Source organism: Clostridium chromiireducens, assembly GCF_003575225.1.
Classification (GTDB): Bacteria; Bacillota; Clostridia; order Clostridiales; family Clostridiaceae; genus Clostridium; species Clostridium chromiireducens.
In genome coordinates, this window is record NZ_QXDJ01000009.1 from 1 (window position 1) to 115343 (window position 115343).

Annotated in this window: 102 protein-coding genes, 2 tRNA genes, 1 other RNA gene and 1 pseudogene (1 of these 106 running past the window's edge); 16 read left to right on the forward strand and 90 right to left on the reverse strand. The window is 30.5% G+C overall.

Translation table 11 applies throughout. The annotated features are described in order from the left end of the window. Positions 1-644 precede the first annotated feature (644 nt). The 7 genes from D2A34_RS24360 to D2A34_RS24390 all read right to left on the reverse strand — a co-directional run bounded on the left by D2A34_RS24360 (position 645) and on the right by D2A34_RS24390 (position 8721). Entirely contained in the window at positions 645-1592 is a 948-nt protein-coding gene (locus tag D2A34_RS24360) for a GNAT family N-acetyltransferase (protein WP_079442482.1), read from the reverse strand. A gap of 424 nt (positions 1593-2016) precedes the next feature. Next, positions 2017-2859 carry a PTS mannose transporter subunit IID gene (gene manZ / locus D2A34_RS24365; RefSeq protein ID WP_202117359.1) on the reverse strand — a complete coding sequence of 281 codons (843 nt, stop codon included), beginning with the start codon at positions 2857-2859 and terminating at the stop codon, positions 2017-2019. Positions 2860-2861: 2 nt separating this feature from the next. Continuing rightward, the gene (locus tag D2A34_RS24370) at positions 2862-3656 is read right to left on the reverse strand and encodes a PTS mannose/fructose/sorbose transporter subunit IIC (RefSeq protein ID WP_079442185.1); all 795 of its coding nucleotides are present in this window, start codon (positions 3654-3656) and stop codon (positions 2862-2864) included. A gap of 160 nt (positions 3657-3816) precedes the next feature. Next, on the reverse strand, positions 3817-4308 hold the full coding sequence (locus D2A34_RS24375) for a mannose/fructose/sorbose PTS transporter subunit IIB (RefSeq protein ID WP_079442184.1): 492 nt from the start codon (positions 4306-4308) through the stop codon (positions 3817-3819). 78 nt (positions 4309-4386) lie between these two features. Further along, positions 4387-4809: a PTS sugar transporter subunit IIA gene (locus D2A34_RS24380; protein ID WP_119368232.1), complete on the reverse strand. Its 423-nt coding sequence runs from the start codon at positions 4807-4809 to the stop codon at positions 4387-4389. Positions 4810-5024: 215 nt separating this feature from the next. Then, positions 5025-7823: a sigma-54-dependent transcriptional regulator gene (locus D2A34_RS24385; RefSeq protein WP_119368177.1), complete on the reverse strand. Its 2799-nt coding sequence runs from the start codon at positions 7821-7823 to the stop codon at positions 5025-5027. A 133-nt stretch (positions 7824-7956) separates the two neighbouring features. Beyond that, positions 7957-8721, reverse strand: a complete 765-nt coding sequence (locus D2A34_RS24390; RefSeq protein WP_079442182.1) for a tRNA threonylcarbamoyladenosine dehydratase — start codon at positions 8719-8721, stop codon at positions 7957-7959. Between the two features lie 346 nt (positions 8722-9067). Between D2A34_RS24390 and D2A34_RS24395 the strand changes: the two genes are divergently transcribed. Beyond that, entirely contained in the window at positions 9068-9760 is a 693-nt protein-coding gene (locus tag D2A34_RS24395) for a 5'-methylthioadenosine/adenosylhomocysteine nucleosidase (protein ID WP_119368178.1), read from the forward strand. A 298-nt stretch (positions 9761-10058) separates the two neighbouring features. On the opposite strand, the gene D2A34_RS24400 is transcribed toward D2A34_RS24395, so the two are convergent. The 3 genes from D2A34_RS24400 to D2A34_RS24410 form a co-directional block, all read right to left on the reverse strand. Beyond that, the gene (locus tag D2A34_RS24400; protein ID WP_079442180.1) at positions 10059-12062 is read right to left on the reverse strand and encodes a methyl-accepting chemotaxis protein; all 2004 of its coding nucleotides are present in this window, start codon (positions 12060-12062) and stop codon (positions 10059-10061) included. A gap of 381 nt (positions 12063-12443) precedes the next feature. Further along, positions 12444-13265 (reverse strand): nitroreductase family protein, encoded by an 822-nt coding sequence (locus D2A34_RS24405; protein WP_079438054.1) that lies wholly within the window; start codon positions 13263-13265, stop codon positions 12444-12446. Positions 13266-13293: 28 nt separating this feature from the next. Further along, entirely contained in the window at positions 13294-13887 is a 594-nt protein-coding gene (locus D2A34_RS24410) for a TetR/AcrR family transcriptional regulator (RefSeq protein ID WP_079438055.1), read from the reverse strand. Positions 13888-14090: 203 nt separating this feature from the next. On the opposite strand from D2A34_RS24410, the gene D2A34_RS24415 reads away from it, so the two are divergent. Beyond that, positions 14091-15011 carry a DUF2935 domain-containing protein gene (locus D2A34_RS24415; protein WP_119368179.1) on the forward strand — a complete coding sequence of 307 codons (921 nt, stop codon included), beginning with the start codon at positions 14091-14093 and terminating at the stop codon, positions 15009-15011. A 559-nt stretch (positions 15012-15570) separates the two neighbouring features. On the opposite strand, the gene D2A34_RS26945 is transcribed toward D2A34_RS24415, so the two are convergent. The 10 genes from D2A34_RS26945 to D2A34_RS24460 all read right to left on the reverse strand — a co-directional run bounded on the left by D2A34_RS26945 (position 15571) and on the right by D2A34_RS24460 (position 27758). After that, positions 15571-15711 carry a hypothetical protein gene (locus tag D2A34_RS26945; RefSeq protein ID WP_169896736.1) on the reverse strand — a complete coding sequence of 47 codons (141 nt, stop codon included), beginning with the start codon at positions 15709-15711 and terminating at the stop codon, positions 15571-15573. 315 nt (positions 15712-16026) lie between these two features. Next, positions 16027-17283 (reverse strand): DUF1015 domain-containing protein, encoded by a 1257-nt coding sequence (locus tag D2A34_RS24420; RefSeq protein WP_119368180.1) that lies wholly within the window; start codon positions 17281-17283, stop codon positions 16027-16029. 21 nt (positions 17284-17304) lie between these two features. Beyond that, the gene (locus D2A34_RS24425) at positions 17305-18213 is read right to left on the reverse strand and encodes a D-2-hydroxyacid dehydrogenase (protein ID WP_119368181.1); all 909 of its coding nucleotides are present in this window, start codon (positions 18211-18213) and stop codon (positions 17305-17307) included. A gap of 624 nt (positions 18214-18837) precedes the next feature. Next, complete coding sequence (locus tag D2A34_RS24430; protein WP_079438059.1) at positions 18838-20493, reverse strand: peptide ABC transporter substrate-binding protein; 1656 nt, start codon at positions 20491-20493, stop codon at positions 18838-18840. 140 nt (positions 20494-20633) lie between these two features. Then, positions 20634-21614: an ABC transporter ATP-binding protein gene (locus D2A34_RS24435; protein WP_079438060.1), complete on the reverse strand. Its 981-nt coding sequence runs from the start codon at positions 21612-21614 to the stop codon at positions 20634-20636. Next, positions 21614-22621 carry an ABC transporter ATP-binding protein gene (locus tag D2A34_RS24440; RefSeq protein WP_079438061.1) on the reverse strand — a complete coding sequence of 336 codons (1008 nt, stop codon included), beginning with the start codon at positions 22619-22621 and terminating at the stop codon, positions 21614-21616. Before D2A34_RS24440 ends, D2A34_RS24435 begins: the two co-directional genes overlap by 1 nt. Positions 22622-22637: 16 nt before the next feature. Beyond that, positions 22638-23585, reverse strand: coding sequence for an ABC transporter permease (locus D2A34_RS24445; RefSeq protein ID WP_079438062.1), 948 nt, complete (start codon positions 23583-23585; stop codon positions 22638-22640). Between the two features lie 15 nt (positions 23586-23600). Next, on the reverse strand, positions 23601-24527 hold the full coding sequence (locus D2A34_RS24450) for an ABC transporter permease (RefSeq protein WP_079438063.1): 927 nt from the start codon (positions 24525-24527) through the stop codon (positions 23601-23603). A 587-nt stretch (positions 24528-25114) separates the two neighbouring features. Continuing rightward, entirely contained in the window at positions 25115-26230 is a 1116-nt protein-coding gene (locus D2A34_RS24455) for a 4-hydroxybutyrate dehydrogenase (protein ID WP_119368182.1), read from the reverse strand. A gap of 172 nt (positions 26231-26402) precedes the next feature. Then, positions 26403-27758: a putrescine aminotransferase gene (locus D2A34_RS24460; RefSeq protein ID WP_119368183.1), complete on the reverse strand. Its 1356-nt coding sequence runs from the start codon at positions 27756-27758 to the stop codon at positions 26403-26405. Between the two features lie 357 nt (positions 27759-28115). On the opposite strand from D2A34_RS24460, the gene D2A34_RS24465 reads away from it, so the two are divergent. After that, on the forward strand, positions 28116-28868 hold the full coding sequence (locus tag D2A34_RS24465) for a helix-turn-helix transcriptional regulator (protein ID WP_079438066.1): 753 nt from the start codon (positions 28116-28118) through the stop codon (positions 28866-28868). 548 nt (positions 28869-29416) lie between these two features. Here the strand turns inward: D2A34_RS24465 and D2A34_RS24470 are convergent. The 16 genes from D2A34_RS24470 to dnaX all read right to left on the reverse strand — a co-directional run bounded on the left by D2A34_RS24470 (position 29417) and on the right by dnaX (position 45974). Next, complete coding sequence (locus D2A34_RS24470) at positions 29417-30898, reverse strand: aldehyde dehydrogenase family protein (protein ID WP_079438067.1); 1482 nt, start codon at positions 30896-30898, stop codon at positions 29417-29419. Between the two features lie 254 nt (positions 30899-31152). Next, positions 31153-32526, reverse strand: a complete 1374-nt coding sequence (locus tag D2A34_RS24475) for an amidohydrolase family protein (RefSeq protein WP_119368184.1) — start codon at positions 32524-32526, stop codon at positions 31153-31155. Positions 32527-32558: 32 nt separating this feature from the next. Beyond that, positions 32559-33365, reverse strand: coding sequence for an ABC transporter permease (locus D2A34_RS24480; RefSeq protein WP_119368185.1), 807 nt, complete (start codon positions 33363-33365; stop codon positions 32559-32561). Between the two features lies 1 nt (position 33366). Continuing rightward, complete coding sequence (locus D2A34_RS24485; RefSeq protein WP_079438070.1) at positions 33367-34230, reverse strand: ABC transporter permease; 864 nt, start codon at positions 34228-34230, stop codon at positions 33367-33369. Positions 34231-34242: 12 nt separating this feature from the next. Next, positions 34243-35370, reverse strand: a complete 1128-nt coding sequence (locus D2A34_RS24490; protein WP_119368186.1) for an ABC transporter ATP-binding protein — start codon at positions 35368-35370, stop codon at positions 34243-34245. A gap of 32 nt (positions 35371-35402) precedes the next feature. Beyond that, complete coding sequence (locus D2A34_RS24495) at positions 35403-36500, reverse strand: polyamine ABC transporter substrate-binding protein (RefSeq protein ID WP_079438072.1); 1098 nt, start codon at positions 36498-36500, stop codon at positions 35403-35405. 134 nt (positions 36501-36634) lie between these two features. Further along, positions 36635-36982 (reverse strand): P-II family nitrogen regulator, encoded by a 348-nt coding sequence (locus D2A34_RS24500; protein WP_079438073.1) that lies wholly within the window; start codon positions 36980-36982, stop codon positions 36635-36637. A gap of 169 nt (positions 36983-37151) precedes the next feature. Then, a complete protein-coding gene (locus D2A34_RS24505) occupies positions 37152-37910 on the reverse strand; it encodes a helix-turn-helix domain-containing protein (RefSeq protein ID WP_079438074.1) in 759 nt (252 codons plus the stop codon). Positions 37911-38195: 285 nt separating this feature from the next. Further along, positions 38196-38372, reverse strand: a complete 177-nt coding sequence (locus tag D2A34_RS26950; protein WP_169896739.1) for a hypothetical protein — start codon at positions 38370-38372, stop codon at positions 38196-38198. A gap of 128 nt (positions 38373-38500) precedes the next feature. Further along, positions 38501-40528 (reverse strand): M13-type metalloendopeptidase, encoded by a 2028-nt coding sequence (locus D2A34_RS24510; protein ID WP_119368187.1) that lies wholly within the window; start codon positions 40526-40528, stop codon positions 38501-38503. A 232-nt stretch (positions 40529-40760) separates the two neighbouring features. Beyond that, positions 40761-42074 (reverse strand): CHAP domain-containing protein, encoded by a 1314-nt coding sequence (locus D2A34_RS24515; RefSeq protein ID WP_079438076.1) that lies wholly within the window; start codon positions 42072-42074, stop codon positions 40761-40763. A 299-nt stretch (positions 42075-42373) separates the two neighbouring features. Further along, positions 42374-42643 (reverse strand): pro-sigmaK processing inhibitor BofA family protein, encoded by a 270-nt coding sequence (locus tag D2A34_RS24520; protein ID WP_079438077.1) that lies wholly within the window; start codon positions 42641-42643, stop codon positions 42374-42376. A 21-nt stretch (positions 42644-42664) separates the two neighbouring features. Further along, entirely contained in the window at positions 42665-42943 is a 279-nt protein-coding gene (locus tag D2A34_RS24525; RefSeq protein ID WP_079438078.1) for a DUF2508 family protein, read from the reverse strand. A 222-nt stretch (positions 42944-43165) separates the two neighbouring features. Then, positions 43166-43762: a recombination mediator RecR gene (recR, locus tag D2A34_RS24530; RefSeq protein ID WP_079438147.1), complete on the reverse strand. Its 597-nt coding sequence runs from the start codon at positions 43760-43762 to the stop codon at positions 43166-43168. A gap of 129 nt (positions 43763-43891) precedes the next feature. Further along, positions 43892-44239 (reverse strand): YbaB/EbfC family nucleoid-associated protein, encoded by a 348-nt coding sequence (locus D2A34_RS24535; RefSeq protein WP_079438079.1) that lies wholly within the window; start codon positions 44237-44239, stop codon positions 43892-43894. Positions 44240-44345: 106 nt separating this feature from the next. Further along, on the reverse strand, positions 44346-45974 hold the full coding sequence (dnaX, locus tag D2A34_RS24540) for a DNA polymerase III subunit gamma/tau (RefSeq protein ID WP_079438080.1): 1629 nt from the start codon (positions 45972-45974) through the stop codon (positions 44346-44348). A 259-nt stretch (positions 45975-46233) separates the two neighbouring features. Between dnaX and D2A34_RS24545 the strand changes: the two genes are divergently transcribed. The 3 genes from D2A34_RS24545 to D2A34_RS24555 all read left to right on the forward strand — a co-directional run bounded on the left by D2A34_RS24545 (position 46234) and on the right by D2A34_RS24555 (position 48599). Next, positions 46234-47025 carry a thymidylate synthase gene (locus D2A34_RS24545; RefSeq protein ID WP_079438081.1) on the forward strand — a complete coding sequence of 264 codons (792 nt, stop codon included), beginning with the start codon at positions 46234-46236 and terminating at the stop codon, positions 47023-47025. Between the two features lie 64 nt (positions 47026-47089). Then, positions 47090-47581 (forward strand): dihydrofolate reductase, encoded by a 492-nt coding sequence (locus tag D2A34_RS24550; RefSeq protein ID WP_079438082.1) that lies wholly within the window; start codon positions 47090-47092, stop codon positions 47579-47581. 133 nt (positions 47582-47714) lie between these two features. Beyond that, a complete protein-coding gene (locus tag D2A34_RS24555; protein WP_079438083.1) occupies positions 47715-48599 on the forward strand; it encodes a fumarylacetoacetate hydrolase family protein in 885 nt (294 codons plus the stop codon). Positions 48600-48795: 196 nt separating this feature from the next. Here D2A34_RS24555 and ffs read toward each other — a convergent pair. The 16 genes and pseudogenes from ffs to D2A34_RS24635 form a co-directional block, all read right to left on the reverse strand. Further along, positions 48796-49062, reverse strand: an RNA gene (ffs, locus tag D2A34_RS24560) — signal recognition particle sRNA large type. Positions 49063-49434: 372 nt separating this feature from the next. Beyond that, entirely contained in the window at positions 49435-49986 is a 552-nt protein-coding gene (locus tag D2A34_RS24565; protein WP_079438084.1) for a ferritin-like domain-containing protein, read from the reverse strand. A gap of 69 nt (positions 49987-50055) precedes the next feature. Beyond that, on the reverse strand, positions 50056-50433 hold the full coding sequence (crcB, locus tag D2A34_RS24570; protein WP_079438085.1) for a fluoride efflux transporter CrcB: 378 nt from the start codon (positions 50431-50433) through the stop codon (positions 50056-50058). Positions 50434-50581: 148 nt separating this feature from the next. Then, a complete protein-coding gene (locus D2A34_RS24575) occupies positions 50582-51271 on the reverse strand; it encodes a TIGR01906 family membrane protein (RefSeq protein WP_182629466.1) in 690 nt (229 codons plus the stop codon). Between the two features lie 84 nt (positions 51272-51355). After that, positions 51356-51823, reverse strand: coding sequence for a chemotaxis protein CheX (locus D2A34_RS24580; protein ID WP_079438087.1), 468 nt, complete (start codon positions 51821-51823; stop codon positions 51356-51358). Further along, positions 51805-52680 (reverse strand): response regulator, encoded by an 876-nt coding sequence (locus tag D2A34_RS24585; RefSeq protein ID WP_079438088.1) that lies wholly within the window; start codon positions 52678-52680, stop codon positions 51805-51807. The genes D2A34_RS24580 and D2A34_RS24585 overlap by 19 nt, the downstream gene beginning before the upstream one ends. 226 nt (positions 52681-52906) lie before the next feature. Beyond that, positions 52907-53950 (reverse strand): AI-2E family transporter, encoded by a 1044-nt coding sequence (locus D2A34_RS24590; RefSeq protein WP_079438089.1) that lies wholly within the window; start codon positions 53948-53950, stop codon positions 52907-52909. A gap of 297 nt (positions 53951-54247) precedes the next feature. Next, the gene (locus tag D2A34_RS24595; RefSeq protein ID WP_079438090.1) at positions 54248-54736 is read right to left on the reverse strand and encodes a DUF6803 family protein; all 489 of its coding nucleotides are present in this window, start codon (positions 54734-54736) and stop codon (positions 54248-54250) included. Positions 54737-54973: 237 nt separating this feature from the next. Beyond that, a complete protein-coding gene (locus D2A34_RS24600) occupies positions 54974-56668 on the reverse strand; it encodes a methyl-accepting chemotaxis protein (RefSeq protein ID WP_079438091.1) in 1695 nt (564 codons plus the stop codon). Positions 56669-56722: 54 nt separating this feature from the next. Then, the gene (locus D2A34_RS24605) at positions 56723-57037 is read right to left on the reverse strand and encodes a hypothetical protein (RefSeq protein WP_147357757.1); all 315 of its coding nucleotides are present in this window, start codon (positions 57035-57037) and stop codon (positions 56723-56725) included. Positions 57038-57221: 184 nt separating this feature from the next. Beyond that, entirely contained in the window at positions 57222-60662 is a 3441-nt protein-coding gene (locus D2A34_RS24610) for a pyruvate carboxylase (RefSeq protein WP_079438093.1), read from the reverse strand. Between the two features lie 307 nt (positions 60663-60969). Beyond that, entirely contained in the window at positions 60970-61404 is a 435-nt protein-coding gene (mscL, locus tag D2A34_RS24615; RefSeq protein WP_079438094.1) for a large conductance mechanosensitive channel protein MscL, read from the reverse strand. Between the two features lie 459 nt (positions 61405-61863). Next, positions 61864-63600 (reverse strand): glycoside hydrolase family 13 protein, encoded by a 1737-nt coding sequence (locus D2A34_RS24620; RefSeq protein ID WP_119368190.1) that lies wholly within the window; start codon positions 63598-63600, stop codon positions 61864-61866. A 35-nt stretch (positions 63601-63635) separates the two neighbouring features. Further along, on the reverse strand, positions 63636-64538 hold the full coding sequence (locus D2A34_RS24625) for a sugar ABC transporter permease (RefSeq protein WP_119368191.1): 903 nt from the start codon (positions 64536-64538) through the stop codon (positions 63636-63638). Then, positions 64538-65486: pseudogene (locus D2A34_RS24630) on the reverse strand (carbohydrate ABC transporter permease). The gene D2A34_RS24625 and the pseudogene D2A34_RS24630 overlap by 1 nt, the downstream one beginning before the upstream one ends. Positions 65487-65588: 102 nt before the next feature. Further along, positions 65589-66812 (reverse strand): sugar ABC transporter substrate-binding protein, encoded by a 1224-nt coding sequence (locus D2A34_RS24635; RefSeq protein WP_119368192.1) that lies wholly within the window; start codon positions 66810-66812, stop codon positions 65589-65591. A 203-nt stretch (positions 66813-67015) separates the two neighbouring features. On the opposite strand from D2A34_RS24635, the gene D2A34_RS24640 reads away from it, so the two are divergent. Then, positions 67016-67696 carry a helix-turn-helix domain-containing protein gene (locus D2A34_RS24640; RefSeq protein WP_119368193.1) on the forward strand — a complete coding sequence of 227 codons (681 nt, stop codon included), beginning with the start codon at positions 67016-67018 and terminating at the stop codon, positions 67694-67696. A 63-nt stretch (positions 67697-67759) separates the two neighbouring features. Here the strand turns inward: D2A34_RS24640 and D2A34_RS24645 are convergent, their stop codons facing one another. The 9 genes from D2A34_RS24645 to D2A34_RS24685 all read right to left on the reverse strand — a co-directional run bounded on the left by D2A34_RS24645 (position 67760) and on the right by D2A34_RS24685 (position 80943). Further along, positions 67760-68563: a response regulator transcription factor gene (locus tag D2A34_RS24645; RefSeq protein WP_119368194.1), complete on the reverse strand. Its 804-nt coding sequence runs from the start codon at positions 68561-68563 to the stop codon at positions 67760-67762. 43 nt (positions 68564-68606) lie between these two features. Further along, a complete protein-coding gene (locus D2A34_RS24650) occupies positions 68607-70367 on the reverse strand; it encodes a sensor histidine kinase (protein ID WP_119368195.1) in 1761 nt (586 codons plus the stop codon). A 14-nt stretch (positions 70368-70381) separates the two neighbouring features. Beyond that, complete coding sequence (locus D2A34_RS24655) at positions 70382-71536, reverse strand: extracellular solute-binding protein (RefSeq protein WP_242965981.1); 1155 nt, start codon at positions 71534-71536, stop codon at positions 70382-70384. A gap of 364 nt (positions 71537-71900) precedes the next feature. Further along, positions 71901-73613, reverse strand: a complete 1713-nt coding sequence (locus D2A34_RS24660) for a methyl-accepting chemotaxis protein (RefSeq protein ID WP_119368196.1) — start codon at positions 73611-73613, stop codon at positions 71901-71903. A gap of 214 nt (positions 73614-73827) precedes the next feature. After that, complete coding sequence (locus tag D2A34_RS24665; protein ID WP_079438101.1) at positions 73828-74853, reverse strand: sugar ABC transporter substrate-binding protein; 1026 nt, start codon at positions 74851-74853, stop codon at positions 73828-73830. A gap of 136 nt (positions 74854-74989) precedes the next feature. After that, the gene (locus D2A34_RS24670; RefSeq protein WP_079438102.1) at positions 74990-76006 is read right to left on the reverse strand and encodes an ABC transporter permease; all 1017 of its coding nucleotides are present in this window, start codon (positions 76004-76006) and stop codon (positions 74990-74992) included. Continuing rightward, complete coding sequence (locus D2A34_RS24675; protein WP_079438103.1) at positions 75990-77501, reverse strand: sugar ABC transporter ATP-binding protein; 1512 nt, start codon at positions 77499-77501, stop codon at positions 75990-75992. Before D2A34_RS24675 ends, D2A34_RS24670 begins: the two co-directional genes overlap by 17 nt. A 285-nt stretch (positions 77502-77786) precedes the next feature. Then, entirely contained in the window at positions 77787-78767 is a 981-nt protein-coding gene (locus tag D2A34_RS24680) for a glycoside hydrolase family 43 protein (RefSeq protein WP_119368197.1), read from the reverse strand. Positions 78768-78813: 46 nt separating this feature from the next. Next, positions 78814-80943 (reverse strand): glycoside hydrolase family 3 C-terminal domain-containing protein, encoded by a 2130-nt coding sequence (locus D2A34_RS24685; protein ID WP_119368198.1) that lies wholly within the window; start codon positions 80941-80943, stop codon positions 78814-78816. Positions 80944-81093: 150 nt separating this feature from the next. Here D2A34_RS24685 and D2A34_RS24690 point away from each other — a divergent pair, with 150 nt between their 5' ends. Continuing rightward, complete coding sequence (locus tag D2A34_RS24690) at positions 81094-81864, forward strand: helix-turn-helix domain-containing protein (RefSeq protein WP_079438106.1); 771 nt, start codon at positions 81094-81096, stop codon at positions 81862-81864. A 104-nt stretch (positions 81865-81968) separates the two neighbouring features. Here the strand turns inward: D2A34_RS24690 and D2A34_RS24695 are convergent, their stop codons facing one another. After that, entirely contained in the window at positions 81969-83576 is a 1608-nt protein-coding gene (locus tag D2A34_RS24695) for a glycoside hydrolase family 43 protein (RefSeq protein WP_119368199.1), read from the reverse strand. A 197-nt stretch (positions 83577-83773) separates the two neighbouring features. On the opposite strand from D2A34_RS24695, the gene D2A34_RS24700 reads away from it, so the two are divergent. Then, a complete protein-coding gene (locus D2A34_RS24700) occupies positions 83774-84643 on the forward strand; it encodes an AraC family transcriptional regulator (RefSeq protein WP_119368200.1) in 870 nt (289 codons plus the stop codon). Between the two features lie 743 nt (positions 84644-85386). Here D2A34_RS24700 and D2A34_RS24705 read toward each other — a convergent pair. From D2A34_RS24705 to D2A34_RS27540, 9 genes are all read right to left on the reverse strand, one after another. Then, positions 85387-86130 carry a hypothetical protein gene (locus D2A34_RS24705; RefSeq protein WP_119368201.1) on the reverse strand — a complete coding sequence of 248 codons (744 nt, stop codon included), beginning with the start codon at positions 86128-86130 and terminating at the stop codon, positions 85387-85389. A 111-nt stretch (positions 86131-86241) separates the two neighbouring features. Continuing rightward, positions 86242-86775, reverse strand: a complete 534-nt coding sequence (locus D2A34_RS24710) for a hypothetical protein (protein WP_119368202.1) — start codon at positions 86773-86775, stop codon at positions 86242-86244. Between the two features lie 366 nt (positions 86776-87141). After that, entirely contained in the window at positions 87142-87309 is a 168-nt protein-coding gene (locus D2A34_RS26955) for a hypothetical protein (RefSeq protein ID WP_182629462.1), read from the reverse strand. Positions 87310-87530: 221 nt separating this feature from the next. After that, complete coding sequence (locus tag D2A34_RS24715; protein WP_119368203.1) at positions 87531-87764, reverse strand: hypothetical protein; 234 nt, start codon at positions 87762-87764, stop codon at positions 87531-87533. Positions 87765-87838: 74 nt separating this feature from the next. Next, complete coding sequence (locus D2A34_RS24720) at positions 87839-90499, reverse strand: phage tail protein (protein ID WP_119368204.1); 2661 nt, start codon at positions 90497-90499, stop codon at positions 87839-87841. A gap of 267 nt (positions 90500-90766) precedes the next feature. Further along, a complete protein-coding gene (locus D2A34_RS24725) occupies positions 90767-91408 on the reverse strand; it encodes a hypothetical protein (RefSeq protein ID WP_119368205.1) in 642 nt (213 codons plus the stop codon). Between the two features lie 2 nt (positions 91409-91410). Continuing rightward, positions 91411-91590, reverse strand: a complete 180-nt coding sequence (locus D2A34_RS24730) for a hypothetical protein (RefSeq protein WP_119368206.1) — start codon at positions 91588-91590, stop codon at positions 91411-91413. 17 nt (positions 91591-91607) lie between these two features. Next, positions 91608-91778, reverse strand: coding sequence for a hypothetical protein (locus tag D2A34_RS26960; protein ID WP_182629463.1), 171 nt, complete (start codon positions 91776-91778; stop codon positions 91608-91610). Beyond that, positions 91775-91909, reverse strand: a complete 135-nt coding sequence (locus tag D2A34_RS27540; RefSeq protein WP_279221651.1) for a hypothetical protein — start codon at positions 91907-91909, stop codon at positions 91775-91777. The genes D2A34_RS26960 and D2A34_RS27540 overlap by 4 nt, the downstream gene beginning before the upstream one ends. 74 nt (positions 91910-91983) lie before the next feature. On the opposite strand from D2A34_RS27540, the gene D2A34_RS24740 reads away from it, so the two are divergent. After that, entirely contained in the window at positions 91984-92544 is a 561-nt protein-coding gene (locus D2A34_RS24740) for a hypothetical protein (protein WP_119368208.1), read from the forward strand. Here D2A34_RS24740 and D2A34_RS24745 read toward each other — a convergent pair. Beyond that, entirely contained in the window at positions 92504-92755 is a 252-nt protein-coding gene (locus tag D2A34_RS24745; protein WP_119368209.1) for a hypothetical protein, read from the reverse strand. The genes D2A34_RS24740 and D2A34_RS24745 overlap by 41 nt on opposite strands. A gap of 680 nt (positions 92756-93435) precedes the next feature. Further along, entirely contained in the window at positions 93436-93921 is a 486-nt protein-coding gene (locus tag D2A34_RS24750; RefSeq protein WP_119368210.1) for a helix-turn-helix domain-containing protein, read from the reverse strand. A gap of 131 nt (positions 93922-94052) precedes the next feature. Here D2A34_RS24750 and D2A34_RS24755 point away from each other — a divergent pair, with 131 nt between their 5' ends. The 5 genes from D2A34_RS24755 to D2A34_RS24770 all read left to right on the forward strand — a co-directional run bounded on the left by D2A34_RS24755 (position 94053) and on the right by D2A34_RS24770 (position 97120). Continuing rightward, positions 94053-94250: a helix-turn-helix transcriptional regulator gene (locus D2A34_RS24755; protein WP_119368211.1), complete on the forward strand. Its 198-nt coding sequence runs from the start codon at positions 94053-94055 to the stop codon at positions 94248-94250. A 132-nt stretch (positions 94251-94382) separates the two neighbouring features. After that, complete coding sequence (locus D2A34_RS26965; RefSeq protein ID WP_182629464.1) at positions 94383-94523, forward strand: hypothetical protein; 141 nt, start codon at positions 94383-94385, stop codon at positions 94521-94523. Positions 94524-94657: 134 nt separating this feature from the next. Next, positions 94658-96505 carry an ATPase gene (locus D2A34_RS24760; protein WP_119368212.1) on the forward strand — a complete coding sequence of 616 codons (1848 nt, stop codon included), beginning with the start codon at positions 94658-94660 and terminating at the stop codon, positions 96503-96505. 27 nt (positions 96506-96532) lie between these two features. Further along, the gene (locus tag D2A34_RS24765; protein ID WP_119368213.1) at positions 96533-96787 is read left to right on the forward strand and encodes a hypothetical protein; all 255 of its coding nucleotides are present in this window, start codon (positions 96533-96535) and stop codon (positions 96785-96787) included. Positions 96788-96910: 123 nt separating this feature from the next. Next, positions 96911-97120: a hypothetical protein gene (locus tag D2A34_RS24770; protein ID WP_119368214.1), complete on the forward strand. Its 210-nt coding sequence runs from the start codon at positions 96911-96913 to the stop codon at positions 97118-97120. A 302-nt stretch (positions 97121-97422) separates the two neighbouring features. On the opposite strand, the gene D2A34_RS24775 is transcribed toward D2A34_RS24770, so the two are convergent. From D2A34_RS24775 to D2A34_RS24840, 14 genes are all read right to left on the reverse strand, one after another. Then, on the reverse strand, positions 97423-98391 hold the full coding sequence (locus D2A34_RS24775; RefSeq protein WP_119368215.1) for a tyrosine-type recombinase/integrase: 969 nt from the start codon (positions 98389-98391) through the stop codon (positions 97423-97425). Between the two features lie 21 nt (positions 98392-98412). Beyond that, the gene (locus D2A34_RS24780; protein WP_119368216.1) at positions 98413-99351 is read right to left on the reverse strand and encodes a tyrosine-type recombinase/integrase; all 939 of its coding nucleotides are present in this window, start codon (positions 99349-99351) and stop codon (positions 98413-98415) included. Between the two features lie 124 nt (positions 99352-99475). Beyond that, a tRNA-Ser gene (locus tag D2A34_RS24785) sits at positions 99476-99565 on the reverse strand. Positions 99566-99649: 84 nt separating this feature from the next. Continuing rightward, the gene (locus tag D2A34_RS24790; protein ID WP_119368217.1) at positions 99650-100093 is read right to left on the reverse strand and encodes a nucleoside deaminase; all 444 of its coding nucleotides are present in this window, start codon (positions 100091-100093) and stop codon (positions 99650-99652) included. A 260-nt stretch (positions 100094-100353) separates the two neighbouring features. Then, a complete protein-coding gene (locus tag D2A34_RS24795) occupies positions 100354-101631 on the reverse strand; it encodes an HlyC/CorC family transporter (protein ID WP_119368218.1) in 1278 nt (425 codons plus the stop codon). Positions 101632-101884: 253 nt separating this feature from the next. Next, positions 101885-102826, reverse strand: coding sequence for a carbohydrate kinase family protein (locus D2A34_RS24800; protein ID WP_119368219.1), 942 nt, complete (start codon positions 102824-102826; stop codon positions 101885-101887). Then, positions 102819-104276: a glycoside hydrolase family 32 protein gene (locus D2A34_RS24805; protein WP_119368220.1), complete on the reverse strand. Its 1458-nt coding sequence runs from the start codon at positions 104274-104276 to the stop codon at positions 102819-102821. Before D2A34_RS24805 ends, D2A34_RS24800 begins: the two co-directional genes overlap by 8 nt. A gap of 22 nt (positions 104277-104298) precedes the next feature. Further along, on the reverse strand, positions 104299-105291 hold the full coding sequence (locus tag D2A34_RS24810) for a LacI family DNA-binding transcriptional regulator (RefSeq protein WP_119368221.1): 993 nt from the start codon (positions 105289-105291) through the stop codon (positions 104299-104301). Between the two features lie 302 nt (positions 105292-105593). After that, positions 105594-106949 (reverse strand): sucrose-specific PTS transporter subunit IIBC, encoded by a 1356-nt coding sequence (locus D2A34_RS24815; protein ID WP_119368222.1) that lies wholly within the window; start codon positions 106947-106949, stop codon positions 105594-105596. Between the two features lie 362 nt (positions 106950-107311). Then, positions 107312-107785 carry a hypothetical protein gene (locus tag D2A34_RS24820; protein WP_079438115.1) on the reverse strand — a complete coding sequence of 158 codons (474 nt, stop codon included), beginning with the start codon at positions 107783-107785 and terminating at the stop codon, positions 107312-107314. Positions 107786-108103: 318 nt separating this feature from the next. Next, a complete protein-coding gene (gene hcp / locus D2A34_RS24825) occupies positions 108104-109807 on the reverse strand; it encodes a hydroxylamine reductase (protein ID WP_079438116.1) in 1704 nt (567 codons plus the stop codon). A 262-nt stretch (positions 109808-110069) separates the two neighbouring features. Continuing rightward, positions 110070-110345, reverse strand: coding sequence for a hypothetical protein (locus D2A34_RS24830; RefSeq protein ID WP_079438117.1), 276 nt, complete (start codon positions 110343-110345; stop codon positions 110070-110072). Further along, positions 110338-111231: a ParM/StbA family protein gene (locus tag D2A34_RS24835; RefSeq protein WP_079438118.1), complete on the reverse strand. Its 894-nt coding sequence runs from the start codon at positions 111229-111231 to the stop codon at positions 110338-110340. Before D2A34_RS24835 ends, D2A34_RS24830 begins: the two co-directional genes overlap by 8 nt. A gap of 230 nt (positions 111232-111461) precedes the next feature. Then, positions 111462-111662: a type II toxin -antitoxin system TacA 1-like antitoxin gene (locus tag D2A34_RS24840; RefSeq protein WP_119368223.1), complete on the reverse strand. Its 201-nt coding sequence runs from the start codon at positions 111660-111662 to the stop codon at positions 111462-111464. Positions 111663-112162: 500 nt separating this feature from the next. On the opposite strand from D2A34_RS24840, the gene D2A34_RS26970 reads away from it, so the two are divergent. Then, the gene (locus D2A34_RS26970) at positions 112163-112321 is read left to right on the forward strand and encodes a hypothetical protein (protein WP_182629465.1); all 159 of its coding nucleotides are present in this window, start codon (positions 112163-112165) and stop codon (positions 112319-112321) included. A 324-nt stretch (positions 112322-112645) separates the two neighbouring features. Here D2A34_RS26970 and D2A34_RS24845 read toward each other — a convergent pair whose 3' ends face one another. The 3 genes from D2A34_RS24845 to abc-f all read right to left on the reverse strand — a co-directional run. Then, the gene (locus D2A34_RS24845; RefSeq protein ID WP_008425645.1) at positions 112646-112801 is read right to left on the reverse strand and encodes a zinc-ribbon domain-containing protein; all 156 of its coding nucleotides are present in this window, start codon (positions 112799-112801) and stop codon (positions 112646-112648) included. 462 nt (positions 112802-113263) lie between these two features. Beyond that, positions 113264-113338 (reverse strand) — tRNA-Arg (locus D2A34_RS24850). Between the two features lie 246 nt (positions 113339-113584). Beyond that, positions 113585-115343: the 3' portion of a ribosomal protection-like ABC-F family protein gene (gene abc-f / locus D2A34_RS24855; protein WP_119368224.1), read on the reverse strand. It continues 140 nt past the right edge of the window; 1759 of the gene's 1899 nt are visible here — the last part of the coding sequence; the start codon falls outside the window, past its right edge; its stop codon occupies positions 113585-113587.

A 115343-nucleotide genomic window follows, 5' to 3' on the forward strand; every position in this document is an offset into this window, starting at 1 on the left:
CAGCGTTCGTCCTGAGCCAGGATCAAACTCTCAATAAAAAGTTTAATCTTAGCTTACTCAAATAAAGAATTGCTGGTTTACTTAAATGTATTTATATATTCTGTTCAATTTTCAAAGACCAATTTCTCTCTTACAACTACTGTTGTAATATTTTGTTGTTTACTGTCGTTTCTGACAGCCTACTTAGTATATCATCACCTTCAAAGCTTGTCAACAACTTTTTTTAGTTTTTGTGAACTTCATTTCTGTAAGTTCTTCAAATCCTAAGCTGTTAATTTAATGCCTCCCAGTAAGGAATTACATCATACCATCACTGTCTAACCTTGTCAACAACCTTTTAAAACTTTAAAATTTCATTATTTAAATGCATTTCAGTTTTCAGCTGTTTTCGTTTATGTGTTTCAGCGACGTGTTTTATCTTAACATATATACTCATGATAAATACCATAAAATCCATTGTATAACAAAATTGAACTCTAAATTCTACATCTTTCTCTCATTTTCTCTATATTTCTGCTATTGACACGCTAGGAATAGTTATTGCCAATACTACACCACATAATCTCAAATCCAGCGCGTTTCATATTATAAAAGTTATTATTTTAACTTAGAATCGATATATACCTATTCCTTAATACATCATGTTACCTATCCTTAAACTCTTCTCTTATAATATAATAAGTTGCATGATCTTCCCATTTACCATTTATCAAAAGATATCTTTCATTAATACCAACTAACTTAAATCCACTCTTTTCTAATACTGTTCTTGATTTTTTATTATCCACTAAAGCAGATGCTTCTATTCTATGAAGTTCGCATTCATCAAAAGCATATTTAAGCATAAGATTAACACTTTCCGTCATATATCCTTTACCTTGCTCCCCTTCATCTATAGAGTAACCTAGTGTACCATTCTTAAATGATCCATGTATAATTCTCGAAAGTTTTATCTTTCCAATTAGTCTTTCTTTCTTAAAGATCCCTAATTCAACAGTTGTTCCATTTAAGAATTCTCTATAGCTCTTATTCAAAAATTTCTTTTGAGTTTCTAATGTATAAAAGTTGTTATCCTTCACAGGCTCAAACGGTTCTAAATAAGTTTTATTTTTTTTATAATATTCTAATACATCTTCTGCATCACTCGAAGTCAAATTTCGAAGTATAATGTTCCTCCCATTCAATTCGACTAATGAATATCTACTCATTTGATTATATTCTGTTCGAGTTATACCAAAAGATAGTTCATCAAGATATTCACCTTTTAAATATTCATTCTGATTAAGTATACCTTCTAGAGTAAATCCCGAATCTAGAAACGGATTTACATCTATTGTTTCCAAAGTCTTTATATTAACCTTAAAAATATTAAAATCTCTAAATGCAGCTTTCAAAATAAGGTTTAACGTTTCACTTAGCAGCTCATAATTAGATTCTCTATAAAATCTTAGATTAATATCATATGCTTTACTATTATTATTTATTTCTATAGTGGTAAATCTACCAATAATGATATCATCTTTATCCTTTATTAAATATTCTGTTTTATCTTGTTTATTCGCTTGTATCTTCACACTTATATTTGATTTCATATAATTCTCTCCTAAAAAGTACAACAGTACTTTGATATATAATTATAATTTTACTTAGTAAAATGCCATTTTAGTAATCATAATATTCTTTAATAATAAATCATTCAACATCTATATTAATTTTCCTTTTAGTAATTATCCCAAACTACATTATAATACAAAATTATATTTATGTTTATTTATGTTAACTGTATACTAATTTATACTTTAAATACATTATTTTAAGATTATATAGTTAACATAAACATTGTGGAATATTAAATATAATCCACAATGTTTACTAAAAAGCTATACTTATGCACAAAATCCACAACATGTTGTTGATAACTTTTACGTTTTCTCAACATGTTGTGGATTTTATTTTGGAGTGCTTCTACATAATTTTACTATTTAGCTTTTATTTTTATATAATTCTATATTAATTTTATTGTAATATTCCGCAAGCTACGCCCAAGATACCTACCGCGAATAATCCGAATATTATTAATAAAGGATTTACATTTTTCTTTAATAAGTACATACATAAGAATGTTAATAATAGTGGAACTAATCCTGGCATTAAACTGTCTAATACACTTTGGACAGTTGTAACTACTTCTTTTCCATCAGATTGCGTATACCTAGAAAGAACAAATGGTATATTAATACTTGTCCACTTAGAAACAAGTCCACCTATAACAAGCAATCCAAGTACTGACGATCCTTCTGTAAGATATCTAAGCTTATTTCCTGACATATCAGAAACTAGTTGAGTTCCCTTTTCATATCCATAGAACATTCCATACCAGTTTGTTGCAAGCCTTATTGTATTAAAGCCTATAAAAAATATTAATGGTCCTATTATACTTCCAGTAAGTGCAAGTCCTGCTCCGAGTGCTGCAAGCACAGGTCTTAAAGTCCCCCAAAATATTGGATCACCAACTCCAGCAAGTGGTCCCATAAGTCCAATCTTAACACCGCTTATTGATCCTTCATCTATATCTGCTCCATTTGCTTTTTGCTCTTCCATTGCTGCTGTTATTCCCATGATAGGTGTTGCCATAAATGGTTGTGTATTAAAAAATTCTAAATGTCTTTTAAGTGCGGCACTTAGTTCATCGCCTTTGTATAGTTTCTTTAAAGCCGGTATTAAAGTTACGCAAAATCCTATAGCTTGCATTCTTTCAAAGTTAAATGACCCTAAAAGGAAATTTGAACGAATAAACATGCTTATTATGTCACTTTTATTTAATTTCTTTTCACTCATTATCGTATCCCCCTCAACCATATTTACATCATTAATTCTGAATCATCGACATCATCAACACCATAAGTCCCAGCAGTTGCTACTTTACCTTCATTAGCTATTGATTTAATATGGAATATTGCTGCAATAACTCCTACTGCACCAAATCCGATTAAGTTGAAGTTTGTAAATGCTGCTAGTAAAAATCCAATGAAGAAGAATGGTAATAGTGATTTGCTATTCATCATGTTCATTACCATTGCATACCCAACAACTACTATGAATCCACCTGATACTTGAAGTCCTCTAGTTATTACTGGTGGGATGGCTGCAAGGGCTGCATTTACAGCATCTGTACCTGCAAGTACTCCTACGATTGCAGCTGGTACAGCTACACGTATTCCTTGAAGTGATAATCCTAAGAAGTGACACATTTCAATTCCTCTTGTATTACCACTTTCCGCATACTTATCAGCTAAGTGTTGGAAGAATACTGTTATTGTTCTTACAAATATAGTAAGAACTTGTCCTGCTGCTGCAATTGGAATTGCTACTGCAATACCTGCTCCGATTGATTGCTTACCAACAATTACAAGGATTGCTGAAATTACACTTGCAAGGGCTGCATCTGGCGCCATAGCTGCACCAACATTCATCCATCCTAACGCTAGCATCTCAAGTGTTCCACCTAATATAATTCCAGTTTGAATATCTCCTAATACAAGTCCGACTAGTGTGCATGCAATTAATGGTCTATGAAATTGTGCCTCATCAAGTACACTAGCCATACCAGCAACTGCTGCAACTACTACTAATAAAATTAATTGTAAAGTGCTCATTTATAATTCCCCTCTTTCTTCTTAATTTATATATAAAATTTTTAAATTTATATATCTAATTTTTAGTCCAAGTTATATATTCCCTAATACCATGTTGTAAGAAATCCCGAAAGTACTTTTCTTTAATTTATGACCATACATTACTAACTAAAATCTACATCTATATAAGTTTTAATTCTCTCAATCTATCCATTAAATCTATTTTAGGATCTTTTGCCAATTTCCTTACCTCTAATTCAATGCCTTTTTCATGAAGCTTTTTAAATGCTTCAATATCAACCTCATTCATACATAATGCATTTGTAATTTGTTTATCACCAGCTTTAAAGCACATTCCACCAACATTTACAGAGTTAATATCTATCCCACCTTCAACTGCCCTAAGCACATCTGTTGGATTTGTGAATAAAAACAACGTTTTAAAACTATCAAATTTAGGATTCTTATATGCTTCAACTGCTTTTGCTATTGGAAGCACATATGCTTTTATTCCTGGTGGTGACACTTGAATTACTAGTTGTTTTCTTAAGTCATCTGCTGCAACTTCATCACTACAGGCAAATATTCTGTTACACCCGCTCTCCTTTGTCCAAACTGTTGCAACTTGTCCATGTATTAATCTGTCATCAATTCTTACAAAACTAATTTCCATAATTTTATTTCCCGCCTTCTTTATGTTTTTATTTGTTTTATATTAAATTACATGTAATTCTTTATCTAATTAAAATATCTATACTAATTCGTCTTCAAGATCTTCTTCTAAATTTTTATTTAGTACCTTGATAGCATCTTTCCCTGAGTTATTTGCAATCTCCAATAACTCTGATAAACTTGAGAAATCTCTACTACCTAAAACCTCTAAAATCATTGGTAAATTAACGCCTGTTACAATCTCCATATTTTCATGTTTCATTGCAATTATACTGGCTGCATTAAATGGGCTCCCTCCAAAAAGATCAACCATAAATAAAACTCCGTCTTTACTATCTAACTCATTTATGACTTCATTATATTTTTCAACTAAATTATCTACACCTTCACCAGGTTTAAAAGTAACACTGGCTACGTTTTCTTGGCCTCCAAAAATCATTTCTGCAGACTTAAGAATTTCTTCTGAAAACATGCCATGAGTTCCTACTATTACTGAGATCATTATTTCATCATCCTTTCTTGCTACATATATTGTTTCTATACTCATATACTTAGCAATTACCATGCCAAAAAAGTGTGTCAAAAGATACTTCTATGTCCAATCGTGAATTTTCAATGCATATATTGCATATCCACTCCTCTTTTGACACACTAAAGTATCTTTCAACACACTTTTTTATTTCTTTTAACACATTATTTATTTAAGATTAATGAATTTTAACACACATTAATGACATCAACCATGTAATATATTTCATCATCCGTTAATTCTATTGATAATGCTTCTTTAAATATTAAATTAGCTCCCTTTAAAGCCTTTAAATATTCAGGGTCTAGATCAAAATCTTCAGAATCATATGTCAATCCGCTATTTAACAGCATTCTTTCTAATGCACATGCAACATGAAACATTATTCTTAACTTAGCTGGATTTTCATAATTAACATTTAACGAGCCCTCAATAGATTTTATAAAATCATCTAACAGAGAATATATTTTCTCTGGATTAAGGAAAGTTAGTATTTCAGTTAAAGTTTGCTTACATAGATTTTTTAGAACAATTTGATTTTCTCCTTTAACGCATGGCATAACGCTTTTTCCTTCAATAATATTTCTTAAAATGTTCTCACCTGAGCCATCAATCAATTCCTCAATTGATATAAATGGAATACCCATATTCGGATTTGCTATCCCAACAAGAGCTAAAATTTTATTTTTAGCGGAGATTTGTTCTATTGAGTGATTTAGATTGTTTAATCCCACTGGGATAATCCTAATATTATCATTCATTGCTATATTTTTAGTTACAGCCTCTACTAATTCCTTTAATTTAATAGCTGCACCTTTCCCTGTGGAACATATTGTGATTATAACATGGTCTTCGCCCACTTTTCCTTCTGGGTTAATATTACTTGTATATCCTCTAAAATCAGTAAATAAATAAGAATATACCGAATTTAAATCCGTATCACAAAGTGAGCATTTCCTTACAGCTTCTAAAACCAATGCAGTTGAAACCATATCAATACTTTTAGTATTAATTCCTGTTTTTTCAGTAATGGCTTCTCCAAAACTATTCAAAGACCCCATATCAACTAAAAGCAGTACACCTTTTCCTTCATCAACTTGTTTTACTTTCTCAATAACATTTTCTAGAATCTCCGACGGCGTTCTTTCTAGAGGCATATCCACTGCAAGTATGTTCTCTGCATCAAAAAGTCTTTTAGCTACTGAAACCATACTGGTTGCAGTACTTGTCCCATGCGCTGCAACAACAATTCCAACTCTTTCTTGATGCGATAACTCTTGTATAGAATTTAGAAGCAATGCCAAGTATTCGATTTCTACACTTGGAATTATTAAATTATATCTATCTTCTATAAGCTTATGAATTTCTTTAGCTACATCATACTCTTTACTGTCAATTGACGATGGTAATTCAATACTTGCAGAAAAAGAAACTGTATTTTTCTTTATTCTATTGAATAGTGCACTAAAATGCAGACTTATAGCATAAATAAATCTATCATTTAATTTTTTACTCAATCTACTTTCAGCCAACATCTTGATTTCTTGTGCAAAATCAACAATGTCCTTATCAACAATCTTCAATAATCCCTCTCTACGGTTTCCATCACTTTTGAACCTAGCATAAAATTGCTTCAAATGAACATTTATATCAGTTGCTATATAATTCTTTATATCATGATCACTCATACCCTCTTCTTGGAGAACAAAAGCTTTATCCTCTATTATGTTATATATGTTAAATGGCGGTTCATAGGCGTCAGTTTCTAAAAATGTCCTATTACCATCAGGCTTAATGATTAAACTCTTTGGCATTCTACTCCAGACCTCTGTATTATCCTTTAATTTGCCTTCGAAATTAGCTGCGCCATTCTTAATATTAAGGGGAAGTAGATTTAAATTAATATCAATACATTTATCAGTATTCATGCAATTCAAAAATCCTGTAGCACATACTAATTGTATATTTGACTTTAATTGTCCTACATTCCCATAGGTAGCACTCCCTATTAAAGCTTTAACTGCTTCCGATGATATTTTGATTGTCTTATTTACCCTTTGTGCTTCCTTTGACAATAAATAATGTATCAATTCCAATTTATCCTCTATAGGTCTTTCCTCAAAATTAGGGATGACTATAGTTATCGGAATTCTTCTTATAAAAGTATTAAGCAGTGTAGAGCTAGGATCTTCTGTTGTTGCTCCTATTAATAATACATTTGCTTTTCTATGCCTGTCTGTTTCACCAAGTTTATTATAGGTTCCAGTGTCCATAAAATAAAAAATCATTTCTTGACCCTCTGGAGGAAGCCTATGTATCTCATCTAAAAATAGTATTCCTCCATTAGCTTTTTCAACTATTCCTTCTTTCTCCTTTTCGGCTCCTGTAAAAGACCCCTTAACATGACCAAAAATATAAGATAAAAGAAGTTGTGGGTTATTGCAATAGTCTGCGCAATTAAATACCACAAACGGAGCATCCTCTGGTAATTTTTTTATATACTTAGAATATTCATACATTATATTAACAAACAAGCTTTTTCCAACACCCGTACTACCAATTATTAACGTATGAAGCCCATTAGGAGGATATAATAATGCAGCTTTAGCTTGTTCAATTTGATTTTTTAGACTAGTATTTGCTCCAATAAGATAATTAAAAGGAGATTGTTCTCTGTCATTAGTTTCTTCATCATTAGATATAAAATCTTCAATACTTAATATCTCTTCCAAATCTTCTGGTAATTTCACAGATAATATCTCTTCAAAGCTTTTCCTATCAAAGTAAAGGACAGGTCTATTTTTTATTTTAATTATTTTTCTATCTCTACAAAGGGTATTAAGCTCCCTAGACACATTACTTCTTAATATATCTAGGCGGTCTCCAATTTCTTGGGCGCTGAAACCCTTTATCTCTAAAAGATTATTCTTTGTAAACTTCTCAGAATTACTTTCTATATAATTATAAATCCTATCAATACGTTTCATAATTATCACCTTTCTTTGATAAGCAAAAAAGCACAATATATTATTAATACTACCTACTATTAATTGAATATATTGTGAATTTTATTTGTTATATACTTTTCTATATCTAATTTTAGTTTATTATTCGTAGAATTTACTTCTTATTTATTTCTAATATATCTTTTATAACTTCGCCACCGATTATCATACCTGCTACTGGAGGAACAAATGATATACTGCCTGGTATTTGTCTTTTAATAGCACACTTCTTAGTACCACCTGTACAAACACACCCAGTTTTACACGTAACAACATCATAAGCCGGTTTTATTGGAACTTCCTCAGAGTATACAACCTTTAACTTTTCTATTCCTCTCTTGCGTAATTCAGATCTCATAACTTTAGCAAGTGGACATATCTTTGTTTTAAATATATCTGTAACCTTAAATTGTGTAGGATCTAGCTTATTTCCTGTTCCCATACAACTCATTATTTTAATTCCCTTTTTATCGCAATATTCCACAAGTCCAAGTTTCGCCGAAACTGTATCTATTGCATCAACAACATAGTCAGCATCATCAGGTATTATTGTCGATATATTTTCTTGTGTAACAAAGATTTCATGTGTTATTACATTACATCCTCTATTTATTGATAAAATTCTATCTTTCATAACTTCAACTTTAGATTGACTTATTGTCTTATAAGTTGCATGTATCTGTCTGTTTAGATTTGTTAAACAAACTGTATCATCGTCAACAATAATTAGCTCTCCGACTCCAGCTCTGGCAAGAGCTTCAATAGTATAACTTCCTACTCCTCCTACACCAAAAACAACCACTTTACTATTTTTCAATTTATCTAACCCATCTTTACCTATTAAAAGTTCTGTTCTTGATAAAGAATGTTGTGCTGTCATATCTTTTCTCCCCTTATTTAAATAATTAAATTCTATAATTTATCTTATGTTTAATATTTGTATAGCTATCGCTACAATATATATTTTACCTTTTATTTTATAGTTTGATTTGTTAATTGTTATTATACCATAAAAATTAATTAAATCTTAGCAATAAAATTTTTAACTACAAACATCTATTTTGTTCACATTATTATTTAATATTTTTACCTATCAAATTTGTGAAGCAATGATTATAATATAAATTAGTATTATATATTTAACTCAAATATTTTGTTCATACTCTACAATTTAACAAGATATTTATCATTTATACTAATTTAATATTCTAGGAGGATTATTTTTAATGACTATAGGAATAATTGCCGCTATGGCAGAAGAACTTGAAATCTTACTAAAAGATGTAACACTTGAAGAAAAAAACGAAAAGGCAAATATGACTTTTCATAAAGGAAAACTATATGGAAAAGATGTCGTAACTGTAGTTTGTGGAATTGGTAAAGTTAACTCAGCTATCTGCACTCAAATATTAGCATCTGAGTACAAAGTAGATAGAATCATCAATGTCGGGGTTGCTGGTGGAATTGGTAAAAATATTTACCCTGGAGATATTGTTGTTGCAGAGAATTTAGTACAACACGATATGGACACTACAGCATTTGGAGATAAAATGGGTCAAATTCCAAGACTAGATACATTTGATTTTAAATGTAATGCAGAAATGATTTCTATAGCAAAAAAAGCTTGCGAATCAATTCCTGAATTAAATAGCTTTACAGGAAGAATTGTTTCTGGTGATCAATTTATCGCGAATATAGAAAAAATTCAATGGCTTGATAAAGAGTTTGGAGCAATATCTTGCGAGATGGAAGGTGCAAGTATAGCTCAAGTTTGTTACTTAAATTCAATTCCGTTTGTAGTTATTAGATCTATTTCTGATAACGCAAATAACGGAGCACATATGGATTATCAAAAATTCATTCCAGTTGCAGTTAAAAATTCAACTAGAATACTTAAACAAATGCTTGAAATGATGTAATTTAAGTTTATACAATACCCTGCCGAAAAAGAAGGTGCTCTGTTACTCGGTTGCCGGAAAAAATAATTGTGGATTTCTAACAGTAAAAGTTGTGCCCATCCCTGCATGTTCCTGAGGCAAGCTCATGACAAGCAAGGATGGAACAACTTTTACTGAAGAAATGCCTACAATTATTTTTTCAATGCAACACTGCGTAAAAGAGCACCTTCTCTTTCTGGTTAAGGTATGTATTTCAAAACATAAATTTAAATTATAATTGATTTATCTTACATATTTCTACTATTCTAAATCATAAATCTTATAATGTAAAATTCTTAAGTTCATCTTTAAGTTCATTTGATATATCGTGAAGGTTGCTTGCATATTGGGTAAGTTCGTCCATTGTTGCGCTTACTTCTTGTGCTGATGCTGTTACTTCTTCAGATATAGATGCTGATTCTTCTGATACTGCTGCTATATTTTCAATCTGCGCTTTAACAACTTCTTTATTTTGGTGCATCTTTTCATTTAATACTTTAATATTTTCAATTGCACCTGTTAGAGGCATTATTGAATCAACTATTCTATTGAATATATCTTCAGTTTCTTTTATTGCCTCCCCTTGTTTTTGCGACATATTTTTGCTTTCTTCCATGGCTATTTTAGTTGCACTGTTCTTGCTATTTATTTCTCCAACAATTGCTTTTATCTCATCTGTGGACATCTTAGATTCCTCTGCTAATTTCCTAATTTCTTCTGCAACTACTGCGAATCCTTTTCCTGCCTCTCCCGCTCTTGCTGCCTCAATACTTGCATTTAGAGCAAGAAGATTAGTTTGTTCAGTTATTCCGGCTATTGCATCAGATATGTAATTTATCTTGTTTATACTTTCGCCCATTTCATGAACCATGCCACCAGATTTAATTGCATTCTCTTTAGATTTTTCAGCCTTACTTATTAGGTCATTAAGTATAACTAAACCTTGAGTACTTAATTTCTCAGTTTCCTTTGATAAACCATTAATATGCGTTGTTTCATTACTGATTTCGTCTATTCTATCTGATAATTCTTCAACACTCATTGCCACTTCTGTTGCAGATTGCGCCTGACTTGTTGCTCCACTAGCCACTTCCTGTATTGCATTTGATACTTCAGATATTGACGCTGTGGTTTCTTCTGACATGCTTGATATGCTAAAAGCCGTTTCAATTAAATGAGATGACGTACTTTGCACACCTTTCATTAAGTTCAATACACTATCTATCATTGAATTAAAGTTATCTCCAAGGTCTCCAAATTCATCTTTTGCTGTAACAGCAATTCTTTGAGTAAAATCACCTTGTGCAACATTATTAAATGCCTTCTTTAATTTTCCTATCTCTTTCATAATATATGATGCAGAAAGCATCGATATAATTATTCCAATAATTATACATAGCAAGCTAGTCATAATTACCGTTGTCTTCATAGTCATAACATTATCAGTTACTTCTTTGCTATCAATGATTCCAATCATCTTCCACCCAGTTAATGCATCCGTCTCCTGGCATGTATAGAATGACTTTCCATTATATTTCCAAGTATATACTCCTCTTTCCTCATTTTTAGCTGATTCCCAGAATGGTAAGCCACTAACATTATCCTCTGCTTCTTCATTCTTATCATTATTCGCCACAATATCTCCATCTTTATCGACCAATAATATATATCCTGAATTTAATAACTGTATATTACTAATATATTCTTTCATGGAATCTAAAGACACGTCTATCACTATAACACCAGTAAATTGCCCTTTATCATCTTTAACTGACTGCGCTACTGTCATTACTTGCTTTCCTGTAACACTATCTTTATAAGGCTTTATGTATACAACTTTTCCATCTGCTTCTTTAGCTTTTTTATACCATTCTCTTTCCTTATAATTAAATTCATTAATGGTCATTACCCCACTATCTAATACAAGTTCACCGTACTCACCTGCATATCCTGCATTAATAATACCATTTACCGAACCCTTTGTATCACTAAATATATCTTGTACATGTTTAGCTATTAGCGAATGATCTGCTTGTAGGTTTGATAAATCTTTAATATCAGCATTTTTTGATATTACTCTCAGTTGTGTATTTAGTATTTCTAAATATTGAGTAAATCCTTTATCGACTTCTTTGATTGTTTGAATACTTGTTGTCTTCAAATTATTTTCTAATACAATATTAGATTTAACAATGGATACTATCCCAACTGTTAACGTTGGCACCATAAGCATAATAACAATACATGCCACTATTTTTCTAAACAACTTACTATTTTTTTTCATACTTAACCTCCTATAAAACTAATTCTTAATTAAAAAAATAAATTACATAAAACCATGTGCTATAAAAAAATAACACACTAAATGTAATTTGCCTCACTACTATAATATTTCTAAATAGGGTAAAATGTAATATTTCTATAATAACATTGTATTTTATTATATTCAAGTCGTCGAAATTAAACTATTTTAATATTTTTAACTTTATTTTTCTATTTTAATGTCGATAATTGCTATAGAATTAATTATATTTATTTATCTGTCTTTTAAACTTAATATAATAACTTTTTTCAAGATTGGTATTATATATTTTTATTAATAAAAATAGCTATTCTAGATTAAATAACCTAAAATAGCTATATCATTAGTTCGATATATTAGTTTTTACTTCCATAAAACATTTGCATCTTTTCTTGGTACAGTCCTAACATATTTTACATTTGGATATCCAATAACCATGCAAGTTACAATCTCTTCTTTCTCTTTCAACCCAAGTAAACTTCTAATCTCATTATTTCCTTGTGCTGCCATTGCAAAAAATCCACTAAAAAATGTTCCAAGTCCTAGAGCATTAGTCATAAGTTCCATATTTGAAGATGCTAAAGTTGCATTTACAGGAGACTCTGAAACCGCAAGAATTAAAATTGGTGCATTAAAAAATAACTTATCATTTTTCTTTGGATCTTCCTTATAGTCATTGTACATTTTAATCCACATTTGTGCATATCTCTTGTAAGGTAATGTTTGTGCATTTAAATTCGCAAGTATACCTTCACCTCTGACTTTTAGATTTTCTAAAGCCATTTCTTTTAATTGTTCAATATTATCTTTCACTACTATATACGAAACATTTTGACTGTTAGTCCCCGTTTGTGTAAATCTGCCTGCTTCAATAATTTTTAGAAGCTTTTCTTTTTCTACTTCTTTATCTTGAAATTGTCTTGTAGTTCTTCTAAATTTAATAAAATTAAGAAGTCTATCTGCTTCTATTTTGAATTCAGATTCATCATAATCTTTTACTTCTTCCATATTGTATTCATCTGTAGATACTGCACCTTTAGGGCATACAGCAATACAATGTCCGCATTTCATACATGTAATATTTCTGATCTCAGCCTTATTTTCAACTATCTTAATATCACTTGGAAAACAATCCTTAACACAAAGTCCACAACCCACACACTTTTCTTTGTTTACAATCATCATAATATATTTAGCTCCTTTTATATTAATTTCATTTAATCTTAGTCATCTTACAATTCACTAGTTCTTCAACCAAATTTTCAATTGCCTTTTCCCTATCATCTTTGTTATAGAAATCGAATCCCATTTCATTTTTTATGTTTTCTGCCTTTAAGAATATGTAATTTAAATATCCTGCAATTAAGTAATTTTTAACCCAAAATTTATGCATATCATCGCCATAAAGTTCTTTAAGGCATTTATTGTATGATTCCTCTGAACCCAATAAATGTGCTGTCATCTGATTCGTCTCTAAATCATCTAAAATAGCAATCTTTGAAATTTCAGAGTTATCAGCAATAAAATTTGCAACTTCTTTTAATATAAAGGCAAGTCTATAAGCTGGCGGTTCACCATCTTTAGATTTCGTTTTTTCGCTCAATGACTTTGTTGCACAGTTCATGACCTTTTTTACGGCTAATCGAATTAAGTTATCCTTACTTTGAAAATGATAATTTACCATACCGTTACCAAGGCCTGCTTTTTCGGTAATATCTTTAACGGTAATCTCGCTTGGTTTTTTACCTTCACATATCATTCTTATGGTAACATCTATTAATTTTTCCTTGGCATCATTTTCTCCCATCCGTTCGCCTCCTTATTATTATTTCATCACATTGAATGATATACTGTATGATATACAGTATATCATTCAACTCTTAATTTTGTCAATTCTGCACATCCTCGAAAAAGATTATTATACTAAGTCCAAAGCATAATATAATCACTTATTTTGTTAGATGGAATATACTAATAGGTATGTAATAATATTTTGTTCAGGAGTATATAATGCTATCAAAGCAAGAATTTATTAATCAATCTTTAGAGCTAAACCTTTTCTTCTTAAGAATTATGAAGGAACATTCAATATTCATTGAAGCGGCAATTCCACAGAAAAATAAAGACTTAGTAAGCCAAGCTGATGCTTTTAAAAATGAATTTTCTATATTACTTACACGTGCTATATCATTAGCAGATGGAATCATACCATCTAGAGTTTTAAGTTCAAATGAGATTGTAACAAAATACACATTGGATGCTGAAAGAGCAACTCAATTTTCTACTGGCATTTTTATAGATACAAACATAACCTCTATGGAAAATTCACTTTCTTATGACTCAAGCGATAATGATGTATCTACGTTTACAGATAATGTTTATATGTTAAATCATCAAGCTATTACTGCAACTAACCTAATCATCAGATTTAAAACTAAATTAAAAAATGATGTTCTAACCTGCAAAGTATTCACAACTTTATATCCATCATTAATAAATCATGTACTTAGTGAAGCTATAATATTTATGGAGCTATTAACAAGATTGCAAAAAGGTATTAAGATTGATATGAAAAAAGATTTGCTTGCTCTTGAAAACTTCTGGGATGATAAAATGTATGAGCATGGATTTACTATTAGAGGAATGCTAGATCCTACCGAGAAAGAATTATTTATTATGGCCCATAATTTCGGAAAAGAATTTGAAACTTTAAGAAAAGAAGCATCTCAGGTAAATTCAGAATCAGATTTATCTAATCTTACCGAAATAACACTAAACAAAACAATAAAATTTAGAGATTTTAAGACACAAGCAACCGAAGGGCTTTTGACATGTAAAATAAGATCAATAATACTTCCACTTTTAGCAGATCATGTTCTTAGAGAATCAAATTATTACATTAACTTACTCAGTTCATATGATGATCATTAAAATATTAAATCAGTGTAGAAATACTGAAGCAGATTATTGTATTTTTTGAATTGCAAGCTATAGTTTTATGCTTAATTTAATTGTAAATAAATAAGTGAGGATTATTCATTTAACTCCTCGCTTATTTATTTAAATATTCTATTAATACTCTATATAAAATTCCTTGTAAGATTTAAAGTTGTATCTGATATAAATAATAATTCTTTATACAATAGATTGATACTCCCATATTGTATCTATAAAAATATACTAGCATCAAACCCTCATGTTTCCAATAAATATTTACATATGTTTATATTTTTCTATTTAAATACTTACATTTCTAAATAGTTTTCTATAAACATAGATTCCTTTTAAAGCATATTCCCATAAACATAGTTTTATTCATATATAGGTTTCTAGGAAAATCCAAAATGATTCTTACTTTTAAAGTAAAAAAGAGCATAAATTCGAATTATAAAACTAAACCGAAGGCTCTGTTCTACTGATTTTATGCTCCTCTTTATATTCTGTTTTTTACCGCTCCGCCCCGTAGTTAATCTTCTTTTGACGGGGACAACTATTGTAGTTTTATAAAAATGATTGACGACATCCCAAATTTTCCAACACCCTTACATCCATATATCCATCCCATTCTCTCTTCCATCAAATCTTCAAAACATTCACACTTTATAATAAAGTCTGGAGAAAAATTGTCCACAAAACCTTCTTTTTTACCTTCAATATATCCACATTAATCACAGGTTTTTTATAATAAAGTTTGCAGAAAACTAAACAGAAAAAATGACATGAGAAAAGGGATAAGATTTATCAATATCTTATTTCAATACTCTTTCAAGCCTTGAAAATCAATACTTTAATCTTATCCCTCTTATTTTTTTCTATTTAGTTTTCAATATAAAAATCAATATTCTTGATTCGTTTTTCTTGTCCTTTTGCCTTAAAATCTTCAATCTTTTTTATCACGTAAGCATTCTTTTTTATGATGTTGTCAAAGATTATTGTTGGAGGACAACTATTTTAATTTATGAACAAATAATCCACTTCTAAGCTTTGGTTCAAACCAAGTTGATTTTGGCGGCATTACTTCTCCAATATCCGCAACACTCATTATATCACTAACTTCGGTAGCATACATTGAAAATGCAATTTTCATATCAGTATGAACTCTTTTTTCAAGTTCCTTAAGGCCTCTAATTCCACCTATAAAATCTATCCTATCTGATGTTCTAACATCTTCAATTCCTAAAATAGGTGTTAAGACATTATTTTGTAAAATTGCTACATCAAGGCTATCTATTGGATCTTCTTCATTATAAATTCCGTCTTTAGCCTCTAGCAAATACCACTTATCTTCTACATACATTCCAAATGTATGTTTCTTAGCTGGTTTAACTGGTCCTTCGCTAGTTGATTCTGCTACAATGAATTTCTCTTGAAGCTTTTCTATTAATTCATCTTTAGTCAATCCATTTAAATCTTTAACAACTCTGTTATAATCCATAACCATCAAGTCATTATCTGGAAATGCAACTGCTAAGAAATAATTAAATTCTTCCTCTCCAGTATAATTAGGATTCTCAGCTCTCCTTTTTAAACCAACTTTAACTGCTGATGCCGATCTATGGTGACCGTCAGCAATATATAAATAATCTATCTCTTTAAATAAATCTATTAATTCACTTATTATGATATCATTATCTATAACCCAAACAATATGAGTAATTCCATCTTCAGCTACAAAATTATACGCTGGTTTTCTTTTGCTCTCATTCTGAATCCAAGCATCAATTATCTCAGAAGCGATTTGGTCTTCCTTATATGTTAAGAAAATAGGTCCTGTATTTGCATCGCAATAGTCAACATGATTAATTCTATCTAGTTCTTTATCTGCTCTAGTAAACTCATGCTTTTTAATAACATTGTTCATGTAATCATCAATAGAAGCACAAAATACTATTCCAGTTTGAGACCTTCCATTCATTATTTGCCTATATATGTATAAACATGGTCTCTCGTCTTGAATAAATTCTCCTTCAGATATCATTCTATCAAGATTCTCTCTAGCTTTTTCATACACTTTTGGATTGTGTATATCTATTGATGGATCTAAATCTATCTCTGGTCTATCAACATGTAGAAATGAGTTTGGATTTCCAACTACCATTTCTCTTGCTTCATCGCTGTTCATTACATCATAGGGTAAAGCTGCTATTTTTGAAGCTAATTCTTTAATTGGCCTTATCCCCTTAAATGCCTTAACTACCGCCATTGAAAAACTCCTCCTAAATAATTATAAATTAAAGAATTCTTTAATTACTGAAACTACTTCTTCACCTATTCTTGTTTGAGCTTCTTTAGTTGCAGCTCCAATATGTGGTGTAGCACTAACTTTTGGATGATTAACTAATATTTCATTCTTAGTTGGTTCTTCTTCAAATACATCAATACCTGCTCCAGCAATTACTCCATTATCAAGTGCTTCTATTAAAGCCGCTTCATCAACTACTTTACCTCTAGCACAATTAATAAGGTATGCTGTATTCTTCATTAATTCTAATTCTTTCTTTCCTATTAAAGAACCTGCTGCTTTATCATATGGAACGTGAAGCGAAATAAAATCTGAAGTTTTTAATACTTCTTCTAGAGATACGAAATCAAACGCTAAATCATCATGTTTTCCTTCGATTGTGAAATATACAACTTTCATTCCTAAAGCAGTAGCTTTCTTAGCTAATGATTGACCTATTCTACCCATTCCAACTATTCCAAGTGTTTTTCCTGCTATTTCAGTACCTTCATATTTTTTCTTATTCCATTCACCATTTCTCATAGTAACATTAGATACAGCTATAAATCTTGCAAGTGCAAACATATGCCCGATTGCAAGTTCTGCTACTGAATCTGAGCTTGCAGCTGGAGTATTTTTAACAGTAACTCCTACACCTTCTGCAGCAGGTATATCTATATTATCTATTCCTACACCAGCTCTTATAGCCAATTTTAAGTTTCCGCCCTTTTCTGCATCGAATATATCAGCAGTAAGTTTAGTAGCTGATCTTATAACAATAGCATCAAATTTCTTTAATTCTTCTCCTAATACATTTTGTTCGATATGTTCGTTAACAACTTCTGCCCCCAATTCTTGTAGTGCTTCGATTGCTGCACTTTCTAATCCGTCGTTTGTTAATACTCTAATCATTTTAAAAATCCCCCTTAATTTATCGCGCTTATTACTATTATTTTTCAATATAATCATGAGATCTATGCATGATTAAAAATAGTTAATTTAGTAAATTACCCATTTTAAGTAATACATCATTGCAATATTTATCAAATTATATATCCTATTAAAACCATCTGAATTGTAAGGCTAAAAAAATAGCATAAATCTAAACTTTACTAAATTATTTAAATAACTTTTAAATCTTGCAATTCTACAATTTCAACTATTAATTACTATAACATTTGACTATTTAATTTGCATATGTATTATAAACATACCGAAACTCATTTGTTTTATTCTACTACTTATTTAGCTTCAATTCAAGACTTTATTGCTCTGAATTAAAATTTTTAAATAATACTAATTTTCTTAGAACTCTTAAAAACTTTATAAATCTTTTAAAAGCAGGGCTAATAACGATTATTTGCGCCCAAATAGAATAATTTATAATGTTGAATACAGTTCAACAAACGATAAAAAGGCCATTTTAGATAGCATTAATATGCGTCTAAAATAGCCTTTTTTAACTTAATTATTTACATCTATCAATTGTACTATAACAAAAATTTATAGAATAATTATAAAGATTTAGATTATAGATTATTTCTTACCTTCTATATACGCTTGATCAAAGAATATATATCCAAGCGGAGATACTTTTACACCTTTTACATAATCTTTTATTCCAAAAGTTTTAGTATCGTGGTATAAAGGAATAATCGGCATATCTTCCATTAAAACATCTTCTGCTTGATGTAGTATGTCAAATCTCTTATTAGCATCTATTTCATTCTTAGCAGCATCAACTAATTGATCATACTTTGGATTGTTATATCCAACTTCATTATTAGGAGAAGTCGATATAAACATATCAATAAATGTCATTGGATCAGAATAATCTGCATTCCATGCACCTCTTGCCATTTCATAGTTCTTCGCATCTCTTGTTGCTTGGAATACTTTCCATTCTTGAGTTTGAAGTTCAACATTTACACCAATCTTCTTCCACATATCTTGGATTGCTTGATATAATTCACCATTACCATTTTCAGGATTGTATAATACTACAAGTTGTGGTAAACCTTGACCATCTGGGTATCCAGCTTCAGCTAATAATTTCTTAGCCTTTTCTATATCGCCTTTTTCTTCAAAATACTTCTTACTTGCAAAGTCTTTTCCATCTGGACCAATAATTCCAGGTGCTACAAAACTATGTGCAGGCGTTTGGCCGCTCTTAAGTACTTTTTCAACAATTGTTGTTCTATCTATAGCGTTAGCTAATGCTTCTCTAAATTTTGCATTACTTAATACTTTTGCAGCATTTGCATCTATTTCTTTAGCTTTTTCTGAAACATTAACATCAACATATTGAGTTCCTAACATCTTAAATGTAGTGGCTGTCTTATCTTTTATAGCCTGCTCAATTTCTGATGATGGAACAGAGTATACCATATCAAATTGACCTGTTTTATAACTAGCCCATGCTGATGTATTTTCTGTAACCATCTTCATTGTAATTTTATCAAGTTTAATTTTATCTTTATCTGGATAGTTTTCATTTTTCTCTAATACTATTTGGTCTTTAATCTTATAATCTGTGAACTTGAAAGGACCATTTGAAACTAAAGTTTTAGCATCTTTTGCCCAATCTTTATTACCTTCAACAATTTTTTGTTCTACAGGCATATATGTCGTAGAAGCTGTTAATTCTAAGAAATATGGACATGGTGCAGCAAGAGTAACCACTAGTGTAGTATCATCAGTTGCTTTTACTCCAACTTGATCTGCTGTTCCTTTCCCTGTATTATATTCGTCTCCACCCTTTAGATATAGTAATTGGAATGAATATATAGATGCTGTTTCAGGATTTAATACTCTTTTCCATGCATATTCAAAATCGCTTGCCTTAAGTGGATCCCCATTTGACCATTTAAGATCTTTCTTTAAGTGAAAAGTATATGTTAACTTATCATTAGATACTTCCCATTTTTCAGCTTGACCTGGAATTGCTTTACCATTTTCATCCAGCTTACATAGACCTTCAAACGCATTTGCATCTACGATAGAGCCATCAACCGCCTGGTTTAAGCCTGGATCTAAAGTTTTCGGATCCGCTGCTAAATTAAAAACTAACTCTTGTTTTGATGAAGTTGCTGCTTTATCAGCTGTCTTAGAACCACATCCAGCTAAAACTGAAAGCCCAATTGTTGCCGCTAAAGCTACTGCGCATAATTGTTTTACTTTGCTATTTTTCATTGATATTTCCCCCTTAAATAATTATTATTTATTATAATACCTGTTTAAGTTATTATTTCTAAAATTCCTTAACAGTATACTACTTACTAGTCAAATTATTTTATAATTTTTTAATTAAATACTTAATTGCTTTGCCTAAATTAATCATATAAATGACATGCTACAAAATGTCCTGGTTTTACTTCCTTTAAATCAGGATCAACTTCTGAACATATTGGTTTTGCATATTTACATCTTCCCTTAAATCTACATCCTGGTGGCGGATCTATCGGAGACGGGATATCTCCTTCTAAAATTATTCTTTTATTATTTTTAGCAACCTCTGGATCAGGTATTGGTACTGCTGAAAGTAATGCCTGCGTATAAGGATGCAATCCTTCTGAGTATACTTTACTACTTTCTCCCTTTTCTACCATTCTTCCAAGATACATAACTCCAATATGGGTTGATATATGTTTAACCATTGAAAGGTCATGCGCTATAAAAAGATAAGTCAATCCAAGTTCCTCTTGAAGTTCTTCAAGCATATTTATAACTTGTGCTTGAATAGAAACATCAAGAGCTGATATCGGTTCATCACAAACTATTAATGATGGCTCTACAGCCAACGCTCTTGCTATACCTATTCTTTGTCTTTGCCCACCTGAAAATTCATGAGGGTATCTATTAATATGATCGCTCGCAAGTCCAACCTTTGATAAAAGGCTTCTTATTCTTTCCGTTCTTGCTTCACCTGTTAGCAATTTATGAATATCAATAGCTTCTCCAATTATATCTCCAACAGTCATCCTTGGATTTAAAGATGCATATGGATCTTGGAAAATCATTTGCATTTCTTTTCTTAAAGGAACCATTTCTTTTACCGAATTTTTTGTTATATCTTTTCCATTAAATATTATTTGTCCTGCTGTTGGTTCATAAAGCTTTAATATAGTTCTTCCTGTAGTTGTCTTTCCGCAACCCGATTCACCTACAAGTCCCAAAGTTTCTCCTCTTTTTAGTGAAAATGAAACTCTATCTACTGCTTTAACATAACTTTTACCTTTAAATAAACCCTTATCTGCATGGAAGTACTTACATAAATCTTTAACTTCTAAAATTATATCTTTATTATCTTCCACTACTTTATCCTCCTTATAGGTGATTCAACTTTTGGCGCATCCTCGTGGCATAACCAACATGCTGTTTTGTGTTCTTTTCCTACTTCAAATAGAGGCGGCTGCTTTTGAAGGCATATCTTCATTGCATAGTCGCACCTTGCAGCGAACGGACATCCAACTGGTGGATTTAACAAATCTGGTGGCTGCCCTTCAATTGGGATAAGCTTTTCTTTAATATCTTCTTTAGGATTTGGAACACTTCTTAAAAGTCCCCATGTATAAGGATGTTTACCTCTATAGAATATATCTTCAGTAGTTCCAGTCTCTACTATTATTCCACCGTACATTACATTTATTCTCGTACAAACATCTGCAACAACTCCTAAATCATGAGTTATTAATATAATTGCAGTATCAAGCTTTTCTTTTAATTCTTTCATTAAATCTAAAATTTGTGCTTGTATTGTAACATCCAATGCCGTTGTTGGCTCATCTGCAATAATCAGCTTTGGTTCACAAATTAAACTCATAGCTATCATTGCTCTTTGTCTCATACCGCCTGAAAATTCATGAGGATACTGTTTCATTCTCTTCTCTGGACTTGGTATTCCAACTAGTCCAAGCATTTTTATAGCTTCTTTCTTAGCTTCTGCTCTAGTAATCTTTCTATGTTTTAAAAGCGGTTCAATTAATTGATCGCCTATGGTATATACTGGGTTTAATGATGTCATAGGGTCTTGGAATATCATTCCTATATCATTACCTCTTATAGTTTCCATTTCTGATTCTTTGATACTTGAAATGTCTTTCCCATTAAAACGTATTTCTCCGCCAACAATTCTTCCGTTATCTGCTAGCAGCCTCATAATAGACATCATAGTAACACTTTTACCACAACCTGATTCTCCAACTATTCCTAACGCTTCTCCTTTTCCTAAGTAGAAAGATACCCCTCTTACTGAGTGTACTTCACCAGCACTAGTTTTAAAGGAAGTTTGTAGGTCTTTTACATCTAATAACTTTTCCATATGTTCTTTCTTCCTCCTATCTCTTGTTCTTAGGATCTAACGCTTGACTCAATCCATCACCAAAAAGGTTAAAGCATAATATTATTATACAAATCATTGCTGCTGGGAAAAATAATTGGTATGGGTATGTATATATACCTTGCATTGCTTCATTAGCCAATGTTCCAAGAGATGCTCTTGGAGCAGCAATTCCAAGACCAATAAAGCTTAAAAATGCTTCTGTAAATACAGCTTCTGGGATTAATAATGTTAATGTAACCATTATTGATCCTATACAGTTTGGAATCAAATGTCTTATTAATATTCTTCCATTTGTTGCACCTAATGACTTTGCAGCAAGAACGAACTCTTGTTGCTTTAATTGAAGTACATCTCCTCTTACAATTCTAGCCATTCCAATCCAATAAGTTATGGAAAGACCTAACACTATGGTAATAAGACCACTTCCACCAGCTGCTCCTGGCTTATTTAAAATTGCCATAAATATTACTACATATATAGTCATCGGAATTGAAGATAAAACATCTACTATTCTCATTAATATGCTATCTACTATTCCACCAAAATAACCAGCAATTCCACCATATAATACTCCAATAACTAGATTTATAAAAGCTGCTAAAACGGCAATAATCAATGAATATCTAGCTCCGTAAAAATTTCTAACAAACAAGTCTCTTCCAAGATTATCTGTTCCAAACCAATGCTCAGCAGATGGTTTTAAATATGTTTGTGATAGATCGTTAGCTGCATAATCATATTTAGATAACATTGGAACCAAAATAGCTGCCGAAACTACAAGTATTATTACCACTAAGGACACTATTGCCATCTTATCCTTTTTTAATCTCCTCCATGCATCCTGCCAAAATCCAACACTTGGTCTAACTATTGCATCAATTTTCTTTTCTTCTGCACTTAGAGGAGCAAACAATTCTTTTTCAATTTTTAATCCATTTTCCATTTTTCTTTTCCTCCCCTAGACTTCCGCATCTTGTAATTTTATTCTTGGATCAATCAATACATATAGTATATCCACAAAGAATGTAAAAAATATTAACATTGTACAATAGAATACTGTTACTCCAAGCAACATAGAATAATCTCTGTTTGTAACTGATTGTATAAATTCATTACCAAGTCCAGGAATGGCAAAAATCTTTTCAGTTATGAATCCACCAGTTAATATAGAGGCTGTTAATGGTCCAACATATGTAACTATTGGAATCAACGAATTTCTTAAAGCATGTTTAAATATAATTGTACTTTTACTTAATCCTTTAGCTTTTGCGGTTCTTATGTAATCTGACTTTAATACATCTATTAACTTACTTCTTGTAAGTCTTGTAATAAATGATAGAGATGCTGCTGATAATGCAATACAAGGCATTATATCATTTTTCCATTCACCAAATCCTGTTGGAGGTAGTAATTGAAACTCAACACCTAATACATAAATTAAAACCGCACCAATTACAAAGCTCGGTATTGTAATACAAAGCGTTGCAATAAATACTACAACCCTATCCGGCCATCTTCCACTCTTTAGCGCTGCAAGCGTTCCTAGAAGTATACCTCCAATTAGTGACATAATTACAGCTATTATACCTAACTCAGCAGATGCTGGAAATGACTTTTCTATAGTATCTGCTACTCCTCTTCCTTCAAAAACCATCGATTCACCAAAATCCCCATGTACCAAATTATTTAGATACATTGTGTATTGGTCAAATAAAGGTTTATCCGTTCCATATTTTGCTGCCATATTTGCCTTAACTTGCGGTGTTAGCTTGTCTCCATCAAATGGCCCTCCTGGCATAAGTCTCATTAGAAAAAATGTTACTGTTATTACAACCCATATGGTTAACAGACTTACTAAAAATCTTTTTCCAATATATTTTAGCATTTATTCCTCTCCTTCTTAATTTTATCTTTACTTTAATATTGTTAAATTAATTTATATTAATTTGTTGTATTTAGATATTTCTATTGACATTTAAAATTATAACTGAAATATTATATTTTTCATAATTTAAGGAAAGCGCTTCCATACTTTTCAAAAATATATAATATATTAATGGAGTCATTAAACACACTCAAACGTTTAATAACTCCTTTGTTATTTTTTCTCATTAATGATTTATCAATATTTGATTTTTCTTTATTAAAATTTAATTTATTCGTAACACAATATCATAATAATAATATTTTTATTTATTTATGTCAAGATTATATTAAAATTAGGTAAAACAAATTAGAGGGATCTTTACCTATTTATAGTATGGAATTTATTAAAACTTCACACTCTTTAGGCAAATAACCCCCGCATATTTTCCTTATTTACTTATATTTAACTTTTAAATTTCAAAAATTTTCTTTTAGTTAATATATTAAATGAATTTCGAAAAATCCAAAGTTTTTACCTTTATATAATAGAATTTATGGAGTTAGAATTCATCTTTTTAATTTTTCACCTATATATACTTAATTTTATTAATATAGACTTTTATATATGTGATAAACTTGATCCTTATCTAGATTTATATAATTATTTGCCATTAGCCTTTGCTGTTTCCCAATAACACTATCCGAAAATTCTTCCAGCTCCCTTTCACTTACTCCATATTCACTTAGTGACTTCTTCACAATTAAATTATCAAGTAAGAATTCGAGCTGTTCATAGACTCCATCTTCTGAACATTCTAATAAGTTCGCCAAAAACTTATTTAATTCTCCAATTTCTCCATCTGGATTCATTTTTTGATATACTTTGAATATTTCTGTGAACATCACATAATTTGCTTCTCCATGAGGCACATGGTATGCTGCGCTTAAAGGATAACTCAATGCATGAACCGCTCCGCACCCAGCATTCCCAAAAGCAATGCCAGCGTAATTACTTGCTAGAAGGAATTCATCCAACATCTCGTTTCGCACATCTTTTCCTTTTTCTACAATTTTTTTATATCCTTTAATTATTATCTCCATAGACTTTAATGAGAAAAGCCTTGTATGCGCTGTTGCTTTAGGAGATAGATATGATTCGATTGCATGAATGAATGAATCAATCGAGCTAGTCGCAAATACATCAAATGGCAGGCATTGTAATAACTCTGGCACCATAACGGCACTATCAGCATATAGTTCATCTGTAGCAAGCCCCATTTTAGTGTTTTTATCTTTCAATTCTAAAATAGATATATTAGTAACCTCACTACCAGTCCCACATGTGGTTGGCACCAAAACCAGTTCTTTTTCCTTTATAATTTCTAATTTATGATCATATAAATCTACAACTGGTGAAATGTTTTTTAACGCAAATAACTTTGCAATGTCTAGAATAGATCCGCCTCCAATAGCTATAACTCTTTCATAAGATATCCTTTTAATATGCTCATACATAGCTTCAACCATTTCATCAGAAGGTTCTCCACTCCCATAGTTTTCTCTAAATAATACAGCTGCTTTATTCACATTAGTCTTCAAATAATTATCATAAACCCTTTTATTAGTAATAATAAGATCATCCTTCCCAACACGAAATTCTCTGCAGAAAGTTTTACAATCATTATACATATATATAGTAGGATTTAACATTAATTGTTTCATAAAGTACTTACCCTCCTTTATTATTAGAAATACTATAGATAGCTCAACCCAATATTTTACTTATAATCAGGATAATACATGTCAGACTCATGTGTCTAATATACTAGAAACAAGTGACATGTCACTTGTTTCGGTAAGTCATCACATAATTCTAAGCATTAATTATATATACTTATATATTGAACTCTTTTCTAGTATCCTCCAATGCGATATCCATTCTCTCGATTACATTATCCATATCCTCTTTGGAAATAACTGCTGCTGGTTCAAAACGAATGCATTTAGCATTTACTAAGGTACCTGCAGTCATAACTCCTCTTTTAAACAGACCTTTAGCAACAGAGTATCCTATATCACTTTCGCAGAATTCTACTGCTAGCATAAGTCCAGTACCTCTTACTTCATTAATTACTGTAGGATACTTCTTCCATAAACTTTCTAATCCTGCTTTTAGATACTCTCCTTTTTCTTTACATTGTCCAGGAACATCGTTTTCTAGCATATATTTTATTGTTGCAAGTGCTGCTGAACAACAAACTGGATTTCCGCCAAAAGTTGGTGACCCTAATAACCATGGATTATCTATTAAATCTTGTGTCCACATTTTAGGTCTGCATATAATTCCTGTTATTGGCATTATTCCACCACCAAACGCTTTACCAAAAGTCATAATATCAGGTGTTACACCTTCTGCTTCACATCTCCACATTGTTCCTGTTCTGCCCATACCAGTTTGAATTTCATCAAATATTAATGCTACTCCATATTCATCACATATTTCACGAACTTCTTGTAAGTATCCTTCTGGCGGAATAATAATTCCTGCTTCACCTTGTATTGGTTCTAGTATGACAGCTGCGACTTTTTCTCCTACTGCATAAAGATTTTTTATAGCTTTTCTCATATCTTCTGCGTTACCATATTCAACGTGTTGAACTTGTTGCACCATTGGTGTGTAAGGTACTCTATATGTACTCTTACCTCCCATTGAAACTGCTCCCATTGATTTGCCATGGAAAGCTCCTACTGTTGAAATATACCATCTTCCACCTGTAGCTATTCTTGCAAGTTTTAATGCCATTTCTACTGCTTCCGCTCCTCCATTAGTGAAAAAGCAGTATTCTAAATCCTCAGGAGTAATATCAGCAACTGCCTTTGCAAGATATCCTCTTAATGGATCTAATAGTTCTTGCGAGTGTAATGCTTGGTGATCAAGTTGTGCCTTTACAACATCTAGAATTTCCTCATTTCTATGTCCACATGTATAAATTCCAAAACCACCCAAACAATCGATAAACTTTTCTCCATATAATCCTGTACAATAAGATCCTTCATCAGTCCACTCTATAACTGCTGCATTTGTAGATACTGACTTTCTGTATTTAAGCCAGCCTGGGCTTACATAATTATCAAAATAATTTACTGTATCTTTCGTAATTAGTTCCTTATCCTCATTTGTTAACTCATTGCTTTTAATATATCCTATTACTCTGTTTAAATCTTCAATAACTTGTTCTTTGTGTCCCATAATATTACTTCCTCTCTAAAACAAAACAGCGCATTACCTTGATTATTAAATCAGTAATACGCCGTTGTATTTAATCTATTTCTTTTATTGATATTATTATAAATCAAACTAGTCAACGAATACAATTCTCTATACGTATGGTTATTGCATTATTTTAGGAGTATACATACTACTTTATAAGTACCTTTTTTCTTCCTTAGTATGTAGCATTTCTAATATTTAAGTATTATTGAAAATATGTACAATTAATCTGGATTATGATACACTGTTTTTAGTGAATACACAGGATATAATGCATGTATTATTGGCATTTGTTCAAGGAGTGTAACTAATATGTAATTACAGAGAGGTATTTATATGCAAAATAATGAATTTCTCTTAATAAATAATATAATTTATCAGATCTATAGCATTCCTGATTTCGATACTATGAAAATAACATTCTTAAACCTGCTCAAAATGCTACTTCCAAGTACTGCTTCAAGTATCCTAATGGCCGATCATACCAGCTCAAATAATTTACTTTGTGACCCAATTTGCGTGCCCGAAATCTATTCAGAAGCTGAGAAAAACTACCTACTAAATGAAGATGAAGATTACACGCGTTGGGTTATGCTTAGCGGTCAGTGCTTACTTATTCGCGAAAGTGATTTGATGCCTGAAGAGGAACGAATAAAGACAGTTCTTTATAAAAAATGTTATGAACCATTCGGTTTTCATTATTCGATACAATTAAATCTTGTATATAATGATTTATTCTTAGGTGTAGTTACCCTTTATCGAAAAAAAGAAGATAAAGATTTTACATCTGATGAAATGTTCATTGTAAAAGCATTTAGTGATCATCTCAATCTTCGTTTCTATGAATATTATACAAAGGATTCAAAGAATTCTTCCACCAAATCCTACTCAATTGCTAATCTTGCAGCACAATATAATTTAACAAATCGTGAAGTAGAAGTTCTGCAACTGATTTTTGAGGATTTAGATAATGACCAAATTGCGGACAAACTATGTATAAGCGGCTATACATTAAAAAAACACATCCAGAATTTATACCGAAAATTCGATGTGTCTACAAAATGGAACTTGTTAAAATTTAGAGAATGACCGAATACTTAAAGTGAGGCAATAGACAACCGAAATAGAATACATATATGTTCCTCAGGACTGTGAAAAATTTCGCTGAACATATATGTATTCTATTTCTTTGTTTTGCTTTCACTTTAAGTGTTTAGAATTACAAGCTTCTTGCTATGCAGTATCAAAAATTACTGAAAGACTCTCATTAACTTTTACTCATCAAATCATTTATTATTAAGAAACTATTAATAATACTATTGATGCCTAGGAAATATATAAATACTTGCCTACATATGCTTTGCCTTTAAAAATTTACACCAAACAAAGAAATTGAATATATGTTTTTGCGGAGCGTTCATCAGAAGAGTTTGCTGGCTGTGATTCTTAGAATATAAGTTGTTCCAAATATGCTAGTTCAAAGCTTGCCTTTGAGGCTAGCATTTTGGGCACAACTTGTATTCTTAGAATCATCCAGAAAACTCTTCCAAGAACTGGAGTAAACACATATATTCAATTTCGGTTGCTTAGAAGTAAACTTAAAGCGTCATACAACTGAAAGTATTTTTATACCGATTTTAGTGTTCGTACCAGCCGATTGGTCCTGGTGTTAGATTGATGTTTATTTGTTTTATTTCTTGGTATTCTTCTAGACCGTGGATACCTAATTCTCTGCCATACCCACTCATTTTATATCCTCCCCAAGGAGCTTCGTTGAAGGTTGGATTGTAACAATTAATCCATGTGATTCCTGCACGGATTTCTTTTATTACTTTTAATGCTCTTGTGCCGTCTGAAGTAAATACAGCTCCTGCTAAACCATAGATTGTATCATTAGCTAAAGCTATAGCTTCCTCTTCTGTTTTAAATGTTTGAATTGTTACAACTGGTCCAAAGATTTCTTCTTTTACAATTGTCATATCTGAAGTACAGTTATCAAATATAGTTGGTCTCACGTAATATCCTTCTACACATTCTCCTTCTGTGTATCTTTCTCCGCCACAAACTAGAGTTGCACCTTCATTCTTACCTATCTCAATATATTTTAATACTGTTTCCATATGTTCCTTTGAAACTAATGGTCCCATATCTGGATTATTTACTGGATTACCTATAGTCATTGCATTTGCTTTTTCTGCAAGACGCGCTACAAATTTATCTTTAATTGATTCCTCAATAATAATACGTGACCCTGCTGAGCAAACTTCTCCCTGATTAAAGAATATACCAACCATAGCCCATTCAACTGCTCCTTCAAAGTCCGCATCTGCAAAAATAATATTTGGTGATTTCCCCCCAAGTTCTAGGCCAACTTTTTTAAGGTTTCCTACAGCAGCTCTTGCAATGCCTTGTCCCACTTCTGTGCTTCCTGTAAAAGTGACCATATCTACATCATTGCTTTCCGCTATTTCTTGGCCTACAGTTCCACCTGAACCTAATACCAAATTAACAGATCCCTTTGGAAGTCCTATTTCATCAAATATTTCAAATAGTGCAATTGTTGATAAAGGAGTGTTTGAGCTAGGTTTAAATACGACACTGTTTCCTGCCGCAATAGCTGGCGCTAACTTCCAAACTGCCATTAAAAATGGGTAGTTCCATGGAGTGATTTGTCCACATACTCCTACTGGTTCATGAACTGTGTATGAGTGCATTTGCCCAAATCCATCATTTACATCATAAACTCCTCCATATGGTTTTGTGATCAACCCTGCATAATATCTAAAACAATGAATTCCGTCGTCTATGTCACCTTCTGCCTCTCGAAGAGGTTTTCCATTATCTATGGTATCAAGCATAGATAATTTATCTCTTTTTTCTGCTATCTTGTCTGCAATTTGTAAAAGAATATCAGCACGAGCTTGTGCATTCATTCTCCTCCATTCACCTTTTCCATAAAAAGATTCTTTTGCAGCTGCAATTGCCAGCTTAGTATCCTCAATTCCGCCTTCTGTTGTTTTTGCAATCACTTGCCCATTTGCCGGATTTATTACATCTCTTGTTCTTTTAGAAATAGATTCTATCCATTCACCATTAATATACATCTTTTTAATTTCCATAACATCTCTTCCTCTCACTCAATTATTATAAAATTACTCAACTCATTTTTACTGTAAATTATATTTTTCTATTGATTCTATAAACTAATTTCTATTAACAATCACTTTCAAAGTCTTATAAAATATTTATAAAGCCTGATTTCTTGCGCATATTCTGAAGAATATATATGGTACAGAATATCTATTCTTTAAAATAGATATTCTGATATTTTTAGGAATGATTATGGTAAACCGTATTAACCTCAACATTTTTATTACTCCCAATTCCACAGATTACACTTATCTTTAATAGTCTTTCCAGCACTTACATCCAATACTTCTTTTCCTTTTACCGTCATGACTCCATTTACAAATACATATTCAATACCTTCCGGCCTTGTATCTGTGGCTCCAAAGCATGGATAATCTGCCTTATCTTCTATTATTTTCGCATCAAATATTAAAAGGTCTGCATCAGCTCCAATTCCAATAAACCCTTTATTTATTAACCCTAATCGTTTTGCCGGTATATATGTGCAACGGCTGATAGCATCTATTAAATTAATTCTATTCTGCTCCCGCACCATAGTTTTAAAGAACTTAGGGTATGTACCTGCATCTTGAGGATGGCCTGGCACTCCATTATCGTATAATGTCCCTGCATCTGTACAAACCATTACATAAGGTTTTTCCAGGATTTCAAATACTTCATATTCTTCACCTACCATTCCTATTCCAGTGTGATCAGGATAATCTCGTCTAAGCTCTTCATACATGTCTTTGGTTAATCTCTGACCTCTATATTTACCAGTACCAGCTATTATACTGCTGTAATCACAGCCCCATTTCTCTACACACCCTTCATCAAAAACAGCACTTCCAATAGAAGTTGCAAATCCACTATATAATCCACTATCTACTGATATATCTAAGCCTTCAGATAAAGCTTCATCAATCATATGAAGTGCTTCTGTTGCCATTCCCATCCCAAACTGATAAGTAAGATGAGAGATATTTACAGCTGCTCCTGTTTTTCTACTTATATCAATAGCTTCTTTTAGAGCTGAAAGACCTCCATAACAATCTGATCTTGTATGAATAGATACTAGCTTTCCATATTTAGCTGCAACTTTAGCTAACTCTAAAACTTCTTTTGATGAACTTCCTGGTACATACTCGAGTCCAAAAGACAGCCCACTTACTCCCAAATCAAACGCTTCTTCAAGGATAAACTTCATCTTTTTAATTTCTTCATCACTAGATGATTTATAACGATCAGTAACCCCAACTTGTTCTCTTAGAGTAGTATGTCCAATCTGTTCTATCTGATTGATTAAAAAACTATCATATTTTTTATAGAATTCATTAATATTTTCTGGAGACATTCCACAATTACCATTGTATACTGTAGTAACTCCCATTGCCGCTAATACCTTAGCGCAATCTAAATTCCCCTCTACATGAGCATGAATATCTATGATACCTGGACATACTATTTTTCCTCTTACATCTAATTCAACATTACCTTTTATCTCTTCTCTTGTTATACTGCTTATTTTTCCATTTAAGATTCCAATATTAGCAACAGTACTCTTTTTTCTCTTTGGATCTATTATGGTTCCATTCTTAACAACAACATCGTATTCCATAATCAACCACCTTCTCTTGCACTTCTAATGTTCTATGCTTTAATAGCCTTTAATTTTTTAACTTGAAATGCAGTATTTAAAGCTATAATTATAATAGTTACAACCATTATTACTGTTGATAAAGCATTTACCTCTGGTGTTACCCCGGTCTTTACCATTGAGAAAATCTTAAGTGGAAGTGTTGTACTTCCTGGACCCGCTGTGAAGAAACTAATAATAACATCATCAATGGATAATGAAAATGCCAACATGGCACCAGATAAAACTCCTGGCATTATAAGAGGAAGTGTTACTCTCCAGAAAGTTACAATCCTATTTGCTCCTAAGTCCATAGCTGCTTCCTCAAGATATTTATCAAATCCTGCAAGTCTTGCTCTGACTGTTATTACAACAAAAGGAATACTAAATGTAATATGAGATAAAGTAATACTAATTAATCCTAAAGGAATGCTGAGAGCTGAATATATTGAAAGTAATGCAATACCAAGCACTACTTCTGGAATTACTATAGGAATATATAGCAATTTATCTATTACCTCTCTTCCTCTAAATCTATATTTACTTAATCCTATTGCACCAATAGTTCCTATAATAGTAGAAATAATAGTACTTATAATTCCAATGATCAAGGTATTTGTAAGTGCCTCCATCAAAGTTCTGTTTTTAAAGAAAGTCCCATACCACTGAAAAGTGAAACTTTCGAAAGTAATATTTAACTTTGAAGTATTAAATGAAAAAATAATTACATAAAAGATAGGAAGATATAAAAATAAGAAAACAAGATAGATATAAGTATTTTTTAATATTCCAGATATATTTTTTTTCTGTGCCTTTGTCATTTTACATACCTCCTAAATCATCCATATTACCACCTGACTTTTGGTATAACCACACAAGTATTAAGGTAATTACAATTAAGAAAATTGAAATCGCTGAACCTAATGGCCAATTTCTAGCGGTTATAAATTGAGTTCTAATAATATTACCAATTACTTGAGTTTTACTTCCTCCAAGTAAATCAGTAACAAAGAAATATCCTAATGCTGGGATAAATACTAGAATACTACCTGCAAATATTCCTGGCATTGTAAGAGGTAAGGTAACTTTTATAAACGAAGTAACAGGTTTTGCTCCTAAATCGCTACAAGCTTCCAAAAGAGATTTGTCCAATTTCTCGATCGAGCTATATAATGGTAGAATCATAAATGGTAATAACATATATACTAGACCTATCATAACGCCCGTTGTATTGTATACTAATTGAAGTGGTTCATTAATTAATCCTAATTTTAACAATAGTGAATTGACAACACCGTCCTTACGAAGTAAGTTAATCCATCCAAAAAGTCTAATTAATGAACTTACTAAGAAAGGAACTATTACCATAGCCATAAAAACAGTCTTCTTTATAGTTGTTTTTTGAGCTATAAAATACGTAAATGGATACGCAACTATTATACAAATTATAGTCGCAAAAGCTGAAATCAAAAGTGATCCTGCAAAAACTTTCAAATATAACGGATCAAATACCTGCATAAAATTATTTAGTGTGAATCCAATAACAACACCACCATAAGCCCCTTTATTCATGAAACTCATAGCAAATACATAAACAAAAGGAATAGCTACTAGCAAAATCATCCATGCTGAAACTGGACCTACTGTGGTTATAAGAGGCAGGTTTATTTTCTTTTTACTGTTCATTTAAGCACCTCCTTATTTTGCTTGCTTCTCTACTGTAAATACAGGGTTGTCTATAACATTAAATACTTCTTGACTTTGTGATTTAATAACTACTGCATCTTCCTTTTCCCAATATACACATACTTCTGAGCCTATTGGTAGCAATTCCACTTTTGGAGTGGTATTCATCTTTATCTCCATTCCTGTTGGAAGCACAATTATAGTTTTGTTCACATTTCCAATATAAACATGTTCTTTTACCTTCCCTACAAGGGTGAATCCCTCTACCGGCTCTTTAGATAACCTTATATTTTCCGGTCTTACTAAAACATAAATTATTTCGTTATCCATAACTTGAGAGTCTAGTACTATAGCATCTCCATTTTCTAATTTTACTTTTAATAGATCATTCCCTAATTTATTGGCAACTCCATAAAAAATATTTGATTCTCCAATAAAGTCTGCTACGAATTTAGATTTTGGTTTTTCATATATTTCCTTTGGTGTTCCTATTTGCTCTAAGTCCCCTCCATACATAATTGCAATTCTATCGCTCATGGTTAGCGCTTCCTCTTGATCATGAGTAACATAAATAAAAGTGATTCCCAGCTTCTTCTGGAGACGCTTCAACTCAAATTGCATTTGCTTTCTTAATTTTAAATCTAGAGCTCCTAAAGGTTCATCTAGTAATAACACCTTTGGTCTGTTTATAAGCGCTCTTCCTATTGCAACTCTTTGTTTTTGCCCACCTGATAACTGATCTGGTTTTCTATTTTCAAAGCCTACCAACTGCACTAGTTCAAGAATTTCTGTAACACGTTGTTTAATTTCCGCTTTGTTAACTTTCTTAACTGATAATCCAAAAGCCAAATTATCATAAATGGTCATATGAGGAAATAGTGCATAGTTTTGAAAAACTGTATTTACTTCTCTCTCATATGGTTCAGTGTTTTGAACCTCTTCACCTTCAATATAAATGCTTCCGCTAGTAGGTGTTTCAAAACCTGCTATCATCCTCAAGGTTGTGGTTTTACCACAACCTGAGGGGCCAAGCATAGTTAAAAATTCACCTTTTTTTATATCAATAAATAGATCTCTAACTACATGATTATCTCCGTATTTTTTATTTATATTGTCTATTTTTACGATAACCTCAGACATTTTATCCCCTCCAAAGTCTTATTTTCTTCTTTCTATCCTTTAAACTTGGTCCATAAGTCAGTTATTTTTGATACATTTTCTCCAATATCTTGTAGACCTTGGCTCTTTTTCATTTCTGCTTCTGAGATATTTACAATATTGTTATTTTTAAATTCTTCTCCTAAAACTTCTTTAGCAGCTTTGTTTGGATTTACATATGGGAACGTCTTTGAAATAGTAGCACTTACTTCTGGATCTAATATATAATTCATTAATAAATCTGCATTTTCAGCATTCTTTGCTTCATTTACTTTCATCATCATATCAAATGTGAAATAGATGCCCTCTTCTGGATAAACCACTTTAATTGCTGGATTTTCCTTAGCTGCTAAAGCACATTCACCGCCGTAAACAAGACCTAATGAACACTCACCATTTAATAATAATGTCTTTGGACTATCACCGTTAAATGCATGGATATTTGGTTTTAGTTGTGTTAAAAAGTCTCCTGCTTTCTTTAACCCTTCATCACTTGTATCATTTATCTTATATCCATTTGTCATTAATCCAATACCAACAATTGGCCTAGCATCTTCAACTACAACCATTGTATCTTTATATTTAGGGTTTAATAAATCCTTATATGATTTTATATCATCCTTAATTTTATCTGTATTGACTGCAATTAATATGCTTGTACCCAAATAAGGAATACTATATTCACTCTTTGGATCATTTGATTCATGTAAATATTGTTCATCAATATTTTTATAATTTTCTATTTTACTTGTATCTAATTTTTGAATTAAATCTTGAGATTTTAATATTTGGATATCTTGAGCTGGACCAATAATCATATCGTATGTCCCTTTACTCCCCGACTTAACCTTTGCTAGCATTTCATCTGGGTCAGTAAATGTAGTCATATTAACGGTAACTCCGTACTTTTCTTCAAATCCCTTTAGCACTTCATCTGGAAGATATTCCGACCAGCAAATAACATTTAATTCTTTGCTTCCACTACTAGAATTTCCACCAGCACTTCCGCCAGAAGTTGATTGAGTATTGGAACCACAGCCTGCTAAACTCATTATAGTCACAGTTCCCATCATTATGCTTACTATAAATTTTTTTAATATTCCCTTAATCATTTAACTCACTCCTCTTAATAAATCTCATTTTTTAGTTTTAAAATATCTTGATTAAACTCAAATTATAATTTCATATAAAAAAGTGCATAAAGATATTCATATCTTTATGCACCTTTGCATTTAAATATTTATAATTATAAAGCCTTACTTCCTCTTTCACCTGTTCTAATACGAACAACTTGTTCTATATTACGAACAAATATTTTACCATCTCCAACATTACCAGTACCTACTTTATCTATTACGGCTAAAAAGATATCTTCCAAAATATTATCTTCTACTACTGCCTCAACTTTGATTTTGGGTAGTAAATTAATATTTGTTTTTAATCCTTTGATTTCATTTACTCCCTCTAAAGATCCTCTCTGGGTTCCGCATCCCATTGCAGTTGAGATTGTCATTCCACCACAGTGATATTCATCTAAAATACTTTTAACAATTTCTAATTTTTCTGGTCTTATAATTAATACTATTTCCTTCATAACCTCTCTCCTCTCTAATTATAAAATTATATAAAAAGTTCCTTCTAATTAACTAGTCCACTACTTCTTGTGAATAATATACTATCAAAATCTTTTTATAACAATTCACCAAAAACACCATTTTAATTCTACTTTTTAATATATAAGTACTTATAAAGGAGTATGTTTATTATTTTTCCCTAACCATTTTGAATAATTGAACCCTATTTTTAATATTTAATTTTCTATAAATATTCAGTACATGCTTTTTTAAGGTATTATTTGTAATGCATAACTTATCACTAATTTCATTGTTCTCTAAACCGTTCATAAGTTCGGATAAAACAGATTCTTCTCTCTTTGTTAATCCATAAATGTCTACACATTGTGAAATAGATAACTTTTCACTCTCCATAGAATTATTATTTAAATCCTGATATAGTCTAAATGCTAAATGTTCCTTTATCATATCTAATACAAAAGAATCTTCATATCCAAAATCTGCTTTTCCTTTTAGCCTAAAAAAACACACTACGCCAACAAATTGATTTTTATGCGCTAGTATCATATTTAATGTATTATGCCAGTTATTAGGTTCAAAATATTTTTTATAATATTCAGTTTCTACTCGTTTTTGCTCAGAAATAATGTCACTTTCTCTATAAACTTTGCTTTTACCACCAAACATTAGTCCCCTGCTATAATCTATGCTGTCATACTTGTCCATATAGTTTTCATCTGCTCTAGGTTTATAATTATAGAAAACCGGGTCAGTCAATGTGTGGCTATTCAATTCTGACGCAATGTAAAAATCAGCGCTATCAAAAGCTAATATTAACGCCATCTGAGTAAGGAAATTTTTTCTCATAGTCACAGAATCCTCAATAGAATTAATTTGATAAACAATATTGTTTATCACCATCCAATCATTTGTTTCTAAACTACGCATATGTTAAAACTTCCTTTCTTATTATTAATTAAATTCATATAAAATAATAAAAGCATATGTAAAAACTCGTAAACCAAGTATTACATATGCCACTCTGCATATTTATATTATTTTCCATTTATTTTATTAGTTATATTCTACTCTCTTAGCATACCTCTTTCAACATTATCATTTGACCATTTTTTTATAACAGTCTACTCCTTTAGGAGTAGATTGAGAGTATGCTGTAATATTTAATAAATCTTAATAATCTCATTTTATGCGATTAATATTTGATAGATTAATTTAATTATCTTCATCAAAGTATAATACTGATTCTGTTTCTCTACAATATTTTACGCACATACATTGTGCTAATTTCCTTGGGCATTTATAACATAAACACGTTAAATCTTTTCCATCACATTTCCCTTGTTTTAACTCTGTGCAATCCCCGCAATTTACTCCATTTCCTGCCGGCATAATAATATCACTACTCCTTTAACTTTATACTTACATTATTATTAACCCAAAACTAATGAATGTCAAATAAATAGATAGCTTTTTTCACCAAAGCTATCTATTCTTACTTAAGACATATGAAATTGCATTTACCAAATTGCTACCCTATCTTCTGGACTAACATACATACGATCTTTATTTGTTATGCCATATGTGTCATAAAACTTTTGAAATTGAGGTAAAACTGCATTTACTCTAAATTTATTAGGTGAATGAACATCTGCTATTATAGCATATTCCGCATATTGTTTTGTTGTCATTTGCCGCCAAGTAATTGCATAGCTTTCAAAAAATGCTTTATAATCAGGATTGTCCATAGTTCCTAATATATCTAATAGGCAGGATACACCTCCGATATCCGCAATATTTTCTCCTGCCGTAAGATTTCCATCTATATTTACATCTGGCATAGCTTCAATTTCACTATAAAACTCCTTTACTTTCTGAGTTTTTTGTGTGAATTTTTCATAATCTTCTTGACTCCACCAGTTACTAAAATTTCCGTCTGAATCAAATTGTGCACCTGTGTTATCAAATGCGTGACTAATCTCATGACCTATGATTGTCCCTATTCCACCTAAGTTCTTTTCTTTACTGGCACTTGGGTCATAAAAGTGCCCCTGTATAATCCCTCCTGGTATTATAATCGAGTTCTCATTTACACTATAAAACGCATTAACTGTCTGAGGAGTGAATACTTCTTTTTTATTATCTACTGATTTATTTATCCTACTATATTCTTTATCAAGCGAAAAAACTCGTAGTTCCATTATATTATCAAAAAGAGAGCCACCTTCTTCATAAGACTTAATGCTCAATTGTGAGTAATCCATCCACTCTTCTGGATAACCTATTTTAATGCTTAAATTATCAAGCTTTTTGATAGCATTTTGTTTAGTCGAATCGCTCATCCAATCAAGATTTTTAATACGTTTTTTATAAACGTCTATAACTTCTTTGGTAATATTCTCTACATCCTCTTTAGTCTTTTTAGAAATATACTTTTCCGCATAAATCTTCCCAATTCCCAAGCCCATCATACCACTAACTGTACCCAACGCATCTTCTTCCTTTGATATATTCCCCTTTACGCCAAGAAGGCCATTTTCATATTCCCTATATGCATTTTCGAAGTCTTCGCTTATATAATTGGACGCATATAATAAATTGACTATTTCAATATAATTCTTAATAAGAGGCAAATTTTCCTGAACATATATTTTATTAAATCCCTCAAGCCATTTAGGATCTTCTAAAATAATTTTATTAGGATTATTAATCCCTAAATAACTAAAAATAGCCGAGAAGTTCAAATTTGGTGCTAAATCATTAAGTTCATCTAATGTATATACATTATAAACGGAATCAATTAAATTTGAAACCGTAGACGCCTTTTGTTCTTTTGAAATACTTTGCGCCACCATTTCTTCAAACTTAAACATATTATCTACTTTTATATTCGCCTCACTTTTAGTATATCCACTTAATACTAAAAGTTTATTATAATAATCTTGCGTTAACTTCTTATTTTTTAGTGTATTTTGGGTTGTATTAGTATACTTCTCTGAATCTCCTAGACTAAGTACCGTAGGGCTTATATACAATATATTATTTTTAACGTCCTTTATATCTTTATCAACATGAAACCTTATAGTTGAATTTGCTACTTTTTTATCAATCCACAATTTTGTAACATCATCGATTGTTTGTATGCTCTTAACCTTGTTTAAGGTTTGTTCTACTGGCTTTAATCCTTCTCTATTTCGAGCTTCTACATTAAGAACATTATTATACAGATTTATTATTTTTTTCTGATCACTATTTTCACTATATATACTTTCATTCGATATTAATTCATTCATAATAGCTTTTATCTGATTTGTTACATTTTTTTCAACATCATTAAATGTCGAGGTGGTCGAGTTTCCTTCTTGAATTTTTGCAGTATTGAACCACTCATAATTTATTGCATCATAAAAATCATCTTGTAATCTTATTTTTTGATCATTATTTGAGTTTACTTCCTCCGCTATTGCCATCGTATATGATACAGGAGACATCATTAACATAAAGATTATTAAGCTGACTATGGCATATAATTTCTTAATTCTATTCATTATCTAACCTCTTTTCCAGCATAGTTTTTAATAGTTAGTATTGATATATCGGTTGTTATTTTCTTAAAAGAAGGCTTTTATTTCCTAATAACTTCCTAATACATTATGTATATACTTTCTTCACTCAATTTTATTTATATAAAGTATCTGCTAGAACCTTATTTATTTTACACTAATAAAAACTATTCTTTGACTTTCCAAATTAGTAACAAAATCCACCTCATTAGCAATATTAATAGTTAGGCTCATCTAAATAAATGTATCCGTACAAATAGCTTGTCTCATATATTTCTCTATATCTGAAAGCAGCTCCATGCCAAGTTGATTCGGATATATAAATCTTTCCACCGCTTATCTTTTCTACAACAGCTACATGTCCACTTCCGCTGGATCCCGGTAAACTAGATTTCCATACTGCTATCGCTCCAACTCGTGGCTGAGATCCATACTGATATTTACCACTTTTTTTATTCGCCTCCCACCACTCATAGCCATTGCCTATAAATCCTGCATCAACTGGTTTTATTCCAGTAAGTTCCCAAGCTCGTCCCCAAGCATACCATGTACAATTACCTTTAATTTCTTTTCCTCCATTAAGAAATGGCGGTGATAATCTAACTTTGTAAAAAAGATTATCATCTGAGTAGTAATATTTGTTTCCCATGCTTGGTGCTGTATCTCTTATTTTCCCCTTCTTTAATGAATCATCAGTAACATTATCATCCATACTATCATCTTTTTTACCACTATCTATTGGGGGAATATTATCGTTTTCTTCTTTGACATTTGTGTTGTTAGTATCCTCGGGCCCAATTACAACAATTGGTGGTGTGCTTTGAGGCCTTTCAAATATAATCCACTTGGAACTGATCCAACCTTCTTTCCCATTAATAACTATTGGATAGAATTCATTTTCTTTATCTCCCAGAATTTTTACTTCTGTTCCTTTAGCCAAAGTTCCTATTATATCTGAAGAAGTAGTAGCTTTTGCTCTTATATTTAACAACCCATCACTAGTTGATACATATGCTATACGCGAGTTATCCGTGTTTTTTATATCTCCTACTCCAGGTTGCGCTTGTTGAACTATTTCCTTGCCACTTAACATTGCCCCAGTCTGAGAAAAGTCATATGTTTTGCCATCAATTGTAATGGTTCCTGTTTCCATTTCTCCACTTGAATTTGTAAAATACCAAGTGCCATTATCATTAATCCATCCAATGCTCATTTTCCCATCATTATTAAAATGATACCACTTCTCATCAATTTCCTTCCAGCCTGTGAGCATTTCACCACTTCCAGATAGGTTGTACCAATTACTACTATATTTAATCCAACCAGTACACATTCTTCCATTATCATTAAAGTAATACCAATTTTTATCTATTTCTTTCCATCCAGTAACCTTGCTCTTATTCTCTATCCAACTCCAGTTATTTTTCGAATCTTTAACCCATTCCGCTGAAGCTGATGTGTAATGCATATTTGCCGTTGTTAAGGCTGCTATTGTCATTAGAATCAACTTTTTTATAACTTCTTTCTTCATACATTATACCCTCTCTTTACAAATTAATAGTCGTAATTCGTAATCTCATATGTAAACCTACTATGAATCCATTTCTACTATTATCTAATGAAGGAAAATAAATCCCATCTATTAAATATTAACTCAAAAATAAACAATTAACAAATGAATTATACATAATCATTCTGAAAATAACAAAACACTTGTTTATTAAATTTCAAAGAAACCTCTTTGAAATTCAGCAAACAAGTGATATTCTCTTTATTAAAAATTAAATTTTGCAACACCCTAAATTCCTCAACTGAAAATCAAAATTTTTGTTATAAATACAACCCTATTATTATTAAAACAATAACACCTGGAACTCCAAAAAAACCTGCTACTAAAGCCGTAATCGGATTAATTGCTAATGAGAAGTTAACATTTATGCCAACTACACTAAGATTTGCAATTATAAAATTAACTGCATATAGTATAACAACGCCTATTATCCCATTTATAATTATTTTTATTGGCCATTTTAATAATCTTGTTAATAAGAATAATGCTAATATCCCTATTAATCCATATACTAAATATTGTCCATCCATGTTCAACTTCCCCCACCTTATCTACTCAGCAATTTGTACATTCTTATCAACAACATAGTTAATACCTACACTTATACCCCTTTCTCTTGCTATTGAAAGTAGGTAATCATATCTCTTTCTCGCCACATATTCTGAATAAATCGCAACCTCTATTAGTTTGTCATCGTTAACATTATTAAACATGCTGCGTGCTACATTAATCTCCATTTTTGCAATTTCCATATCTTCTATTAATTTTGCATACATCTTTGAGTCTTCAGTCTGGTTCATCAGGTATTCTACAATATTTTTTTTATTCATGTAAATCCCTCCAAAAAACTTCTTGTTAACATTTTATCCATCAGTTGGTAAAAATATACATATTTTTTCTTTTTAAATACCTTAAATTTGTAACACTTTTAAAATACTCTTATATATTATATGTATAAGAAGCTTTTCACTCATGTCAGACAGAAACTTCTAACTCCCATCTATGTAACACTTTTTCTTGGAACCTAATATTACTTTAGGTTCCTTATTTTTTTAAAGTTCTTTTCTTCCTTCTAATGCCTTAGATAATGTAACTTCATCTGCATAATCCAAGTCTCCACCTACAGGTATTCCAGCTGCGATTCTTGTAACTTTAACATCAAGGGGCTTAAGTACTTTTGATATATACATCGCTGTCGCTTCCCCTTCAATGTTTGGATTAGTTGCAAGTATTACTTCCTTTATATCTTCATTCATTCTTGTGACTAACTCTCTGATCTTAATATCTTGAGGACCTCTCCCTTGCATAGGAGATATATTTCCGTGTAGCACATGGTATACTCCGTTATATTCCTTAACTTTTTCCATAGTCATAATATCCTTAGGTTGTTCTACGACACATATAGTTCCTTTATCTCTATTAGGATTATCACAAAGAGGACAAGGATCCTTATCTGTAAAATTTCCACATACAGAACAATACTTTATTGTCCCTCTTGCCTTAACTAATGCATCAGCAAATTCTTTTACCTCTTCATCTGGAAGATTCAAAATATGTAGTGTGAGTCTTTGCGCAGTTTTTTGTCCTATGCTAGGTAACTTTGCAAATTCCTCTATTAATTTCTCTATGGCCACCGGATAAAATTCCATCATGATTAAAACTTCCCCTTTATTTCATATTTGTTTGATATCTGATATTAAATAATTTATTATAAAAAAGCATACAGATTGAGGATCCCCGACAATTCTGTATGCTAGCCATTATAATTTCTTAAGTTCTTAGAATAATCCGCCTGGCATTCCCATTCCGCCTGTTAGCTTACCCATTTTACTTGAAGTCTCTTCTTCTGCTTTTCTTAATGCTTCGTTAACGGCACTCATCACTAAATCTTCAAGCATTTCTACATCGTCTGCGTCTACAACTTCTGGCTTTATGTTAATTGCTGTTACTTCTTTTTTACCATTTACTTTTACTACTACGGCACCACCGCCTACTGACGCTTCAAACTCTTTTGTTTCAAGATCCTTTTGCATATCTTCCATTTGCTTTTGAAGCTTTTGTGCCTGCTTCATAAGATTATTCATATTTCCGCCACCAAAACCGCCTGGAAATCCACCTTTTGCCATAAAAAATCCTCCTCTTTCTTCAATCTCATTTTCTAATTATAAAACATCTTTTAATAATACTCAAGTTATAACTAATAATCGTCAATACACAACTTACATTTCTTTACTATTCATCATACACCTTGAATGGCACTCCATTTACTGCTTCTTTCAGCAGATCTTCTTTATCCCTACTCTCTTGATTTGTTCTTACGATATAGTCAACTATTACTTTTTCTTTCAAGATTTCAGAAAATACTGAGTTTACAATTTCTCTATATTCTGCTTTTTGCAATCTATCTCTATTAAATGCATACATAGCATCATACTCCAATGTAACTATACCATTCTTAAAATTATAAGGCTTAGCCGTAACAATTGACGCATAGACGATCATTGCTCTCTTTGCTTTGAACTTTTCCAACACTTCAGTCCAAGCTCTACCAACATCATCAATAGTTAATGATGAATTAGGATTTATCTCTATCTTTTCTGCATGACTTATATTAGAGCTACTTTCAGCCACAGTTTTTTTGACTCCTGAATTAGTATGCGCATATTTTGAATCTTCATTAGTTTTTTCAACCTGAACCATTTGTATCTTTCCACTCTTCAATGATTCTTCAAGCTGATTTATTCTTGATACTATTACTTCATTTGAAGTGTCATATTCAATTTTACACATTTTAATTATTGCAAGTTCTAAATATAGTCTACTTTGCTTACTGGCCTTTGAATTTATTTCTGCATCCTGAAGTATCCTAATTGCTCTCATTATTTCTTCTACTCTGATTTTTCGTCCTTGCTCTTTAACCATATAAATATTCTCAAGAGACATATCTAAAACTTCTTCTGGATTGTTTGTAACTTTCACCATAAGAAGATTTCTAAAGTGAGCTATTAAATCCTTGATAAAAAGCTGCATATCCTTACCTGAATATACAAGCTTATCAATAATAATCATTGCCTTCTCAACACTTCTATCTATAACTGCATCAGCTATGTCAAATAAATATTCGTTAGTTACGAGTCCTAGAATACTAACTAAATCTTCGTACTTAATTTGACTATCTCCCATGGCAATTGCCTGATCTAATATACTTAATGCATCTCTCATTGCACCATCACACACTCTTGAAATCAAGTCTAAGCTTTTCTCTTCATAACTTATGTTTTGAGAATCAGCTATTTTTTTAAGTCTATTAGAAATTTCTTTTTGGTTTATTCTCTTAAAATCAAATCTTTGACATCTAGATAAAATCGTTATTGGTAGTTTCTGCGGATCTGTAGTTGCTAATATAAATATTACGTTTTTAGGAGGTTCTTCTAAAGTCTTTAAAAACGCATTGACTGCGCCAACAGATAGCATATGTACCTCATCCATTATATATATCTTATACTTTGCTTCCTGCGGTGGATATTTGGTATCATCTATAATATCTCTAATCTTATCAATACCATTATTAGATGCTGCATCAAGTTCTGTTACATCAATCGCTAGACCTTCATTAATCTTTTTACACATTTCACATTTATTGCATGGCTCCCCATTTTGCAGTTCAAGGCAGTTTAGAGCCTTTGCCATTACTTTTGCCGTGGAAGTTTTTCCAGTTCCTCTCGTTCCACAAAAAAGGTACGCATGAGCAATTCTATCATTTATAATTTCATTCTTTAATGTTGTAGTTATATGCTCTTGCCCTACTACATCATCAAAATTTTTCGGTCTCCACTCTCTATATAATGCTGTATAACCCAAGGGGTTCTCACCTCGCTATTTCTCTTAAATATATACTTATTATACACCATTGCATCAGCGATGCAAATTGTACAATTAGGAAAACTATAAAGGACAAGGAATACTTAATTCTTTTATAGAAATGTTAAAATACTTGAAATTTACTCTACAATAAATAAATATACTAAGTGACTTGTTAAATAGTTTAGGTTAAAATGTATATTGGATAAATTTATTTGAAAGATAATTTTGACAAATTATACAAGGAGGAGTACATTCGATGAGTTTATATGATGATAAATACTTATCTATTGCTAACGATATATTAGAAAATGGTTATTTTGATGATAATAGAACTGGAGTTAAAACTTATAAATTGCCTCATCAAATAATGCAATTCAATCTAGAAAAAGAGTTCCCTATCTTAACAACAAAATTTGTAGCTTTTAAAACTGCTGTAAAAGAACTTTTATGGATATTCAAAGATCAATCAAATAGTGTAAAAGAATTACAAGCTCAAAACGTGAAAATTTGGGATGAGTGGATGATGGATGATGGAACTATTGGAACTTCATATGGATGGGTAGTTAAAAAATTTAACCAAATGGATAAATTGATAGAGGCATTAAAAAATAATCCTCAAGATAGAAGAATGATGATTAATCTATGGCAAATCCAATATCTCGACGGCGGTCCATTATATCCTTGCTGTTTCCTAACAATGTGGGATGTAACCGACGGAAGACTTAACTGCATGCTTGTTCAAAGAAGTGGAGATTGGGGTCTTGGAGTTCCATTTAATACATCACAATACGCTGTATTAGTGCATATATTAGCGCAAGTAACTGGGCATAAGCCAGGATTATTTACTCATGTTATAAATAACGCTCATATATATGAAAATCAAGTTGAAGGTTTAAAGCTTCAATTAACACGAAAAAATGATACATATGCTGCTCCAAAACTTTGGATTAATCCTGAAATTAAAAACTTTTATGACTTTACACCAGATGATATAAAACTTGAAGAATATAAGCACCACGAAGCAATTAAGATGGACGTTTCAGTATAGTAATTAAAGTGTTTGCTTAATAAAAATGAATTCAGTAACTTAAAGACTCAAGGAGGAATACTAAATGATATCTGTAATTGTTGCTGTTGCTCAAAATAACGTTATTGGAAGAGATAATAAATTATTGTGGCACATTTCAGAAGATTTAAAGAGATTTAAAAAAATCACTTCAAATAAAAAAATGATCATGGGAAGAAAGACATTTGAATCATTACCTGGTGTCTTACCAAATCGCGAACATATAGTTGTAACTAGAGATGAGAATTATAATGTTAACTCTGATCAAGTGACTATAATACACGATCTAAACTTATTGCTTGAAAAATATTTAAACTGCGAGGATGAAATTTTCGTAATTGGTGGAGCAGAAATTTATAAGCAGCTTCTTCCTTACGCACAAAAATTATATTTAACTAAAATAGGAACCTCTTTCGATGGTGATACTTATTTTCCTGAAGTTAATTATAATAACTACAAAACAGAGTATATTTCTGAACAATTAACTGATGAAAAAAATGGTCTTAATTATACTTTTATAGATTTAACAAGAATATAGACAGTGTTTACAAAAGAAATCCTAGAAGAAATAAAGATAATAGAAATTTGTGATTCTAATATTTTAATTTCCTTTAGGAATTTTTCTTAAGTTTTTATCAATTATTATTTAAATTAATATTGGGGGCTTTAATATGAAATTTATAACTTATAAATATAACAATCAAGAACAAGTTGGTATTTTAACAAAAGATGAAAATGGAGTTTATCCACTAGAAACCCTTGGCATTCACTATGTTACTATGACTGAATTAATTGAAAATATAAAAACAGAAGAAATAGACTCACTAAGCGGAATGCTTAATGATAGTAGTAAGGAATATATCTCAACTAAAGATATTAATATAATGGCACCGATCCCTAGCCCTAAGCAAGACATAATTTGTTTAGGCATTAATTATATGGAGCACGCAATAGAATCTGCAAGGTATAAAAAAGAAGCTTTTGGTGGCGATAGACCATACGCTGTATACTTTTCAAAAAGAGTAGGACTTGCAACTGGACATGGAGATTATATTCCTAGTTATCCAGAACTTGTAGATAGTTTAGATTATGAAGCTGAATTGGCAGTAATAATAAAAAAAGATGCTAAGAATGTATCTAGGGAAGATGCTTTTGACTATGTGTTTGGATATACCATAATGAACGATGTAAGTGCAAGAAATTTACAAACAAGACATAAGCAATGGTATTTCGGTAAAAGCTTAGACGGATTTACACCAATGGGGCCTTGTATCGTTACTAAAGATGAATTCACAACTCCACCAGTATTGAAAATTTCTTCTAAAGTCAACGGAGAGTTAAGACAAAATAGTACTACGGATCTTATGATTACTTCAATTGAAGATGTAATTTATGAATTATCTCAAGGAATTACTTTAAAAGCTGGAACTATTATTGCAATGGGGACACCTGCTGGCGTTGGCATGGGATTTGAACCTCCAAAATTTTTAAAATCTGGTGATATAGTTGAATGTGAAATTGAAGGCATTGGATGCCTTAAGAATATTGTACAGTAAGTTTTACAATTAAATATATATTAGCAAATTGCAAGTTAGATTTTAATTTTTGTTAATTAGTATATTATAAATAAGATAAGAAAAAGAGGGTATTTCATAAATGAAATGCCCTCACTTTCTTATCCTATTGTGTCCTATGTTAATCCTATTGAAGAATAACCTAATTAATATTCCTATAATTAAACATTAAAATAAACCATGCACCTCGCTTCGTTATTAGTTCTCTATACGTTACTAATGCAGTTAGCTCAGACCAGATTGATCCACGGCACATGAAAGGGACCACTTATCGCTGCTTCCTTCCAGACCTGACGAGGTTCATAGGCTTCCATTGCGTGGGACCCAGTCCTCAACACCACTTACAAAAGTCAGACTATAAATTGCTAATACCTAAGCGAGGGATTCAACCCTGCTGTAGCGGATTGCAGGTTACAGGGCACCGCTAACTCCCCATCTAGCATGGCAATGGTGGAATGTCGAGGGTTTGAACCTCAAAACTTTCTCTAAATCGAGAAAACCTTCGCCCCCAGTGGACGTCAAACCATGTTAAACATTGCTCTTTTAAAATATACACTTAATAAATTGCTAAGCATTAACATTTTATGTAAAATTATTAACCTTGATAGCATAAATTTATTAAACCGTATTTTTGATACTTGTTAATAATAACACATAAAGTTCTTAAGTTCAAGGATATTATCTTTGTCTTTATATTAAATTTCTTCCATCCTTGACATACCGTTATAGTATTGTGAGAAAATCAATACTATAATTTCAATAACCGTTTATATTTTCCTTATTTTCCTAGGAAGTTAAAAAAAAATAATTTATCATATTATTCTTTAACAAGAATAATATGATCCTTTTCCACATCTGCTAATGCCTCAAAAATCTTAATTAGATTCATATTATTAACTTCATTTTTATATTTTTCATAATAGCTTACAGCATGTTCCTCTTTTTGCTTTGCTAAACCTAATAGAGCATTATCACTATCATATCTTTCATAACTTATTTTACTTAAATTAGGAGCATTAGCAAATCCACCTAGCCTTTGATGCACTTTTGAATGAATTATCTCTATTCTTGATAACGCTTCAAATGTCTTTCTTACTTTATCATTCTTTGACATAAGTGCTGCGATATTGTAAAAATCACCATTAAAAAGTTCTAGCTTAACAGCATGATCTAAAATTTTCAAAGTATCTTCATTAAGTAAATTACTATCTATTTCAATAATTTCATTATTTTCGCTTAAGTATTTTTTACTCACACCACAGAACGGACAATATATTATATTATCTATAGTATTCTTATTTGTAAAAGCCGACTCGTTAAAATTATAATTTTTTTCATTTATATCCATACCACATATTTTACATTTCAAATGATCCACCACCTTAAAACTTTATATATACTCTTGTGTATTCTTACACGACTTTGACTTCCCCATATCTTAGATTGCTATTCTACATAGAAAACTAGCTAAAGCAACTCCACCTATGCTCAAAAATACATTAAGGAGAACATTGCTAATACCTAGTATATATCTCCCGTCATTTATAAGACCGATTGTTTCATAACTAAATGTTGAAAATGTTGTAAGCCCTCCCATAATTCCAGTTGTTAAAAAAAGTCTCATATTGGGTGATATTAAATTGGTAGACATACTTAGCTCCATAATCATACCTATTAAGAAGCCTCCAACTACATTTACTATTAATGTTCCTAAAGGAATATTTGAATTAATAATCTTTGATGACTGTAAAGTAACTAAATATCTAATTGCTGCTCCTATAAATCCTCCAATACCTACATAAATTATTTTTTGCACCCTAATCACACTCCACTCACTTAAAGATAAAAGACTCCTGCTTAGAAAGCAAGAGCCAGTAGTATTCACATATACCAGTGAACTCCATAATCTTTTAATTGTTGACTATTCTAAGTGTTATTATATTCTACTAAATAATAAAAGTAAATTACATCTTTCCCTTGCTAGCTGTAACATTTTTTGAGTGTAAGACTTTTATTATGCCTGTAAATATTATTAATAATGTTAATATTAATATTAATTCAATCATAAATAGTTCTTCTGGCAAAGCATTTATTATAGGGTCAGTTACTGGATCAAAGATCCAATAATCATTTCTAAAGAATATTTTATGAAAGATATAGAATGTTTTTGGGAAATCAATTATTGTCGCCGCAGATATAATTGCAAATATTATAGCTATTATATTTACGCTTCTATTGAAGCTTTCAACAAGCTTCTTTCCTTGCTTACTTCTTTTATTACCCATTAACTTTACTAATTTAAAAATCATTAAGATGATAAATATAATGCTAAAAATGTATAATGCTATAAATATTCTCTTTACTTCATAGAAATGAATCTTCCCAAAATTACTCATAGTCAAACTATTAAGTACTAATTCATGATCAAATGGATTTTGAACATAATTTATTACTCTATTATAATTGTCCATTAATATTTCTGTTGATAATCCAGTATAGTTATTTAATTCATATTTCTGTATTACATATTTATAAACAATAGTCATGTTTAAAACACTTAATACCGAAATAGAAATAATCGATATTGCATAGAATAAATCTCTGAAAAAATCATAAAATTTCTTAGTTGTATTTAGATAAACATTCTCCTTAATAAGCGACTCACTTCCTTAATAGAATTTTAAATAAAACCATTTATAATCTTTAAATCATAAATGGTTTACTATTAATTTAATATGTTAAATTGTATTCTTCTCCATAGAAATATTAACATCAATGTTCATATCTCCTACTCCCATTTGTACACAAACTACTTTATCCGAGCTTGCATTTGCAGTAAAGCTTCCATGCACAAGTGTTGGCGTGGATATATTTATATTTATATCTTCTTTTGAAAAATTAGTTGCTACAGTTGCAGTTATCATATTTGTAAGTTCAGATATTGCACTTTGAGCCAATTCATCAAAATTTTCTACAGGCATACCCATCATCATTGTTGATGCAATTGTTTTTGCAGCTTCTAAACTTAATCCATAAATAACATTTCCCTTAATATCTCCAATAATACCAACTATGATAACAACCCCTGGACTTTCTATAAATCTGCCTTTTAAGCTTATCCCCTTTTTTTCTACAGCAGGTAATCCTAATTGTGGCATTACACTAGCAAAAGAACTTATTATAGGATTTATATAATTGACATCCATTCTCCTTCACCTCTTCCAAAGCCTATACTTATTGACAAATCTCCAAACTGTGTCTTTGCATTTGCAGAGTATATAATTTCCAATTCCGCTTTTGATATATTAATTGATTCCCCATGAAACGTAGTTGGAGGTGCAACTCTTAACCCAAATATCTTATTTTTCTTGTTTATCATCGAACATGCATTTCCCGCTGCCATATTAGCTATTTCTGACATGACATTAAGAACTTCTTCGTTATTCTTAGGATCTCTCTTAAGTAAGGCTCCCGACATCTTTTGCGCTGTTTCAAATGATGCATCAAAAATTATTCTTCCTGAGTATTTTCCTATAACACCCATAACAATCGAAATACCCTTACTTACTTTTTCCACATTCTCATTATTTTCATTGGTAACTTCGGGGATTGTTTTAGTAAGTTTATTGAAAACATCTAATAGAGCTTCTCTAAATACAGCTGAATATAACCCATCTAATTCAGAAAACAACTCTTCATCTGCCATAACTCTATTTATTAATAATGTTAATTCTTCTGCATCAACTGGCTTTTGGGCATATCCACTCACATGAGTTTTTCTAGCCTTTCTTACTATCTCATCATCCATCATTGAACTAACAATTATAACTTTAATATTAGAATTTATTTTATGTATTTCTCTAGTACATTCAAAGCCATCCGTTCCTGGAATAGTCATATCCATTGTAACTAAATCCGGCTTAGTATTGGTAACTACCTCAATAGTTTCCTCTAAAGAACTTGCTTCTCCCACAACATTAAACCCATTTTCTGTTAATAAATCTCTCAATAATGCAATTTGAAAAGGTGAATCATCAACTATTACTATATTTACATTCTTCATAAATCTAACCACTCCTTTATTATATAAAATAATAATTAACTCACATACCCTATACATTTTTTTATCTTTTCTACCCTTGTAAAAATGCTACCATAAAAATTTATTAAGTATGTTTTTTATACGAATTAACTCTAACACCATTATATTTTAAAATTCAACATTACTCAACAAAATTCATAATGTTATACTACTAATTCTAGATATATCTAATCAAATGCATCCAAATTTAATGTTTATTTTTTTCTTCTGAAGTTATATTCACATATGGAACCTCAATTACATCTAATATAAACATGAAAATAGGTATTCCTATAATTAATCCTAAAACACCACCAAGGTGCTCTGAAACTAAAAGTATACTTAACGTATAAAATATAGGCAGCTTAGTTTTTGAAGACATTAATTTAGGATTTAAAATATACGCCTCAAATGCATGAAGTAAAGCAACCATTATAAGTATATAAACAACATGAACTAAACCTCCGTTATTAAAAGCGACAATACTTAAAGGTAATAATGATATTATCACTCCGGCTACTGGTATTAACCCAAGTAACATTACCATCATTCCAAACCCTAGTAAATGAGGAAATCCAATTATCCATAATCCAATAGTTGAAAGTATTCCATTTACCGTAGCTATAGCAATTTGTGCCTCAATAACCTTTCCGAAAGATGACATAAACTTTTCCCAAAAAAACTCGAGTTCACTGCAAATTCCCGAAATTTTACTTTGCTTAAATTTATAAGTGAAAAAGATTATCCTATCCTTTTCTAAAAGGAAGAAAATACTTAAAATTAATGAAATTATAATATTAATTCCCAGCCTGCTTATATTAGAAATAGATTGAACAATATAATTTATACCTTCTGCTGAAAATATATGGCCATAGATTTGATCCAATTTTTCTCTAACTAATCTAGCGATTTCATTATCTTGAGAAGAACCATAATATATTTCTTGTATTTGCTTAATAACCTGTCTAAATTCATGAATAACTAATGGTAGAAAGTCTATTATTATTATGAACAACATAGTAGTTACAAATAACGAGACTGCTAATATCATTACTTTATAATTTATTCTTATCTTTCCTTCAAATCTGTTTATTAAGAACTTTGAAACATTATGTATTAAATATGTAAATACAAAAGTTAAAAGCATTAAATTAAGCATACCTCTCATTGCATATAAAAACATAAATAATATCAATAATGTTATAAATCTTTTAAAACCTTGACTTTTTAAAATTTGCATCATATTTGGCATAAATAACTACTACTCCTTGCATATCTTATGCTTTTAAATTTGGGTGATTTCCATAAGAATTACTAATTTGATTTAAAAATGTTCCCTCATACTTATACTAACAGTTTTGCTTTTCCATGTAAATGATTTTAGGATACAGATACATCAAAAATCCTATTTAGATTAATTTTAAAAATTATAATTAATAAATAAGTAAATAAAATCAAAACAGGATAAATTATTATATATTTTATCCTGTTTCCAATTATTGTATTCTTATTCATAATATTTTTTATAGTAATTATTAAGTTAATAATATTACATAGGCATATCAGTGCCTATACTCATCAATTCCGGATTTAACATTCCAAAAATCATAGCTATATGAGCTACTACAAGGAATATTCCTACAAATATAGCGTGTAATTTAAGTTTATCTGTTTCATTCTTATTAGCTGATATAAGTCCAAGTTCAAGCAAACTAATTCCAAGAAGCGGAACCACGCCTAAAAGATAAAATCCTACAGCTATTACATCTGCGATTCCTCTCCAACCACCCGTAGTTGTTAACGGCATTACTGCATTTATAAACAGATAAATAAAAATGCCTAAAAAATAGAAACCAGCGAAGATTCCAGTTATTTTATTAATTTTTCTCGCAGTGCCTGTAAAGTTTCTCTTAAAAAGTATCATAAGTTCAGTGATGGCAAGTGTCTCTGCACAAATAACTGGTATCGCCATAAATATAATCAGATTCCACGGTTGATTTTGTGCGAGTAATTCCATGTAATGGGTCATATTATTCATAATTTAGATCCTCCTTTAAAAGTCTTGGTAATAATATAATTTTATAAAATTCATATGAAGATTTTATGAAGATTTTGATCAAATTCTTTTTTCTATAAGTATTTATAATTCTTAGTTTGATATGATTTCCATTTATTCTAAACATATTTTTAGGGTCACATAAAAAACACAGCATATTATACCGTATATGCTGTGCTTTATGATTAAAATAAATCCATAAGATTTTTTTCTTTCTGCTTAAACTTTAAATTCTTGAATTTCTTCAAGTAATCTATCTGAACTTTCTTTCGTAAGTTCAGCTTGCAATATTACTTCTCTAATACTATTAGCTATATCTATAGTTTTTCCTGCTATATTAGTTGAACCATTAGCACCTTCAGTAGCAGCACTACTTACTTCATTTATTATATGGACAATATTACTAATAGATTCACTTAATTTTTCCGCTGTACTTGAAAAATCTGAAACTAAATTATCAACAAAAGACGCATCATTACTATATTGTTCTCCGGTTTCAACAAGAGTCTCATAATCCTTCAGTACATTTTCATCAATAAATTGCAACATATTCTTAGACTCTGAAACTAGGCTGTCCACAGATTGTATAACTGTTTGAGTCATACTTTGTATTCCTCCTGCAGCTTCCTTCGAATCTTCTGCCAGTTTGCGTACTTCTTCCGCGACCACAGTAAAGCCTTTCCCCGCTTCCCCTGCTCTAGCTGCCTCTATAGCTGCATTTAATGCTAATAAGTTTGTTTGTTCTGATATACTCAATATTGTATCGGATAGTATCTTTATTTTTTCTATAGTCCTTGTTTTTTCTATAGATTTAACCATACTAGCGTGAGTTTTATTATATACATTTTGAGCTTTTTCATTTGAAGTTAACGCTTTTACTTTTAACTCCTCCGCTCTTTGCTTTATTTTCCTAGCTGCCTCTTTTCCCTCTTTGGCCTTCATAGCTGTTTCCTCAACAGATAATTCAATCTCTGAAGCAGTTTCATTCATTTCATGTGTTGATGCTGAAGTTTCTTCTAGCCCAGCTGATAATTGTTGAGTAGTGGCAGAAATACTTTCTATATCTATTTGCAATTTATTTAATTGTTCATTAGTGTTTCTTACATTTTCCTGAATCACATCAGTCTCTTTTATAACATCACTAATAATTGACTTTATTCCACCCTGCATAGACTCGATAGCCTTACCAATATATCCTATTTCATCTTTTCTACTTAATGGCTTCATATTCATTTTCACACTAAAATCGCCTTTTGCAAAAGAATTAATATCATTCCTAACTATCTCTAAGTCTTTTGTTATATATTTTGCTATAAAGATTGATATTATAAATCCTATAGCAATCATAATTGCACTTATTATAGAAATATCTATTGCTAAACTAGTAGTTTTATTTAATACTTCTTCATAAGACAATCCTACAAAATACATTCCAATAATCTTACTATTTTTATCTTTTAACGGTATATAATATCCTTCTACATCAATACCTTCTATAGTAACTTTTCCTATGTAATTCTCTCCACTTTTTAAAACAGTATTAACAACTTGCTCATTTGCCTTTGTTCCTATACTCCTCTTTCCATCTTTGTCTTTAACATTAGTTGTTACTCGAGTATCATTCATAAATATTGTAGCATACATATTAGTCCTATTTTTAACTTCATCAACTACATTGAAATCATTGTTAATTTCTGAATTCCCCTTGTATAACTTGTCACCCTTAACCTCCCAGTCTCCTGGATATTTTTCATCAAAAACTATTGTAAACATGCCCATATTTGAGTTAAGATCTTTTTCAATATTCATTTGTAATATATTAATCACCTTGGTATAAGTCCCAATTCCTAATGTCAACGAAAAAGTAACAAGAACCAATGAAATTATTATTGATATCTTCCATTTTAATTTCATAAATACCCTCCCTTAAAAGTTAGAAATATATTGCATTTAATGTGTTTTTTATCTTTACTTATTAATATTTTCTATTTTATAGAAGTCTTTTAATGATCCGATAAAACGATTTTCGTATAAGGTTCCCAGCTTATGATCTTTTATCTTAACTCTGGTATTAGGATCTACCCCATTTTCTATGCAATGCTTTGCGAAAACCTTAATCTGCTTTTTTCCAATAGTGTGAGGCTCTAAGGAAGGTTCACCCTCCAATGTATAAAAATCTTCTTTTTCAAGTTTCACAAATCTTAATATACTATCATAATTAATTTCCTTCTTATCTTTCGAAGACATTATAAAAGCATGATGATAATTATACTTTTTTGCCATTCCGTGATCATAACTTTCTATATATCCATTCTCAAGCACTATTCCAATCGTTGGTATGTATTTTTCTATAATGACTTACTCCCCCTAAAGTAATAGACTGTGCCAAAATCATTAGCCCATAATTAAAATTTTCATTTTAATTATGGCCTTAATATTTAGTACAGCCCTTACTACTTATGTTATATTATTTTAATTTTACTAATAATTCACCAGTCTTAACTTGTTTTCCTTCTTGAGCCAAAATAGATTCAACAGTTCCTGCACTAGATGCAACAATATTTGTTTCCATTTTCATCGCTTCCACAACAAGTAAGCTATCGCCCTCTTTAACGCTGTCGCCTTCCTTAACAAGCACCTTTATAATAGTTCCTGGGATACTTGCTCCAATTTCAAGCGCATTATCTGGATCAGCCATCTTAGATGAATCATCTGAACCTGAAGTATTTATAATTCTTTCAGTTTTATCTTTTATCTTAATCTCTCTTCTATTCCCATTGATTTCGAAGTCTAAAGTTCTGTTCCCTTCTCCATCTAATTTTCCAATTTCAATTAATTGAACAATCATTGTCTTACCTTCAGCAATTTCAATTTCACTTGTTTCGCCTTCTGCAAGTCCATGGAAGAATACATCACTGCCCATACGGCTTACATCACCATATTCCAATACAGATTTTATATATGATTCAAATACATCTGGATATAGTGCATAACTTATTATATCTTTCTTACATGGAGTAAATTTATATTTTTCTTTTAAATATGTTTCAATTTTATCAAAATCTTCTGGTGGTAATAATTCTCCTGGCCTAACAGTTATCGGTTCTTCTCCCTTTAATACAAGTTCTTGTAATTCCTTAGGGAAACCACCTTCTGGTTGACCCATCATTCCTTTGAAATATGAAACTATGGAATCTGGAAATGCCATATTCTTAGCCTTTTCAAGAATATTTTCAGGTGTCAAATCATTTTGAACCATAAAGATAGCCATATCTCCAACCATTTTTGATGATGGAGTAACTTTAATAATGTCTCCAAGCATATCATTTACTTTTTTGTACATATGTTTTACATCATTGAATCTATGACCAAGGCCAAAGCTTTCAACTTGTGGTTTTAAGTTTGAATATTGACCACCTGGAATCTCAAATTTATAAATTTCAGCACTTCCTGATTTTAAATCAGATTCAAATTGATTATAAACTGGTCTTACTGTATCCCAGTAATCAGATAATTTTTGAATTCCACTTAAATCAATACCAGTATCTCTGCTTGTATTTCCAAGAGCTGCTACTATTGAATTTAATGCTGGCTGACTTGTAAGTCCTGACATACTATTAAAAGTTGTATCAACTATATCAACTCCTGCATCTGCTGCCATTAATACTGTCGCAACACCATTACCAGTAGTGTCATGAGTATGAAGATGAATAGGAATTGAAATTTCATCTTTTAACGCACTTATAAGCTTCTTAGCCGCATAAGGTTTAAGTAATGCTGACATATCCTTTATAGCAAGTATATGCGCTCCCATTTTCTCAATTTCCTTAGCTTTTTCTACATAGTATTTCAAGCTATATTTGTCTCTGGTTTCATCTAAAATATCACCTGTATAGCATAATGCAACTTCTGCTACCTTATTACATTTTAATACTTCATCTAAAGATACTTCTATACCTTTTAACCAGTTAAGTGAATCAAAAATTCTAAATACATCTATTCCATTATCTGAAGATTGTTTTATGAATTCTCTTATAACATTATCCGGATAGTTTTTATATCCTACAGCATTTGCTCCTCTAATAAGCATTTGGAACATTACATTTGGAATTCTCTTTCTTAAAGATTCAAGTCTCTTCCATGGAGATTCTTTTAGGAATCTATAAGCAGTATCGAAAGTAGCGCCTCCCCACATTTCAAGAGAAAATAAATCATTTCCATAAACAGCTGTTGCTTTTGCAATATTCTTCATGTCCTGAGTCCTAACACGAGTTGCCATTAATGATTGTTGAGCATCTCTCATTGTTGTATCTGTAAGAAGTAGTTTCTTTTGATCTTTTATCCATTTAACTACACCTTCTGGACCTTGTGCATCTAAGATTTGCTTAGTACCACTTAAACCATCTAAAGATGTTATTACTGGAATATCCGGTACATCATATTCTCTTTTATTTCCTTTAGTTTCATTTACTACTTTTTCTCCAATGAACTTTAAGATTCTAGATTCTTCATCAGTTCTTGGATTTATATCAAATAATTGTGGATTATCTGATATAAAGTTAGTATCGCATTCACCTTTTTGGAACTTTTCATTATTTAACACGTTTATTAGGAAATCCACGTTAGTTTTAACACCTGAAATTGTTAACTCTTTAATTGCACGAATAGATTTTCTAACTGTGTCTTCAAATGTTCTTGAATATGCAGTGCTCTTTACAAGTAAACTATCATAATATGGACTTATCACTGCACCACTATATCCATTTCCACCATCAAGTCTAATTCCGAATCCTGATCCAGTTCTGTAAACATCAATTTTACCTGTATCTGGAGAGAAATTATTTGAAGGATCTTCTGTAGTTACCCTGCATTGAATTGCATATCCTCTTGGTTTTATATCTTGCTGAGAATATATTCCTACTTCTTTGGAGCCTAATTCATATCCTTCTGCTATTAAGATTTGGCTTTGAACTATATCTATACCAGTTGTCATTTCAGTAATAGTGTGCTCAACTTGAATTCTAGGGTTCATTTCTATAAAGTAGTGATCTCCGTGCATATCAACTAGAAACTCAAGAGTTCCCGCACTTCTATACTCCACAGATTTAGCTATCTTTAAAGCATCAACACATATCTCTTCTCTCTTTTCTGGAGTTAAAGATAATGCTGGAGCAACTTCTATAACCTTTTGATGTCTTCTTTGGATAGAACAATCTCTCTCATAAAGATGTACTATATTACCATACTTATCTCCCAAAACTTGAATTTCAATATGTTTTGGTCCTTCTAAGTACTTTTCAATGAACATATCATCGTTACCAAAAGCTTTTTTAGCCTCATTTTTAGCATTTCTAAAAGCAGTAAGAATTTCATCTTCATTTCTTACTATTCTCATTCCTCTACCGCCACCACCAGCAGCAGCTTTTATCATAACAGGGTATCCACACATTTTAGCAACTTCAACTGCGTTATTTTCATCAGTTATTGGCTTTTCTACACCAGGTATTACTGGTACGCCAACACTTTTAGCTACTATTTTAGATTTAATTTTATCCCCTAATTTATCCATCATTTCTGATTTTGGTCCAATAAATTCTATACCAACTTCTTCACATCTTCTTGCAAATTCTGGGTTTTCAGATAAAAATCCATAACCCGGATGTATAGCATCCACGTGCTTCTTTAATGCAAGATTTATTATTTCATCAATATTTAAATAAGCTTCAACTGGTCCTTTGTTTTTTCCAATTTGATATGCCTCATGAGCTTTAGTTCTAAAAAGAGCAAACTTATCTTCCTCAGTATATATAGCCACTGTTCTGATACCAAGTTCATGACAAGCTCTAAAGATTCTTATCGCTATTTCCCCTCTATTAGCAACTAGCACTCTTTTAAATTTTTTCCCCAATTAATATACAACTCCTTTAATGCTTATTATTTATTTATAATGAGCTATTCATTGCAAAACACTATATTAAAATAGAATCTGCAATTTTTACAACTCATATTTTGTCATAATACAAATTTACGCTGTTTAAAATTAACATAATAGATTATAACATATTTCTTACTATTTAACACATATTATTTATGTTTTATATTAATTTTTACACGATTTTTGTCACAATTACAATTTATTTTCTTTATCAAATATGAATTTTTTATTTTTTTTTCCTTCATTTCTTTGGCTTTTTTTTACAATAGACCAAAGAGTTTTAGTTCAATTCTGATGTACAATTAGGACATCTTATTGCATTAATATGAATTTCACTATAACAATAAGCACATATTTTCTTAGTTCCAGCTGGTTTTTCTTCTTTCTTTTTTGTAAATCTATTAATTTGTTTTATAACCATAAAAATAGAAAAAGCCACTATTAAAAAATCAATTATATTATTTATAAACAAACCATAATTTATAGTAGCAACTCCTGCATTTTTAGCCTCCTGTATTGTTTTGAACTCCCCATTTCCAAGGGCAATAAATAAATTTGAAAAATCAACCTTTCCCACTAATAAACCAACAAGCGGCATTACAATATCATTAACTAAAGATGTAACTATTTTCCCAAAAGCACCACCAATTATGACACCTACTGCTAAATCAACTATGTTACCTTTCATTGCAAATTCTTTAAATTCTTTTAACATATAAAAATCTCCCCTTTATTAAAATTAATATACCTGCAAATATTAAATTTACTTTTATAACTTATACAATTTCATATACATGTGAATTAAAAATCAACAAGAAAGTGGTATTTGCAACGTAATATAACAAACTTCTTTCTCAAAATAAAGCCATGTTTATAGGTAATCCTATAAACATAGAACTAGATACAAAAAACTATCTTAGACTTATTTTTATTATCTGTTTCTCAAATAAATTTATTCTACTATGATAATTTCAAGTTATATTTTATCATATTTCAACAAAAATATATCTCCTATTAACTTCCATGCTAAATATGTGAACAAAAATAAAAGCATATGCATTTATCTATTCTTATCAACGAATTAAATAAACACATATGCTTTTAGATTTAAATTACCACTTAATTATCTTGCCTTTTCGATTTTAAATATTATCAATATGGATATCTTAAAATTCTAATTATCTTTAAGTACTTTATATATTTTAAAATCCATTGATTTCAAATATATGTTTTCACCAACATTTGATATCTGCGAATTTATGAGGTCTTTAATTGGGGAATTAACAGGTAATTTAAATTCAACTTGCTTTTCCTCATTATTAATAGCTATGATTGTCATTTCTTTTTCATAAGATCGTTCAAATATAATCAAATTTCCTTCACAATATAGGGTTTTATAAGATCCATAAATTAATTCCGGATTATTTTTTCTTACTGAAATTAATTGTTTGTATAAATCAAATAATTCTTTGTTTTGTTTTTCCTCTTCCCATACCATGCACTTTCGAGATTCTGGTTCCTCTCCTCCCCAAAGTCCAATTTCATCTCCATAATATATATATGGTACTCCTATGTATGTGAATTGAAAGGCAATTGCTAATTTCATTCGCTCAACCTTCTCACTACATTCAGTTAAAAATCTTTGTGTATCGTGACTCCCAATCAAGTTCCACATCTGTCTTGTTATGCTATCCATATAAATATTTCTATTAATAGATAAAATCTCACTAAACATTTTCGCGTCTATGGTTCTGTTACCAAAGAAATCTACCAACGCACCTTTAAAAGGATAATTCATAATTCCATCAAGCTGATCTCCTTTTAAGAAAGAGCTAGCCTCATGCATAATTTCTCCGATAATTATAGCCTCCTTTTTATGATTTTTTACAGCCTTCTTAAAATCTCGCCAGAAACTGTGATCTACTTCATCACACACATCAAGTCTCCAGCCATCTATTCCCATTTCATCTATCCAATACTTTGCGACATTTAATAGATAATTTTTTACTTCTTCATTATTTGTATTAAACTTTGGCATTGTTGCAACATTATCAGCAAAAGTATAGTAATCCACTTCCCCTAAGCCCACTGGAAATTTATCTATAAAATACCAGTCTTTATATTTAGATTTTTCTTGATTTAAAAGCACATCTTCAAATGCAAAAAAATCTGCACCAGAATGATTAAATACTGCATCAAAAACCACCTTAATATTTTTATCATGGCATTTCTTTACTAGCTCTTTCACTTTTTCTATATCTCCAAATTGTGAATCAATCTTATAATAATCAGCCGTATTATATTTGTGATTAGAAGATGACTTAAATATAGGGGTCAGATATAGTATGTTTGCACCCAACTCCTCCAAATAGCCTAACTTATCAATTATTCCTTGTATATCACCACCAAACATTGATGCTTCATTTACATCATCACCCCATTTCGCAATATTTTCAGGGTCATTACTCTTATCTCCATTACAGAAACGGTCAACAAAAACTTGATATACAACAGCTTCTTGAAGCCATTTTTCTTCATTATATACATCTGCTGGCGCTATATAAGGATATTGAAACGCCGTCGCTTCTTTTCTTCGTATCTCTTTTCCTCTGAGTCCTCTTTCATCTAAAAAGAACCTATTCCCTTCACCATCTATTATCTCAAAAAAATATCTATACCTATTTCTCTCAACAGATATATCTGTTGAGAAAAAATCAAATAAATTATTAGTATCTTTAATTTTCATTTCTTCTACATTGAATCTATTTTCCCAATCATATCTGCTTTTATAATGTATATTGCATATTTTTATATCATTTTTAGCAGCTCTTAGTGTAACCGATAAGGTGTTGATATCTTTTGCATATGCATATGGTGTATCTAATATATGATATATTGCATGTTTGTTCAACTTAAAATTCCTCCTCTATTATGCCTGTAAGTGTTCTACTCTTTTACTGCTCCTGAAACCAAACCCTTAGAAATAAACTTTTGAATAGCTACAAAAAGTATTGCAAGGGGAACAGAAATCATTATAGAACAAGCAGAATACATAGGCCAGTCTGTTAACTTTCCTGCTGTAAATGACTTTAACCCTATTACTAATGTTTTTAAATCTTTATCTTTAAGCAGCGATGCCGAAAATACAAACTCTCCATAAACCGCAATAAATGAGAAGAAAAAGATTACCACAGACATGGACTTAGTTAATGGTAAAATTATTTTGGTAAATATCTGCCACACAGTAGCCCCATCAACTTTTGCAGCTTCATCTAATTCTTTAGGAAGCCCATCCATATATCCTTTCATGAGCCAAATATTATAAGCACTTCCTGCACAAAGTATTAATGATAAAAATATTAGATTGTCCATTCCAAAAGGTAGTCTATATGCAACTGCTAATATTGCTGGCACACTCATTATTGTAGGAAACATTTGAAGTATTAATAATAGCATTAAACCCTTTTTTCTACCTATAAATTTTAATCTAGAAAATGCAAACGCCGCTGGTAATGTCATTGCTAATTGAATAATTGATACTAATACTGCCACAAATGTAGTATTAACCATCCACTTAACAAAACCAATATTATCACTTAATGCTTTTTGGTAATTTTCAAAAGTTATAGCTGTTGGAATAAGATTTTTTTGCATAAAACTTGTCCCTGTTGAAAGAGATGCTGCTATTATAGCGACTATAGGAAATATTATTATTAATATAGATGCTATTAGAAATAATCTTTTCCCCCATAACTCTATACACTCTCGCTTAGTCATCCTCTTTCTATATGTTAATCTTTCTTCTGATATAGACAATTGTTTATTTATACTTACATTAACTTCTGCCATTAGTTCTCCACCTCTTTAAATTGTCCTGATATCTTCATATTAATTATTGATAAAGTCCCTATTATTACAAATAATAATATGGACATTGCGGCTCCAAGACCAAAGTTCCCTTTATCCACTGACATTTTAAAAGTCGCAGAACCAATATCCAGCGAAGGATGAGCCCGCTTTTGATGGTCCTCCCTCTGTTAGTAGATAAGCAGAGTTAAAATTATTAAAATTGAATGCAAAATTGGCTATCAAAAGCGGATATGATACGTTTGCCAATGATGGAAGTGTTATACTTACAAATTTTCCCCATCTACCTGCCCCATCAATGTCTGCTGCTTCATAATATGTATCAGGTATTGCTGCCAATGCCCCAATACATACATTCATCATATAAGGGAATCCAAGCCATAAATTAACTAGGATCACAGCTACCCTCGATGCCATAGGGCTTGTTAGCCATAAAATCGGATCATGTAATAAGTTAAATTGCATTAAAATGCTGTTTATAGCACCATATTGACTATTAAACAACCCTTTAAATGAAATTATTGTTATAGCTCCTGGTAATGCCCACGGGATCACTAGGAGCCCTTTATAAATGAAAGCTTCCTTCATATTCTTATCCGCTAGAGCCATAGCAAATATAAGTCCTATAATAAAAGCCCCCAAAGTAGATACTACTGTAAAGAAGAGCGTCCACCCAAGCAGCGGAAAAAACTCAGCTTTTAGAGGGCCTGTTAATACTTGTTGAAATTGATATAATCCAACTACTTTCCATCCATTAGCAGTTCCATAACCATGATTCTGATTTTTTAATGTATAATTAGTAAATGCTATAAATATTGTATATAGCATTGGTAACACACTTAATATGGTTATGCTTATTATAGCTGGCGAAAGATATCTGTAGCTTTGTATGCTATCTTTTAATGTAATTCCCCTTCTTGCTTTAGCCATATTCTCACCCTCTTTTATTATTTTTATGAATACTATTCCAAGCCTAGTTTAAAAGATAATTTATTCATGAAAGTCAAACATAAGCTTGGAATCTTTTTCACTCTAATTTTTGCTAGCCTGAATTCCATCCTTAACTGCTTTTTCTATATCTTTAGCTACTGCCTCTGGATTTTCTCCACTTAATATCCTTGTCATATTCTCCATTGGTTTCCACACTGATTCAATTTCAGGTACATTAGGAATTGGTACAGCTGAATTTGTTTGCGCTATAAATCCTTGTGTAAATTCATTGTTCTTTATTTCATCTTTATTCAATTCCACCTTAAGTACTGGAATTCTATTGCCTATTTTATATAGTCTCTCTCCAGTATTATTAGCTAAATACTTCATTAAGCTCCATGCTTCATCTTGTACTGGCGATTTACTGCTTACGAATCCGGCTTGTACACCCATAAATGTTTTTGCCTCTGTTCCATTTATTTGGGGAATCTTCACCACTCCAAAGTTTACACCGGCATCTTTAAAACCACTAATGTCCCAAGGTCCCCCTATATAAAATATTGCATCTCCTGTTTTAAACGAGCTATTTGCGATATCTGCAGTTATATCTGCTGGCATCAATTTATCCTTTTGAACTAAATCCTGTAAAAATTTATAAGCTTTTATTGCTCCGTCATTTGCAAGTCCTATATCCTCTACTTTTATATTTCCTTTGTCTCCTCCAAATATATACCCACCATATGACTGAACAAAAGCTGCGCCATAATAGAACTCATTCATTGAAAATTGAAAACCTGATGGACCATATGCTTTTGCTTGCTTTACTAAATCTTCAATTGTTTTAGGTACTTCTTTAACTTTATCTTTGTTGTAGAATAAAGCATAAGTCTCCATAGATAACGGAACACCATATGCTTTTCCATCATAAGATACAGCATCCCAGACAGCACTATTTACATACTCTTCTTTATTTGCAAAATCTTTTGGAACTTCTGAAAGTAATCCGGCCTGCTGAAATGTTCCTAAGTTATTATGAGTTATACCAAAAACTAAGTCGGGTCCTTTTGATGAATTTGCTGCTTGCAGAAAGGACTGAAACGGTGAATTATCCTTAATTACCTTTACCTTTTTTCCATTTTCTTTTGCCCATTCTTGCGCAATCTTATCTAATTCCTCAACCTCATTGTCCATTAAATATGACCAAACCACTATTTCCTTGCTATCTTTCTCAGCGGAAACCGCAGATGACTTTCCACATCCAGCAAGCATAGATAGAGAGCAAATACCTGCAACGAGCATAGTAGTAATTCTTAATTTTTTTCGCATCTTAACCCCTCCAGATTATTATCTAAAATAGAATACATTGTTAAACGATTGCAACCATTACAGGTTTATTATATCAACTTTATATTTAACAATTGGTTTTAAATTGACCTTTTTTATTTCTAGGTACCCAAATTTCTATATTTTAGTATATAATTTGATTAATATATAAACTTAGCTATTATTTTATTAGGAGGTATATTTTCATGTATGACGCATATGATTCTGATAGTTATTTTTTTAGTAATGAAATTACTTTTTTAATGGAACAAAAGGATAAACAAGCAATTCTTGACATAATTGAGCAGAAACATAAAGATGAGAATAAAGAATTTATCCCAATATCAACTAAAAAAAATGATTTAATGATTTGGAATGTCATATTTGCTAGAGAAATAATTAAACAAGGTACATCTAAGCAGTTTATTCATACTTTGTATAATAAATATTATAGAACAATTCAGACCTTAAATAGCTTAGAACTCCTTCAAAAATTAGAAATTAATATTGCCACATCATATCTTGATATATTAATTAATTTTGTTGAAGTTACTGACAATTTTATTATAAATAAGGTTATTGGCTTTTTATATATACGTTTGGAAGATCACTTAAGTCTTAAGGAAATATCTGACGAGTTAAAAGTTTCTGTCGGATATATCTCTAGGTGCTTCAAGAAGAACATGGGTATATCAATAATGACTTACTTTAAAAATATAAAAATAGACAGGGCTAAAACTTTGCTGAAAAACACTGATAAGACCATACTCGAAATTTCAGCACAACTTAGTTTTTGTGACCAAGGAAACTTCTCAAAAGCCTTTAAAATCGTAGTAGGAATGACTCCAATGGATTATAGGAACACTTATTATTTAAAAGAGAAATAATAAATAAAAAAGTGTCTATATTAACTAATGCTCATTAATTAACAGACACTTTTATTTACATATTCATGATTTTTGTTTTTTATACTCTTTAATCGATAAACCAGTACACTTTTTAAACCAGTTACTAAAATAGTTCGGATCATCAATACCAATCTTTTTTGAGATTTCATAAGCTTTTGCATTTGGGTTCTTAAGCATTTCAATAGCTATTTTTACTTTGGCGTTTACAATATACTCCGAAAAAGTCTCATCAGTTTTTTCTTTAAAAATCCGGCTTAAGTAGCTTGGATTAACATAAAAATATTCAGCAACCAACTTTAAAGATAAATCCCTATTAGATATATTTTTCACTATAAATTTCTTAATTTGTTCTATATTCAAATTTTTATCATCTGTTTCACTAGTATCATTTAAATTTATTATATTGTTAAACGCAACCATCTTTTCTTTAATATCTTTGTATTCTTTTTTCTTTAAATATTCATTTTGGATCTCATCTTTTAGCTTTAAAACCGAATTCCTCAATTCATCTTCATCTATAGGCTTAAGTATAAAATCACTTACACCAATCTTTATACTTCTTTTAGCATATTCAAATTCATTATAACCTGTTATAACAATAACCTTTATATCTGGATATTTCTCCAATATACTCTTACTCATATCCAATCCATCTGTTACAGGCATGTTTATATCTGTTAAAATAATATCTGGCTTTTGTTTATTTATGAGATTTAATCCTTCAACTGCATTAGAAGCTTCAGCAACAATCTCCATGCCAATTTCATCCCAATCAATGCAATTTTTTATTAGGTCTCTTATAAGATGTTCATCATCAATTATCATAACTTTAATAATGTTATCCATAAATTAATTCACTTCCTTTAGAATATTCATCAGGGAACTTAATCTATCTTGAAACTCTAGGCATCTTGATTGTTATTTTAGTTCCAACATCTTTCTTGCTTTCAACAATAAATTCATGTTCATATCCATAGAATACTCTTAACCTTTCCTTTGTGGTTCTTACTCCAATGCCAGTAGTCATATTCTCATTTATATTTCTAACTTGTGATTCATCCATGCCAATTCCGTTATCTTCTAAAGTCAATATAACTTTTTCTTGCTCCTGAAAAGTTGATATTCTTATCTTTCCTTTATCTTCGCTGCTTCGAATACCATGATAAATAGCATTTTCAACCAATGGCTGTAATACTAACTTTATTATCTTAAAATCATCGCATCTAGGATCTAAGTCATATTCAACCTCAAACATATCTTCATATCTTATTTTTTGAATAATTAGATAGCTTTTTACTGTATTTATTTCTTCTTTTACTGTAATAATATCTTTTCCATTATTCAAACTTGTTCTATAGAATTTACCTAAAGCTTTTATCATTTCATATATTGTTTTATTTTTTCCGAGTAGAGCTAAAGAATTAATAGTATCAAAAGTATTATATAGAAAGTGAGGCTTTATTTGTGACATTAATAAATTTAATTCATTTTGTCTTTTTATCTTCTCATCTTTACGTATTTTATCTAGAAGTAAATTAATTTGAGAAATTGCAATATTATATCCTTTTTTTAATTCTCCTACTTCATCATTGTACGTTTTTATGTTAACAATATTAAATTCACCACTTTCAATCCCCTTCATTGATTCACTGAGTTTCTTTAAAGGCATTGTAATAAATTTAGATATTACTATAGATCCAATAATAATTAATAGAAAATTTATGATACTAAAACATAAAAGAAAATAATTAGTATATTTAGTTTGCTGTGGCGATTGGTTGTATTCTGCTACAGTTGTCAAATTCCAGTTATAGTCCGAATTTTTAAGGTTTGATATTATATAATCCTTATCTTCTATTCTTTCCTCTAAGAAAAACACTTTTGATTTAGACTCATTATAATTTTTTATTTCTCTTAGTATTTTAGAATCAGCCTCTGACCCTGTTATTAATTCATCTTTATCATTCTTTATAATCAATCGTGTTCCGTATTGGTTATTTAATTTCAGACTTAAATTATAGAACGCATTCTCATTCATGTTTATAATTATTAAACCAATCTTTTCGCCAGTATTTATATCATTTATTTCTCTTATGAGTGATACATAGTTATTACCATTGCCCTCAAAAAATCCTCCACCGTTTAATCTTAATATATATTTACCTTTACCCTCTAATAATTCATTATACCATTCAGAATTTTTAATCTTCTCAATCTGAAAATCCTTATAAAAAACATTTTCCGAATAATACTTATTTCCGTAATTATCCAATACATATATCGAAGATATATTAGAACTGAAATTCGTGAATTGTATTAGATAATTACTAATATTATCATCGACACTTCCTTCTTTCTGAATTTTCTTTAATGTATTTTGGACGTTATCACTTGATATAATCATCTTTGAAACGTTATTAACATTATCAATTATCATGCTAGTATTAGTTTCTGCGCTTTCTAAAACTTCAACCGAACTTTGTTTCATCTTCTCTATATTATAAATAGAATTTATTTTCTTATATGCAAATGTAAGTATGACTGTTGAAAGCACAAAAATTATTGAAAAATATACAATAATCTTTATACTTATTTTTGAATTTAAATATTTATCCTTCAAATTCTTTAATATAAACAATTTATTATACATTTAATCATACCTCATCATTCTATATTCACCATGTCTTTGGTAAAGTCTTCAGGACTTATTTGTCCTTTAAATAACTGACTAACTAATTCTTTCTCTTTGTTTCCTTTTTCCTCTCCCAAGTAAATATCACCATACAAGCTATATGATGCATTCTCTGTTAACTTCTCTAATTTTTTAGATAACTTATTTACATTGCTCGTATCACCGGTGTATTTCCATGCTGGAAGTCCAGAACCAAATTCGAAATATCTTTTTGATATTCTTTCGGCTATAAATTTTGCCGCATCAACAGCTTCTTTTTTATATTTTGTATTATTACTTACCATTAAGTGATCCACTGCTCCACCTAAAAATTCTCTATCATTACCTTTTCCGTCTTTAACTATCGGAAATTTCTTAACGATTACATTGTCCTTTATAGATGGATCCATATTTCCTATCTCACCGATGAACCAGTTTCCTGTATAGTACATAGGAATTTTTCCTTGTTTAAATAAAATCTCAGATTCATCTCTTGTAAGCTCCATACTTGATTCATTAAAAGCTTTTAAATCCATTAATTCCTTTAATTTATATGCAGCTTTTAATATTGTGTCACTTTTATTTGCACCTATATGAGAATCACCAGCTCCGCCTATTCCTCCTTCTCGTAACGCTAAGATATCATAATATAGAATTCCTGTCCAATTATCTTTTTCTCCCACTAAAAGGGGTGCTATACCTTTATTTCTAAAAGCTTTTACTGCATTTAAAAATTCATCATAATTGTCTGGTATTTTAATATTTGCTTCTGAAAAAAGCTTTGTATTGCAATAAAACGTTCCAACTGATAAGGTCATTGGTAATCCATATATGTTGTTATCATAAGTTACATTGTCAAGCATATCTTTATTAATCTTATCTTTTGTATCCTTATCTATATATTCATTTAGATTTAATACCTTTCCTGACTCTATAAATGGCTTACTAAAACCGCCCCCCCAAGAATAAAATATATCAGGCAGTTCATTTACAGCAAATGCTGTCTTTATTTTTGCTTTATACCGCTCATTTTCTACCGCCTCAATCTTAATTTGGACATTAGGATTAGCTTTATTCCATTCTTCCACCGTATCCTGAATTATCCTTCCATTAGCATCCATTTTGGTTTGTGACCATATGTGCCACATGGTTAATGTTATCTTTTCTTTATTCTCTGTGCTATTTGCGTTATCTAAAGAGCAACCGTTGAGACTAATTAAAAATATTAAAATTATAGGAAATAAAATTACTTTTTTAATAATTATCCCTCCCAAAGAAACTTATAATTAGATAGATAATAGTCAAGCAATCCATAACTTTACTACGATATCATCTAGTTTCCTCATTCATATTTAATAAACCTTTTTCTATATTCTTCTACATTCAAGTTTTCCTTATTTAACTATATCTGTATTAGGCTTTTCCTGCAAGCCTTCCAATTCTTCTTCAATTACAAATATACTTTCTATTTTACTAAAACAAAACTTCCTCTCTTAACACAACACAACTCAACTAAATATTAAACTTATTAATAACTTCATTTAGTCTTAAAGTTAATTCACTCTGATTCTGTGCATTAACCGAAATTTGCTCTACTTCATGGGTTACTTCATTTATACTATTTAATATTTCACTAGAATTATTTTTGGATTTCTCTATATTAGTTGAAAATTCTATCATGGCACTACTTACATTATGAATATTTGTATTTATTGCTTTTACCATAGTTGAAATTTCTTCGGACATCTCATTGATAAATTTAGCATCATTTTCATAACTTTTACTTGATTCTATCATAAACTCATAATCAGATTTCACATTTTGTTCTATATAATTTAAAATTCCTTTTGAATTCTCCGATAAATATTCAAAAACATTTTTTATTTCTTCCACACTTCCATGAATACCACTTACTGTAGCAATAGACTCTTCTGCTAGTTTTCCTACTTCATCTGCAACAACTGAGAAACCTTTTCCCATTTCTCCCGCTCTCGCTGCCTCTATTCTTGCATTTAAGGCTAAAAGATTGGTTTCAGAAGCAATACTTACTATAGATTCACTTAAACCTTCTATTTCTTTAACTACCTTTCCTCTCTCTATAGCCTCTTTAATTTTTTTATTTTTCTCTACATATATCTCTCCAGATAGTTGTATTGAGGCCTCGCTTTTTTCCATCATTTTACTTGATTTCATTTTTATATCTATTGATTTTTTAACCTCTCGATTTACTATTTCGGCTAAATTGTTCATATTTTCATTAATTTTTTTGATATATAAAACAAATTCCTCAGTTGATGAATTCGTTTGCTCAGCTCCTGTTGCTATCTCATCTGTAGCTTCATTTATAAAGGAAAGCTTTGAACTAATTTCCTGAACAGATGCAGCTAATTCTTCAGAAGATGCCGATAGTTCTGTTGAATTATCTAAAATGATCCTTATGAGTTCCCTTACATTTCGCAATGCTATATTAAGAGCACCTGCCGTTTGAGCAAATTCATCTTTCCCCTTAAGTATAATTTCCTCAGAAAAATTATACTTCGCAAGGTTATTAGCATAATTTTTTATTTTCTTTAATGACACTATTATATTTCTAGTCATTAAATATCCTAAAGCCACAGTAAGAATCAATCCCGTTATTATAAAAGTTGTTATTTGCATCTCTACCTTGCTGTATAAATCATCATTATCAATATTTTCATTCTTAGCTTTAATTGAACTATATTCCAATAATTTAGTTAGTGATGCTGCAACCTTACTTCGTGATACTGCTAATTTTCGATAATCTAATATAGCTTCGTCATAATTATTTTCTTTCACAAACTTTAGCAATGAATCGCTTTTCTCTTTATAATCTTTATAAACTTCATTATAATTAGAAAGCTCATTCTTTTGATAATCATCTAAATTTAATTCACCATATTTCTCTATTAATAAATTTCCTTGTTCAAATCCCTTGAAAATATCATCATTTAATTTTTTCATCATTAATTCATCTCTATCATAAATTAGACTTAATATATTATTATTTATTTCTAACGAATTTTCATTTAATCTATGTAAAATATCTGTAGATACAAGATCAGTATCATACATATCATTTGAAGCATTATTAATTTTACTTAAACTCTTCAGCCCTATGATTCCTACCGATGCAATAATTATAAATAATAGTGTGTATGAAAATATTAATCTTTTCCCTACACTAAAATTGCTCCAAAACTTCATCTACTAAACCTCCTATCAAATCTAGCTTAAAGCTTGTTTTTCATGTGTATCTCAAATTACTTATAAATTAGTCCCGATCACTAATTAATCTGCATATTAATTTAAATAGCAAGAAAAGGGATAACTCAATTTGAAAATATACTAAAGTAAATTTGAATACATTAATCATTTGAGTTATCCCTTATTAATTTTGAATTTTACGTGTATTTAATTATTATTTAGTTTCTGTTGTAAATTGCTTTTGCTTTTCTTTTCCGTATTCAACAACTTTATCTGCAGTTATCCATTTAACTGGCACTGGATAAACACCATCAACTTTTTCACCCTTTATTTTCTTATCTAAAGTATCTATTATAGTTTTACCTATTGCATAAGAATCTTGGTCAACGATTCCTGATATTAAATTAGTACTTACACCATTTTCCCAAGTTGGAGTATAGTCAAATCCAAAGTGATATATGCTTCCAGCTTTGCCTTGAGATTTTATAGCTTCCATTACACCTGTATCTGGCCCTTCTGATCCTAATGAGAATACAGCTACCATATCAGAATTTGAAGTTATTTGTCCTTCTAATTGTCTTTTTGATTCTGCCGATTGGTCATTATCTTGAATTGGTTCTAACCACTCAAAGTTCTTAGCATCTGCTCCCATTACCTTTTCAAAACCAGCTTTTATTCCTTCTTGTCTATATGTCATAGTTGTTTGAGTTAAGTTTACTGCTGCCATTGCAATTTTACCTTTTGTGATGCCTTTTTCTTTTAAAGATTTAGCACCATTTTCTCCAAGCTGCTCTCCAGCAAGCTTATTATCTGTTCCTATATAAGATGTTCTATTTTCTTTTGTTTTTACGTCAGCATCAAAAGTTACTACTGGAATTCCTTTATCATTTGCTTCTTTAACTTTTTTATCAAACATATCTGGATCCATTGGAGCAATAGCTATTCCTGCTGCTTTATTCTTTATAGCCTCATCAAGGAATCCTATATGCTTTTCGTTCTTTTGTGTCTCATTAGGTGGCGATGTTTTAACTATTAATTCATATCCTAAAGCCTTAGCCTCATCTTCAGCTGCTTTCTTCATTGGAGACCAATAAGCTCCTGTATCAACTATCGGAATAAAGTAAATAACCTTTTTTCCACTTGTACTTGCTGTTCCCTCAGTTTGTGTTTTTGTTCCACACCCAGCTAAGCTACCAACAATAAATACTGTTGATAATAAAGCAATAATTTTCTTCTTCATAAAATTTTTCCCCTTCCGTAATTCCAATTTTTTTAGATATGTTGTTTTGGTATATTTTATATAGCTTAATCCATTAATTTCTTAAATCATTAACCTCTTAGAATCTATTGAATTAAGCTTAAATAACACTTGATAATTAGCTTTTTTTCTTAAATAAACTTCCTTTTCTGTAGAAGTCAACAACTATTGCAAGTACAATAACAGCTCCTGTTACAGCTTGTTGTAAGAATGAGTTGATTCCAAGGATAGCTAATCCACTTTGGAATACTTGTATAGTAAATATTCCTACCATAGCTCCTCCGATTGTTCCTACTCCTCCGCCGAATTGTACTCCACCCATGATTGCACCAGCCATTGCAAATAAATCTGGACCATTTATTTCACTTGGAGCACCAACGTTTATACTTGACATTAGTAAGATACCAGCTATTGCAGCCAAAATCCCTTCTATTGCATACACTTTTATAACGTGCTTATTTACGTTTATTCCTGATAGTCTTCCTGCTTCTTTGTTTGATCCCACTACGTAGCAGTATCTACCGAATCTTGTATTTTTCATTAAATAAGCCATAACAATAACTATTAGGATAAATACTATAGTGTTAGTATGTATTATTGATATACCTACTTCTGTATTAGACATATTATAAAACCAATCTGGAACTCCTTTAATATAAATTCCATTTGTGAAGAATAATATTAACCCTCTTATAAGGTAGCTTGTACCCATGGTAAGTATAAAAGATTCTAATTTAAATTTTGTAATTAGGAATCCATTAAATAATCCCCAAAGTGCACCTACCAATAATCCTGCTAGTAAAGAAACTGGTATACTAACTCCCTTTACAGCTAAATAAGCTACTGTACATCCTGAAAATGCAGCTATTGCACCTATTGAAAGATCAACACCTCCAGTTATTATTACCATAGTAATTGCAACTGTCAGAATTCCTACTGTAGGAATCTGCCTTAAGAAATTGGACATATTTGCTGCCCCTAAAAAGTCAGGACTTGCAATTGAGAATGTTAAAATAAGTACTACAAGCACTAGATAAATTGAATACTTTAGAAATAAGTTTTTAATATTAAACCCTTCCATTTTTGTCTTAGTACCTTCCTCTTGAACAACTTTATTATTAATTGTTTGGTTCATCTTTATTAATCCCTCCAAGCGTAGCTAATTTCATTATCTTTTCTTGTGTCGCTTCTTCTCTGCTAAGTTCTCCCGTAAGTTTTCCTTCACACATAACATATATTCTATCCGACATACCTAATAATTCTGGTAATTCAGAAGAAACCATAATAACTACTTTGCCTTTTCTAACTAAATCATTCATTATATGATATATCTCAGCTTTAGTACCTACATCTATTCCTTTAGTTGGTTCATCAAAAATAAATATCTCTGAATCCGTGTTTAACCACTTAGCTAGTATTAATTTCTGCTGGTTTCCACCTGATAATGTTCCTGCCATAACATCAAGATTTGCTGTTTTAATCTCAAGTGCTTCCTTAAATCTTTCTCCAGTCTCTCTTAACTTTTTATGATTTAATACAAAATCTTTTAAGTTAGTTAGAGTTATATTATCAAGAACACTCATTACTAGTGATAATCCTTGGCTTTTTCTATCCTCTGTTAAAAAGCAGATTCCATTATTGATTGCATCCATAGGTGAATTAATCTTAACTTCTTTCCCATTGATCGCTATCTTACCTTCGCTTATTTTATCTGCACCAAATACAAGTCTCATAAGTTCTGTTCTACCTGAACCCACTAAACCAGCTAGTCCTAAAATTTCACCTTTTCTTGCTTTTAAGCTAACATTTTTAACTCTGTCAGCATAATCACTAATGCCTTCAACTTCTAAAACGTATTCTTTAGGTTCAAAGATCTCCTTAGGAAATAGCTCAGTTAAATCTCTTCCTACCATCATATTTATAAGTCTTTCTTGAGTTATTCCTTCTAGTTCACAACTTTCAATATAAGTACCATCTCTTAAAACAGTCGCTCTGTCACAAATATCAAAAACCTCTTTTAATCTATGTGATATATATATTGCTGCTACTCCTTCATTTTTTAGGGTTTTTATAACTTTAAAAAGGTTTTCAACATCTTTCTGAGATAACGATGTTGTTGGTTCGTCAAAAATAATTATCTTTGAATTTAAACTTATTGCTTTCGCTATTTCCACCATTTGCTTTTTTGCTGTTGGTAGTTGCATAACCAAGTCAGTAGCGTTTATATCTATCCCTAATTTTTGTATTATAGAATCTGTGTCTTCATGTAGTTTTTTATAGTCAACAATACCTAAGGTTTCATTTTTATATGGAAGTCTTCCCATATAAACGTTTTCCGCAACCGTCAATGTCTCTGCTAGATTTAATTCTTGATGAACAAATCCAATACCTAATTGTGCAGCTTTAGTCGGATTAATAACTCCACAATCAACTCCTTCAACAAATATTTGACCTTCATCCTGCGTATGAACTCCCCCAAGTATTTTCATTAAAGTTGATTTTCCAGCACCGTTTTCTCCCAATAAAGCATGTACTTCACCTTTTTTAATTTCCAGCTGCGCTCCCTTAAGAGCATAAACTCCTGGAAATCTTTTATGTATGTTCTTCATTTCTAAAAATACATTACTCAAGTTCTAACCACCTCAACTTTCTTAATTACTAATCGTTTTCATGATTTATTTTACAATAATGCGGGGACTAATTATATGTAATATCTTTACCTCTACATTTGATATCTTTACTTTTTAAACTAATTTTAAAAAGTTGTTATTTATTATAGACATTAAAACTAGACTTCTCTAATAACTTACCGAAATCACAAATATTTTTTTCCGAAACTATAAAAGTGAAGATAAAAAAAGCACCCCAAAATAGCGGAGTGCCTTTCAAAATATACTTTTTAACTACGGCTTAAATTATTTAGGTAATTCTACTTTTTGAATAGTACCATCATCATTGTATTTTAATTCAGTGAATTTTACGCAACGTTTGTTGTCTGCTCCACCTGATAAAGAACTATCATGATAGAATAAATACCATTTATCTTGGAACTCAACAATCGAATGATGAGTAGTCCAACCTATTACAGGATCAAGTATTTTGCCTTTGAAAGTATAAGGACCTTTTGGATTTTTACTCATAGCATATACGATAGAATGAGTAGTACCTGTAGAATATGAAAGATAGTAATTTCCATTATACTTATGAACCCATGGGCCTTCGAAATATCTTCTATCTTCATCACCAGCAAGTATAGGATTACCTTCTTCATCAACAATTGATATTTCTTCAGGGTCTGCTTTAAAAGTAAGCATATCATCATTTAATTCAGCTACTCTTGGTCCTATAGCAGGTGCTGTGGCAGCAGGGCCTTCACCGTCTGGATTAAATGTTCCAGTTTGCCATTTTTCTAGTTGTCCTCCCCAAAGGCCTCCAAAATAAACATATGCTCTATTATCATCATCCATTAAAACGGCAGGATCAATACTATAACTGCCAGGTATATAATTTTCTTGAGCTTTAAATGGCCCAGCAGGATTTGAGCTAGTGGCTACTCCAAGCCTGAAGATTCCATCCTTATCTCTTGCAGGGAAAAATAGGTAATATGTTCCATTTTTATAAGCAGCATCTGGAGCCCATAATTGTTGACTTGCCCATGGAATATCTCTTAAGTGAAGAGCCTCACCATTATCAATACAAGGTGAATTCATATCATCAATAGATAAAATGTGATAGTCCTCCATATTATATTGATCACCATTGTCGTTTGAAACCTGAATTTGATCAAGATCATGAGAAGGGTAAATATAGATTTTACCTTCATATACGTGAGCAGAAGGATCTGCAGTATAAATGTTGGTTACTAAAGGTTCATTTTGTTTTATTGCGTTTTTCATATGATTCTCTCCTATATCTTTTAATTTTTATCTATGAATTAGATATTTATAATAATTCCACATTTATTTCTAAAGCTGCCACTGATGTAAGCTCAAAGCTTCTCTTATCTGGTTGCGATATGCCAACAAATAATTTAAAATTCTTACTATCAAGAATTCTTTCTCCATCATCATTTACAACTTCAAAAGACTTTTTATTCAATTTCATTGTTACAGTTTTACTCTCATCTTTTTTCAATGAGACACGTTTAAATCCTGATAAGCTATGATTTAATACAGCATATTTTGATTCTAAATCTTTTACATAACATTGAACTACTTCCTCAATATCATATTCGCCTGTATTTCTGATCTCTATGCTAATATCAAAACTTTCAAAGTCAGATTTAACAGAAGGCACTTGTAAATTAGATAATTCTACGGTTGAATAAGTTAATCCATATCCAAATGGATATAAGCTCTCATGGTCTAGATACCTGTAAGTTCTTCCCTTCATTGAGTAGTCAGTAAATTCAGGAAGGTTAGCAGTATCTTTATAAAAAGTTACTGGCAACTTACCACTTGGAGAACATTTTCCAAATAATATATCTGCTACAGCGGTACCTCCATGACTACCTGGATACCATGCGTTTAAAATAGCAGCACATTTTTCTTCTGCTCCATTAAATGTTAAGGCACTTCCAGCTCCAAGAACAACTATAACTGGTTTTCCTACTTCAAGTACTTTCTCTAATAAATTTTGTTGTCTTCCTGGTAAGTTTAGGCTTTCTTTATCTCCTGCACCATAGCTATTGCCTGCATCTCCCTGCTCTCCTTCAATTGTAGAATCTAATCCTAAGCATAATATAACTACATCAGATCTTTCTGATACTGAAATCGCTTCGGATAATCGATCGTCTGGCCTTGCTAGGTCTTCCACTTTATCTTTAAATAGGTGACATCCTTCAGAGTAATATACTCTCACGTCATCACCAACTGCATTATGAATTCCTTCTAATATTGTTGTATACTTAGATGCTGTTCCAGAATAATTTCCCTTTAACATTACTTCGCTATTTGCATTAGGACCAATTACTGCTATTGACTTTAAGTTTGACTTATCTAATGGAAGGGTTCCATTATTCTTTAGCAATACCATAGATTTTCTGGACGCTATTAAGGCAATTTCATTATGATCTTTACAATCGTTTACCTCATACGGTATCTTGTTATATTCACACTCTTCATCAAACATACCTAATTTAAATCTTGTTGTCATTAATCTTTCTGCAGCTGTAGTTATTTGTTCTTCAGTTACTAAACCTTCTTTATATGCTAATAACAAATTAAGATACATATTTCCACAATTAAGATCACAGCCATTTTCTATTGCTAATGCCACTGATTCAGTCGCTGTGCTAGTAATCATATGATGCATATGGAAATCTGCAAGAGCCCAACAGTCAGATACTACATGTCCTTTAAATTCCCATTTGCCTCTTAGAATATCTTTTAAAAGAGTTTTACTGCCACAGCACGGTTCTCCATTTGTACGATTATAGGCCCCCATTACGCTTTCAACATTTGCCTCTTTTACACATGCTTCAAATGCTGGCAAATATGTTTCATATAGATCCTTATTATTCACAACCGCGTTAAATTCATGCCTTAATCCTTCTGGTCCACTATGCACTGCGAAATGTTTTGCACAAGCAGCTAATTTCAAATACTTTCCTTCTCCTTGCAATCCCTTTATGAATGCAACTCCTAATCTAGATGTTAAATATGGATCTTCTCCATAGGTTTCATGTCCACGTCCCCATCTAGGATCTCTAAAAATATTTACATTCGGAGACCAATAGGTTAATCCCTTATATATGCCTCGGTCGTCTTTTTTGCTATATTCATTGTATTTCGCACGGCCTTCTGTAGCAATAATATCTGCAATCTTTCCTAAGAATTCTTCATCAAACATAGCCGCGAGACCGATTGCCTGTGGAAACACAGTTGCTGTCCCAGCTCTAGCTACCCCGTGAAGCCCTTCATTCCACCAATTATATTCTGGTACATTTAAATGTTTTATTGCTGGTGATTGGTACGTTAATTGCTCCGCTCTTTCTTGTAATGTCATCTTTGATACTAATTCTTTTGCTGCCTTTGCAGAAAATTCATGAATATTTTCTTGTTTGCTATTCATATATACCCCTCTATTCTTTAAATAATCATGGAGATTTAAATTTATACTACAATATTCATTTGATAATTTAATAATATAAAATTTATAGTTGACTTAACAAGAAAGTATTTATATAATTGTAGACAAAATTTACTCTCTTGGAGGAATTCTATGCTAAAATATGAGTCATACCATTTTGGTGAAAATACTCTTTTTTCTCACTACCATCCAATTAGCCTTAATTACCCTATTCATCTGCATCGGAGCTTTGAATTTATATATGTTATGGATGGAACCCTACAAGTCTATGTTAACAATAGAAACTTTAACCTAAAAAAGGATGACTGTATACTAATTTTACCTTACGAAGTCCATTCCATTTCAACAGAGAAATATTCCGACGCACGTATTTGCATATTTTCTCCTGAATATATAAAAACATTTGATAGTATGATTTATGGTAAATTTCTCGAAAATCCAGTTTTTAATTTATCCTATAATGCTCAAGCCCTTATACTAGACAAAATTTTCAGAGATAATGTTAATGTGCTCCAAATGAAAGCCTGTCTCTATCTATTATGTTCTGAAATTATGGAATACACAAAATTACTTGTTAGTGTTAAAAATGATTACGAATTATTACATAAGATCCTTAACTATATTCAAGATAATTTTGCTAAAGATATATCATTAAAAAGTGTTGCTGATGAATTTTGCTATAGTTACACTTATCTTTCTAAATACTTAAATAATGTACTAGGAATATCATTTGTAGATTTTGTTAATCAGAATAGAATTAATTATGCTGCATATTTATTAAAAAATACAGATGAACCTATAACAGATATTGCATATAAGTGCGGATACTCAAGCATACGGTCTTTTAATAGGAACTTTTTCAACATCGCTGGTAAGACTCCTAAAAATTATAGGAACTCTTAAGTTATACACCTGAAGAAAAATACTAGGAACAATAAATGTTTATTACAATAGTCTTTAATTATTTTCCTAGGAAATAATTAAAGATCTATTAAAACTAAGTTGATTTAGGCCTCCTCTACATATGAAAAATAATCAAAATCTGCATACTTATTCATACCAGATAAATCCTGGCACGCAACTCCAACAAAAGCTCCTGTGAAAGCCCATGAGCCTTTAATTGCATCATCTGACAATGTACTGGCATCATAAACCTTTCCTATAGGCCTCCAATCATCCTTATTAGTAGCAAAGAAAAATCTAAGTTCACCAAAGCTTACTTCTACTTTTAGATAGACACGTTCTGCATCCACTATCAAAATGTTATCATCCTGAACCATTGACTCGGATAAATCATTATTTATGCTGGCCAGTATGCCTATGCATTTGCCCCCTAATTCTTCATCCGTGCTTACCCTCAAATAATAGTAATTTTCTGTGTTGTAATAGCAAATTAATCCTGCAAGCTGCAACGTTGTTTCAGGTTCAAATTCAAGACAGGTCTCAGCACAATAAACAAAATTCTGCTGACGTCTTGCAATCATACTTTGAGTAAATTTCGAAAACATTGATTCTTTTCCATACAATCTCAAGTAACCTGGTCTTTCAGTAAGTGACATAAAGGTCTCTGCCGGAACTCTTAATGACTGAAAATTTATATCTAACGAGGCATTCTCAAAATCGTCATATTGTGAAACTAAATCAATTTCTTCACTATTTGATTCACCTTTATTGTTATTGTTAATTTCTATTTCCCATGAAGGTAAATTATCTATGCCAGAAGATAAATACAGCCAATCATCTTCACGCCATTCTATCTTTTGCATAGCTGTTTCTCTTCCAAGAATGCAACGATCTGTTTCAGGAAGAGGCCTTCCACAAAGATGGACCATAAACCATTCATTATTCGGACCTTCCACTACGCTTGCATGTCCTGCCTTTTGAAGTAATTTATGCATATCGCTACCCGCAGAAGTAAGAATTGGATTTTGCGGATGAACCTCATAGGGACCTGTAATTTTCCTTGAGCGAGCAAGAGTTACAGCATGTTCATAGCTAGTACCTCCTTCAGCAACCATTAGGTAGTAGTAACCATTACGCTTGTATATATGCGGCCCCTCAGAACAACCTAAATCTGTTCCTTTAAAAATATTCAGTATTGGGCCAACAAGACATTTGTCTTGTTCATCATATTCTTGTAGAAGATGGCCAGCAAAGCTATTCTTTCCTATACGATTATCCCATTTCATGTTTATAAGCCATTTTCTGCCGTCATCATCATGGAATAGAGACGGATCAAAGCCGCTGGAATTAAGATAAACCGGCTCTGACCAGTCACCACAAATATTACTTGAGGTTACCAAATAATTATGAGTATCCTTAATATGTCCGTTGTTGTTTACTATTGTATATATTAAGTAAAAGATACCATTATCATAAGACAGACATGGCGCCCAAATTCCACCAGAATCAGGAACACCCAACATATTTAACTGAGACACTCTGTTCAAAGGATGTGCTACAAGTTCCCAGTGAACTAAATCTTTGGAATGATGAATTTGAACCCCCGGAAACCATTCAAAAGTAGAGGTTGCAATATAGTAGTCTTCCCCAGCTTTACATATAGAGGGATCCGGATTAAAGCCTTTTAAGATCGGATTTTTAACTTTTAACATACTTCTCCTCCTTAAGTTAAGATTTTCGTATTAATATCATACTATTTCAAAATTTCCTTAGAAACAATGTCATATGTTATTACTTAGTGTACAATATTACTGTAATTAGTTATATTTATATGTATAACATGAAAAGTAATGTATGATATTAATATAAATATCCACCGATTTATAGATTTAAGAAGAGGTAAAAAATTATGAACATGGTTGAAATAGAATTAAATCCATACTTGGTCTATTGTCTATATGACGAATCAATAGCCACACAAACTCCTGGAAAAGAATATAAATCTAGAGTAACTAGATACCATGAATTAGAATTTATCACCAATGGCTCTGGCACCATGAAGGTTAATGATACTGTCTATAATTTAAAACAAGGAGACTTATTCTATTATCCCCCAGATACAAAAATTACCGGAACAATGCCCTACGGGTATATATTAATAATATTTGACCCCTATTTTAATCAGAAAAACTTTCTTCAATATCAGGAAAGGAGAAAAGCTTTAGGCGATGATTTAACTTGTGAAAGTAATGTGAGTAGGGAAACTCTACCTATACCTTCACATATTAATATGAGTAATTTTAATATATATAAGTCTATATTCAAGAAAATTTTTACAGGCTTTGTAAGAGACGGCAATACTCTAGAAAATAAAATTGCTTTACTACAGCTCTTATTAGAGTTAAAGACTGAGCTATTTAAAACTTCTAATATTGATTCCTTCAGCACAAAATCTTATTATAAAAAAATAATAAAGTGTGTAAAAAATATAGACACTACACCTGAAACAAATTATTCTCTCGATGAATTAGCAACGGAAGTTGAATTGAGTAAGAATTTCTTATGCACTGCCTTTAAAGAAATTGTAGGAGTTACTATCTTCTCCTATATACATGAGAAGAGAATAGAAAAAGCGAAGGCCATGCTTATAGAAACTCAATCAAGTATAGAAGAAATTGCTCACCATTGCGGCTTCGAAAACATGTCCTATTTCTACAGAATGTTTAAACGATATACAGGAGCATCACCTTCTAACTATAGACAACATTACAGACTATAATATTAGGTGCAACAAAAAGGGACTATACAAAACTTATCAATTTCTAATTAAATCTGATAAATTTTATATAATCCTTTAAAACTCTTAAAGTATTGATATCACAGTATTTTCTTTTTGGCGGAGAGAAGGGGATTTGAACCCCTGATAGAGTTGCCCCTATACACGCTTTCCAGGCGCAATCGAGAAAATTGCAAGCTAAAAGCGCAGTATTTCTCTGCCTTCACACGACATTAAGTTTGAATATCCTATCGTTGTTATTGCTAACAATATTATACTTTTGTGAATAAGATGTCAACATTTTGAAGTGAATAATATAATTTTGTTATTAATAAAAACTTACATCTATATTATAGGTATTAGTTTAATTGACCTAGCTTTCTGCATAGACATATTTATATATTCTATTTAAATACTTTTATATGGCGTTTATACTGCTACACCCTTTATAATTTCCTCTCTAGATTTAATATTTATGCCAATATTCCTTTGCATGTTAATTATATGGTACTTATATTCTATTAACCTTACAAACAAGAAAATCCAATATTAATACAACTAATTACTGTATATATTGCATTGCTTGTATATACGTATAATACAAGATAATAAAAGTACTCACCTTATAGATGAATACCTTCATAATTGTTAATGTATATTTTTAAAGGAAATAAGAAAGCAACCACTATTCCTAATTTCATCCCTAGAGAACTTGAAATGGTATTAATATGTTTTATCGCTCTTCTCTAAATTGCTCTCTTTAAATACTCATCAATTTGACTTTTACATGCAATATTTTTACTAATTTCTTCTACTATGTAATTTCTAAACTTATTATTATTTATAACTTGTGGGAAAAATATACTACTCATTCCTATTAGCAACCCACCTACAATTTCTTCATTACTCATGTGAAATTCATTTACTATAATCTTTACCATATGAGATGATCTCATAAACTCCTTTTTTACATCATAATACTCCTTATAAAAATACAATATTCCTAAGCTATTAGTCTTAATGTCTGCAATCAAATTGTCAAATGTATCTTTATATACTTCTATATAATTAATATCATTATTTTCAATATTATTTTCATTTTTATTCAATAATTCAAATGAATTATCAAGTTTATCCATAATTGTTTTATTCCCTTGTATTAATTCATCTTTTATAGATATAATTTGACTTATACTCTCTATAGATTTATTTAATTCATTTTTTATTTTAACTAAATCATCACTGGCTGAAACTAACTTATCTTTAGTTGATGACATTTCTTTTTCACCTACAATTGACATAAAAATAGCTATAACTGATAACACTATTCCAACTAAAGTTGCACCAAATGAAAATTGTACAGCCATATCTGAATTTGAATAATTTCTAACTGTGAATAAACAAATTCCTATAATAGATGCTATAATACCACAGTAGGTAAAATGTAACTTTAACTCAATGTGCTTAATTTTCAATTCATCTTTATCCATAAATAATTCCACCTTTCCATTGAATACAATATTCTACATAAAGAGTTAAACTCCTTTAAATAATAAAAGAACCCTATTTCTAGAGTTCTATAAATACACTTTTACTAAATTTTATTCATCTTCCTTAGTAATATCTTTAACTTTATTTGTCATTGAATTTAATTCATCTAAAATTTTATTTCTTTCTTCATTTACTTTTTTTAATTGTTTAGTTAAATCTTCTGTTTCTTTTATTGTTACATACATTAATTCTTCAACCGACTCAACTTTTCTTAATTTAATCTTTCGTTGAACTTTTATTTCTGGTTTATATGAATATAAAAAATATTTCCATAATGGAATACTTTCAGGACAAACATCCTTATACTCCTTAGTTATTAATTCTTTTGTTTCCTCATCAATCAATGCCCATGTTTGTTTAAAATAATATTCTCCCATTTCGTCAGGTATGTATACTCCATCTTTATCCAATAGATATTTTTCATGATCATATACTCTTAGTTTTAATGATGCCGTAATACTTAGAAGTTCTTTAATTTCTTTCTCAAGATTAAACATTTTTTTATCTCTTCTGGTTTCAAGATAAAAAATAAGAAATATAATTCCTATCACATATACCATCATCAACATAGTATTTGAATCCATTTATATCTCACCACCTTCCATATAATACAATTATACAAAAGTAAACAAATTCCTTTTTAATTCCAAACTATTCTTATTAAAATTTACATATATTTAAGAAATATCGCTATTCAGTGAGTTATTTTATAAGTAATATAGTTACAAAAAACTCTTATCATATGTTATAATTTATTTAAGTTATTGTTTTAATTTATTCAAATATTTAGTATAATGTACTGGAAAGCAGTACTTTTTATTAAAAATAGATAGTAAACCGCTTATAATTTATCTAATATAAAAGAAAAAACTTAGTATTCGCAGTACTAAGTCATCCTATAACATTTTTTGTTTTAGGGCTATCAAATATTGATTTACAAGAAAGAACGTCTATCTATCAATTGGGAAGTCGTTCTTTTTTGATTTAAAAATTAATTTAAATCCTTTCACACTGACATCAACCTCAAATTCCGATTCTATGTATTGATTTTTTGAAGCTTTATTTAGAATAATTAGCCTAATGCATTGCAACAATTTTTTTATTTCATCCTTCAACATTTAACCACCCCACTTAGACTATATACAATAGCCCAAGGTGAAAATGTCAGCCACCATGAGATTATTATAACAGAGAATAGGAAATAATTTAAGCTTTATTTTAATCAACGAACATTGGTTCTCATATATAATATTTTAGTATAATAAAAGCACCTATACTCCTATAGATGTTATAAACCAATTACATTATATAATTTTAAAAACCTTTTAATATAGTTTTATCAATTTATGTTTTCTACATAATTTTTAAATAACTCTTGTAGCTGCTCCATAGAATAATATTTCTTCGGATCATCTGCACTTCTAAAAATATACCCCCGTTTTTCATAGAATAATGGGATTGTTTCAAGCCTTAATTTATCAAATATAGGACTTTTCATTTTTCTCTTATTATTTGCATGACATGGAATTACTCCTAATTCTTCAAATGATATACTAATATCCTTTTTAACCATTATGCTATCCCCTGACTATATAATTTAAAAGAGCAACATTATGTTAAATGCTACTCTTTATTTATATCTTTTAATTACCAGCCTTTTCTACCAGAATTAAATGCTAAGTTACTGCTTACTGCTGGTGTAATCATCTTTCCAACCTTTTGTCCATCTAAATTTAATGTAACATTAAACGCTTCCTTTAAAGAACTTATTTCGCTTACCATAGACTCCATTGCTGATAACACCCTATCTAAATTACTTGCAGATCCTATTCCTCCACCTGAAGCATTAAGCCCTAACTCATAACTACCTGCATTAACATTTGGGATTGCTGCACTTGCTAAAGCATTTGCTTGCCTAGATATACTGCCTATAGTATCTCCAATACCTAGTCCAAATCCCTCACCAGTATAATTTCCTAATGCTCTCATAACTCTACTTGGAGAATGAATATCTAGCGCATCTTTAACGCCATCTGTAAAACTATCACATAATCCACCTATCCAACCTGTCATTCCATTCCAAGCATCTACAATACCTTGTTTAATTCCTGCTACTATATTAGTACCTATTTCAACCATTTTGGAAGGTAAATTCGTAAAGGTATTAACTATTCCATCAAATACATTTTGCATGCCTGTAGTGGCTGTCGTAAGCATATTAGAACCCCATGTAGTAACTGTAGATATTATATTACCAAATACTAAGTTAATATTATCTGCTATTGATGTTAAGATATTTTGTAACAATGCTAGTATTCCGTTCCATACATCACTAAACAATTGTTTAATACCTTCCCAGGCACCTTGCCAATCGCCTTTTATTAAAGCCAAAGCTACATTTAATAGATCCTTTATAACATTCAAAACAGTTTGTATTACTGCTGAAATTCCATTCCATACATCTGTTGCGACTTTTGCAATATCATCACCAAATTGCGCCCATATTGCTTGTGCTACTTGTACAAATTGAGCTATTATTCCCTGTATAATTGTTATAACTTCACTTATTGTAGTTTTAATCTGGTCCCATGTGGAATTCACACTATCCCTAAATCCTTCATTATTATTGTATAAGGCTACAAATGCAGCCACAAAACCAGCTATAACTGCAATTACAATTCCAATAGGTCCTGTTAATGCTGTAATTGCTGCTCCTAATGCCCCTGTTACACTTGCAGCACTTATTCCTGCCGTGGATATCGCTGTAATTATCGGGGCCAATCCTGCCATAACTCCTATTAATATTCCTACTACTGATACTATTGAAGCTATAGTTGACGCCAAAGTTGGATTATCAGCTATAAATTTAGCTATTTCTTCAATTATATTTGATATAACAGTAAGAACTGGCGCTAATGCAGTCATTAAATTTGATATTGCTGTTTGCATTTGAATTATTGGATTCGAATTTAAAGATTCCGTTGCTGAATTCAATTTATTTTGATTTTCTTCAGTACTCATTAAATGGTCATTCATTCCCAATAAAGTATTTGTTATATTACTTCCCTGATCTTCCCACATAGTACCAAACAACTGGACTCCTAATGCATTTCTAGTGGTATCATCACTTACATTAGTCAACGCTTGTGCAACTTCTTGCATTGCCTTAGTACCATCTTCGCCACCTTTAGCTACCGCTTGTCCCCAGCTTTGTAATTGTTGTTGGGATATACTTGTATTTTTTAGCAATCCTGCTGTTGTATTATCTATACTCACACCGAACTCAGCCATTCTTATACGGCCTTCTTTTAAACCATCTAATAAATTATCTATATTCCATGTTCCAGTATCTACACCAGCTGCCATTATTGCTTGGATTTCTTGAGCATTATATCCGGCCATTTTTAATTGTGTTCCATATTCAGTTATTATATCTAGTTGATCTGGTGGAAATCCCATCTGTAATAACGAGTACGTTAGAGCAAGAGCATCTTGGTCACTAATTCTTAAAGTTTTTGAAAGTTCATTTGTTTCTTGAATTAACTCTGTGAAATCTACATCTCCATATGCAGCAACTATTGTAGCCGCGCCTTGAACAACGGCTGCATTACTTTCGTCACTTGCATCTTTATTTAATGCCCATTGCCTACGAACACCTTCAATCGCGGATTCTGAATCTACCCCATATGTTTCAACTGTACTTATAGCATTTTTTACACTTTGAACGCTCTCTTCAGGCACATTAAATGAAATATCAATCTGTGTATTAAGACTAGAAGCTTCTAATGATTTTTCAACTATTTCACCTATACCCATTCCAGCTGCAGCACCTGCTGCTAAATTAGTCAATTCATTTCCTAACCCTTTAACTGATTCCTCTGCCTTATTAACTTCTTCTGGTATTTTAGACATATCCTCTTTTAAATTTTTTATTGAATTACCATCATCAATTTTTGCGAGGGATTGCTTTAATTTTCCTAATGATGCCTCAGTAAACTGTATTTCTCTTTGAAAAGCTCTATATTGTTGTTCTCCTATTTCACCTTTAGCAAATTGTTCATCTACTTGACTTTGAGCATCTTTTAAAGCTTTTAACTTTTGACTAGTAATTTCAACTTGCTTTCCTAGTAATTCTTGTTTTTGAGCTAAAGCTGCTGTATTACCTGGATCAAACTTAAGTAATCTATTTACATCAGTTAATTCCTTTTGTATGCTTATACTTTGACTAGTAACATCTGATAAGGATTTTTTAAGACCTGTGACTTCCCCATCAATCTCAATAGTTATACCCTTAATTCTATCTGCCATATTTTCACCTCAATTTCTTATATTTTTTGTTTTATAATACTTCTCATAGTTCAAAATAAACACGAATAAGCCTATCACATCGAGCCTTGAACAAGCCTATTTCCTATTATAGTGAATTAATGTTGACCTTGATATTTTCTTCATATAGAGCGTATTAGGAGGCATAACACCCCCTTATGAAATTTTTTATTGTCGCTCTATTGGAAGAAGTTCCACTCCCCGGTCTCCAACCGATTAATATTTTTGGTTGAAGGTGGGGGGGATACTTTATTTTTTGATTTCAAAATATTCTTCTGCTAAATCAATAAGCATATTAGTGTAAGCATCAGCAGGTACACCAAACGCAAATATACTTTTAGGCTCACCATATTTTGAATCTAATTTTCTTTTTAATTCCTGACTTATATGTGATGCTCCGATATTATAAGGTGTATGCTCCTTCATATAAGCTTCATGATCTTCCTTCTTTTTCTTTCTCTCTTGATTAACCTCGTATGCTGTTGTATAGAATATTCCTCTAACATACTCATCAAGGCTCATTCCTAATTGATTAGCTTCACCCTGTAATGCTTCAACTGTTGAGTTATCTGTCTCAAACTCTGCTACATTACAATCTGTTTCAATTGTTCTTTCATATCCTTCAACAATTATATTTTTTAGTTTCTTTCTGTTATTAATTGCATTTCTAAAATACCCATTCCTTAACTCTAACACTTGTCCAGCAAACACTACTTTATTCTCCATATACCTGTCATACTCGCCACTAAGTCTCCAATCCAATACAATCTTTATCTTAGGAATAATACTCTCTTCTCTTAACTTATTAGCTGCTTGGTACTTCTTTATTCTCTCTACTTCTAATGCTGCCGCTTCTTTTTCTCTTTCAGTTTTTTTGTTAATTACTTTCATTGTTATATCTCCCTTCTTATTTGTGATAATTCTTTCATTAACTTTTCTCTTTGACCTTCAAATAACTTTTTATTACCAGTTCTTTGTTGTAGATTGCGTATAGCTTTCAATTTATCAGTTATCGATTCACATCTTACAACTGCTGCTCTATTATTTCCTATCGATTTGCCATAATATCTCATATACTTCTCACACTCCTTTACATATTCAAATTTGAATTAATATTGTCATTTGCTTTTAAAGTCTTTTTGTCATGTTCGACTAATATTTTATTTTTATATAATTCTTTATTCTTGATCTTTGATTTTTCTTTGTGCCTATAATCTTTCATCCCAACAGACTTATAAAATATTCCACATTTAGATATCATACTTTCTCATTCTCCTTTTCCTTAAACTTCTTTTCCCAGTATCTATCCTGAGCAGCTTTTACCTTGTCCTTATTCTTCGCCCTCCATTCTTTCATATAAGCATTTCTTTGTTCTTTTGCTCTTGTATTCAATATAAATTTCCCCCTTAACTTTCCTAAATTTCCTTCCAATATGATAAAATTATCTTTGGAAGGAGGTGTTAAAATTGTTTTCATTTTGGAATTCATTAACTAATACTGATAAAATTCAGATAATAGCTATAATTTTTAGTAGTTTGTTATCATTTATTTCTGTCTGTATCGCTTTGGCCACTTTAAAACAAAATAGCAAAATAACACTAGATTCAAATAGAGCATACATAGTTTTTTATATTGATAAAAATCGTACTGAAATAACTTACAACTTAATATTAAAAAATTTTGGTAAAACCGGAGGTCGATTAATAAGTTTAGAATTAGATCCACCTATAGACTATAAAAAATCTAATATTAATGTAAATCTAAAAACTATTGCTGATTATACCAATATATATCTAGCTCCAGGTCAATCAATAAAAAGTGCTTTTGATTTCAGGAACTATCCTAACACTACTTTAAATATTTCAATAAAATACGAAACTTGTGGGAAAATATATAGTGAATCTTATGTTATTGATTTAGATTATTCAAAAAGTATACTAAAATCTTCACCACAAATTAAAGATACTACTGATGCTCTTAAACATATTAGCGAAAATATTCGAGAAGTTTCTGACAAGCTATCTTAACAGATTCATATACTTGATTTTTATTGTATCTATTATCATTTATTCTAATTTCAAGCCGTATAGCTTGAGATGCGTCAATTATTGTATCTCCATTAATTACAGCTATTCCGTCATTAACTTTATTAATAATTGTACTTTGTATTGGATAAATATTTTCTAACTGCTCTTGATATGGTACTTCTTGAGCAGTTTTCTTTTCTAGATAATCCATTCTAAAATCCTCCTTTACAATATTTTGATAAAACAAAAAGGCCACGGTCATAAATAACTAAATCTATTTTTTAGACTTAGCTAAATATTCCCGCAGCCATTAAATTCTTAATGCTTTCCACTTATAAAAGTGGGGTACTTAAATATTAAGTTTTTTTATTTCTATCTTTATATTTATTATAACATAATATTGCCTTCAAGTATAGTATTTTCAACGGTTTAATGGTTATTTTTTATATATTTATCATGTTATTTTTAGAATTGCAGTAGACAGTTTAGACAATTTCAAATTCTACTGTCTAACCTTTTGTCTACCTCTAAACTCTCTATATTACTTATATTATATCTCTTTAGACAAATTAGACAGTATATTATATATAAATATATATTAAAAAATAATATATATAATATAAAATATGTGAAATTTAATTTTAACTGTCTACTGTCTACTACGCTATAAAAAATCTCAAAACCATTGATATTACTAGCTTAAGTCGGTAGACACTTGCATGCAAAAAAGGTAGACACTTTTGACTGTCTACTTGTCTAAACACCGTTTAATCTATTGGTATTGTTAGCCTAAAGTGAATTTTTAATAAATCTTTATATTTCATAAAACTGTCTATTTTTTTACATAAAGAAAAAATCCCTTACAAACTTTAGTAAAGGATAAATAATAAATTATTTTTTCATATATGCAATTGTGCTTAAATATTCAATCAAGGACTTTTCTATCCTGGCATACTCATCTTCCGTAAAATCTTTTATATCAGATCCGCTCTCTTTTAATAAAATAGCTATTGCTTTTTGTCTATTATTTTCTTCCCATTCACTTGGCTTAACAAATAATTGTTTAAAATATTTATCTGTATTATAATTATCATCTTTTTTTCTAGCCTGATCTCGTAAATAATTAGATAATTCATTCATTTCAGCGTAATCCTGATATGGCTCAGATAAATCCCATTCTAATAACTTCATTGGTGCAACATCAAAATAATTAGAAATTTTATATATTAAATCTATAGAAGGATTTGTCTTAACTTCCTTTTCTAATTGCTGAATATATGCTCCACTTACCCCTAACATATCGCCTAGTTTACTTTGCGATATCTTATTATCTTTTCTTAACTTTTTCAAATTCTTACCTAAATAACCATTATTCATAACATACCTCCTATTGATATTATAAACCAAGAATTCAAAAAAATAAACTCAGTTTAAATATTTTCTTGTATAAACTAAGTTTGTAATATATAATATAAATATAAACTAAGTTTATAAGGGGAGGTGAGACAATGGGCAAAGAATTAATAAAAGCTAGAATTGATGCAGGATTAAAAGCAAAAGATGTATCTAAAGAGTGTGGTATATCAAATGCTTACTATTCAAAACTGGAAAATGATAAAGCTCTAAATCCAAGTAAAGATTTAATGATTAAAATATCTAGAGTTTTAAAAAAACCAGTAGAACAACTTTTCTTTTCTGAAAATTAACCCCGCCTCAAATTTGAAGCACCCTCGAAATTATGTCGAATCCTATCTATAAAATTCTAAACCGACACTGCAGAGCAATAACAAAAGTAAGTCGCAATGATTTACAAAATTAAATTATGGAGGTATAGAAATATGCAATTGCAACTGAAATATAAAACTGATGCCGAAAAAGATAAAATGATTAAGATATTATTAGCCTCGGCAACTGTAAAAAAAATTAGTAACCCTTATAGGTCAGGTAAATTTTATAGAATTTATTTAGATGTTGAGTAACTGGAGGTGTAAAAAATGAATCTTAGAATTTATGCAGAGTATGTACAGCTTATGAAAAAATATAATAAAACAGTGACATTTAAAGGATTGATGCTTTTTAAAGCAGCTTTCAAGTAATAAGTAGGTGAACGCCTTTGAAATTAATTAAATTTACTATAGAAGAAATGGAAATATGCTTTTCTGCATTGGCCTATATGCTTGCAGATCGTGAAGCAAGCGAAAAATATAAAAATATATTATTAGATATTAATGTTGAATTTCCACATAAGAATCTTGACATCATTTCAGATACTCTAAAAAATTATCAAAGTTCTGAAAATATGTTTTTTGATTTTGAAATTGTTAAAAGTCTTTCTAAATTAGAGCAATGGAATAATTTAAAAGAATATTCACAATTGAAAGAAAGTGAAATTTATTACAATGCCTTTATAGATAGAATAAAGGGAAATCTTGACCAATTAAATGATATATCATTAATAAAATTCGCTGATAACAAGCAAGCCTTTTTATCGTTTGTTAATGGGAATTTAAGAGCCCTAATCAATAGCACTGATAAGAGAAGATTTGCTTATTGGAATGGGAATACATGGTCTTTATTAACAGATGAAGAGACACAAATAATTTATGGTGATTTCATAAAAAAATGCAATTTTGAGTTGTCTTTAAATCAAAATTCTTATGAATATAAGGATTGGGTTGAATTAGATAAAAAGATAAACAAATGGGATACTAGCCGGAACATGAAAGAAGCCTTGGATAAAATAAAACGCGAAAGTTCTCGTATCATTGATTTGAAAAAATATGATTTAAACAATAATATTATCTGCTCTAATGATGGAAAAATTATAAATTTGAATACTGGTGAAATAAAAAATGCAACCAGGAATGATATGATACTTTTCACATCGGAATATAAGCTTGTTGATAAAGAGGACTCAATAAAATTTATGTCTGAGAAGATGAATATTTATTTAGACATAATAGGCAAAGAAAGACTTGATTTTATTCTTAATCTAATAGCGTATAAGATGCTAAACAGAAGCTTACAAGCAGCAATTTTTATGATTGGTACTGGTGCAACTGGGAAAAGTACTTTCAAGAGCATTATTAGAGATCTTTTTAGAGCTGAAAGTTCAACAATACCATATGATTATATGACTACCATGAATAGAGGTAATAGTGACGCATCTAGAGACGATATTCTTGCTTCACTAGACAACAAGAAAATTGCTTTTTGTAGTGAGGGTGAAGAAGAAAAAATAATATCATCTGCTAAATTTAAAAAAATATTATCTCATGCAGATGAATCTGCTAGAAAAACAAATGAGGGATTAACTAATGTTAGCTTACAAAACCTTGACATTATTTTTGATACTAACGCTATGCCTTCATTTACAACTATGGATGCAGCTATATCAAGAAGATTAATTTTTGTTAAGTTTGATAATCCTATTCCATTAGAAAAGAGAAATGCTGACTATTACAAAGATGAAATATTGCCTAATTTTGATTATGTTTTTTCATATTTTGTTTATAGAGCGATAGGACTGATTGGCGAGAAATTACATATTCCTGAATGTGTAAAGAATGATACTTCACTAAAATTATCAGAAGTAGACTCTCTATTGAGCTTTTCTAAGAAGGTTATAACACCTTTTGAAGGTGGTTATATAAAGTACTCCGAATTTGAAAAAGAATATCTTAACTTTTGCGAAGAAGAAGGTTTAGAAAGTGTTATTCCTTATAGTTTTCAAGACAATGGTGATAAAAAAAATCAAACAAAACGTTGCAATTATATCATCAATCTTCTCAAAGAAAAAGAAGGTTTTTCAGGTATATGTAAAGGCACGCGAATGTCAGACGGAAGCTCTGATCAAAAAACATATCCAATCTGTGGAATAACATTCAAAGATACCGACACTGTTAATCCATTTGAAGCTGAGATTCAGCCCAAAGAAATTCAACAAAAAGTATTAATTTAAAAATCATCAAATATTGGAGGTAATACAATGATACAAATTTATATAAACGAGATAATTAAAAAACGTATTAGTGAGAATAATCTTAATACTACTATACTACTAACTGATGCAGCTAATTTTATTATTGGAAAGGTAATTATCAATGATAGTGGAATTAATTTTTGGTGCTATGAATATTCAAGGAATGATACTACTGAACCCTGGGAAAAAAATAAAAAGAAATTATCAGCAGGCGAATTTCAATTGTTATGTGAAAGGGCGCATGAAATTAAATTCTTATAGAAATGTAAAAAGAGGCATATAAAATATACCTCAAGAAGTTATTAATTATTTTAAATCTGAACAATTTAATAATACATTGATAGCTTCTAAATTGCAATAGTAAAATTTTAGGAGTGATTACAAATGAACAAATTATACAATATGAAAATTTTCACCTATAAGAAGGTAAAATACGTTGTAACTGAACTGGATATTGACGTACCAACTTTTAAAAGTTGTTGCGTAAAGAAAAATGGCATGATTTCCTGCATTATAAACCATAATCTGAAGCCTATTGAAAAGCAAAATACACTTCATAGACTGATAAAGCGTAAGAAATTAAGAGCAGCTTAATGTAACTTAATAAAAATTTTGGAGGTAGATTATTATGAGTAAATATGAGATCATTTTAGAATTATGCAGTCTTTTAGATGAACTTAAAAGGCTTGATAGAATCTAGAAAATATACATTGCTGTATTAATTATTAGGACAATGTGGGAGGTTTATATTATGACTGAGGCAGATAAATATTTATTATATATATTAGCTATGCACAGAAAGGGAAAGCTTAAAGAAGCAGCTAAAAAATCTAAATAAAATCACTAATATATAATATTACTTAACATAAGGGGAAGATAAATATCTCCCCCTTTTATTATTTTCTATTTCTTAATTTCATTCTAGGACTTTTAACACTATTTCTTAAAATATCTAATGGATTATGTTTAAGTAACTCCTCTTTAAAATCTAATGGAAGTAAATTTACATATCTTTCCGTAGTTTTTATTGTACTATGATTTAATAATACTTTTAGTTTATAAATATCTCCACCATTTTTAATAAACATAGTAGCAAATGTATTCCTAAATGTATTAATTCCATGCATTTTTACATTGCAATGTTTGAAATAATTCTCTAAATTTTGATGTAAAGTATTATATGACATCTGAGTACCATCTATTTTAGAAAACAACAAATCATTATTTTTAAGTCCCATATTACTTATATACTCCAATAACTCACCTCTTAAAAATCTTGACATTGGTACTGTTTCCTGTCTTTTAGTCTTCATATGTCTAAATAATATTGATTGATGCTCAAAATTAATGTCCTTTACTCTTACATTTAGTATTGTTTCGCTTCTGCATCCAGTTCCCATAAAAAATGCAACCATTAAATATGATCTATAATCACCTATAAAACAAGTATCTAAATCAGGTTTGATTAATAACATTTTTATTTCTTTATCCGTATAAATAGATTTTTTCTCTAGTACCACATTTGGTATTTTAATCTCAAATTCCTTCAAATACTCTTTTTTGAAGCAATACGTTAAAAATGCTTTTAATTTAACCACAAATGTCGAATAATAATTTCCTTTTAATCCTCTATCCATCATACTGGTAACATGTGATTGAACCATGCTTTCAGTTATTTTAGTTATATTTTCATCAACACTTATCATTTTTGACAGCTCATATCTATAGAATCTTTCCTTACTCTCGAGAGTTCCTTCTCTCTGCCCCCTGTACTTGCAATAATTCATATACTCTTCGTAACAATCTGATATAGTCTTAGTGGAATCTTTAATGTCTCTAAAGGCTCTCAACTTAATTCTTGCCATTATAATTTTCTCCTTTATTTTTTATTTTTGCATCTTTATCGATTTCTTATTAATAAACTCTAAAGGATTAAATTCTTCAAAATCTTTCTGCAGGTCTTTAGTAAACATATTAACATAATTACGAACCATATCAAGATCACTATGATTAAGTATTTTCTGAAGCTTTATTATATCACCATGATTAAGTATCCACTGCTTAGCAAAAGTATGCCCCCAACGGTGTATACCAGTTCTATTAACACGCCTACCGTTATTATATATCTTCATACTGGCGTTAAGAGCGTCTCTAGTTATTTTTTCGCCATAAGCAGAGCAAAACACATAATCATCTTCCTCACCATTTCTAACGGCCAAATACTCCCTTAAAATAGGCTGTAGCGACTTTGTTACTGGAATAACTAGAGGTTTTCTATTCTTAGTCGTTATTAGACTTATCAAATTATTATATAAATCTATATCTTTTATTTTTAAATTAGTCATATTAGAGGATCGCATACCTGTAGCATAAAGTGTATTGCATATTACCCAATTCCTAAATTCGATAAAATTGCATTTATTTTTATTTGGTTTTTTAAGCAATAACTTAACTTCTTCATCAGTATATGTTTCAATTACTGGCTTATCGTATCTTATTAATGGAATATGAAATTTCTCCATGTATCCTATTTTCATGAAATAATATAGAATTGCTTTTAGAGCTCTGAGATAAGTATGTATAGTTATATCCTTTATATCTAATTCATTTTTACAACCAATGATAAAACTATCTACTGTAGTCTTGGTTATATCCTTTATTAGCATCTTAGGATCAATAAACTTATAAATACTCCTTATTGAATTATCATAGAATTGAATTGTTGCAGGCCTTAAATTCCTAGCTCTGCAATTAAAGATAAACTCGTCATAGCCTCTATCAAAGGTTATATCTTTTGTGTTAACTTCTATCGGTTTTCTTTTCAAAATATCTACCACCTTTACATAAAAAAAAACTACACACGATTCGGATATTTTCCGTAAATAATCGTGTATAGTTTTTTTACGTTTCCATAAGGTGGAGCACACCTGGAAGCGCCTAAAACACTGGTGGCGGAGAGAAGGGGATTTGAACCCCTGATAGAGTTGCCCCTATACACGCTTTCCAGGCGTGCTCCTTCGACCACTCGGACATCTCTCCATATAGTATAATTGGCATTTAATGCTTTCTTATAATATCATATAATTATTTTCAATTCAACTGGATATTTTTAATTCTATTAGATTAACCCATCCTTCTATTTGCAAAAAATTCTGTAAGCATATCTGAACATCCTTTATCATACATCCATTTTACGCTCACAAATGAGTTTAATTCTCTGCTTTCTAACAAATTTATTATTGAACCACAGGCTCCCATATCCTTATTGAAAGTTCCTATGTAAACCTTAGATATTCTACTCTGAACAATAGCACTAGCGCACATAGGACAAGGTTCTAAAGTCACATACATTTCACTGCCACTTAACCTCCAATCACCAATATTCTTTGATGCCTCTTTAATTGCTAGAATTTCTGCATGAGCTGTACTATCATTTAGAGATTCTTTTAAGTTATGAGCTTTTCCTATTATCACTCCATCTTTAACTATTACTACTCCCACTGGAATCTCACCTTTTCTCATCGCTACCCTTGCCTCACTCTTTGCCATTTCTAAAAAATCATTCATCTACTTTACCTCTATTATAAATTTCTTAACCAAACTGTTCATATTGTTTGTTCCTTTTCTTAATGCCTCGACATATACTATAAATTATAAAATCATAAAGCTTTTTACTCATCTATATTATTAACTATAATCATAAATCACAAAAAATTAAACAAAAAACATAGAAGGGATACTATTAATTTATTAACAATACGCCCTTCTATCCAAATTATTTCTAGTTATTTCATGAATCTAATTTTATTTTTTATCTATCATTTCTCTTAAATATCTACAGCTACTTGTCTTTCTCCAATATTTATAATGATCCGGACTCTTTTAATTCTATTCTTTTCGATCTCTTCAGCAATAAATTTAATACTATTAACTATGACCTCTTCTTGTTCCTCTGGCATTCTGCCAAGGTCTCCAATCATAAGTCCACCTACTGAGTCAAACTCTTCTGAATCTATATTAAACCCTATTAAGTCACTTATATCATTAATTCTAAAGCTTCCATCAACAATATACTCATTATCATTAATAACTACAACAGATTGATTTTCCTCATCATACTCATCTTCAATATCCCCAACTATCTCTTCAACTAAATCTTCTATAGTTACCAATCCCACTGTGCCACCATATTCATCTAAGACTACTGCCATATGATTTCTCGTTTTATTCATTTCCTTAAATAATTCTGCAATTTTTTTGAACTCAAAAGTATGGTACGGTTCCCTTATATACTTTGAAACCTTAAAGTCTTTTCGTGGATTTTCAATCATAGCAAGGTCTTTTATGTTTAAGATACCAACAATATTATCTATTGTCTGGTTATATACTGGTATTCTTGAGAATTGTTCACTTTTTATAATACCCATTACCTCATCATAGCTTGACTCCTCATCAATTGAAATAATATCAACTCTTTGAACCATTATATCTTTTACCTGTAAATCTGCAAACTCAAATACATTGAATATCATTTCCTTTTCAACATTTTCTAAAACGCCTTCCTCTTCACTTACCCCAACCATAGTCTTTAATTCTTCTTCAGTTATAAAGGATCTTATTTCATTAGGGTCTCCACCAAAAAGTTTAATAAAAAATGAAGAAATAGTAGTAAAAATATATACTAATGGACTAAATATTATTACTACAACTTCTATAGGTTTTGCAACAATTAGAGCAATAGTTTCTGATTTCTGCTTTGCTATAGACTTCGGAGTTATCTCTCCAAAAATTAATACTAAAATAGTTATAATCCCAGTTGCTATTCCAACTCCAGTATTACCAAATATATTTGTTGCGATAACAGTCGCCATTGCTGATGCTGCTATATTAGCCACACTATTTCCTATTAAAATTGCTCCTAAAAGTTTATTTGGATCTTCAATAAGCCTCTCCACTAATTTAGCTCCTGGAACCTTTTCCTCTGCCATATGCCTCAGCCTTATTCTGCTTAAGGACATTAATGCTGTTTCGGACGCCGAGAAGAAACTAGATAATACAATTAATATAACCAAACTAGTCAACTGCCACGTATAATTGGGGCTCAAAAATGATCACTCTCCTAATACTTCAAATTTTTAATACATACTATTATATTGAAAATCAATGTAAGCAAATTTCAATAATTAATATTATATTTATTATTGTAGAATTAAAATCATTCTTATTTTTACAGCTTAATTCTATAAATCTCTTATAGTACATTATCATAAGAATAAAAAAAGAATATCTCAAAATAGCATATTCAATAACCATTTTAAAATACTCTTATAAACTTAAAATAAGCTGCTCTTTATATACCTAGTTATTCAATTCATTTAATGTAGGCATTGAAGCTATTGCTCCATAGTTAGTGCATGTAATTGCACCAACTTTATTTGCAAATGATATTATATCAATCCATTTTTCAAGGCTTATATCTTTTTTGTATTGAATATCAGATACTTGTTTAAGTACGGCTCCAACAAAAGCATCCCCTGCACCTGTTGAATCTACTTGCTTTATTTCTATTGATGGTATTATTTTATTTTGTCCATTAACACTTAAGTAAGTTCCCTTAGCACCTAAAGTGATAGTTACAACAGTAACCCCTAAATCATGTAACTTATTAACCCCAGTTTCTATATCCTTTTCCTTAGTTATTAAATATAATTCTTCATCACTTAATTTAGTAAAATCACTTTCTCTTAAAAACTTAATACAATCCTCAACAAATAATTCTAATTTATCTGGAGTAATCAAAGCATCACGGTAATTAGGATCAAAGGATACATAAATATCATTAGATTTTGCATAGTCTAGTAATTTAAAATAAGTCTCTTTTAATTCTCCTTCTAAAAATCCTGTAGCTGATCCAAAGTGAATTATATCTGATTCACTTATTTTTGATAGGTCAATATTTTCAAATGAGTATTCCCCATCACTGCCTCTTAAAAAGTCAAAGTTACGCTCTCCATTTGCATCAATTCCAACTAATGCAATTGTCGTACTTCCCTTCTCCACTGCCATTTCAGTATTTATATTTAAATCCTTTAGAAGTTCAATTAAATGCTTTCCAAAGAAATCATCTCCTACCTGACCTAAAAAATAAGCATTTCCTTCAAGCTTAGATATACTTGCAGCTACATTAGCTGGTGCTCCTCCAGCCTTTTTTTCAAATTTTTCTCCATCTTTTAGTCCCTTATTATCAACACAAACCATATCAATTAAAAGTTCACCAATGCAAAAAATATTATTATTCATACTTCACACTCCTTAAATACCATAAACTCAATTCATTAATTTTAACTTTATCATCATTTTTAATATCAATTTCTAATTGTTCTTCTTTAGCAAAATACATTAAAGTTGTTACTTCCAATCCATCCTGATAATATATTTCCATAATTGAATTATCAATAAATATATTTAATCTTAATTCTTTCGAAGCTTTTAACTTGAACTTCCTGACTCCTTTTCCACCCAAGTGCATGTTACTTCTATCAAGAGTGCATACTTCAGTGTCTTTGTTATAAGTAAGTAATATATATTCATCCTTGAAATTAAATTTTATTTCTGTAAGTTTTGTATTCGACATTTCTAAATTCAATATTATCTCTGCACATCTTGAGTCTAAATTCAATTTATAATTATCACAAATCAGCCCATTAACTTCTAGATCTTGATCTTGTCTTAAATTTCTGAGTTCTTCAAGCGGCCTTTGATATATTGCATTATCTTTATATTCTAAAACTCTAGGAATTGTAAGTGAATACATCCATCCATATTCAGATGTTGGGTACTCAACGTCCTTGTCCGGCATTCCTATCCATCCAAGCATTATATTCCTATTATCCTGAGAGAATATTTGTGGTGCATACAAATCAAAACCCATATCTAGTTCTTTAAATTCATTATGATTTTTTAGTTTAACTTCTTCTAAGTCTAAGCTGCCTATTACATATCCTGACTGATGTATATTTTGGTTCTTAAATTCTTCGCATTTTAATCCTTGTGGTGAAAATATGAATGCATATTTGTCTTCATTCACATTTAATATATTAGGACACTCCCACATATATCCGAAATCTTTCATATCAGTATTTAGCTCACCGAGTAAATCCCATTTTTCAGCATCCTCTGATTTATAAAGTAAAACTCTTCCTCTTAAATCATTATTTTGGGCGCCAATTAACATATAGTAAGTATTATCTTTCATGAATATATAAGGATCTCTAAAATGAGATGTATACCCATCAGGCTGCTTTTTAATGACTACTCCTTTTTTCGTAACTGTTCCATCTTCATGATACGTTGCTACACACTGATAAGACTCTCTTTGGTCATTTTCACCTTTTACATTTCCTGTGTAATATAATCTTAATTCATCATCTTTAACTAATCCACAACCCGAATAACAGCCATCCTTATCAAACCAATCTTCAGGCTTTAATACTACTTTAGGCTTAGTGAAACTAATAAAATCAGCTGTTGTTACTAAGCCCCAATGTTTTGTTTTATGTTCACACCCAAACGGATTCCATTGATAGAATATATGAAAACTATCCTTATAATAACTTAATCCATTTGGATCATTAACTAAACCAAAAGGCATCTCAATATGAAAATTATTTCTCCATATATTTCTTTCATTACTTCTGTAATAATTCTCCAAATTATTATTGATTTCTTGGTACGATTTCTGGTCTAGCATCTTTTCCTCTTCTCCTATTAATTTATTTAATCCCCCTTACACTTTCTCTTTCAATTAATTTCAATGAAGTATCATTATTTTCTTTCAGCTCTCTTCCCTCAATTAAATCTAAAATTCCTTGAGCTGCTTTAATACCAATTAGTTCATAATCAAAAGCCACTGTTGTAAGTGTAGGGTATGAAACACTTCCTATATCATATCCACCAAAACCTGCCACTGAAATCTCATCCGGAACCTTAATGTTATTTTCATGTAAATATCTAAGTATCCCTAAACAAATATTATCTGTTGCACAAACTATAGCAGTTGGCTTATACTTCAATACTTCTTCTCCCTTGTTATATGCGCTAATAAATGAGAAGTCTGTTTCTATAAACTGAATATTACTCTCTGGATTACCTTCCTTAACTGCATCGAAAAATCCATTTTTACGATCGACCCCTACAGCTTTATCCCATTCATTTACGCCAATAAAAACAATATTAGTATGACCCTTAGCTGTGAAGTAACTTCCCATCATCTTTCCAGCTTCATAATCATCTATTTTTATATAATTAATAAATTCGTTCCTCTGACCTGTAAAAATAGTTGGAATACTAAGTCTACTGATCAATTCAATATGTTTTTTAGTAATAGCCATAGAACTAATAATTATTCCGTCAACGCCTTGTTGATGCAAGCTATTAATATTTGCTAATTCCTTTTCTATATCTAGCTCACTAATTAAAATAATTCCTTGATATCCATTTTCCCTCAACTTTTTATTAATACCAGTTAAAACTTTACCTATTGTCACTGAATCAATTCTAGGAATTACTATCCCAACTAATCCACTTTTCTTAGTTTTTAATCTTTTAGCAAAAAAATTTGTTTCAAATCCTGTCTTTTCGATTGCTTCTTTTATCTTTTTAGCATTCTCTTCGCTAACATATCCATTATTTAAATACCTAGAAACACTGCTCTTAGATACATTGACCATATTAGCAATATCTTGAATTGTAACTTTTCGATCCATATTCTCCTCCACCTAAGCTTTAATTAATACTATTATATATCATTATTGAATATTATTAAAAAATAACTTATGGCTTTGTGAAATTGAGCCTAGTTATTATATAAAAGCTTGCTTAATCTTATTTTTATATAACATGATAGACTTAACAAAGACTATTTTCTACGCTAAATTTATCTGATTTATATTAGTATGAAATTCATGGAACATATCTATTTTCTCATATACTAAAAAATGTTAAGTGAATATTTCTCTTTGGGATCTTTTTATCAAAAATTATTTTGTAATATATTCTAAAAATATTTCTACTCTTCAGCCTTAAAAAAGAAGTAAGTTAAGCAAAATGCTACTGCTATTGCCACTCCATTTATGAGTAGATATCCACCTAAATTGCTCACATACAATAACATTCCAGGGATAGCTGTAATTCCCATTCCTGTGCCAGCCAAATTAAGAATTGCTGCAAGCATACCACCTGCTGCTCCTCCTGCACAACCAAAAGCGAATGGTTTTATAAATCTAAGATTAACACCAAATATTGCTGGTTCAGTAATTCCTAAGAATGCTGGAACTGCTGAAGAAATATATAGTGAACGCTTCTTTTTATCTTTTGTCTTAAAAGCTACCGCTAAAGCTGCTGAACCCTGTGCAACAATGCCACAAGTTATCATTGCATTAAATGCATCTTTTCCTGTACTTGATAGAAGTTCAACTTCTAATGCATTTAATGCATGGTGAACTCCTGTAACAACTATAAGTTGATGAACTCCTCCTATTATTAATCCTCCAAATCCAAATGGAAGGCTCATAAACATCTTGATTGCCCCAAAAATTAATTGTTCTGCATTATGCATTATTGGCCCAACTACTAGAAGCCCTAAAATCATTGAAATTAACAATGTGATAAAAGGTGTAACTATTAAATCAAGAACATCTGGTACTACTTTTTTAAGAGCTTTTTGAGTCTTAGCCGCAATAATCCCTAGCACTAATGCTGGCAATACAGATCCTTGATATCCTACAACCGGAATACTTAATCCAAGTAATGAAAGATGTATTGGCTCAGCTGTTCCCCCTGCTACTGCATAAGCATTCGGCAAACTCGGGGACACAAGCATCAATCCTATAACTATACCTATAACTGGCGTACCACCAAATTTTTTCATTGTTGACCAAGCAACTAAGGCTGGTAAAAATGCAAATGCTGTATCTGTTAGTACTTGAGTGAAAAGAACAAAGTTTTCATTCATTTGGACTCCTAAGTTTTGTATAAGTCCTCTTAATCCCATAAATAATCCTGTTGCCACTAATACAGGAATTATTGGAACAAATACATCTCCAAATGTTCTAGATAATTTTTGTAATAATGACATATCGCTATATGCATCTTCTTTAACACTAGAATTAGCTAAATCAGCTGATTCTCCAACTATTGCTGCGTAAACTTTGTTTACAAATCCAGTTCCCAATATTATTTGGTATTGTGCTGCTGCAAAAAATTGACCTTTAACTCCATCAATTGCCTCAATTGCTTTTTCATTAATTTTCTCTTTATCTTTAAGTATAAGCCTTAACCTAGTCGCACAATGTTCTACGGATTTAATGTTCTCTTTCCCACCAATATGCTCTAAAATCTCTTTTGCTACTACTTGTTCTTTCATTAACATACCCCTCCTAATATAAACTCATTCCCAAATCGTTTTCATAAAACTATGATACCAATTCCATATATGTCGTGTCAATACTTTTTTCTAATTTTAATACTTCTCCTAATTATGCCTCCTATTCATATGAAAACATCTACATATATCTCTTTAAACACTGTAAAAATAATATTCAGCTTACTCTTATTCTTTAATCAAATTTTTCAATTATAAATTAAAACTAATTTTATGATATCAGTTCCGTATATATTCTCTTAAATTCATAGTTTCTTTATTTTAACAAAAAAAAGAAAATCTATTCCCCATTTTTTATTAAAGGAATAAATTCTCTTTCATGTATTTGTATCTTATATATTTATTTAAAATGTCATTTTTTGAACATAAATTATTTTAACGATTTTCTCCATTTCTGCATTTAACGCTAATTGAACTCTTTTGTTATTGTTTAGCTCAAATGTATATATATTTAGGTCGCTTATATTGGTGTTATAATATGCTGCTACACCTTTTTTAAGTGCATTTTTTCTCTCAGTAGCATATACTCTTCTAACATCATCTTTATTAATTTTTTGGGCAATTTTTCTTCTGCTTGCATTATAAACTCTTGTTATAGTGATATCACCGTTGAATAGCTCATATTCATAATCAATATACATTAAATAACTACCCACAAAAAATGCTATAGACACAATCGCTAATGCTATTGCAATTATAGGTAATGCAAAAACAAACATTATTGTAATTATCCCAAATACTATTGATAAATTTCTAAACATATTGCTAAGTCTCTTTGGTCTATCTGATGGAATAAATTGTTCTAAAACAACCTCCATATTTCCACCCCTTTCTCTTATCCTTATACTAAATATTTTAAAGTATTTATGGATAATATCAAGTATTATTATTTGTCCAAGCCATTATACTCAGTATTTAAATCTTTAATTTTTGTGAGATATTACATAATTTTATAGCCACTACATGATTCAATAACTTCTTAGTTCTTAAGCTTTATTTTTATTTTAATAATTTTATGGAAAATAAGAAACCCTAACTGCGATTTCACAGTTAGGATTTATAATATAAAATAATATATAGATTGGGTGCGAAATTATTGGTTTTGTTGGACTTTAATTTTATGAATCAACGCTTTCTTAAGCTTCCATAAACATCTTCATATCATCTTCTACATTAGTAATTCCACCAATTCCGAAGTTATCTACTAATACTTTAGCAACATTTGGTGAAAGGAATGCTGGAAGTGTTGGTCCTAAGTGAATGTTTTTAACACCTAAGTGTAATAATGATAGTAATACTATTACAGCTTTTTGTTCATACCAAGCTATGTTGTATGATATAGGTAATTCATTTACACTCTTTAATCCAAATACTTCTTGAAGCTTTAGTGCTATTACAACTAATGAATATGAGTCATTACATTGTCCTGCATCTAATACTCTTGGGATTCCACCAATATCACCTAAGTTTAATTTGTTGTATTTATATTTTGCACAACCTGCAGTTAAGATAACTGTATCTTTTGGTAATTTTTCTGCAAATTCTGTGTAGTAGTTTCTTGATTTAGCTCTTCCATCACAACCTGCCATTACAAAGAATCTCTTTATAGCACCAGATTTAACTGCATCTACCACCTTATCTGCTAAAGCTAAAACTTGGTTATGAGCAAATCCACCAACTATTTGTCCTTTTTCTATTTCTGTAGGAGCTTTACATTTCTTGGCCATTGCTATAACTTTAGAGAAATCTTTTGTCCCATCAGCCTTAGCTTCTATATGAGCACATCCAGGCATTCCTGTAGCACCTGTCGTAAATAATCTGTTCTTATAAGAATCCTTTGGTATAACTATACAGTTAGTAGTCATAAGGATTACTCCATTGAAGCTTTCAAATTCTTCTTTTTGTTTCCACCATGCATTACCATAGTTTCCTGCAAAATGACTATATTTTTTAAATTTTGGATAGTATTGTCCGGCAAGCATTTCTCCGTGAGTATAAACATCTACTCCAGTTCCTTCTGTTTGCTCTAGTAACATTTCTAAGTCTCTTAAGTCATGTCCTGAAATTAATATTCCTGGATTAGTTCTAACTCCGATATCTACTGTTGTTATTTCTGGATGTCCATAACTTTCAGTATTCGCTTTATCAAGTAATGCCATACCATCTACACCAAATTTACCTGCTTCTAATGCTAAAGCTACATAGTCATCAACAGTTAAAGAATCATCTATTGTAGCAGCTAATGCTTTCGCCATAAATGCGTGAACTTCTTCGTTGTTATATTTTAAGTTCATAGCATGCTTCATGTAAGCAGATAATCCTTTTAATCCATAAGTTATAAGCTCTCTTAAACTTCTAATATCTTCATTTTCAGTTGCAAGAACTCCAACTTTTTCAGCTTTTGCATCAAATTCTATTGTATTGTCAGCTGTCCAAGTAGCAGCTTCTGGCATTATCATCTCTGTAGTTTGCATACCAAAGATTTTTTTGAAGAAACCACCAGTTACTTTTACTTCTCCAACAACTCCACCTGCGATAATGACTTTAGCTTTTAATTCTTCTCTTATTTTCAAAGTATCTTTTACTCTATCTAAAATAGAATCTCTATCAAAGTTTGCATTTGTAATTGTTGTAAATAAATTTTCTGTTATATATTTATCAACTTTAGCATCAGTAACTCCAACTTTTCTTCCTTCGTTACTTACTATAGCTAATCCTTTAGTTACATATATTAATAAGTCTTGAGCCTTTGCTACGTGTTCATCTTTACCACAAACCCCTACTTTAGTGCATCCCTTGCACCCAGCAGTTTCTTGACATTGATAACAAAACATTGACATATTATGTCCCCCTATTTCTACTTTTATATAATATTTAAAATTTCTCTTTATTATTTCTCATCTTCGACAATTTAGAGTTTACTACATTCTCTTTCTTTGCTCTGTAACATACGTTACTAACTTAGAATTAATTTTTTATTTTCTATGTCAGCTCCTTGCCACGGTTATATATTACTGAAATACTCTGCTTAAATCTGTAACAATGGTTACCAAATTTCAAAAAATAGTATAAAGAAAAGAACAGGCAAATAAATCACCTGTTCTACCATTGTAATAACCTATCTATTTCGTTCTCTTGATCACTATCTATTGTTACAACATGTTCCTTTTTATCTATCGCTATTTCCTCAGATATATTGCTAGCTGTATCATCAGTAGAACTTTTTATAGATGGAGTAATTATATTTCCTCTCATTTTTTCAGCTATTAATATAGTTATATATGCAGAAAAATCTAAACCTAGGGAACTTGCTTCTTTGGATGCAAAGTCTTTGATGTGTGGAGATAACGTAATTGTAGTTTTTACTTTCTTAGACATTTTTACTCTTACCTATTATGTCATATGTCTTAACATTTATCATTTGAGCATCATCAAGAACTCTATATTCACCCAAATAGTTTTTAAGTAGTAAAGCTCCTCCACCTATAAAAACAAATCTCGAGTATTTTGACTGCTCTGGAAATGCCTGCTTTATAGCATTTATTATTTCTCCCGCCCTAAGACTCAATACATTATCTATGTCCTTACTTACATCCACTTCTTTGCCTTCTACAAATATAGTTTTATCTGCAATTATCTGCTCCGCCTTCATGCGATTAGAATAATTCACACCATACTTCGATAATTCTTGAAGGAGAATATCATAAGTAGGATTTACGCCTAAAGGGTATGTTCTTCCTTCCTTAAACTGACCATTGCTCATATATGCTATGTCTAGTGTACCACCACCTATATCTATTACTAATGTATCCCTCTCAACCAACGATTTATCATATAAAAACAATCCGGCTGACTGAGGAAAGACAACTACTTTAGTAATAGTGAAACTTCTATTCTCTCCGTTAAGCTTCATAAATACTCGCCTATTTTCAAGAGCCTTTATCAAGGAACTCTTTTGCTCCGCAAAAAACTGAGCAGGAAGTCCGGTTATAATCCTCACATTATTATCTATTGTAGACGTCATAGTCGCTGCTATAGCTGTATATAAACAGATATGAAAAATTACATCCTTATCTCTAGAGTGATCTGTACTTGTAAATCCATCATCATTACCAATTAAATATGTTTTATTATTATACTCTACAGTATATTTAGCAGTTTCTAACTCATGAACTTTTTCTTTTACTGTAGATGAAAAAGAACCTTCTATACTATGTCCGATAAAGTTTGTTGTATTATACCCTATATCTGCACTAATTCTCATTTTCTAATCCTCCCTTTTCTTTTATATTCTATCAGAATATCTTTTTATGGCGTTTATACCATTGTTTACTTAAATATTATCTATCTAGTCAAATATGTGTTTTTATTATTCCTTTATCCATCGCTCCTATGGTACTTATACCGCTGTTACCTTATAAGGGTAATATTAATATTTGTCACAATTGTATATATTGTATTGCTTGTACAACATTGTGTACAAAAAAACTCCTATTATTCCTGTATGTTTTTAAAATCTAACCCTAGATCTAAATCTATATCCCCCTTCAGTTCTAATAGCTCTGATTTATTTATAGATTTCATCATATTAAATAGCATAAATTCTGTAATAGTCATTCCCTGTTTTCGTGCCATTCTTTTTATAGCTAATTTCTGTTCTGTTGTAACCCTAAGCATTATCGTTGCATCCTTCATCCTATACCTCCTAATCTAAATAACGTATATAATGTAATAACGATTTATACATTGTATACATTATCACACTTTGCTTACATAATTTGTAAAATATTAACACAAATATAATGAAATCTTTCGACTTCTTTCGAACTTGTTGATTACTAGGAATAGTTACTAGCACTTCTAAGCTTCCTAATTCGTTTATTTCCTATAGATTTCAATCCAAAATATTTAAATCGTATATTCTATTTGAATTACTTTTTATGGTGTTTATACGTCTGATCATTTATAAATTATTATTTTAGACCAAAAAATTTTTTTAATATTCTTCTGTGAACTCTTTATATGTCATTTATACCATCAGTCCCTTATGCAAATTTACTAAATACCTTTTATGCTGTTAATAGTTTTCTATTTTGTATTTTTTATTATCTATACATTCTATACAACATAACAAATTGAAAATTCCAATTTAACAGAATAAAAGTATCAAAAGTAAAATTATTGCAGGAGTTCTTATGGCAAGTATGATGATATCTGCAACTGCAGCATTTACGTCAACAGCAAGTTCAACTAAAAATTCAGCAAGGTCATATGGCGATAATAAAGGGAGCTTCAAAACTGTTCTTGCCGAAAAGCATAATGATAACGGTAATGGTAAGCGTGGAGATAAATAAAATTTAAAGACACGATAATTTGGGTGTCAGATACAAGTAAATGTAATCTGACACCCTTTCTATTTTCTCTTATGCCGTTTCATCAAATTGATAATATCGTATAATATCAGTTTTATTTCTTTGGAAAGTAGCTTTTAGGGATTAACCACTTAAGAACCCGTACATTATTAAATTTATATAGCAAAAACGTATTTCCTATAAGATCTAAAATGCAGTAAATATTCTATCATTTTTATCACCTATTTCTTACACACTCTAATATTTTTGGATTATACATCAAAAAAGAGTTATAAGAAACTCTTATAACTCTTAAAATAATCAAAACTATCTTCTGTTATTTTGTTGCTTTCTAGCTCTTCTACAATCTGGACATCTTACTGGTTCGTTATCGAATCCTTTTTCTTTGTAGAATTCTTGTTCTCCAGTTGTGAAAACAAATTCATTTCCACAATCTTTGCATACTAAAGTCTTATCTTGCATATTAAATTCCTCCTTCTAAATTAAAGATTAATATCGATTCATATAATTCTCTAAAAGGAGAAATGCATATGTCTTTAAAAAACCTTTTTTTATTACAAAACTTATTATAACAGCTTTTATTTTAAATATCAAGCATTTATTTTCACTAATATTTATATTGCTATTATTCAATAGTCTTAATTTATGAATGGTTAAAAATTATAAGAAAAGATTGTAAGATAACTCTCAATATAATACATCACAAATAGTGCTTTAAACATTCATAAATTTATTGTAGTATACACTATATTTCACTTAAAGTATAGTGATTTGGCAAATTATATAAATATATAATTTAGAACATTCTAGCTAGCAATAAAATCAGGTTTAATTGTTACATGCAATTATTAATATTAATAGGCGCAAAACAGAAATAAAAAAGATGACTCAACCCTAATGATTAAGTCATCTTTTAATATATAATGGTACTCCCAGCGGGAATCGAACCCACATCTATCCCTTAGGAGGGGATTATTCTATCCATTTAACTATAGGAGCATATATTAATGAATCAAAGCACACTTTAATTCTACCTAATAAATTTTATTATAATTATTAAGTATTGTCAAATTTATAATATATATTCAATTGATTTCATTAGGTATAATTCTTAATTATACAATTTCAGGTAAAAGTTTAAAGCAAGTCAGTCAGATTATATAATCTGACTGACTCTATATTATCATTCATTTAATTAAACTTATACTCTATATTTCATTACTTTATAAATATACTTCAAAACTTTTACTTGAAATACTCTTCCATTAATTCTTCTAGCTCTTGTTGATGAACTAGCTTATCATTATATAAAATGTTTAGTTTTTCGTAATCATGAGAAAATTCCTCAATTTGTTCTTCAATCGCCTTTAACTTATCTTCTAATTCCTCAATTTGTTTTTCTAACCTAAGTTTCTTGAACTCATTATTATTTGATTTTATTGTATTATTAGTAGTTCTCTCTTTCTTTGGTTTAACACTATCACTATTTTCCTGATTAGATTTTTCAATTAGTATTGAACCTTTCTGCTGATTTAATTTTTCTTTATAATAATCATAATTACCTTCATATGAAACTAAATATCCTCCTGATAGTTCTACAACTCTATTTGCTATATTGTTTATAAAATATCTATCATGAGATACGAATAAAAGAGTACCTTTAAATTCTTTTAAAAGACCTTCTAATTCCTCTCTTGATTCAATATCCAAATGATTTGTTGGTTCATCTAAAACTAGGAAGTTAACTTCCTCATACATCAGCATGGCTAATTTAAGTTTACTTCGTTCACCGCCTGAAAGAGATCCGACTTTTTTAAACACCATTTCACCAAAGAACATGTATTTTGCTAGATATCCTCTAGCCTTTCCATCAGTTATTACTATATCTTCTCTAAAACATTCCAATATTGTTTTATTTTCATCTTTAAATATTATATTTTGTGGAAAATAGCCAATCTTTATAGAACTTCCTAGAAGCGCAATTCCACTATCTTCTTTGATTATTCCAAGTAAAATATTGATTAATGTTGATTTTCCACATCCATTTCGCCCTATTAGCGCTACACTTTCTTCGTTTCTAATTAATAAATCAATTTTATCAAAAAGTATTTTTTCACCATACCTTTTGCTTAATTTCTTAATTATAACTACCTCATTACCAGATCTTGTTGCTGTATTAGCATTTATACTAATACTTTGTTTTTCAATAACAGGTTTATCTATTCTTTCAATTTTAGATAAGCTCTTTTGTATGCTTGCAGCTCTTCTGAAAAACTTGCCATTATCCCCTCTCATCCCCCAATCTCTCAATTGATTGATTGATTTTTCTATGGCTTTAATCTTTTTTTGCCGCTCTAAAAAAGCTTCCATTTGGAGATTAAGCTGTTTCTCTTTCTCCTTAGCAAAATCTGTGTAATTACCACTATAACTCTTTGCTTTCATATCTTCTATTTCAATTATTTTTGTAACTACATTATCCAAAAAATATCTGTCGTGAGATACTATTATAACTATGCCTTTATACTCTTTTAAATAAACTTCCAGCCACTCCATTGTATCTAAGTCCAAGTGATTAGATGGTTCATCTAATAGCAAAATATCTGGATTCTGAAGTAGTATTTTTCCTAGAATAACAGTAGTCTTTTCCCCTCCACTCAACTCATTGAATAATTTATTTTTAAAATCAGTATTCATCTTAAGCCCATTACAAACTTTGCTCAATTTTTCCTCTCTCTCATATCCACCTAAACTCTCATAGATAGATTGAACTTTAGAATAGTTGCTTAAAAGTTTCTCCATATTAGTTTCGTTAGAATTCAATAATTGCTGTTCCAATAATTCTAACTCTTTTTGTAATCCATCCAATCTTTCAAAAGCTACATTTAGTACATCTATTACCTTAAAATCATTGGGGTAAATTGGCATTTGCTCAAGATACCCTAATGTGGCATTTTTTCTGATTGATATGGCTCCTTTATCATAACTTTCAATTCCCATGATTATC

What these genes read in the sequence shown, in the direction of transcription:
- D2A34_RS24360 (WP_079442482.1), bottom strand. Translation starts at nt 1,592, where the DNA reads ATGAAATCAAATATAAGTGTGAAGATACAAGCGAATAAACAAGATAAA.
- manZ (WP_202117359.1), bottom strand. Translation starts at nt 2,859, where the DNA reads ATGGTTGAGGGGGATACGATAATGAGTGAAAAGAAATTAAATAAAAGT.
- D2A34_RS24370 (WP_079442185.1), bottom strand. Translation starts at nt 3,656, where the DNA reads ATGAGCACTTTACAATTAATTTTATTAGTAGTAGTTGCAGCAGTTGCT.
- D2A34_RS24375 (WP_079442184.1), bottom strand. Translation starts at nt 4,308, where the DNA reads ATGGAAATTAGTTTTGTAAGAATTGATGACAGATTAATACATGGACAA.
- D2A34_RS24380 (WP_119368232.1), bottom strand. Translation starts at nt 4,809, where the DNA reads ATGATCTCAGTAATAGTAGGAACTCATGGCATGTTTTCAGAAGAAATT.
- D2A34_RS24385 (WP_119368177.1), bottom strand. Translation starts at nt 7,823, where the DNA reads ATGAAACGTATTGATAGGATTTATAATTATATAGAAAGTAATTCTGAG.
- D2A34_RS24390 (WP_079442182.1), bottom strand. Translation starts at nt 8,721, where the DNA reads ATGACAGCACAACATTCTTTATCAAGAACAGAACTTTTAATAGGTAAA.
- D2A34_RS24395 (WP_119368178.1), top strand. Translation starts at nt 9,068, where the DNA reads ATGACTATAGGAATAATTGCCGCTATGGCAGAAGAACTTGAAATCTTA.
- D2A34_RS24400 (WP_079442180.1), bottom strand. Translation starts at nt 12,062, where the DNA reads ATGAAAAAAAATAGTAAGTTGTTTAGAAAAATAGTGGCATGTATTGTT.
- D2A34_RS24405 (WP_079438054.1), bottom strand. Translation starts at nt 13,265, where the DNA reads ATGATGATTGTAAACAAAGAAAAGTGTGTGGGTTGTGGACTTTGTGTT.
- D2A34_RS24410 (WP_079438055.1), bottom strand. Translation starts at nt 13,887, where the DNA reads ATGGGAGAAAATGATGCCAAGGAAAAATTAATAGATGTTACCATAAGA.
- D2A34_RS24415 (WP_119368179.1), top strand. Translation starts at nt 14,091, where the DNA reads ATGCTATCAAAGCAAGAATTTATTAATCAATCTTTAGAGCTAAACCTT.
- D2A34_RS24420 (WP_119368180.1), bottom strand. Translation starts at nt 17,283, where the DNA reads ATGGCGGTAGTTAAGGCATTTAAGGGGATAAGGCCAATTAAAGAATTA.
- D2A34_RS24425 (WP_119368181.1), bottom strand. Translation starts at nt 18,213, where the DNA reads ATGATTAGAGTATTAACAAACGACGGATTAGAAAGTGCAGCAATCGAA.
- D2A34_RS24430 (WP_079438059.1), bottom strand. Translation starts at nt 20,493, where the DNA reads ATGAAAAATAGCAAAGTAAAACAATTATGCGCAGTAGCTTTAGCGGCA.
- D2A34_RS24440 (WP_079438061.1), bottom strand. Translation starts at nt 22,621, where the DNA reads ATGGAAAAGTTATTAGATGTAAAAGACCTACAAACTTCCTTTAAAACT.
- D2A34_RS24445 (WP_079438062.1), bottom strand. Translation starts at nt 23,585, where the DNA reads ATGGAAAATGGATTAAAAATTGAAAAAGAATTGTTTGCTCCTCTAAGT.
- D2A34_RS24450 (WP_079438063.1), bottom strand. Translation starts at nt 24,527, where the DNA reads ATGCTAAAATATATTGGAAAAAGATTTTTAGTAAGTCTGTTAACCATA.
- D2A34_RS24455 (WP_119368182.1), bottom strand. Translation starts at nt 26,230, where the DNA reads ATGAAACAATTAATGTTAAATCCTACTATATATATGTATAATGATTGT.
- D2A34_RS24460 (WP_119368183.1), bottom strand. Translation starts at nt 27,758, where the DNA reads ATGGGACACAAAGAACAAGTTATTGAAGATTTAAACAGAGTAATAGGA.
- D2A34_RS24465 (WP_079438066.1), top strand. Translation starts at nt 28,116, where the DNA reads ATGCAAAATAATGAATTTCTCTTAATAAATAATATAATTTATCAGATC.
- D2A34_RS24470 (WP_079438067.1), bottom strand. Translation starts at nt 30,898, where the DNA reads ATGGAAATTAAAAAGATGTATATTAATGGTGAATGGATAGAATCTATT.
- D2A34_RS24475 (WP_119368184.1), bottom strand. Translation starts at nt 32,526, where the DNA reads ATGGAATACGATGTTGTTGTTAAGAATGGAACCATAATAGATCCAAAG.
- D2A34_RS24480 (WP_119368185.1), bottom strand. Translation starts at nt 33,365, where the DNA reads ATGACAAAGGCACAGAAAAAAAATATATCTGGAATATTAAAAAATACT.
- D2A34_RS24485 (WP_079438070.1), bottom strand. Translation starts at nt 34,230, where the DNA reads ATGAACAGTAAAAAGAAAATAAACCTGCCTCTTATAACCACAGTAGGT.
- D2A34_RS24490 (WP_119368186.1), bottom strand. Translation starts at nt 35,370, where the DNA reads ATGTCTGAGGTTATCGTAAAAATAGACAATATAAATAAAAAATACGGA.
- D2A34_RS24495 (WP_079438072.1), bottom strand. Translation starts at nt 36,500, where the DNA reads ATGATTAAGGGAATATTAAAAAAATTTATAGTAAGCATAATGATGGGA.
- D2A34_RS24500 (WP_079438073.1), bottom strand. Translation starts at nt 36,982, where the DNA reads ATGAAGGAAATAGTATTAATTATAAGACCAGAAAAATTAGAAATTGTT.
- D2A34_RS24505 (WP_079438074.1), bottom strand. Translation starts at nt 37,910, where the DNA reads ATGCGTAGTTTAGAAACAAATGATTGGATGGTGATAAACAATATTGTT.
- D2A34_RS26950 (WP_169896739.1), bottom strand. Translation starts at nt 38,372, where the DNA reads ATGCCGGCAGGAAATGGAGTAAATTGCGGGGATTGCACAGAGTTAAAA.
- D2A34_RS24510 (WP_119368187.1), bottom strand. Translation starts at nt 40,528, where the DNA reads ATGAATAGAATTAAGAAATTATATGCCATAGTCAGCTTAATAATCTTT.
- D2A34_RS24515 (WP_079438076.1), bottom strand. Translation starts at nt 42,074, where the DNA reads ATGAAGAAAGAAGTTATAAAAAAGTTGATTCTAATGACAATAGCAGCC.
- D2A34_RS24520 (WP_079438077.1), bottom strand. Translation starts at nt 42,643, where the DNA reads ATGGATGGACAATATTTAGTATATGGATTAATAGGGATATTAGCATTA.
- D2A34_RS24525 (WP_079438078.1), bottom strand. Translation starts at nt 42,943, where the DNA reads ATGAATAAAAAAAATATTGTAGAATACCTGATGAACCAGACTGAAGAC.
- recR (WP_079438147.1), bottom strand. Translation starts at nt 43,762, where the DNA reads ATGGAATTTTATCCGGTGGCCATAGAGAAATTAATAGAGGAATTTGCA.
- D2A34_RS24535 (WP_079438079.1), bottom strand. Translation starts at nt 44,239, where the DNA reads ATGGCAAAAGGTGGATTTCCAGGCGGTTTTGGTGGCGGAAATATGAAT.
- D2A34_RS24545 (WP_079438081.1), top strand. Translation starts at nt 46,234, where the DNA reads ATGAGTTTATATGATGATAAATACTTATCTATTGCTAACGATATATTA.
- D2A34_RS24550 (WP_079438082.1), top strand. Translation starts at nt 47,090, where the DNA reads ATGATATCTGTAATTGTTGCTGTTGCTCAAAATAACGTTATTGGAAGA.
- D2A34_RS24555 (WP_079438083.1), top strand. Translation starts at nt 47,715, where the DNA reads ATGAAATTTATAACTTATAAATATAACAATCAAGAACAAGTTGGTATT.
- D2A34_RS24580 (WP_079438087.1), bottom strand. Translation starts at nt 51,823, where the DNA reads ATGGATGTCAATTATATAAATCCTATAATAAGTTCTTTTGCTAGTGTA.
- D2A34_RS24585 (WP_079438088.1), bottom strand. Translation starts at nt 52,680, where the DNA reads ATGAAGAATGTAAATATAGTAATAGTTGATGATTCACCTTTTCAAATT.
- D2A34_RS24590 (WP_079438089.1), bottom strand. Translation starts at nt 53,950, where the DNA reads ATGCCAAATATGATGCAAATTTTAAAAAGTCAAGGTTTTAAAAGATTT.
- D2A34_RS24595 (WP_079438090.1), bottom strand. Translation starts at nt 54,736, where the DNA reads ATGAATAATATGACCCATTACATGGAATTACTCGCACAAAATCAACCG.
- D2A34_RS24600 (WP_079438091.1), bottom strand. Translation starts at nt 56,668, where the DNA reads ATGAAATTAAAATGGAAGATATCAATAATAATTTCATTGGTTCTTGTT.
- D2A34_RS24605 (WP_147357757.1), bottom strand. Translation starts at nt 57,037, where the DNA reads ATGGCAAAAAAGTATAATTATCATCATGCTTTTATAATGTCTTCGAAA.
- mscL (WP_079438094.1), bottom strand. Translation starts at nt 61,404, where the DNA reads ATGTTAAAAGAATTTAAAGAATTTGCAATGAAAGGTAACATAGTTGAT.
- D2A34_RS24625 (WP_119368191.1), bottom strand. Translation starts at nt 64,538, where the DNA reads ATGGCAGAAGTTAATGTAAGTATAAATAAACAATTGTCTATATCAGAA.
- D2A34_RS24635 (WP_119368192.1), bottom strand. Translation starts at nt 66,812, where the DNA reads ATGCGAAAAAAATTAAGAATTACTACTATGCTCGTTGCAGGTATTTGC.
- D2A34_RS24640 (WP_119368193.1), top strand. Translation starts at nt 67,016, where the DNA reads ATGTATGACGCATATGATTCTGATAGTTATTTTTTTAGTAATGAAATT.
- D2A34_RS24645 (WP_119368194.1), bottom strand. Translation starts at nt 68,563, where the DNA reads ATGGATAACATTATTAAAGTTATGATAATTGATGATGAACATCTTATA.
- D2A34_RS24650 (WP_119368195.1), bottom strand. Translation starts at nt 70,367, where the DNA reads ATGTATAATAAATTGTTTATATTAAAGAATTTGAAGGATAAATATTTA.
- D2A34_RS24655 (WP_242965981.1), bottom strand. Translation starts at nt 71,536, where the DNA reads ATGTGGCACATATGGTCACAAACCAAAATGGATGCTAATGGAAGGATA.
- D2A34_RS24660 (WP_119368196.1), bottom strand. Translation starts at nt 73,613, where the DNA reads ATGAAGTTTTGGAGCAATTTTAGTGTAGGGAAAAGATTAATATTTTCA.
- D2A34_RS24665 (WP_079438101.1), bottom strand. Translation starts at nt 74,853, where the DNA reads ATGAAGAAGAAAATTATTGCTTTATTATCAACAGTATTTATTGTTGGT.
- D2A34_RS24670 (WP_079438102.1), bottom strand. Translation starts at nt 76,006, where the DNA reads ATGAACCAAACAATTAATAATAAAGTTGTTCAAGAGGAAGGTACTAAG.
- D2A34_RS24680 (WP_119368197.1), bottom strand. Translation starts at nt 78,767, where the DNA reads ATGAAAAACGCAATAAAACAAAATGAACCTTTAGTAACCAACATTTAT.
- D2A34_RS24685 (WP_119368198.1), bottom strand. Translation starts at nt 80,943, where the DNA reads ATGAATAGCAAACAAGAAAATATTCATGAATTTTCTGCAAAGGCAGCA.
- D2A34_RS24690 (WP_079438106.1), top strand. Translation starts at nt 81,094, where the DNA reads ATGCTAAAATATGAGTCATACCATTTTGGTGAAAATACTCTTTTTTCT.
- D2A34_RS24695 (WP_119368199.1), bottom strand. Translation starts at nt 83,576, where the DNA reads ATGTTAAAAGTTAAAAATCCGATCTTAAAAGGCTTTAATCCGGATCCC.
- D2A34_RS24700 (WP_119368200.1), top strand. Translation starts at nt 83,774, where the DNA reads ATGAACATGGTTGAAATAGAATTAAATCCATACTTGGTCTATTGTCTA.
- D2A34_RS24705 (WP_119368201.1), bottom strand. Translation starts at nt 86,130, where the DNA reads ATGGATAAAGATGAATTGAAAATTAAGCACATTGAGTTAAAGTTACAT.
- D2A34_RS24710 (WP_119368202.1), bottom strand. Translation starts at nt 86,775, where the DNA reads ATGGATTCAAATACTATGTTGATGATGGTATATGTGATAGGAATTATA.
- D2A34_RS26955 (WP_182629462.1), bottom strand. Translation starts at nt 87,309, where the DNA reads ATGTTGAAGGATGAAATAAAAAAATTGTTGCAATGCATTAGGCTAATT.
- D2A34_RS24715 (WP_119368203.1), bottom strand. Translation starts at nt 87,764, where the DNA reads ATGGTTAAAAAGGATATTAGTATATCATTTGAAGAATTAGGAGTAATT.
- D2A34_RS24720 (WP_119368204.1), bottom strand. Translation starts at nt 90,499, where the DNA reads ATGGCAGATAGAATTAAGGGTATAACTATTGAGATTGATGGGGAAGTC.
- D2A34_RS24725 (WP_119368205.1), bottom strand. Translation starts at nt 91,408, where the DNA reads ATGAAAGTAATTAACAAAAAAACTGAAAGAGAAAAAGAAGCGGCAGCA.
- D2A34_RS24730 (WP_119368206.1), bottom strand. Translation starts at nt 91,590, where the DNA reads ATGAGATATTATGGCAAATCGATAGGAAATAATAGAGCAGCAGTTGTA.
- D2A34_RS26960 (WP_182629463.1), bottom strand. Translation starts at nt 91,778, where the DNA reads ATGATATCTAAATGTGGAATATTTTATAAGTCTGTTGGGATGAAAGAT.
- D2A34_RS24745 (WP_119368209.1), bottom strand. Translation starts at nt 92,755, where the DNA reads ATGGATTATCTAGAAAAGAAAACTGCTCAAGAAGTACCATATCAAGAG.
- D2A34_RS24750 (WP_119368210.1), bottom strand. Translation starts at nt 93,921, where the DNA reads ATGAATAATGGTTATTTAGGTAAGAATTTGAAAAAGTTAAGAAAAGAT.
- D2A34_RS24755 (WP_119368211.1), top strand. Translation starts at nt 94,053, where the DNA reads ATGGGCAAAGAATTAATAAAAGCTAGAATTGATGCAGGATTAAAAGCA.
- D2A34_RS26965 (WP_182629464.1), top strand. Translation starts at nt 94,383, where the DNA reads ATGCAATTGCAACTGAAATATAAAACTGATGCCGAAAAAGATAAAATG.
- D2A34_RS24765 (WP_119368213.1), top strand. Translation starts at nt 96,533, where the DNA reads ATGATACAAATTTATATAAACGAGATAATTAAAAAACGTATTAGTGAG.
- D2A34_RS24770 (WP_119368214.1), top strand. Translation starts at nt 96,911, where the DNA reads ATGAACAAATTATACAATATGAAAATTTTCACCTATAAGAAGGTAAAA.
- D2A34_RS24775 (WP_119368215.1), bottom strand. Translation starts at nt 98,391, where the DNA reads ATGGCAAGAATTAAGTTGAGAGCCTTTAGAGACATTAAAGATTCCACT.
- D2A34_RS24790 (WP_119368217.1), bottom strand. Translation starts at nt 100,093, where the DNA reads ATGAATGATTTTTTAGAAATGGCAAAGAGTGAGGCAAGGGTAGCGATG.
- D2A34_RS24800 (WP_119368219.1), bottom strand. Translation starts at nt 102,826, where the DNA reads ATGAATAATAATATTTTTTGCATTGGTGAACTTTTAATTGATATGGTT.
- D2A34_RS24805 (WP_119368220.1), bottom strand. Translation starts at nt 104,276, where the DNA reads ATGCTAGACCAGAAATCGTACCAAGAAATCAATAATAATTTGGAGAAT.
- D2A34_RS24810 (WP_119368221.1), bottom strand. Translation starts at nt 105,291, where the DNA reads ATGGATCGAAAAGTTACAATTCAAGATATTGCTAATATGGTCAATGTA.
- D2A34_RS24815 (WP_119368222.1), bottom strand. Translation starts at nt 106,949, where the DNA reads ATGAAAGAACAAGTAGTAGCAAAAGAGATTTTAGAGCATATTGGTGGG.
- D2A34_RS24820 (WP_079438115.1), bottom strand. Translation starts at nt 107,785, where the DNA reads ATGGAGGTTGTTTTAGAACAATTTATTCCATCAGATAGACCAAAGAGA.
- hcp (WP_079438116.1), bottom strand. Translation starts at nt 109,807, where the DNA reads ATGTCAATGTTTTGTTATCAATGTCAAGAAACTGCTGGGTGCAAGGGA.
- D2A34_RS24830 (WP_079438117.1), bottom strand. Translation starts at nt 110,345, where the DNA reads ATGTCTAAGAAAGTAAAAACTACAATTACGTTATCTCCACACATCAAA.
- D2A34_RS24835 (WP_079438118.1), bottom strand. Translation starts at nt 111,231, where the DNA reads ATGAGAATTAGTGCAGATATAGGGTATAATACAACAAACTTTATCGGA.
- D2A34_RS24840 (WP_119368223.1), bottom strand. Translation starts at nt 111,662, where the DNA reads ATGAAGGATGCAACGATAATGCTTAGGGTTACAACAGAACAGAAATTA.
- D2A34_RS26970 (WP_182629465.1), top strand. Translation starts at nt 112,163, where the DNA reads ATGGCAAGTATGATGATATCTGCAACTGCAGCATTTACGTCAACAGCA.
- D2A34_RS24845 (WP_008425645.1), bottom strand. Translation starts at nt 112,801, where the DNA reads ATGCAAGATAAGACTTTAGTATGCAAAGATTGTGGAAATGAATTTGTT.